This is a genomic window from Buttiauxella sp. BIGb0552, from assembly GCF_004366275.1.
Taxonomy (GTDB): Bacteria; Pseudomonadota; Gammaproteobacteria; order Enterobacterales; family Enterobacteriaceae; genus Buttiauxella; species Buttiauxella gaviniae.
This window is the reverse complement of the sequence record NZ_SODY01000003.1, coordinates 286,158-401,500: the sequence shown is the minus strand read 5'-3', so window position 1 is coordinate 401,500 and position 115,343 is coordinate 286,158. Positions and strand designations below refer to the sequence as shown.

The window sequence follows — 115,343 nt, the reverse complement described above, 5'->3', positions numbered from 1 at the left end:
GTCATTAAGGAAGTTTTGTCCAAAACGTTTACGGGCTAAATGGCCCTGGTGGACACGAGTATTCATTGAGTATTAGCAATCATCTTGATGGCGAGATTAAGCGCCGTAATAAAACTGCCGACCTCGGCTTTCCCCTGGCCGGCTAGATCTAGCGCGGTGCCATGGTCAACCGAAGTGCGGATAAAAGGTAAGCCTAGCGTGATATTTACCGCTCGACCAAAGCCCTGATATTTGAGTACAGGTAAGCCCTGGTCGTGGTACATCGCCAGCACTGCATCGGCGTTATCGAGATACTTAGGCTGAAACAGCGTATCTGCCGGTAGCGGGCCAGAAAGCTTCATTCCAAGACCGCGCATTTCATTCAGTACTGGAATGATGGTATCAATTTCTTCAGTACCCATGTGGCCACCTTCCCCGGCATGGGGGTTGAGGCCACAAACCAGTACATGCGGCTGCGCGATACCAAACTTGGTTTGCAGGTCATGATACAGGATGGTGATTATCTGGCGTAATAATTCTGGCGTTATCGCATCACTAATGGCTTTAAGCGGCAGATGTGTCGTCACCAGCGCAACGCGAAGTTCTTCGGTCGCCAGCATCATCACGACTTTTTCGCTGTGCGATCGTTCTTCGAAAAACTCGGTATGTCCGATAAAGGGAATACCAGCATCGTTAATGATGCCTTTATGTACCGGCCCGGTGATCAGCGCTGCAAATTCACCCTTGATACAACCATCACATGCCCGAGCCAGCATATCCACCACATACTCACCGTTCTTCACATCAAGCAACCCCGGTTTGACTGGTGCTCGTAGTGCTATGGGCAGTATGGTGAGTGTTCCGGCAGTTTGCGGGCTTGCAGGAGCGTCAGGCGAGTAAGGAATGAGCTGAAGAGGAAGACCGAGAAGAGCTGCACGTTCCAGGAGTAATTCGGGAGACGCTGCGACAACCACTTCGACAGGCCAGTCGCGCTGTGCCAGCGCGATGACCAGATCAGGACCAATCCCGGCAGGTTCGCCGGGAGTGATGACTACACGTTGGATATTAGCCATTGCTACCTATGACTTTCACATAAGCAGATGCGCGTTGTTCTTGCATCCAGGTCTGTGCTTCTTCAGAGAACTTACGGTTGAATAGCATGCGATACGCGCGGTCTTTCTGCGCAGCATCAGTCTTATCAACGCTACGAGTATCCATAAGTTCGATCAAGTGCCAGCCGAAGGAGGAGTGAACCGGTGCACTCAACTCACCTTTATGCATTTTCGACAGTGCATCACGGAAGGCAGGATCATAGATATCGGTAGCAGCCCAACCCAAGTCACCGCCCTGATTTGCTGAACCTGGATCTTCAGAGAAGGATTTTGCTGCCGCAGCGAAGGTCGTTTTTCCACTCTTAATATCAGCTGCAATCTGGTTTAACTTAGCTCGCGCTTGGTCGTCACTCATGATTGGCGATGATTTCAGTAAGATATGACGTGCATGAACTTCAGTCACAGAAATGCTCTGGCTCTGGCCACGCAGATCGTTCACTTTCAGGATATGGAAACCAACACCTGAACGAATCGGACCGATTACGTCACCTTTTTTCGCCGTGCCTAATGCCTGAGCGAAAATAGTTGGCAGTTCCTGGATACGACCCCAACCCATTTGACCGCCTTTCAGTGCTTGCTGGTCAGCAGAGTAGGTGATTGCCAATTTTCCGAAATCGCCACCATTTTGCGCTTGTGAAACGATGTCACGCGCTTGCTTTTCCGCATCGTCTACCTGAGTAGAAGTAGGGTTTTCCGGCAATGGAATCAGGATGTGGCTCAGGTTAAGTTCGGTGCTGCTGTCGTTTTGGCTACCAACCTGTTGCGCAAGGGAATCAACCTCCTGCGGCAGAATAGATACACGACGACGAACTTCACTATTACGCACTTCCGAAATGGTCATCTCTTTGCGGATCTGTGCACGGTAAGAATTGTAATTAACTCCGTCATAGGCCAGACGACTACGCATCTGATCCATGTTCATTTTGTTCTGGGCAGCGATATCAGCAATAGCTTTATCAAGCTGCTCATCCGTCACTTTAACGCCCATTTTCTGACCCATCTGCAGCATGATCTGGTCCATGATCAGACGTTCCAGAATTTGATGACGCAGAGTGTTGTCGTCGGGAAGTTGTTGCCCGGCTTGTTGGGCGCCGCTCTTCACTGACTGCATCATGCCGTCAACGTCACTTTCCAGTACCACACCGTTATTCACTACGGCTGCAACTTTATCGACCACTTGTGGGGCCGCGAAAGAGGTGTTCGCCACAAGGACGACACCGAGAAGCAGCGTTCTCCAATTCTTCATACTTTTTCCATTTCTTAGCCGCAAAGCGGACTGCTAATTCAAGTCAAAGTGAATTACATCGAGCTCTGATACGGCAGAATGTTTGAACGCAACATCTGCTGTGTGCCCAGGCCGTAGTTAGAACTCAGGCCACGTAACTCGATGTTAAAGCCAATTACGTTGTCGTATTTGCTTTGGTTATCTTCCCAACCGTTAATTTTGCGCTCATAACCTAAACGAATCGCATAACAGCAAGAGTTGTACTGCACGGCTAACATGGAGTCAGCCGCTTGTTGTGCATTGGTATCGTAGTAATACGCGCCAACAACAGACCAGCGATCAACGATAGGCCAGCTTGCCGTCATCCCAACTTGTGAGATTCCGTCTTTGTACTGGTCAGCATTAATGTTGATGTTAGAAACAGTGGCGCCGATGTATTCAGGGCTTGCGTAACGGTAGTTAAATTGTACCAGGCGATCGTTATCTTTACGATATTCGATAACGCCGTTACCGGTCGCAATATTATCAAGCCGTGTATCGTACTGTAAGCCACCGCGTAAACCCCAGCGGTCAGTCATGCGCCAATAGGTATCGCCAGCCCATACCACAGAACCTGTTTCGTCACCTTTTTCACTGTTAATCGTTTCATCACCAGTACGAGACTTGGTGAAGTAGTAGATTTGACCAACAGAAACATTAAAACGTTCAACAGCTGCGTCATCATAAACACGAGTTGTAACCCCCGTGGTGACCTGATTGGCTGAAGCTATACGGTCAAGGCCGCCGTAAGTACGATCACGGAACAAGCCATTGTAGTCAGATTGCAACAACGCAGAATCGTAGTTGTTGATGTTACTTTGGTCGCGGTACGGCACATACAGATACTGTACGCGTGGCTCAAGGGTTTGCGCCCAGCCTGCTGCAGAGTCCATATCGCGGTCGAAAATCAGTTTACCGTCCATTTTGAATTGAGGCAGGGTACGGTTAACCGTAGACTCTAACTTGCTGTTGCTATTGACATTTTTTTCGTATTTTTCGAGATTGTCCTGCTGATAGTGTGTTGCCATCAGCTTTGCTTCGGTATTCAGGCTTGCCCAACCATTGGATAACGGTAGGTTAATTGTTGGCTCAATATGCAGGCGTGTAGCTTCCGGCATGTTGTTATTAAAGTTAGTAAACTTAACAGCCTGACCATAGATACGCGTATCAAACGGTCCAACGTCGTTTTTATAGTAGTTCATATCCAACTGTGGCTGAGCACTGTATGAATTTGCACCGCTATTACGTTGAGAATCGAAAATCTGGAACTGTTTTGTTGCAAGTGTGGCGTCGAAGTTTTCAACGGCATAACCAACACTGAATTTCTGTGTGGCATAACCGTCAGTACTAGAACCATATTGCGAAGTAAAGTCGTTGAAGTAGTTTGGATCACTGACTTTGGTGTAGTCGATATTAAAACGCCACACCTGATCCATCACACCGCTGTGATTCCAGTAGAACAACCAACGGCGTTCATCCCCTTCAGGGTTCTTCGCGGTATCGTCTTTGTATTCCTCATCAGACAACAGGTAGTCGAATTCCATAATACCCGCGCCAGCTTTGGTCAAGTAACGGAATTCGTTCTGCCATTGAGTACCACGTTGCTCCATATAGTGCGGAGTGATTGTGGCATCAAAGTTTGGTGCGATGTTCCAGTAATACGGCAGAGAAAACTCAAGGCCATTATTGGTACTGTACTTCGCATTTGGGATCAGGAAACCGGAACGACGTTTATCACCGATTGGCAATTGCAGATAAGGGCTATAGAAGACCGGAACCGGGCCCAGTTTAAAACGGGCATTCCAGATTTCCGCGACTTCTTCTTCACGGTCCTGAATGACTTCACTTCCCACAACGCTCCAGGTATTAGAACCCGGCAAACAGGAAGTAAATGTGCCATTTTCCAGAATGGTGTAGCGATTATTGCCGCGCTGTTTCATTAGATCGGCAGTACCCCGCCCCTGGCGGTCTACCATTTGGTAGTCACCTTCCCAGACGTTGGTATCTTTGGTGTTCAGGTTTGACCAGGCTTTTGGCCCTTTAAGAATAACCTGATTATCATCGTAGTGTACGTTGCCGACAGCATCGACCGTGCGGACAGGGTCCGGCTGACCTTCAACCTGTTTTTGGTGTAGCAACACTTCATCAGACTGTAGGCGGCTATTGCCTTGCTGAATATCAACATTGCCAGTAAACACCGCATCATCAGGATAATTTCCTTTTGCGTGATCGGCATTTATAGTAACGGGTAGGTTATTGGTATCTCCCTGAATTAAAGGGCGATTGTAACTTGGGATACCAAGCATACACTGCGACGCAAGATCGGCAGCCATACCTTGTTGACTATACAGCGCTGCGCCAATCAAGGTGGCCAGCAAGGTGGGAATACGTTTTTTCATACGTGTTATTCGTTGTTCCATCATCAATGGCTTAGCGTCGGCAAACGGTCAGAGACTAACTTACTCATCACCACAGCGCTAGTGTTAATCCTTCCCGTTCAGCAGAGTGCCGTTAGGCACCGCTATCAATGACGGGTATGATAAAGCAAATTCTAGCCGACGGCATGACGATTTGGGGAGTATATGCAGTATTGGGGAAAAGTACTCGGTGTCGCAATAGCACTAATTATGGGTGGTGGCTTCTGGGGTGTGGTTTTAGGATTGCTGATTGGCCATGCCATCGATAAGGTGCGTAGCCGTCGTCAGTCCTGGTTTTCTAACCAACAACAGCGTCAGTCACTATTTTTTAGCACCACATTTGAAGTGATGGGCCACCTGACTAAGTCAAAAGGGCGCGTCACAGAAGCAGACATCCAGATAGCCTCGCTATTAATGGATCGCATGCAATTACATGGTGATGCGCGCAGTGCTGCACAACACGCATTTCGTGTAGGCAAAGAGAACGGTTATCCGCTGCGTGAAAAAATGCGTCAGTTACGCAGCGTGTGCTTTGGCCGTTTTGACCTAATTCGGATGTTTCTTGAAATTCAAATTCAGGCGGCGTTTGCTGATGGCTCTTTGCACCCTAACGAACGGGAAGTGTTGTACGTTATTGCGGAAGAGCTTGGCATTTCACGCATCCAGTTCGATCAGTTCTTACGCATGATGGAAGGCGGGCAGCAATTTGGTGGCGGATACAATCAGTCGCAAGGCGGTGGTTTCCAGCAACAGCGTGGTCCGACACTCGAAGATGCGTGCAATGTACTCGGCGTTAAAAGCACGGATGATGCGACTGCCATTAAGCGTGCGTATCGCAAATTAATGAGCGAGCATCACCCTGATAAGCTTGTTGCTAAAGGTTTACCGCCAGAGATGATGGAGATGGCCAAGCAGAAAGCGCAGGATATCCAGAAAGCGTACGATCTGATTAAGACGGCGAAAGGATTTAAGTAATAGAAAAGCCTCTCAAGTTGAGAGGCTTTTTTTAGAAGTCAGACGGGGCGCGGAACGTCATGGGGGTTCCATACTCTGGGTGGGTAATGGTCAGCATTTCAGCATGAAGCTGTAAACGTGGAGCCATTGCCAGGGCTTCTGGTGTCGCGTAAAAGCGATCGCCAAGAATGGGGTGACCCATTGCCAGCATATGCACGCGTAACTGATGTGAACGCCCGGTAATCGGTTTTAACAGCACTCGAGCCGTGTTATCCGCTGCATAATCCAGAACCTGATATTCCGTCTGTGCCGCTTTGCCGGTTTCATAACACACTTTCTGCTTTGGCCGGTTTGGCCAGTCACAAATCAGCGGTAAATCCACCAGACCCTCTTCCGGCTGAGGATGGCCCCAAACCCGCGCCACATACTGCTTTTTCGGCTCACGTTCACGGAACTGACGCTTCAGCTCGCGCTCTGCCGCTTTAGTCAGCGCAACGGCGATTACGCCGCTGGTTGCCATATCCAGGCGATGCACTGATTCCGCCAGTGGGAAGTCGCGCTGAATGCGCGTCATCACACTGTCTTTGTGCTCATCAAGACGCCCGGGCACAGACAATAAGCCCGAAGGCTTATTGACCACCATGATATGTTCATCCTGGTACAAAATAACTAACCAGGGATCGGTTGGCGGGTTATAGGGTTCCATAATCATTATTGATGTGTCACCACGATCAGACGCAAAGCATCGAGACGCCAGTTAGCTTGCGCGAGGCTTTCCAACACTTGTTGACGGTTGTTTTCGATTGCTTCGAGTTCATCATCACGAATGTTTGGGTTCACCGCTTTCAGCGCTTCCAGACGGGAAAGCTCAGAGCTTAACTTCTCATCAGCTTCTTCGCGCGCCGCTTTAATCAGCACTTGTGCCGCAGCTTCCACTTTCTCTTCTGCCAGTTGCAAAATTGCGTGAACATCTTGCTGAACTGCGTTCACCAATTTGCTGCCAGTATGGCGATTCACCGTGCTGAGCTGGCGGTTAAAGCTTTCAAACTCAACCTGAGCAGCAAGGTTGGTGCCGTTTTTGTCCACCAGCATGCGCACAGGCGTTGGCGGCAGGAAGCGGTTGAGCTGCAATTGCTTCGGTGCTTTTGCCTCTACAACATAAATCAGCTCCAGCAATAATGTCCCAACAGGCAGCGCTTTGTTTTTCAACAAAGAGAGTGCACAGCTGCCGGTATCGCCAGACAGAATCAGATCCAGGCCATTACGGATGATCGGGTGTTCCCAGGTAACAAACTGCGCATCTTCACGCGACAGGGCCACTTCACGTTCGAAGGTGATAGTACAACCATCTTCTGGAAGCCCTGGGAAATCAGGCACCAGCATGTGATCGCCTGGGGTCAGTACCACCATGTTGTCACCGCGATCGTCCTGGTTGATGCCGACGATATCGAACAAGTTCAGGGCAAAACTCACCAGATTGGTGTCGTTGTCCTGCTCGGAAATGGACTGCGCCAACGCTTGTGATTTCTCACCTCCGTTGGAGTGAATTTCCAGCAGCCGGTCACGACCCTGTTCGAGCTGAATCTTCAGCGCATCATGTTGCTCGCGGCACTGCTTAATCAGCGCATCAAAACCGTCGGTATTCTCAGGTGCTGCCAGATACTCAATCAGTTGTGGATAGACACTGTCGTAAATTGTGCGGCCGGTTGGGCAAGTGTGCTCGAACGCATCCAGACCTTCGTGGAACCATTTCACCAGTACTGATTGCGCAGTTTTCTCGAGGTACGGAACGTGGACCTGGATATCGTGCGCCTGGCCGATACGGTCCAGACGGCCAATACGTTGTTCCAGCAGGTCCGGGTTAAACGGCAAATCGAACATGACCAGCTGGCTTGCGAACTGGAAGTTGCGGCCTTCGGAACCAATCTCGGAACACAGCAGAACCTGAGCACCGGTATCTTCTTCGGCAAACCATGCGGCTGCACGGTCACGTTCGATGATGGACATACCTTCATGGAACACGGCGGCACGAATGCCTTCACGCTCACGCAGAACTTGCTCAAGTTGCAATGCTGTCGCCGCTTTGGCACAAATCACCAGCACCTTCTGAGAGCGGTGGCTTGTCAGGTAACCCATCAGCCATTCAACACGCGGGTCGAAGTTCCACCACGTGCCGCTATCACCTTCAAATTCCTGATAAATCTGCTCGGGGTAGAGCATATCGCGTGCACGTTCTTCCACGGATTTACGTGCGGCCATGATGCCGGACACTTTAATCGCGGTTTGATACTGCAGCGGCAGTGGCAAACGAATGGTATGCAGTTCGCGTTTCGGGAAACCTTTCACGCCATTACGGGTGTTACGGAACAGCACACGGCTGGTGCCATGGCGGTCCATCAGCATGGAGATCAGCTCCTGGCGTGCCGCAGCGCTACCTTCACGGTCGCTGTTTGCGGTTTGCAGCAGAGGCTCGATATCCTGCTCGCCAATCAATTCACTCAGCATATTGAGTCGATCGTTGGTCAGGTGATTGCCTGCTAACAGCAATGCAACAGCATCGGCCACAGGGCGGTAATGTTGCTGCTCTTCAACAAATTGCTCGAAATCGTGGAAACGGCTCGGGTCCAGCAAACGCAAACGTGCGAAGTGGCTTTCCATTCCCAACTGCTCAGGCGTTGCGGTTAACAGCAAGATACCCGGAATGTGTTCTGCCAGCTGTTCGATGGCCAGGTATTCACGGCTCGGGGCATTTTCGCTCCACACCAAATGGTGGGCTTCATCCACCACCAACAAATCCCATTCGGCTTCACAAAGATGCTCAAGGCGTTGCTTGCTGCGGCGCACGAAATCAAGCGAACAGATAACCAGTTGTTCTGTTTCGAATGGGTTATCGCTGTCGTGCTGGGCTTCGGCGTAACGCTCGTCATCAAAGAGAGCAAAACGCAGGTTAAAGCGGCGGAGCATTTCAACCAGCCACTGGTGTTGCAGGGTTTCCGGCACCACGATCAGGACGCGTTCAGCGCTGCCAGCCAGCAGTTGCTGGTGCAGAATCATCCCGGCTTCAATGGTTTTACCTAAACCTACTTCGTCAGCGAGCAATACGCGTGGCGCATGACGACGACCAACATCGTGGGCAATGTTTAGCTGGTGTGGTATCAGGCTGGTGCGCATGCCGCGCAGGCCGCTCCACGGTTGGCGATACTGCTCGCTTTGGTAAACACGGGAACGGTAACGCAGGGCGAAGCGGTCCATGCGGTCAATTTGCCCGGCAAACAGTCTGTCTTGCGGCTTGCTGAACACCAGTTTGCTGTCGAGGAAAACTTCGCGCAGAGTCGTACCGGCTTCTTCGGTATCCAGACGAGTACCGATGTAGGCCAGTAAGCCGTTTTCTTCTATAACTTCATCAACTTTGAGTTGCCAGCCTTCATGGCTGGTGACGGTATCACCCGGGTTAAACATCACGCGCGTGATAGGTGAGTCATTTCTGGCGTACAGTCGATTTTCACCGGTGGCAGGGTAGAGCAGGGTTACCATGCGTGTGTCTAAAGCGACCACGGTTCCCAGTCCCAGTTCGCTTTCGGTATCGCTGATCCAACGTTGACCAAGTGTAAAAGGCATAAGATTTCGGCTCTATTATCAGTGACTAAGATTTGCAGGCAATAGTAAAACGACCGCGCGCAAAGGGGGCGGTAGTTCAAAAGTAGATTTAAGGATGATTCAGGAGGGCGCTATGGTACTGGAAGGAAACGCGTTCGTCACCGTCAAAATAACCCTAACTGTCCTGTCATCAGTGTAGCAAAGTCATCCTCAAGGAAGGGTAAAATTCCTTCAGCCACGGGTTGGAGCTGGCGGGTCAGGTAGTGATCGTAGTCCAGCGGCGATTCCTGATAATCCACAGGCTCAGGACCGCTAGTGGTAATCACATACTTGATTGTCCCGCGGTTCTGATATTGTGCAGCCCGCCCAAGCCGTTGATTATGCTCATCCGCAAGGCGTGCAGCACGGACATGCGGCGGCACATTTTTTTGATATTCGCTTAATGGCCGACGCAGGCGTTTACGGTAAATCAGCTGATCATCCAGTTCACCGGCCATCAAACTGGCGATAGTTTCGCGAATATAATCCTGATACGGTTCGTTGCGAAAAACCCGTAAATAAAGCGTTTTCTGGAACTCTTGCGCCAGCGGCGTCCAGTCAGTACGCACGGTTTCCAGCCCTTTAAACACCATTCGCTGCTTATCATTTTCCTGAATCATTCCGGCGTAGCGTTTTTTGGAACCTTCAACGGTGCCGCGAATGGTTGGCATCAGGAAGCGGCAAAAGTGGGACTCGTATTCCAGCTCAAGCTGACTGTCCAACTGCTGAGTCTGTTGCAGATGGGCTTTCCACCACGCATTAACGTGATTCACTAATTGCTGGCCTATACGCGCCGCATCTTCTTCTGAGTGGGCTTTTTTCAGCCAGACAAACGTGGAATCCGTGTCTCCGTAAATCACGTCATAACCCTGAGATTCAATCAGCTCTCGGGTTTGCAGCATGATCTGGTGCCCACGCATGGTGATCGACGAGGCAAGGCGAGGATCAAAGAAGCGGCAGGCACTGGTACCCAATACGCCGTAAAACGCATTCATAATGATCTTTAGCGCCTGGGACAAAGGCTTGTTGCCATGGCGTTTGGCTTCATCGCGCCCTGACCAGATTTGCCCGACGATTTCCGGCAGGCAATGTGTGGTTCGGGAAAAATGCGCACCGAGAAAACCCTCAACGGAATGCTCAGGTTCCGGGTGCGCCATTCCTTCAACCAGGCCTACAGGGTCGATAAGAAAAGTACGGATAATCGACGGATAAAGGCTTTTGTAATCGAGCACTAACACCGAGTCATAAAGGCCCGGGCGTGAGTCCATAACATAGCCGCCGGGACTCGCCTGCGGGGGGACGCTGCCAAGATTTGGGGCAACATAACCGGCGCGGTGCATACGCGGAATATAAAGGTGACTAAATGCGGCAACCGAACCACCATGCCTGTCCAACGGCAAACCGTTGACCGTTGCCCGTTCCAGTAAAAATGGCATCAGCTCGGTTTTATGGAAAATGCGTGTCACCAGCTCACAGTCTTTAAGGTTGTATTTCGCCAGTGCCGGTTTATCTTCCGCAAAACGCCGGTCAATTTCGTCCATCCGTTGCCACGGGTTATCAATCGCTTTGCCTTCACCAAGCAGTTCCCGGGCCACTGTCTCCAGGGAAAACGAGGAGAAATTCCAGAATGCGGAACGCAGGGCTTCGATACCGTCGATAATCACTCGCCCTGCGGCCTGAGCGAAAAACACACCTTGTTTAAAACCGTGCTCACGCCATTCGAGCAAATTGTTCTCGCGCCCAAGGCGCAGCGGAACCTGATAATGATCGGCCATTTTTTGCAGCACACGCAAATCGAACTGCACCACATTCCAGCCGATCAACACATCGGGATCGTGCTCGGCAAACCAGCTATTGAGTTTTTCGATAAGCAGTGGCCGGCTGGCGACGTATTCCAGCGTGAAATCCAGCCCGCTGGCGTCACCGTTTTCCGGTCCAAGCATGTAGACGACACGCTGCCCGCAACCTTCCAGGCCGATGCAATAGAGCTCACCGTGGCGATTTGTTTCGATATCCAGCGACACCCATTTCAGCGGTGGGCGGTAATCCGGCGCGGGTTTCAGCTTAGTTTCAACCACCCAATTATTTTGCTGTTCGCCGCTAAACCAGACGGGAGCAGTAATAAAACGCTCCATCAAGAAGCGCTCTGGCGGGCGAATATCGGCTTCGTAAACTGTTATTCCACCATCACGCAGCACTTTTTCGATACGCATAAGCTGGCGATGCTGTCGGCAATAAAGGCCGCAAACAGGTTGGCGATGAAAATCTTTGAGGGGCAGCGGTGTGAGCCGATACTGGCTTTCTTTCGCGAGCAAGCGAGCAACTTCGGATTGTTGCGACTGGGGGATAAACGCGACCGACTCCTGGCGCGGCAGACGCACCTTAACCGGGCCATCGTCCGTAGCCAGCCAAAACTCAACTTCAGTACCGAGCGGGGTATCTCGCCAGTGACGCGTTAGCAAAAAACCTTGGCGGGCTTGTGACACGCTGCATTCTCATAAAGGAAAAGTGGTCTGATTATAGACCACTTCATGCAGGTTTACTGCTTTTATATACAGTGCTTACTGCCCGTAATAAGCCTTAGCACCATGCTTTCGCAAATAATGTTTATCGAGCAATGTTTGCTGCATATCCGGTAATTCTGGCGTGAGCTGGCGGCAGAATATGCCCATATAGGCCACTTCTTCCAGCACGATGGCGTTATGCACGGCATCAACCGGATCTTTTCCCCAGGCAAATGGGCCGTGAGAATGCACCAGCACACCAGGCATTTGTGCGGCATCGATCCCTCGTTCAGCAAAGGTTTTTACGATGACTTCACCGGTTTGCCATTCGTAATCACCGTTGATCTCTTCATCGGTCATTTTGCGAGTGCAAGGAATGGTGCCGTAAAAGTAATCCGCGTGAGTGGTGCCCGTTGCGGGAATGGATTTCCCGGCTTGCGCCCAAATGGTCGCGTGGCGCGAGTGGGTGTGGACGATGCCGCCGATGTGCGGAAATTGCAGATACAGCAGGCGATGGGTTGGTGTGTCGGATGAAGGTTTTTTATTGCCTTCAACCACTTCGCCGGTTTCGAGGCTCACCACTACCATGTCTTCAGCCGTCATGATGCTGTAATCGACGCCGGATGGTTTGATGACCAGCACCCCCCGTTCACGATCGACGGCGCTGACGTTACCCCAGGTCAGCGTCACCAGATTGTGTTTTGGCAGCGCGAGATTCGCTTCGAGTACCTGACGTTTGAGTTGTTCTAACATATCGTTCTCCGGGATTTCCCCTCACCCGAACCCTCTCTCAGGGAGAGGGCCGGGGTGAGGGGCAAAACGTCTTAGCGTTTGAAGCTGTAATAAACCTCGTTCCAGCGCAGCGAATCTTTAAATGCAGGCAGGCGGGTGTCGTTGTCGATAACCGACAGTTCGATGCCATGCAGTTCGCTGAACAAGCGCATATCGTCAAGCGTCAGAGACTGGCTGAACACCGTGTGGTGTGCGCCACCAGCCAGGATCCACGCTTCAGAAGCGGTTGGTAGATCGGGCTGTGCTTTCCACAGAGCATTAGCCACTGGAAGCTTCGGCAACTGGTGTGGGGCTTCAACGGTATCAACGCAGTTCACCAGCAGGCGGAAACGATCGCCAAGATCGATAAGGCTCGCGTTCAGAGCAGGGCCAGTTTGCGTTGAGAAGATCAAGCGGGCAGGATCGTCTTTGCCACCGATCCCTAAATGCTGCACATCGAGAATCGGTTTTTCAGCCAGTGCGATCGAAGGGCAGACTTCCAGCATGTGGGAGCCGAGCACCATATCGTTGCCGTTTTCGAAGTGATAGGTGTAGTCCTCCATGAAAGAGGTGCCGCCTTGCAGACCGGTTGACATCACCTTCATGATGCGAAGCAAAGCGGCGGTTTTCCAGTCGCCTTCGCCCGCAAAGCCGTAGCCTTGCTGCATCAGGCGTTGCACTGCCAGACCCGGAAGTTGTTTCAGGCCATGCAGGTCTTCAAAGGTGGTGGTAAAGGCGTTGAAACCGCCATGTTCGAGGAACTGTTTCATCCCCAATTCAATGCGCGCGGCATCAATGACGTTCTGGCGTTTTTCACCATTGATTTGCGCAACGGCGGTCAGGCGGTAACTGCTTTCGTATTCATCGACCAGCGCGTTGACATCCCCTTCGCTGACAGCGTTAACCACTTCAACCAGGTCGCCGACCGCATAGGTATTAACGGAGAAGCCGAATTTCATCTGCGCGGCAACTTTGTCGCCATCGGTCACGGCAACTTCACGCATGTTGTCACCAAAACGCACCACTTTTAGCTGACGAGTATCTTGTTTGGACACCGCCTGGCGCATCCAGGAACCAATGCGTTGATGGGCTTGTGGATCTTGCCAGTGACCCGTCACCACGGTGTGCTGTTGGCGCATACGTGCGCCGATAAAACCGAACTCACGGCCGCCATGCGCGGTCTGGTTCAGGTTCATAAAGTCCATATCAATGCTTCCCCATGGGATTTGCGCATTGAACTGTGTATGGAATTGCAGCAGCGGCTTGGTCAGGATGCTCAGGCCGTTGATCCACATTTTTGCCGGCGAGAAGGTGTGCAGCCACACCACCATTCCGGCACATTTATCGCTGTAGCTGGCATCGCGGCAGATAGCGGTAATTTCATCCGGCGACGTACCCAAAGGTTTCAACACCAGTTTGCACGGCAGTTTGGCTTCTTTGTTGAGCGCATTCACAACCTGTTCGGCGTGTTGATTTACCTGACGCAACGTTTCCGCACCGTAGAGATGCTGGCTGCCAATTACAAACCACACTTCATATTGTTCAAAAATGTTCATCGTCATGTCCTTAATGGGTCACAGTGGCCTGAGCTACACGAGTAACCGCAGCTGGGGCAGAAGGGAGATAGTGTTGTTCCGCGCTAACCGCCCATTGCTGGTAACGGCGATAGAGCTGTTCAAAGCGCTCGGCGCGTTGGGAATCAGGTTGCAGGGTGCTTTCAATCTGGCTGGCCATAGCGAGCTGGGCGCGGGAAATATCCGCGTGAATGCCAGCAGCAACGGCGGCAAAAATGGCGGCGCCTAATGCGCAGCACTGGTCAGAGGCAACAATCTGCAATGGACGATTTAGTACGTCAGAGCAAACCTGCATGATGACCGGGGATTTTCGTGCAATTCCGCCAAGCGCCATCACGTGAGTGACGGGAATACCTTGTTCGGTGAAGCACTCCATAATGGCGCGGGCACCAAAGGCGGTTGCGGCAATCAGCCCACCGAACAGCGCGGGTGCATCGGTTGCCAGGTTTAAATCGGTGATCACCCCTTTCAGGCGCTGGTTGGCATTCGGGGTGCGGCGGCCGTTAAACCAGTCGAGTACGACCGGCAGATGCTCAAGAGAGGGGTTCTTAGCCCAGGCTTCCGTCAGCGCCGGTAGCAGTTGTTTCTTGCTGGCATTGATTTGCTCACGCAGTTCCGGATGTGCAAGCGCCAGTTGTTCCAGCGGCCAGCCAAGGACACGGCCAAACCAGGCGTAGATATCGCCGAATGCCGATTGCCCGGCTTCGAGGCCGATAAAATCAGGGATCACGCTACCATCAACTTGCCCACAAATGCCTTTTACCGCGCGGTCGCCAACGGTGGGTTTGTCGGCAATCAAAATGTCGCAAGTTGAGGTGCCGATAACTTTCACCAGCGTGTTCGGCTGTGCACCCGCGCCAACAGCGCCCATATGGCAGTCAAACGCGCCACCGGAAATCACCACGTTTTGCGGCAGACCGAGGCGTTCAGACCATTCGGGGGAAAGTGTCCCAACCGGAACATCAGCAGTCCAGGTTTCGGTAAACATCGGGTAAGCCAGATTCTGGTTAATAACCGGATCTAACTCGTCAAAGAAACTGGCCGGAGGAAGACCGCCCCAGCTTTCATGCCACAAAGACTTATGCCCGGCGCTACAGCGGCCACGGCGAATATCCTGCGGTTGGGTGGTGCCGGAAAGCAGCGCGGGAACCCAGTCGCACAATTCAATCCACGATACAGCCGCTTTTGCCACTTTGGGGTCAGCGCGGGTCACGTGCAGGATTTTTGCCCAGAACCATTCGCTCGAGTAGATGCCGCCGATATAACGGGAGTAGTCATCTTTGCCGGGCTGATGGCACAAGCGGGTAATGGCTTCGGCTTCTTCTACGGCGGTGTGATCTTTCCACAACACAAACATGGCGTTCGGGTTGTCGGCAAACTCTTGCGTCAGAGCCAGCACATTTCCTTGGGCATCAATTGGCGCGGGTGTGGAGCCGGTGCTGTCAACGCCAATCCCGCAAACCCGGGCGCGCTGTTCAGCCGTCAGTTCGGCGAGAACGGTTTTTACTGCCCGTTCCATGGACTCAATATAGTCTCGTGGGTGATGGCGAAACTGGTTGTTTGGGGCGTCGCAATATTGGCCTTCCTGCCAGCGCGGATACCATTCCACACTGGTCGCAAGCTCTGCACCATTTTCACAATCAACGGCTAAAGCGCGAACAGAATCGCTACCAAAATCGAGGCCCAGCGCAATCGACATTTTTAAACTCCCTGACCTGTTATCTATGGAAATGACATTAGTTTTTATGCAGAAAAACAGTCAGGTCGTATTCGCTGTAGTTATGGAGAAATGTGCTGTGCCTTTGAGAAGTGTGACGCCCCGCAAATAATCGATGTGGATATTTCTGCTACTTTTATAAACACATTGGTTATCTTCTTAAAACCTCCTGGTTGTCAGATAAAAAGCATAGGTGCAGGTAAATTGCGGCTTTATGATGAGAATCGGACGGTTTACGGTTCAGACAGTGTTGCCCTGGCAAGGCAGAGCACGGATATGGACAAATTGTTTCTGTACCCCCTCTTGAATAGCGAGCTTGTTGATGGCTGAAATGCAAAATGACCCTCTGTTACCGGGGTACTCTTTTAATGCCCATTTAGTTGCGGGATTAACGCCGATTGAAGCCGAAGGGCCGCTGGATTTTTTCATCGACCGTCCGTTAGGAATGAAAGGTTTCATCCTGAATTTAACGGTGAAGGGTGAAGGGGTTATCAATAATCAGGGGAAAAACTACGTCTGCCGTCCTGGCGATATTCTGCTTTTCCCTCCGGGTGAAGTGCACCACTATGGCCGCGCCCCGGACAGTAAAGAGTGGTATCACCAGTGGGTTTACTTCCGCCCGCGTGCGTACTGGCAGGAGTGGTTAAACTGGGACCCTATCTTTGCGCATACCGGTTTCTTCCGTCCTGATGACGCCCATCAGCAGAATTTTTCACAGTTGTTTGGCCAGATAATTGAAGCCGGGCAGGCAGAAGGGCGCTACGCCGAATTGCTGGCGATTAACCTGTTAGAGCAGTTGTTGTTGCGGCGCATGGAGGTGCTGAATGCTTCCCTCAATCCACCGCTTGATAACCGTGTCCGCGATGCCTGCCAGTATATCAGCGACCACCTGGCCGATAACCATTTTGATATTGCAGGGGTGGCGCAGCATGTCTGTTTATCGCCTTCTCGCCTGTCGCACTTGTTCCGCCAGCAGCTTGGCGTCAGCGTTTTAAGCTGGCGTGAAGACCAACGCATCCTGCAGGCCAAACTGTTGCTCAGCACCACCCGCATGCCGATTGCCAGCGTCGGGCGCAACGTCGGTTTTGAAGACCAGCTCTACTTCTCGCGCGTTTTCAAAAAGTGCACAGGAGCCAGCCCGAGCGAGTTTCGTGCCGGCTGTGAATAATATATGTGAATAGCCGCTATTATTGATTCATACAAATGATGGCTTGACGCTTCATTCCACACTCAGGAGAATCGCCCACTCGTTTCTCGACGGACGCTTTATGGAAGCTTTGCTGGAACACTTTATTACTCAGTCAGTGGCGTATTCGCTTTTTGCGGTGATGCTGGTGGCTTTTCTGGAATCTCTGGCGCTGGTGGGGCTTATCCTTCCTGGCACAGTAATGATGGCGGGGCTTGGTGCGCTGATTGGTGGCGGGCAGGTTGGGTTCTATCACGCCTGGGCTGCGGGGATTATCGGTTGCCTGCTGGGCGACTGGATTTCGTTCTGGCTGGGAGGCCGCTTTAAAGGGCCGCTGCATCGCTGGTCGTTTATGAAAAAGAACAAAGCGCTGCTGGATAAAACCGAGCATGCGCTGCATCAGCACAGCATGTTTACCATCCTGGTTGGCCGCTTTGTTGGCCCAACGCGCCCACTGGTGCCGATGGTCGCGGGCATGTTAGATCTTCCGGTTTCTAAATTTATCGTCCCGAATATTATTGGCTGCATTTTCTGGCCACCCATCTACTTCTTGCCGGGGATTCTGGCGGGTGCCGCGATTGATATTCCTGCGGATATGCAAAGCAGCAGCTTTAAATGGCTCTTGCTGCTAGTAGCACTGGGGCTGTGGCTAGCGGGATGGTTGTGTTGGCGCTGGTGGCGCAGTGGTAAAGCAAGTACTGACCGTTTAACTCAGTACTTGCCGCGCGCTCGTTTGCATTGGTTAGCACCAACAATGACGGTGCTGGCCGTGGGGAGCTTTGTTGCAATCCAGATGCACCCGATGATGCCGATTTACCGCAGCATTCTTTGGAAAGTGCTCACCGGGCACCACTAATACCCAACAGTGCTGATGCACTGGCTTCTCCGCTCAATAAGGTTGCCGTATCGCCATCCCAGGCGATACGGCCATCGACCACCACCAGACTTCTTTCGGCAATTCGTGCTGCATCTTCAATACTGTGTGACACCATCAATAGCGTCAGCTGTTGCTGGCGACACAGGTTATCGAGCAGTTGCAGCATCTCCTGGCGTAGCGCCGGGTCGAGTGCTGAAAATGGTTCATCAAGCAGTAAAATCGGTTGTTCGCGCACCAGGCAACGGGCAAGAGCGACACGCTGGCGCTGGCCGCCGGAAAGCTGCGCTGGCAGCCTGTCGAGTAAATCACTTATCGCCATCTGGCTGGCAATCGTCGCCAGGCGTTCCTGTTGTGCCGCGCTGAGCTTAAGGCCGGGGTTTAGCCCCAGGCCAATGTTCTGGCGCACCGTAAGGTGGTTGAAAAGATTGTTCTCCTGGAACAGCATCGATACCGGGCGCTGTGCGGGTGCCGTCGCCGTATGGTCGTTGCCATGCAGCATAATCTGCCCGCTGGCAGGGGTGAGAAAACCGGCAATCAAACTCAGCAGCGTACTTTTCCCCGCCCCGCTTGGTCCCAGCACCGCAACGCGTTCTCCGGCGTTAATTTGCATCGAAAAGCGCATCGGTAAATGGTGATAGAGCCAGGTTACATCAGTTAGCGTTAGCATTCCCTTCATCCTTCAAGTTGCAGGTGTGTTGGCTGCGTTCTTTCATCCAGGTCACATAGTTTTCTATGTTCCCAGGCTTCATTCACTTGCCGCCTTCCTGCAACCTGAATCATTTTGGGAATCGCGTCCCGGAAGTTTTTCAATCAATGTGAATAAAGCAAAGCACAGTATCAGCAGGATAAGCGCAGTAACCGCACCATCCTGGCTACGATATGAACCAATTTGTTGATAAAGATAAAACGGCAGCGTGCGGAAATCTTCATTGCCGAACAGCGCCACTACGCCAAAATCACCAATCGACAGCACACAGGCAAATGCCAGCGCTTGTGCCAGAGGCCGTTTAAGCGCGCGTAATTCGATATAACGCAGGCGGTTTAAGCCGCTGATATTCAGCGACTGGCACAGCTTGTTGTAGCGTTCCGCCACATCCAGCATTGGGTTTTCCAGCACTTTCAGGGCGTAAGGAACCGCCATTAATGCATTGGTGAAAATCACAATGCCATCGGCGGATTGCGGCAAACCTACCGTGTTATTAAGCAACAGGAAAAAGCCGGTCGCCAGCACGATGCCCGGCATGGCGAGAATTAACATGCCGCTCAACTCCAGCGCTTGCCCGGCAAATGCGCGGTTGCGCAGGCGCAATTCCCGCGAACTCCACAGCAGCATTACCGTAATGACGACGCTTATCAGCCCCGCGCCGACTGCAATTCTTAACGAGGTGAATAATGCCTGCCAGAGAATTGGCTGTGAAAGCACGCTGTTAAATCCGCTGTTGATGCCATCAATGATGACCGCCAGCAGCGGGGGCAATAGCAGCAACATTGCGAGTGAAATTAACAACCCGTCGCACAGTTTTCGGCGTAGGTTATCTTGCGGGTCGCGCCAGCCTTGCATTTGGCTGATTCCCACCGGAATCGCTTTGCTCAGCCGCTGGCTCATCAAAACGAGGCCAAGGCAGCAAACCATTTGTACTATTGCGAGCAGTGCCGCACGTGCGGGATCGTAGTCGTAACTGAGGGCCTGGAAGATAGCCAGTTCAATGGTGGTTGCCTGCGGCCCGCCGCCGAGCGAAAGCACGGTGGCAAAACTTGCGAAGCAGAGCATAAAAATCAGTGCGGCGGCAGGAAGGATCTGGCGCCGTAGCCACGGCCATTCGACAAAGCGGAAGAAATTCCAGCCCTGCATACCAAGCTGTGCGGCGACCTGGCGCTGTTCGCTGGGGATATTTTCCAGCGCCTGAAGCAGCAGGCGGGTTGCCATCGGCAAGTTGAAAAATACGTGTGCCAGCAAAATGCCTTTCAGGCCATACGGTGAGAACCCCCATTCGATGCCAAGTCTGGCGCACAATGAGGCCAGCCAGCCTTCGCGGCCATACACCGTCAGAATCCCAAACACGGCAACTAACACCGGCAACACCAGCGTCATGGCGCACAGACGTAACAGTGCTAATCGCCCTGGGAAACGGCGTCGGTAAAGCGCCCGGGCCAGAAAAATAGCCGGGAGCACCGAAAGGGCAGCCGAGAGAAAAGCCTGCCAGAAAGAGAAGCGCAGCACGTGCCACAAATAACTATCCTGCACCAATGCGCGGATATCGGTTTGTGGCGCGTTAAACCACAACGCCAGAAAAGCTGCCAGGGCGACGGCGACCACCAGCGTGGCGGCGCATAGCCCTGGAATCAGCCAGCCGGGGATCAGCGGCTGACGGAGCGTTGCCATTCACTGATCCAGCTGGCGCGATGGGATGAAACGTCTTGCGGGCTAAACTCCAGCGTGGTCTGTGGTTTGACCAGGCCGTTAAAGCCTTCCGGCAATTTCACATCTGTTACCGGATACATCCAGTTGCCGGTTGGAATGGTGTTCTGGAATTCAGGCGTTGTGATGAATTTCATGAACTTTTGCGCCAGCTCAGGCTGTTTGCTGGAGGCCAGGCGGCCCGCTACTTCGACCTGCAAATAGTGCCCTTCGCTGAAATTGGCTGCCGCGTAGTTATCTTTTTTCTCTTCAATAATGTGATATGCCGGAGAAGTGGTGTAGCTCATCACTAGATCGCCTTCACCTTTCAGGAACAGGCCGTAGGCTTCGGACCAGCCTTTGGTGACGGTGACGGTTTTCTTCGCCAGTTTCGTCCAGGCTTCAGGCGTTTTGTCGCCATATACTTTTTGCATCCATAACAGCAGGCCGAGACCTGGCGTGCTGGTGCGTGGATCCTGGTAAATCACTTTCCATTTCTGGTCGCTTTCAACCAATTCTTTCAGGCTTTTCGGCGGGTTTTTGAGTTTGTTTTTGTCATACACAAAAGCGAAATAACCGTAATCGAATGGCACAAAGGTATTGTTGTTCCACCCGCCAGGAATTTTTAGCGAGCTGGTTTCAACATTGCTCGGAGCAAACAATTTCGTTTGTGCCGCCGCTTCCAGCAGGTTGTTATCCAGCCCTAAAACCACGTCAGCTTTGCTGTTTTTACCCTCCATGCGTAGGCGGTTAAGCAAGGAAACACCATCTTCGAGTGCGACGAATTTCAGCTCGCAATTGCAGTCCGCTTCAAAGGCTTTTTTTACCGCAGGGCCTGGGCCCCAGTCGGCAGCGAAGGAGTCGTAGGTGTAAACAGTCAGCAGGGGTTTGGCGAAAACAGGGGCTGCGATGAGCGCCAGTAACGGCAGGAATTTTTTGAACACTTTGCACCTCTTGGAATTAGGGGTGGCAAAGGACTTTGAGAATTGAGCCTCAAATCCCTTCGCCGGCGTTATCCGGATCAGGTTCGACGGGTATTATCTCAGCCAGACTTTCGTCTTAGCACCCCGTTGAGAACGCGTGCATTGTAATGATTTTGTGAAACTTACGAAAGCTCTTTACCCGTACTCACAGATTGCGGTTCCGGTGGTGCAAACCATGCCGATTTAAAATCAAACCAACCCAATGTGTTCATTCGCACACCGCGCATACTGCGTTGCCCTTCAATGCGCAGCCAGTGGTGGATTAACGGTAAAATATCATTGTTTTCAACTCGCTCCTGGCACCATTCCGGGAGCGAAAGCTCACCGTTATGCCATTTTCGGGTATCCGTTTCCCAGTCATTCGCAATGCATTTCTGAATCAGCGGCACTTCATAAAGATGCGAATAGAGTGAAAACTCCAGCGGCAGCGTGAAGTTGGCACTGTTCAGCCAGATATCACTTTCTGCCTCACCCTGGTGCCACTCTTCATAACTGACTTCCTGCACCACCAGTTTTACCCCCACGCGGGCCAGCAACTCCTCCATCACTTTACTGATCATGCGGTGTTCAACGTGGTCGCGGTAAAACGTCAGCGTTACAGATTCCAGACTATCAGGTTTTTCAAGCACCGGTTGTGGGCGCGCGTGGTGCCAGCGCGGCAGTAAACCATACGCAGGAAACCAGTACTGCTGGTTTTGAGCACCCGCGCTATAAAGCAGATGAATGGGGGCCAACACATGGCTTAGCCAGCGGCGAACGTCGTCATTACTGCCAGATTTGGATCGCCTATCAAACAAAATGTAATAGCAGCCTTCTTCCAGACGGCTTTCGACGGCTTTTTCACTATCAGGCATGCCCGATAGTTGCACTGCGCAACTGACATCTTCACCGATCTCTGGCAATACCCAGAAATTTACCTCATCAATCAATGCGCGATAGCCGAAGTAATCATCGTAAGCCTGAATTTTCAATTGGTTGTTATTGTTGCGTACCACCGAATAGGGGCCTGACCCAACAGGCTGACGGGCAAAATTGCTTAATGTCTGCCATTCACGCGGCAGGATCATTGCGTTAACACTGCCCAATAACCAAGGTAGCCATTGGTCGGGCTGCGAGAGCGTGATATCCAGCGTCCATGTGGTTGGCGAGCTGATTTGCGTAATGTGTGCGTAGAGTGGCAACGCATTAATTCGTTGCAAAGATGTCATGACATCCAGCATGTCCAGTTCGCGGCCATGGTGAAAATGAATGCCGGGGCGCAGATAAAAACGCCAGTGTAATGGGGATATTTGCTGCCAGTGATGGGCAATATCTGCTTCCAGTTCCCCATTTTCCTCATTTATACGGATTAACCCACTGAAAATTTGCCTGGCAATATGGGTTTCCGAGCGGCGTAAAGCCGAGCCGGGTAACAGATTTAATAGCGGGCGGTAATAGAGCACGCGCAGGATATGCCGCCCCTGGCGGAAGCTGCGGCCCAGATGGGAGATCAACATCTGGCGTACTGCGGCTTTGTCACCGACGATCTGCACCAGTTGATCAATACGATCCTGCTCGAGAAGATCTTCTGCCCGCTGTTGTTGCAGCGCAAGGCCGGTATACAGGAATTCCAGCTGTGAACGCTTGCCGCGCCCGACCTCTGCTTTCCAGCTGAGCCAGCCCTTTTCCTGCATCGCGCTTAGTAACGTACGCATATGGCGGCGGGAGCAATTCAGCAGATCTGCCAGCTCATTGAGCGTGGTTTCCTGCGGTTTACCTTCAAAGTTTTGCCATAAACGTATGAACTGTTGTTGCAGACGACTGCTGGACATAAAAGAGGAACTCCCGTCAGAAACTCATCAATTTAACTTTCCTCATATTACGCCAATAATCATCAACGTTGAAAGCGAGGAGGTACATATGAAACGGTCGCCAGTTGTTAAGTTCTATCAACAGTATTTTACCGCAACCCAAAGTGTTTCCGCTGGATGGCTGGCTCGCCTGACAGCATCGCAACGTCTAAGGATGCTTGAGGACTTAATGCAGTGGGAGGTGACAACTTCCGTGACCGTGAAGTACTGACTCGTTGATACATGTGTGACTGAGAATTGGTGAATTTCACCTGGCCAGCAGATTGTTCCTGCTGGCTTTTTTATACCCGTCATTAGGGTATAGTTTACGTTTTGCACACCCAGTGAGCGCTCGAACAAAAGGAATTTCTGCATGCTGTGGTTTTTGACACGAGGACGCCGCCTCAATCCGGTGTATGCCGCATTTATGGTTGTGGCTTTTATGATGGGGATTGCGGGGGCACTTCAGGCTCCCACCCTTAGCCTGTTTTTAACGCGTGAAGTGCAGGTGCGCCCGTTCTGGGTCGGGCTGTTTTATACCGTCAATGCGATAGCCGGGATACTCGTCAGCCTGGCGCTGGCGAAGCGTTCAGATAACCGGGGCGACCGTCGCAAACTGATTATGGTTTGTTGCGTAATGGCCGTAGCAAACTGCGTGTTGTTTGCTTTTAACCGCCATTACCTGACGTTAATTACCGTTGGCGTTATGTTCGCGTCTATTGCCAACACAGCGATGCCACAAATCTTCGCTCTTGCCCGCGAGTATGCCGATAGCTCGGCGCGAGAGGTGGTGATGTTCAGCTCGATAATGCGTGCGCAGCTCTCGCTTGCCTGGGTTATCGGGCCGCCGCTGTCATTTATGCTGGCGCTAAACTACGGTTTCACCACCATGTTCCTGATCGCGGCCGGGATTTTCGTTATCTCGCTGGCGCTCATTTTCTTTGCACTCCCCTCAGTGAGCAGGATTGAACAACCCGCAGATGTTGCCCTCACGCAGGTCAGCGGCTGGAAAGACAAAAACGTTCGCATGCTGTTTATCGCCTCCATGCTGATGTGGACCTGCAACACCATGTACATCATTGATATGCCGTTATGGGTCAGCACTGATTTAGGGCTGCCTGAATCGCTGGCGGGGCTTCTGATGGGCACCGCTGCGGGGCTTGAGATCCCGGCAATGATCCTTGCAGGCTATTACGTTAAGCGTTTTGGTAAACGCCGTATGATGGTGATTGCTGTGGCGGCTGGCGTGTTGTTCTACGTTGGATTGATTCTGTTCCATAGTCGCACGGCGCTGCTGTTACTTCAGCTTTTTAACGCGGTGTTTATCGGGATTGTCGCCGGTATCGGGATGTTGTGGTTCCAGGATTTGATGCCGGGCAGGCCGGGTTCGGCGACCACTTTATTTACAAACAGTATTTCGACGGGCGTGATTCTGGCGGGCGTGTTACAGGGTGCGCTGGCGGAGAGCTTCGGGCACCATTCAGTGTACTGGCTAATTGCGGGGTTGTCGGTGTTGGCGTTGATTCTGACCAGTCGGGTAAAGAATATTTAAGCTGAAATAATGTCGGATGACGCTGTACGTCATCCGACAGATAATCATTCGGCCAGAAAAATTTCTAATAGCGAATTCAAAAACAGCTTACCGTGTTCGGTAATCTGCCAAAACTCTTCTGTCTCAATCAAATAATCTTTAGCCATTGCCTCGTCTAACTGCGCACGAATCACCGACTCATCAAGCCCGGTATACAGGCTAAATTCGTTGCGAGGTGCGGCTTCCAGCAGACGGAAACGGTTCATAAAGAACTCGAATGGTTTGTCGGCTTGTTCAACATCGTGCTGCTTATCGAGGTATTTGCCTTCCATGTAACCGCGTGGATGGCGAGTTTTGGCGGTACGCATAATGCGTCCGTCTTCAAATGTCACTTTGCCGTGGGCACCGCAGCCAATCCCCAGATAATCACCAAAGCGCCAGTAGTTCAGGTTGTGCTGGCACTGGTAGCCTGGTTTCGCATAGGCCGAGGTTTCGTATTGCTGGTAACCGGCAGCCGTCAGCAGTTTGTCGCCCTGCTCGAAAATATCCCACAGTGCGTCGTCGTCCGGCAGTTTTGGCGGGCGTGAGCTAAACAAAGTATTCGGCTCAATCGTCAGCTGATACCACGAAAGATGCGGTGGGTTCAGTTCAATCGCCTGGCGCAAATCATCGAGCGCTTCTTCCAGAGTCTGATCCGGCAGGCCGTGCATGAGATCCAGGTTAAAGCTGCGCAAGCCAAGACCGTTTGCCAGATGTGCTGCACGCTTTGCTTCGCCAGAATCGTGAATACGCCCCAGGCGCTTGAGTTTCGGTTCGCTGAAACTCTGCACGCCGATAGAAATGCGGTTCACGCCAGCGCGCTGGTAACTCACGAAACGGTCTGCTTCTACCGTCCCGGGGTTCGCTTCCATGGTAATTTCCGCATCCGCTGCCACCGGTAGGCGTGCACGCACACCGTCGAGCAGGTTTTGCATCGCCTCGCCTGAAAGTAGACTCGGCGTACCGCCACCAATAAAGATGGTCTTTATTTCACGTCCTTGTGCCATTGGCGCGTCATTTTCCAGATCGCGCAACAGGTGGGCGACATACTCATCGTGCGGTACGTCGCCTTTGAGTGCATGAGAGTTGAAGTCACAGTAGGGGCACTTCTGCACGCACCACGGGATATGAATATAGAGACTCAGAGGTGGCAAATTAGCCATTTTTCATTGCTTCCAGTAACAGTTTCAGTGCTCGCCCACGGTGGGAGATCGCACGTTTTTCATCACGAGTAAGCTCACCGGCAGTTTTGCCTTCACTCGGGACAAAGAAAATAGGGTCGTAGCCGAAGCCACCCTGGCCTGCTGCTTCGCGGGTAATCTGGCCTTCCCAGCTACCGTGACACACTAGTGGCGTTGGATCTTCTGCATGGCGCATATAGACCAGCACGCAATGGAATCGTGCTTTGCGCTGATCGTCCGGCACATCTTTCAGTGTAGCCAGTAACTTTTCCAGGTTCTGCTGGTCGGATGCATCCGTGCCTGCGTAGCGTGCGGAGTAAATCCCCGGAGCACCACCCAGCACATCAACAGCCAGACCGGAGTCATCGGCGATGGCAGGCAGGCCGGTAACCTGTGCGGCATGGCGCGCTTTCAGAATGGCATTCTCGATAAACGTCAGCCCGGTTTCTTCGGCTGACTCCACGCCCAGCTCAGTTTGCGCCACAACATCCAGACCAAAATCGCCCAGTAAATCGGCGAGTTCACGCACTTTACCGGCGTTACCGGTTGCGAGGACAACTTTTTGCATAGTGAGAAAATCCTGTGAAATTGGCTAATTATTCGAGCAAAGCCGCGACTTCCGTCGGGATGTGTTGCGGGTCGATAATCTTAATTTGTTTATGGCGGCCCAGTTCGCCTTTCTCAAGCAGCACTTGGCTTTTGGCAACTTTGAACTGCTTAGCCAGGTATTTTACCAGATGAGCGTTAGCTTTGCCGTCTATCGGTGGGGCGGTGATGGCGACTTTAAGCTCGTCGCCATGTAGCCCGATAATGCTATCCCGGCTGGCTTTAGGCTGAATATACAGCCGTAAAACCAGCCCGTCGGAGTTAAGGCTCACTGCACTCACAGCAAATACCAAAGCCCCGGGAACAAGTCCATGCCGAGGTAATTCAGCGCGTAGAGAATCAAAATGACGATCATCGCTGAAAAATCGATGCCACCCATAGCCGGAAGCACGCGGCGAATGGGCGCCATCATTGGCTCAGTGAGCTGCATCAACACGTATTCAATTGGGCTGCGGCCCTGGCTTATCCAGCTCATCAGCGAGCGGATAATGATCACCCAGAACACCAGCGTACCGGCGGATTTGAGCAGTGATAACAAGCCCACCAGCAGGTTCATCGGGTCAAGCGATAAAGCGCCAACCTGAATGAGCAGCAAAACCGGGTACTTCAATGTGGTGAGAATAAACGCCACCAGTAAAGAGGCGGTATCAATTGGCCCAATCGACGGAATGATCCGGCGCAGCGGCCCGACAATCGGCTGGGTAATCTTGACGATAAACTGCGCAAAAGGGTTGTAAAAGTCACAACGCGACCACTGCATCCAGATGCGAATCAGCAGCACCATCACATACAGTTCAATCAGTGTTTTGACCAGGAAAGTCAACGTCAGCATGGCGTTCCTCAAAATTTAGTGATTAACGTGCGGAATAATCCCGCGCGCCGAAAATAGCGGTTCCAATGCGCACCATGGTGCTGCCTGCGGCAATCGCGGCGTCCATGTCATCGGTCATGCCCAGGGACAACGTATCAACCGTTGGGTAACGGTTTTTGAGCGATTCGAAAGCTGCTGCCATTTTCTGGCAAACCGCTAACTGACGCTCGTAATCAGGTTCAGGGGCAGGAATTGCCATCAAACCTCGTAACACCAGACCCGGCAGAGCGGCAATATCAGCCGCGAGTGTTTCAAGCTCACTTATCGCAATGCCAGATTTGCTTTGTTCATCACTGATATTGATTTGAATCAGCACGTTAAGCGGAGCCATTTCGTCCGGGCGTTGTTCGCTCAGACGGCTGGCAATGCGCAACCGATCAACGGTGTGGCACCAGTCAAAATGCTCTGCAACCAGACGGCTTTTGTTCGACTGCAACGGGCCGATAAAGTGCCACTCAAGGGTTTCTTCGCCGTTTTCGGCAAAGTAACGAATTTTATCCACGCCTTCCTGCACGTAGTTTTCACCAAACGCGCGTTGCCCGGCAGCAACGGCTTCTGCGATGGCACCCGCAGGCTTTGTTTTGCTCACTGCAAGCAAAGTCACTTCTTCTGGAGCACGGCCGCAGCGTTCAGTTGCCGCTAAGATTTTATTCTGAACCTGTGCCAGATTGTGCGCTATCTCGTTCATAGGTTGGAAAGTGATATGGATATCGAAGAAATTGTGGCCCTTAGTGTAAAGCATAATGTCTCTGATCTACACCTGTGTACGCAGCTTCCTGCTCGCTGGCGCAGGCAAGGGCGGCTTGAACCTCTGCCCGAAAGTGCGCCAACCCCCGCAACGTTGCTGAGCATCTGGCTGACAAACGGGCAACGAGAAGAATTAGAGCAACACGGGCAACTGGATTTTGCCGTTACCCTGGCAAGTGGCACCCGGCTGCGTGCCAACGCTTTTCGCCAGATGCAAGGCGACTCGCTTGCTTTGCGGATACTCACCTCTCACAGCCCAAAACTTGAATCGCTAAACGTTCCTGCCATTATTCCGGAATTACTGAAATCTGCTGATGGCTTAATTCTGGTCACCGGGGCTACGGGCAGCGGTAAATCCACTACGCTTGCGGCGATGGTGGATCATCTCAACCATCATCTCGACGGGCATATTCTCACCCTGGAAGATCCTATCGAGTTTGTTCATCACCCGAAGCGCTGTTTGATTCAGCAACGAGAACCGGGGCAGCATTGCCGATCGTTTGCCGCAGGTTTACGTGCGGCACTGCGTGAAGATCCTGATGTCATTTTGTTGGGCGAGTTGCGCGACAGCGAAACTATCCGCCTTGCACTCACCGCCGCAGAAACCGGTCATTTAGTTCTCGCAACGCTCCACACTCGTGGGGCGGCACAAGCAGTAGAGCGGCTGGTGGATGTGTTTCCCGCAGAAGAAAAAAACATGGTGCGTAGCCAACTGGCGGGCAGTTTAAAAGCGGTGTTGGCACAGAAATTATTGCCCGATAGCTGTGGCGAAAGAGTGGCTCTGTTCGAGTTACTGGTCAATACACCCGCCGTAGCGAGCCTTATCCGTGAAGGGAAAACCCACCAATTACCGGGGCAAATACAAACCGGGCAGCAATATGGCATGAAAAGTTTTGCTCAAGGTGAAGCGGTGTTACGTGCGGAAGGTCGTATTGCCGATGGGGAAAAAAATGATGGTTAAAATAATTGCTTCTGTGTGTATTGGTGTGTATTGTTTTTCCATCAGGAGAAAACCATGAATTATTCTGACCTGATTAAGGAACTGAAGGCCGCAGGATGCGAACCCGCCAGAAATTCGGGAGGCAGTCACTGGATCTGGTGGTCGCCAAATACCGGGAATACTTTTCCGGTTCCGCATCCAAAGAAAGATCTTCCCATCGGTACTGTCAGATCCATTCGTAAACGCGCGGGAATATGATTCCCAACTCACGGAGATTACCTATGTTTTTTTCTGTTGGCGTGGAGATGCCTGCAAACGAGAACGAAGCGTTCGGTCTGGTTGTACCGGCGTTGTGCAATGATGATTTTGGCTGTGTATCAGCGGCAGATTATCAGGATGAAATCGCAGAAATGGTACGAGAGGCAATTTTGTTAATCGCGGATGAAATGGTAAAGCGTGGCGTCGACATTACGCAGCTTAAAGATGCCGGGCCATTCGTCTATGCGGCAAATCCAGAATATGCGTATTGTAGTCAATGGCTGCTGGTTGATGTGGATTTGTCGGCCCTGGAAGGAAAACAACAGCGGATAAACATTACTCTGCCGGATACGCTACTTATGCGAATTGATAACCGTGTAAAACAGCCATCATCGGGTTACCGGGATCGCAGTCATTTTCTGGCAGTCGCAGCAAGGCATGAGCTGATTGATGAGTCTTCAGACATGCCTGACAACAAAAAAGACTAAGGATTATAGTCAAACCAACTTTCAAGAATCACAACGGCTGAGGCGGAATCAATGCTGCCCTTATTGAGGGCGCGGAAACCGCCGTGCTCGAATAATCCTGCACGAGCTTCCACGGTGCTCAGGCGTTCATCCTGCAAAGAGACTTTTACGCCAAAGCGGCCATGCAGGCGGTTGGCAAACTTACGTGCGCGCGCGGTGAGTGGCTGCTCGGTACCATCCATATTCAGTGGCAAGCCTACGACGACTTCATCGGGTTGCCACTCTTTGAGGATTTTCTCGATAACGTTCCAGTCGGGTGTGCCATCCTGTGCTTTCAGGGCGGTTAAAGGGCGTGCTGTTCTGGTAATGCGTTGGCCAATGGCGACACCAATACTTTTGGTACCGAAATCAAAGGATAATAAAGTCCCACTGCTCATCAGGCGTGTCCCGCTTCACTTGGCATGTTATGGATATCAATGCCGATTAATTTTGCGGCTTCTCGCCAGCGTTCAGAAATCGGGGTATGGAAAAGAATCGATGCATCTGCCGGAGCGGTTAGCCACGCGTTGTCGAGAATCTCTTGTTCCAGTTGGCCTTTTTCCCACGAGGAGTAACCGAGCGCGACAATCACATCCGTAGGTTGTTTTGCCGTGCCAATGGTTTCCAGCACATCGCGAGATGTGGTGATCACGGTGTCGTCCGAAATACGGATACTGGAGGCGAAACAATCTGGAGGGGAGTGCAAAATAAAACCGCGGTCTTCCGCCAGCGGGCCGCCAATAAAAACAGGTTTATCAAGGCGAATGGCTGGGTCACGGGGTTCTGGTTCGATTTTTAATTTTTGTAGAACACCATCAACCTGAAGGTTTTCAAGGGGTTTATTAATAATTATCCCCATTGCGCCTTCGTCGTTGTATTCGCAGATATAAACGACGGCTCGCTTAAACAGAGGATCCTGGAGCGCCGGCATGGCAATTAGAAAGTGATGCTGTAAATTCATTGTCAGAGGTTTTGGTTCCGGTTGAATAAGCGACATTTTATGCGCAGGGAATAGTCAGTTTATCATTATTGAACTGCTCTGGACACTCGGCCCATCCTTGGGCCATACCCCTGAAAAAGGGCGCCGGACTATTTCGCCAGGCGTTTTTCGATAGCGTCAAACAACATGCCAGTAATAGAAACCGGGAATTCGGCTTCGATTTCACGAATGCACGTTGGGCTGGTGACGTTAATCTCGGTCAGACGGTCACCGATGATATCCAGGCCAACAAAAATCAGCCCTTTCGCTTTAAGCGTTGGGCCAACACGGCGGGCAATTTCCCAGTCGCTTTCGGTCAATGGGCGCGGTTCGCCACGTCCACCTGCTGCCAGGTTGCCACGGGTTTCACCGCCCTGGGGAATACGCGCCAGGCAGTAAGGAACAGGTTCGCCATCAACCACCAGAACCCGCTTGTCGCCATCGACAATGGCAGGCAGGTAATTCTGCGCCATGCAGTAACGGTTGCCGAGTTCAGTCAGCGTTTCAGCGATGACGCCAATGTTTGGATCACCTTCTTTAACGCGGAAAATTGAAGCGCCACCCATGCCATCTAACGGCTTGAGGATGATATCGCCGTGCTTTTGCCAGAACGCTTTAAGCTGCGCTTTGTTGCGAGTCACCAGTGTTTCTGGTGTCAAATCAGCAAACCAGGCGGTGAACAACTTTTCGTTACAGTCGCGCAGGCTTTGCGGTTTGTTAACGATCAACGTGCCTTGTTCTTCGGCGCGCTCAAGAATATACGTCGCGTAGATAAATTCGGTATCAAACGGAGGATCTTTACGCATCAATACGACGTTGAGATCCGCAAGCTTGATGTCTTGCTCACTACCAAATTCGTACCATTTATCGTAGTTCTGCTCGACAGTGACCAGGCGAGTGCGTGCGTGTGCTTCGCCGTTGATCAAATACAGATCGGCCATTTCCATGTAATGCAGTTCATAACCACGGCGCTGTGCTTCCAGCAGCATGGCAAAGCTTGAGTCTTTCTTGATGTTAATGTTTGCGATGGGGTCCATCACGATGCCGAGCTTGATCATTGTTTTTCTCCGGTTTTAGCCCAGGTCGCCAAAACGCACTTGCAGCGCAGTAATGGCTGTGAGCGCGGTAGTCTCAGTGCGTAGAACGCGAGGTCCCAACAGAATATCAGTAAACTGATGACGTGCGGTCATGGCAATTTCATCAACCGTTAAACCGCCTTCCGGGCCAATTAGCAGGCGCACACGTTCAACAGGTTGCGGCAATGTATTAATACTGGCGCTGGCACGAGGATGTAGGTTGAGCTTGAGGCTTGCATCATCTTCAGCACACCACAGTTCAAGATCCATCGCCGGGCGAACTTCTGGCACGATATTGCGACCGCATTGCTCGCAGGCGGCAATAGCAATTTTCTGCCACTGTCCCAGTTTCTTGTTCAGGCGCTCGGCATCCAGTTTTACGCCACAGCGTTCAGAAAACAAAGGCGTAATCACATTCACACCCAGTTCGACGGCTTTCTGAATCGTGAATTCCATCTTCTCACCGCGCGACATGACCTGGCCGAGATGTAGATGAAGTGGGGACTCACGGTCATCAACGTTCGCGCTCAGGACTTTGACCCGCACGCTTTTTTTATCGGCCTGAATAATTTCAGCCTCAAAAATCTGATTGCTGCCGTCAAACAATTGCAACGCGTGGCCTGCACTCATGCGCAATACGCGGCCAACATGATTTGCTGCATCTTCGCAAAGTGCGATGTCCTGGCCGACGGAAAGGAGTTCAGGGTGATGAATGCGGGGTATACGCATGGTTTTTAATATCCAAAAGCGGGAACAGTGATAACAATTCCCGCTAGTGTAGGTTAGCTGTTTTGTGCCTGGCAAGCCCGCAGCACATAAGGGTTATGATTGCCCTGAACTTTAGCGATGCGTTCGTCGCGTTCGCACTCCCAGGTGGTGACTGGATATTGCTTATTCCACGCCTCAAACAGCTGGGTTTGCTGGCGAGAAAGGTTTAGCTGATATTGGTCACGCATATAGAAGTATGTGCGGGCGATGGCGCCACGGGCACGCGCTGGTGGCTCGGCAATCTTTTCTTTGAAGTCCACTTTCATTGCGCATTGCCCATACTGGCCTTCGCCGCCATTCCACTGGCTATACATAAAGTTGTTACGGTCAGCATTCACTTCACCAACAGCTGGTTGCAGGTTATGCATATCGCTCTCCATCTTGCGATATTCCGGGTCTTTAGCGCAGTTTTTACGGCCACCATCTTGCCAACATTGGCGCTGATGGCCGAACTGCCAGGCTGGAACAACATGTTCCCATTCGATACGTGAGGCACGGTTTTCATTTTTACGCACTTTGTAGCCGCATGACTCCAGATCGGGAACACCCTTTTTCCCTTCCCAGTTAATTTTACATCCACAATAGAAGTCGCCAGGCGCGTCGGCATTCACTTTGGCACCAGCCGCTTTTGCCTGAGAGAAATTATTGATACCGGAGCTGAACGTAGAGAAAGAGCAGAGGGCTGCAACAAGTGCAACAGCCAAAGAAATTTTGCGAGACATTTCCAGAATCCTTACTAAATCGAGTCCGCACACTACCGCACGATTTATTGGGATTCAATCAGCAAAATCAGGAAACTTTATGGATAATATTTTTAATTACAGTGGGTTGTAACGTCAGGTTTTAACAGGTCGCCACATTGCACACAGCGGTATTCTGACTCGCCGCGCAGGACTTTGTTATGACGGCGCACCGTCAACTGATGCTGTTGGCAACGGCAGCGATAGGGGAAGGTGTTTTTGCGAACGGATTGCACTTCAAACTTATGTGTCCGGCGGGCAGGAACGCCAAGCACTGTTTCCATCATCCATTTCCACTCTTTGCCATGTGGCGCTACGCGGCCAAAGTGTTTCCACACCAACAAATGAGCCAGTTCGTGAGGTACCACCTCATCAATAAAGGTCTGCTGGTTTTCCATTAACAACACCGGGTTGAGACGGATTTCGTAGCTATCCATCCATGCTGTGCCCGCAACTGTGCCTCGCTGCTGATATACCAGCTTCGGTTCCGGGTAGTTACGGCCTAAGTGCAGATTAGCCTGTTGAAGCTTTTCCCGTAGGCAACGCATAACGGCTTGCTGGAGTGCGATGGGGAGTCTTGGGGATTTCATAGCGGCAAAGAATAGTGCGAGGTGGTGCATGGTGCAAGCCCTTCTCCCGTTAAGGAGAAGGGCGGCTATTGCTTAGTTGTGAGCGCCAATCTCACGTAAACGGCGGCCTTTCATCAGGTTACGTTCGATGTGCTCCAGGGAAACGTGTTTAGTTTCAGGAACCAGCCACACGGTGAGAACAATAAAGAACAGGTTCAACGCGCCGTATACCCAGAAAGTATTCGCATTGCCCAGCGTGTTAAGCATGGTCAGGAACGTTGCACCCACGATCATGTTCGCAATCCAGTTGGTGGCGGTTGAGCAAGTGATACCAAAATCGCGCCCTTTAAGCGGCTGGATTTCAGAACACAGTACCCAAATCAGCGGGCCGGCACTCATTGCAAAACCAACGATAAACATTAGCAGCATGGCGATAGCAAAGTATTGCGCGCCCTGGGAATGAATACCAACGTGCAGCATAGTCCCGAGAATGCCCATGCCCACGGCCATAACCATGAAGCCTAGTACCAGTGTAGGTTTACGGCCCCAACGGTCTACCAGACCAATAGCAATGAAGGTTGCCAGTACGTTGATAAGACCAACGATGACGGTGCCCCACATCTGCTGAGTGGTATTGGTGAAGCCAGCAATTTCGAAGATTTTCGGTGCGTAATACATGATGACGTTCATACCAGTGAACTGTTGCATCACCTGAAGCAGAACACCCAGGAACACGGCACGACGGAAGTGGCTGTTTTCTTTAAACAATGACCAGCCGCTTTGTTTCACCTTCAGGCTTTCACGGATTTCTTCCAGTTCGCGTTTTGCTTCAGCACTGGTGTCACGTAAGCGCATCAGGACACGCTCAGCATCATGGAAGCGACGTTTTGCGGCGAACCAACGTGGGCTGTCTGGCAGGAAGAATACGCCAACCAGCAAGATCAAAGCAGGAATGGTGATAACACCCAGCATCCAGCGCCATGAACCGTTATAGCTGAAAGCTGTATCGGAAAGGTAAGCGCCAAGAATACCGATGGTAATCATCAACTGGTACATGGAGATCATGCTGCCACGGATTTTTTCTGGTGCAATCTCAGACAGGTAAAGTGGTGCGGTATAAGACGCAACACCGACTGCCAGGCCGAGCAATACACGGGAGAGAATCAGAATTTCAGTGTTCGGTGCAAAAGCCGAACACAGTGAACCTGCAACGAAAAGCACTGCGCCAATCATCAGGCTGTATTTACGCCCGATGCGGAAGGAGAGCCAGCCACTGCCCACGGCACCGACAGCTGCACCAAACATCATCGAACTTACAACCCATTCTTGCTGGTGCGCAGTTATCTGGAAATCTTTAGCGATAAACGGTAACGCACCGGCAATCACGCCAATATCGAGGCCAAATAACAAACCGGCCAGGGCTGCAAGAAAACAGACAAAAAAGGTCATGCTTTTGTTCGAGCGCCCTTGTTTTTTTATTTCAGGCATAGTGCTCTCCAGTTGAATAATTTGGGGGATATCTCGCTATTAAGGTTAGGTTAACGCGACGTAAAATTGTGTGATTCAACTCACGTTAGTGTAATCGGTTACACTAGTGTCAAGAACTGTATATGTAATTTATATAATTAAAACAGTGAATTGAGTGTAGAAAATAAAACCAAAATTTTCCATGCAAGACTAATCTGAAATGTTTTGTAACTAGCGCAGCAACAAAATGTTGTCATGCAGAACTGTCTTAATTAATGCCTTGTTAACGCCAATGTAACCGTTTCCACTGGTGTTGTTTGTTACGAGAGATTTTGCGGGAAGAGGATTTTAAGTGTTGTAGGGGGGTAAAAAAGAAAAAGGCCAGCGAAGCGCTGGCCTTTAAAGTTTGATGGTGAACTGGCTAGAGGTTATTTCAGGCCAGCAGCATCACGCAGCAATTCTGCTTTGTCGGTTTTTTCCCAAGGGAAATGCTCACGACCAAAGTGACCGTATGCTGCGGTTTCTTTGTAAATTGGGTGCAGCAGATCCAGCATCTGAATCAGGCCGTACGGACGCAGGTCGAAGAACTCACGTACCAGCAGGGTCAATTGCTCGGTAGAGATTTTCTCAGTACCGAAGGTTTCAACCATGATGGAAGTTGGCTCAGCAACGCCGATTGCGTAAGAGACCTGGATTTCACAACGGTCAGCAAGGCCCGCAGCAACGATGTTTTTCGCCACATAACGTGCCGCATACGCCGCAGATCGGTCCACTTTAGATGGATCTTTACCAGAGAATGCGCCGCCACCGTGACGAGCCATGCCGCCGTAGGTATCAACGATAATTTTACGACCGGTCAGACCGCAGTCACCCATTGGACCACCGATAACAAAACGGCCTGTTGGGTTGATATGGTATTTAGTGGAAGCATTCAACCATTCTGCTGGCAGAACTGGCTTGATGATCTCTTCCATCACCGCTTCTTGCAGCGTTTTCAGTGCAACATCTTCTGAATGCTGAGTAGACAAAACGACCGCATCGATGCCAACGATTTTACCGTCGTCATACTGGAAAGTGATCTGGCTTTTTGCATCCGGACGCAACCATGGCAGTGAGCCATTCTTACGAACTTCAGCCTGGCGTTGAACCAGACGGTGTGCGTAAGTGATTGGCGCTGGCATCAGCACTTCGGTTTCGTTGGTCGCATAACCAAACATCAGGCCCTGGTCGCCTGCACCTTGCTCCAGCGGGTCAGTACGGTCAACGCCCTGGTTGATATCCGGGGACTGCTTACCGATAGCGCTCAGCACTGCGCAAGAGTTGGCATCAAAGCCCATATCAGAATGCACGTAGCCGATTTCACGAATCGTTTGACGAGTGATCTCTTCGATATCAACCCAGGCGCTGGTGGTGATTTCACCGCCAACCAGAACCATGCCGGTTTTCACGTAAGTTTCGCAAGCTACGCGCGCTTTTGGATCCTGTTCCAGGATCGCATCAAGCACCGCATCGGAGATTTGGTCAGCGATTTTATCGGGATGCCCTTCTGATACAGACTCGGACGTAAAGAGGTGTTTGGCCATGTTTTATTCACCCTAAGAGAATTAGGTTAGTGCAGACTGCTGTTTATCGGCGCTCGAACCAGTGCGATGTACTGGTAACGAGAGTTTTCACCACAGGTTTCATTTCAGGCAGTCTAACAGTTAATCGGTATAGATGGATTAACATCTGGACGTCTATTCTAGGTTATCCATTAATCAGATTACCAGTGATTTTTACGCCTGCAAGTCTGCGCAAATAATCTCGGGTGGCAAATTTTACCGACAGGGCCGCAATCCAGGGATTTTTACTTTGCAATTTTCGGCTGTAATCGGTATAAAGCGGCGCGCGCGGCTCATTCAACAAGCACACAGTTTTTGTGTTGCCCACTTCCAGCCGGGTTGAGCAAATTTCTGAGCTTTGGCTTGTCGCATACCCAAACCGTATGCGTGGAGGTGATACGATTGAAAAACCGCTTTAATTCGCAAACTCTGGCGACCGTCCAGGTCGTGCATATGCTCCTCGCATCCAGCAACTCTTTGCTACAACTGCATTCCTGCCGATGTTATACCCATCTTGGCGCATCGATGGATTCTCGGGCCGGTTTTTAAACCCTCGAAATTCAGAACTTGGGCTCTCTTGTCATCGATAAGAGTATTCTCGTGGTTTCGCCGCTCCGCGCAACGGAGTTCGGTTACGTGTTTTACTATGATATGAAAAAGAAACCGGTCGCACAGTTAGTCTGTCAGCGTCTTATGCTGCTTTTACGCGCTGTTAATGGGTTGTTATTGCGGGATACCCCTGCGATAGTAGTCAACAGTTTTGCACATTCGTTTAAATTTGAGGTTCGCCATGTCTGACAAAATCTCTTCTGTTTCGGGTTCGTCAGTGGGCGAGCAGGATGTACACCGCTCCATGCAGGAGATTGCCATGAGTTCCCAGGAAGCCAGCAAGATGCTGCGTACTTACAATATTGCCTGGTGGGGTAATAACTATTACGACGTCAACGAACTCGGTCACATTACCGTTTGCCCGGACCCGGATGTCCCGGAAGCGCGTGTTGATCTTGCTGAACTCGTAAAAGCCCGTGAAGCACAGGGGCAGCGTTTACCTGCACTGTTCTGCTTCCCGCAGATTTTGCAGCACCGTCTGCGTTCTATAAATGCAGCGTTCAAACGTGCTCGTGAATCCTACGGCTACAAAGGCGACTATTTCCTCGTTTACCCAATCAAAGTGAACCAGCACCGTCGCGTCATTGAATCACTGATTCATTCCGGTGAGCCTCTGGGCCTGGAAGCAGGTTCTAAAGCGGAACTGATGGCGGTTCTGGCTCATGCCGGTATGACGCGTTCAGTTATTGTGTGTAACGGCTATAAAGACCGTGAATACATCCGCCTGGCGTTGATCGGCGAGAAGATGGGCCACAAGGTTTATCTGGTCATCGAGAAGATGTCAGAAATCCGCATTGTGCTGGAAGAAGCTGAGCGCCTGAATGTGGTTCCACGCCTCGGTGTGCGTGCGCGTTTGGCGTCACAAGGCTCCGGCAAATGGCAGTCTTCAGGCGGCGAGAAATCCAAATTCGGTCTGGCGGCGACGCAGGTTCTGCAATTGGTTGAGATGTTGCGTGAAGCCGGTCGTATCGACAGCCTGCAATTGCTGCACTTCCACCTTGGTTCGCAAATGGCGAACATTCGCGATATCGCTACTGGCGTTCGTGAATCCTCTCGCTTCTACGTTGAACTGCACAAGATGGGCGTTAACATCGAATGCTTCGATGTGGGCGGCGGTCTGGGTGTTGACTATGAAGGGACGCGTTCTCAGTCCGATTGTTCGGTCAACTACGGCCTGAACGAATATGCGAACAACATCATTTGGGCGATTGGCGACGCGTGTGAAGAAAACGGCCTGCCACACCCAACGGTTATCACTGAGTCTGGTCGTGCGGTAACCGCGCACCACACCGTTCTGGTGTCTAACATCATCGGTGTTGAGCGTAACGAATACACCACGCCAACGGCTCCGGCTGCAGACGCGTCCCGTGCGCTGCAAAGCATGTGGGAAACCTGGGGCGAAATGCACGAGCCGAACAACCGTCGCTCGCTGCGTGAATGGCTACACGATAGCCAGAATGATTTGCATGATATCCATACCGGCTATTCCGCAGGGAGTTTCTCTTTGCAAGAACGTGCCTGGGCGGAGCAGCTTTATCTGAGCATGTGCCATGAAATTCAGCGCCTGCTCGACCCAAGCAACCGTGCGCACCGTCCGATCATCGACGAGCTGCAAGAGCGTATGGCGGATAAGATTTACGTCAACTTCTCGCTGTTCCAGTCGATGCCGGATGCGTGGGGCATCGATCAGCTGTTCCCGGTGCTGCCGCTTGAAGGGCTGAACCAGGTTCCTGAGCGTCGCGCGGTACTGCTGGATATCACTTGTGACTCCGACGGTGCTATCGATCACTACATCGACGGTGACGGCATTGCGACAACCATGCCGATGCCAGAATACGATGCAGAAAACCCACCACTGTTGGGCTTCTTCATGGTTGGCGCATACCAGGAAATTCTGGGCAACATGCACAACCTGTTTGGTGATACAGAAGCGGTTGATGTGTTTGTCTTCCCTGACGGCAGCGTAGAGGTCGAGCTTTCTGACGAAGGCGATACCGTTGCGGACATGCTGGAATATGTTCAGCTTGATCCAAAAACCTTGCTGAAGCATTTCCGTGATCAGGTTAAACAGACCGATCTGGATGCTGGTTTGCAGCAGCAGTTCCTCGAAGAGTTCGAGGCTGGGTTGTATGGCTATACTTATTTAGAAGACGAGTAAATTACTCGGCGTACTTCGAGTCGCAGGTGTGTTGGCTGCACTCACTTACCGCCTACCTGCAACGCGAATTACTAGAGTAATTAGTATACAAATAAGGCTGCGTTCGGCGATAATCCGTGCCAACAAGCAGTCTGAATGAATACAGTCCCTTCCTCGTCGGGTTTAACGACGCGGAGGGGACTTTTTTTTGCTAATCATTACCATCATCGTGAGGTCAAACCATGAGCACCTTAGGCCATCAGTACGACAATTCCCTGGTATCCAATGCCTTCGGTTTTTTACGTTTTCCGCTGAACTTTATGCCATATGACAGCGATGCTGATTGGGTTATCACTGGCGTTCCTTTTGATGCGGCAACGTCTGGCCGTGCAGGTGGTCGTCATGGCCCTGCGGCAATCCGTCAGGTGTCTACCAACCTGGCATGGGAAGGCAACCGCTTCCCGTGGAACTTCGATGTGCGCGAGCGTTTGAACGTTGTTGACTGCGGCGACCTGGTTTACGCCTTCGGTGATGCGCGTGACATGAGCGAACGTCTGCAAGCTCACGCAGAAAAACTGCTGGCTGCTGGCAAGCGTATGCTCTCTTTCGGTGGTGACCACTTTGTGACTCTTCCGCTGTTGCGCGCCCACGCGAAGCACTTCGGTAAAATGGCACTGGTGCATTTCGATGCGCACACCGATACCTATGCGAATGGTTGCGAGTTCGACCACGGCACGATGTTCTACACCGCACCTAAAGAAGGTTTGATCGACCCGAACCACTCAGTGCAAATTGGTATCCGTACTGAGTTCGATAAAGACAACGGTTTCACCGTGCTGGATGCAGGCCAGGTTAACGACCGAACTGTTGACGACGTGCTGGCTCAGGTTAAGCAGATTGTTGGCGATATGCCGGTTTACCTGACCTTTGATATCGACTGTATCGACCCTGCTTTCGCACCAGGTACCGGTACTCCGGTTATCGGTGGTTTGACGACTGACCGCGCACTGAAACTGGTTCGTGGTTTGAAAGACCTGAACATCGTTGGTATGGACGTTGTGGAAGTGTCTCCGGCTTACGACCAGTCCGAAATTACTGCATTGGCTGGCGCAACTCTCGCGCTAGAAATGCTGTATATCCAGGCGGCTAAGAAGGGCGAGTAATCAGGCTATTTTACTTGCCATTTTAAACCCGGGCAGTGCTCGCCATCCTCACGTACTGTGTGTACGCTCCGGTGGCTGCGCGCTGCCCGGGTTCAAACTGTCTGCGACAATAACGCCTGAAGTGCTTAGTTGACTGAAGTTACTTCAAACCATCTGCAGCCATACGGTCACGAATATGTTGCGCACGTTCGGCTGAAGCAGGGTGGTCATCAAGCATTGAGCTTTGGCGACCTTCTTCCGCTTTTGCTAACTTCTCAAAACTGGTCGCCAGGCCAATTGGGTTGATTCCACGTTTTCTCAACAAATCATACGAGTAGTCATCAGCTTCAGACTCCTGGCGTTGGGAGAACTGTGCGTTCACCAGTTTTTCACCCAAATCGCCCAGTTGTGACTGCGATAAACTACCAATCACACCGCCCGCTGAGGCTGCTGCTACGCGGGCTGCGTTAGTGCCCAATGCAACCTGCATGCCTTTCTTCACATGACCGAGTGCAACGTGACCCATTTCGTGGCCGATAACTGCTTCGACTTCGTTATCGTTCATCATGTCCATCAGGCCGCTGTATACGCGGATACAGCCGTTAGCCATCGCAAACGCGTTCACATCTTTGGTGACATACACCTTGTAGTTCACCGGCATGCCGTTGATGTTGTCGCCCAGGGCTGAGGAAATTTTGCTTAGACGTTTAGCATATTCACTACTAGCTGGTGCAATGCTCGCTTTGCTGTCGAGCTCAGCACAAGATTTGTCACTCAACTCTTTCACCTGCGCATCACTTAATGTGTACGCCTGAAATGCTTCCGCACCGGAAGCGAGCAGACCGTTAGAGTCCATGTTCTGGCAGCCGCTCAGTAGGGCAGCAACGCTCAGGCTTAATAAAATTGGGCGCAATTTCATGCCAATATCCTTAATTAGTGATAACTGCTCAGAGGTGATTCAGCCACAAACCATTGGCTAGTCGCTTCAGTATAAAGAAGTTAGCCAAACTCGCGCATCAACTTGCGCAACATGCGAGCAGGTTCCAGAGATTTCTTAACCAGACAAAAGGATGCTCCATGTACATGGCACACCGCTTGCGGTACATTGATGGCAATTTTTTGGGCGTAGCCCATAACGCATAGTAGTCAAGGCCTGACCTTCAACCATCCGATCTGGAGTCAAAATGTCCTCTCGTAAAGAGCTTGCCAATGCTATTCGTGCACTCAGCATGGACGCAGTACAAAAAGCCAAATCCGGTCATCCGGGCGCCCCTATGGGTATGGCCGACATTGCCGAAGTCCTGTGGCGCGATTTCCTGAACCATAACCCGCAGAACCCTGCATGGGCTGACCGTGACCGCTTCGTGCTGTCTAACGGCCACGGCTCAATGCTGATCTATAGCTTGCTGCATCTCACAGGTTATGACCTGCCGATTGAAGAACTGAAAAACTTCCGTCAGCTGCATTCCAAAACTCCGGGTCACCCGGAAGTGGGCTATACCGCGGGTGTTGAAACCACAACTGGCCCGCTGGGTCAGGGTGTTGCGAACGCAGTGGGTATGGCCATTGCTGAACGCACCATGGCAGCACAGTTCAACCGTCCAGGTCACGACATCGTTGACCACTTCACCTACACCTTTATGGGTGATGGCTGCATGATGGAAGGTATTTCCCATGAAGTTTGCTCTCTGGCGGGTACGCTGGGTCTGGGTAAACTGGTTGCCTTCTATGATGACAACGGTATCTCCATCGACGGCCATGTTGAAGGCTGGTTCACTGACGATACTGCGAAACGCTTTGAAGCCTACGGCTGGCACGTAGTACGCGGCGTTGACGGTCACGATGCAGACGCAATCAAACGCGCTGTTGAAGAAGCTAAAGCCGTTACCGACAAACCCTCACTGCTGATGTGCAAAACCATTATCGGTTTCGGTTCACCAAACAAAGCCGGTACGCACGATTCCCACGGCGCACCTTTGGGTGACGCGGAAATCGCACTGACCCGTGAAGCACTGGGCTGGAAACACGCGCCATTCGAAATCCCGTCTGAGATCTATGCTCAGTGGGACGCGAAAGAAGCAGGTCAGGCTAAAGAAGCGGCATGGAACGAGAAGTTCGCTGCATACGCTAAAGCCTTCCCGCAAGAAGCTGCTGAATTTACCCGTCGTATGAAAGGCGACATGCCTGCTGATTTCGCAGCTAAAGCGCAGGAGTTCATCAAGAACCTGCAAGCTAACCCTGCAAAAATTGCCAGCCGTAAAGCGTCTCAGAACACCATCGAAGCATTCGGCCACCTGCTGCCTGAATTCCTCGGCGGCTCCGCTGACCTCGCGCCTTCTAACCTGACTATCTGGTCTGGTTCTAAAGCAATCAATGAAGATCTGGCCGGTAACTACATCCATTACGGTGTACGTGAATTCGGTATGACCGCGATTGCCAACGGTATCGCGCTGCACGGTGGTTTCCTGCCGTACACCTCTACCTTCCTGATGTTTGTTGAATATGCCCGCAACGCGGTGCGTATGGCAGCATTAATGAAGCAACGCCAGGTGATGGTCTACACTCACGACTCAATCGGTCTGGGCGAAGATGGTCCAACTCACCAGCCTGTAGAGCAGCTTGCTGCCCTGCGCGTGACACCAAACATGAGCACATGGCGCCCATGTGACCAGGTTGAGTCTGCGGTGGCGTGGAAATACGCAGTAGAACGTCACGACGGCCCGACCGCGCTGATCTTCTCCCGTCAGAACCTGGCACAGCAGGATCGTACCGAACAGCAACTGGCAGATGTTGCACGTGGCGCATACGTTCTGAAAGATTGTGCAGGCACGCCTGAGCTGATTCTGATTGCAACCGGTTCAGAAGTTGAACTGGCAGTGGCTGCGTGGGATCAACTGACGGCTGAAGGCATCAAAGCGCGCGTGGTTTCCATGCCGTCTACCGATGCATTCGACAAACAAGATCCAGCTTATCGTGAAGCCGTGCTGCCGAAAGCGGTTGCTGCGCGTGTGGCTATCGAAGCCAGCATCGCTGACTACTGGTACAAATACGTTGGCCTGAACGGTGCAGTTGTGGGCATGACCACCTTCGGTGAGTCTGCTCCGGCTGAGCTTCTGTTTGAAGAGTTTGGTTTCACCGTTGCAAACGTAGTGAAACAAGCTAAAGCAGTTCTGTAAAACGTAATCCCCCCTAAGGCCAGCAAACATTGATTGCTGGCCTTTTTTTTATCTGTTGTTGATAATGCAATTGAAAATTATTATCATTCACATTCGTAAATAAATGTGAATCTAAGTAAATGAATCGACATACTTTGTACGGATACCAGAAATCGGGCTTCATTGCTTTAACCGTCGCACTATTGATGAGCTCACTGAGCGCGAGCGCTAAACCACTTCCTGAAAAGGACTTTCTTACCGTTCCGGTGGGTAATGGCGTTTATGAGCTGGCATATGACGCCTCTCAAAACGTTCTGTTTGCTGCCTCTGCCCCTTCGTTTGATAAAGATAAAACGGATGGTCTGGTCTACAAGCTGAACCCAGACACGTTGAAGACAACGGGGAAAATCACCACTGAGCGACGCGTATTTGCCACATTGCTGGATGAAGAAAACCATATTCTGTATATCGGTAACACCCTTGAAGGGGCTGTCACGCTTATTGATACGCGCACCGACAAAGAGATTAAAACGGTTCAACTGAGTGATATCAGCAATCCCAAAGAAATCGTTCACACCCGTGAAATGGCGCTCGATAAAAAACGCCAGCGCTTATATGTATCAGGCGTTACTCAGAAAGGTATTATTTGGGTTATCGACACGCAAAAACAGCAGCATATTGCGACCATTGAAAATATGGGTGAATATCCAACCGGGTTGACTGTCGATGAAGATAAAGGGCGAGTTTATGCTGTCAACGGCAGTGGGGAATTGATTACGCTTGATGCCAGCGATAATAAAATTATTTCGCGAGTTAAAGTTGAACCGCAGAAAAAACACTTCTTCTTAAATATCGCGCTGGATAATAAAAAAGAGCGTGCATTTATTACCGATCCTGATTTACCTGATGTTTTGGTGGTTTCACTAAAAGACAGCAAAATCATTGATCGTATTAAGGTGATTAACTCTCTGGCTGTGATGTACAACAATGGCCGCAACGAGGTGTATATCACTCACCGTAACGCGCAGCTGATTAGCGTTGTCGACGCTGATACTTATAAAGTGAAAGCCAGCATCGTGACATCGGCCTTGCCTAATAGCCTTGCTCTCTCAGCGGATGGCCACACTCTTTATGCCAGCGTGAAGCAGGGTGAAAAAGAGATAGGTAAAAAACCGGACTACATTATTAAAGTCGATCTCGAAAAAATCTAACTCACTTTTCATTAAAAGAACAATAAAGCCCTGTGGTGAAAATTCACAGGGCCGGCAGGCTTTTTTTCAATATCTTGGGTAATAAAAAATGGCAACGAATAAGCAGTTGGTGTTCGCAAGAAGAGTGGCAGGAATAATGGTGCTAGCAGGGGGCGCTATGCTTCCCGTGTTGGCCGAGGAAAATAACGCTTCTCTTAAAGAATCTGAAGATCAAATGGTCGTGACGGCATCGGGTTTTTCTCAACAGAAAAAAGATGCCCCGGCGACAATTTCTGTTATTGACAGAAAACAGCTCGATGAAAAACCAAACAGGAATGTCGCCGAAGCCATTCAGGATTTACCCGGCGTTAATATCGGCAGTGGTTCGAGTGATATGGCAACCGGCAGTATTATGATGCGCGGTATGGACTCAGGCTATACCGCATTTATGGTTAATAGCGTGAAACAAAATACCGGTGAGTCACGGCCTTATGGGCAGGATATTGGTGCCGAGGTTAACTTCCTGCCGCCGATGGAAGCTATCGAACGAATTGAAGTCATTCGCGGGCCAATGTCATCGCTATATGGTTCCGATGCCATTGGCGGTGTGGTGAACGTTATCACCAAAAAACCTTACGGCGTACAAGACTGGACCGGGGCATTGGTGGCAAACACCTTCATTCAGGAAGACAGTGCATTCGGTAATACCAACCAAATGAATTTGTTCGCAATGGGGCCAATTGTGCCCGACGTGCTGGGTATTAGCGTCGCGGCCGACTGGCTAAATCGCCGTGACGACGAGCGCAATAATTACTTCAGCAAGAACGATCGTAAATCTATTGATATGACCGTTGGCCTTGCGGCAAACGAAACTAACCTTTTTGATCTGAATGTGGTGACGGGAAAACAGAAGAAAAACCGCGACGACGCGCCATGGATGTGGACGTTTGACAGGGATGCGGTGACGCTGAGCCACAGCGGTTGGTATGCCGAAGATACGATCGCGACCAATAACTATCTCAACTATGAGAAGGGTCGCTCTAAATACAACCTGGACGGCGATGCACCGCAGCACATTGAGACTGAAAACTACGTTGCGAATAGCCAGACCACTTTCTCGTTCGAGAATCATAAACTCACCGTTGGGGCTAACTTCACCCGCGAAGAGCTGAACGATCAATTTGCGGTTTCCAGTAAAGAAGCGCCTGGCGTTGAACCGGTGACCAAAATCAGCCGCGACGGTTGGGCATTGTTTGCTGAAGACGGCTGGCAGATTGGGGACTTTACGTTGACCACCTCTGCACGTATGGACCGCGACAACTATTTTGGCACACACATCACGCCAAAACTTTATGGCAACTGGGCCATTACGGACGCCTGGGCTCTGAAAGGTGGCGTATCTTCAGGTTATAAAAAACCTGAGTTGCGTGAAACCTCAGCCGACTTCGTGACGCCACGGGGCTCATTACCACCGTACCCTTATTTGACCGTGGGTAACGATGACCTGAAACCAGAGAAAAGCGTCAACTCCGAACTGGGCTTGTACTGGGCTGGAGAAAAACTGGCGTTAGACGGCACGGTTTTCTACACCCAATTTAAAGATAAAATCTCGGAAGAGACTATTTGCGAAACGACGGCGACTAACCAGTGCCAGATGAACGGCTATAAAGCTGATTCCATCAGCAAATACTTTAACGTCGGCAAAGCTGATGTTTACGGTGTGGAGCTGAATGCGGACTGGCAAGTGACGGAAACCGTGAAGGCCAACGCAAACTACACTTATAACCATAGTGAGCAGAAAACAGGTGTGAATAAGGGTTATGCGCTCAATGACTTCCCACGCCATATGGCGAACTTGTCACTGACCTGGTCGGCGACACAAGCGTTAGATCTGTGGAGCAAAACAAATTACCGCAGTAGCAATCGCGATACCGGCGACCATATTGATTATGACGCCTGGACGATGGTTGACCTCGGTGCGCGTTACCAGTTGAACAAAAATACTCAGCTTATGGCTGGGGTGTACAACGTGTTTGATGCCGACCCACAACGTGTCAGCCCATGGGGTGATTACGGGCTGGTCGAGGGGCGTCGTTATAATCTGGGGGCCCGAATCGAATTTTGATTGAAAGCCTGTCAGGATAAACGCTGCCAGCTGGCAGCGTTTACTCTTCATCGTTGAAATCCAGTTTTACTACGGAGCCTGTAATTCTGGGTAGTCGCGTGTTTACGCTGTCTACTATTCGTTCTTAGCCCATAATTCGTTGCAGTTATTCCATCGAAAATGTGACCTGCGTCAGAAGATTAGTTGCCTGTCCTGGGGTAACGTTCCATTTATTCCCTGTTTCGCTTACCATAGCTGAAGCGTTTCAGTCGACTAAATGTTCGACAATTAAGCAAACAAATGCAGTTTCAATAGTGCGAGGATTCCCCTCAGACGATTGCTGGATTACTCTGTCAGCCACTTAGTCTCAGGGATTCTGGCAGGAGAGATATGACCGTACGCATAGCAATTAATGGCTTCGGTCGCATTGGGCGCAACGTGGTACGTGCTTTGTACGAATCCGGTCGCCGTGCGGAAATTACCGTCGTAGCAATCAATGAACTGGCTGATGCTGCGGGTATGGCGCATCTGTTGAAGTATGACACCAGCCATGGCCGCTTCGCCTGGGACGTCCGTCAGGAGCGCGACCAGTTATGGGTAGGCGACGACGCCATCCGTATTTTGCACGAACCGGAAATTGCTAATTTGCCTTGGCGTGAACTGGGCGTTGATGTGGTGCTCGATTGTACCGGTGTGTTTGGCTCCCGTGCAGACGGTGAAGCTCATCTGGCCGCCGGTGCCAAAAAAGTCCTCTTCTCTCATCCAGGCGGTAACGACCTCGACGCCACCGTTGTTTACGGTGTGAATCATGAAAGTGTGGTTGCTGAGCATCGCATTGTTTCCAATGCTTCTTGCACCACAAACTGCATCATTCCAATTATCAAACTGCTTGATGATGCTTACGGTATTGAGTGGGGCACAGTGACTACCATTCATTCTGCCATGCATGATCAACAGGTTATTGACGCCTATCATCCAGACTTGCGCCGCACCCGTGCTGCCAGCCAGTCTATTATTCCTGTTGATACGCGTCTTGCTGCTGGAATCGCACGTATTTTCCCGAAATTTAACGATCGTTTTGAAGCGATCGCGGTGCGAGTTCCGACCATCAACGTCACGGCAATAGATTTAAGCGTGACGGTGAAAAATGCAGTTAAAGCCAATGAAGTCAACAAGTTGCTGCAAAAAGCAGCACGAGATTCATTTCATGGTATAGTTGACTATACGGAATTACCATTGGTCTCGACTGATTTTAACCACGATCCGCACAGTGCCATTGTTGACGGCACACAAACCCGGGTCAGTGGGCAACATCTGATTAAAACTCTAGTCTGGTGTGATAATGAATGGGGCTTTGCTAACCGAATGCTCGACACGACGTTAGTCATGGCCGCAAGTGGTTTCAGGTAGAGCGCATATGCGTTCGCAAAACTTTAAGAATCAACGAGAGGATTCACCATGTCTGTAATTAAGATGACCGATCTGGATCTGGCTGGTAAGCGCGTTCTGATCCGTGCAGATTTGAACGTACCAGTTAAAGAAGGGAAAGTGACATCTGACGCACGTATCCGTGCATCACTGCCAACTATCGAACTGGCCCTGAAGCAAGGCGCTAAAGTGATGGTAACTTCTCACCTGGGTCGTCCGACTGAAGGCGAGTACAACGAAGAATTCTCTCTGCTGCCGGTTGTTAACTACCTGAAAGACAAACTGTCTTCCCCGGTTCGTTTGGCTAAAGATTACCTCGACGGCGTTGAAATTGCTGAAGGTGAACTGGTTGTTCTGGAAAACGTTCGCTTCAACAAAGGCGAAAAGAAAGACGACGAAACTCTGTCTAAGAAATACGCTGCTCTGTGTGACGTATTCGTAATGGACGCTTTCGGTACTGCGCACCGTGCACAGGCTTCTACTCACGGCGTTGGTAAATTTGCTGACATCGCTTGTGCAGGTCCGCTGTTGGCTGAAGAGCTGAGCGCACTGGGTAAAGCACTGAAAGAACCAGCTCGTCCAATGGTTGCAATCGTTGGCGGTTCTAAAGTTTCTACCAAACTGACTGTTCTTGATTCCCTGTCCAAAATCGCTGACCAGCTGATTGTTGGCGGTGGCATCGCGAACACCTTCGTTGCTGCTCAAGGCCACAACGTAGGTAAATCTCTGTACGAAGCAGACCTGGTTGACGAAGCTAAACGCCTGCTGACTATCTGTGATATCCCAGTTCCTGCTGACGTTCGCGTTGCAACTGAGTTCTCTGAGACTGCTACTGCAACTCTGAAATCTGTAAACGACGTGAAATCTGACGAGCAGATCCTGGATATCGGTGATGCATCTGCGCAGCAACTGGCTGAAATCCTGAAGAATGCAAAAACCATTCTGTGGAACGGCCCGGTTGGCGTGTTCGAATTCCCGAACTTCCGTAAAGGTACTGAAATCGTTGCTAATGCAATTGCAGACAGCGAAGCATTCTCTATCGCAGGCGGCGGTGACACTCTGGCAGCAATCGACCTGTTCGGTATTGCTGACAAGATCTCCTACATCTCCACTGGTGGCGGCGCATTCCTCGAATTCGTGGAAGGCAAAGTACTGCCAGCAGTAGCGATGCTCGAAGAGCGCGCTAAGAAGTAATGATTACGGGCAGGGTTTCCTGCCCGTTGAATTTTTGCCGCTGTAAAGTATTCGGCGGCACAAACGTTTTTTCTAAATGCGACGATACAGGACGACAAACATGTCTAAGATTTTTGATTTCGTAAAACCAGGTGTGATCACTGGTGATGACGTACAGAAAGTTTTCCAGGTAGCAAAAGAGAACAACTTTGCTCTGCCAGCAGTTAACTGCGTAGGCACCGACTCTATCAACGCCGTACTGGAAACTGCTGCGAAAGTTAAAGCTCCAGTTATCGTTCAGTTCTCTAACGGTGGCGCTGCATTCATCGCTGGTAAAGGCGTGAAAACTGACGTTCCTCAGGGCGCTGCAATCCTGGGTGCTATCTCTGGCGCACATCACGTACACCAGATGGCTGAACATTACGGCGTGCCAGTAATCCTGCACACTGACCACTGCGCTAAGAAATTACTGCCATGGATCGATGGCCTGTTAGACGCGGGTGAAAAACACTTCGCAGCAACTGGCAAACCACTGTTCTCTTCTCACATGATCGACCTGTCTGAAGAGTCTCTGGAAGAAAATATCGAGATCAGCTCTAAATATCTGGCTCGTATGTCCAAAATGGGCATGACTCTGGAAATCGAACTGGGTTGCACCGGCGGCGAAGAAGATGGCGTAGATAACAGCCATATGGACGCTTCTGCTCTGTACACTCAGCCAGAAGACGTTGATTACGCTTACACCGAACTGAGCAAAATCAGCCCACGTTTCACCATCGCTGCTTCTTTCGGTAACGTGCACGGTGTTTACAAACCAGGTAACGTGGTTCTGACTCCAACTATCCTGCGCGATTCTCAGGACTATGTTTCTAAGAAACACAATCTGCCGCACAACTCCCTGAACTTCGTATTCCACGGCGGTTCCGGTTCTACAGCTCAAGAAATCAAAGATTCCGTGAGCTACGGTGTTATCAAAATGAACATCGATACCGATACCCAGTGGGCAACTTGGGAAGGTATCCTGAGCTACTACAAAGCTAACGAAGCGTATCTGCAAGGTCAGTTGGGCAACCCGAAAGGCGAAGACCAGCCGAACAAGAAATACTACGATCCGCGCGTATGGCTGCGTTCTGCACAGACTTCTATGATCACCCGTCTGGAGCAAGCTTTCAAAGAACTGAACGCAGTAGACGTTCTGTAATCTTCGTAGCTTAATTGCTGTATCGAAAAGCCCGCCTTGTGCGGGTTTTTTTATGTGCAGTAATGAGAACGCAATCGTTTATATCTCAATATTTAAAAATAAAATATCCCGTTAAATTCACTCTTTATTATTCAATAATTATTTTATTCAAGTTCATTAAATGATCAAATAATCTCGTTGGATGTATTAATTATTTTTTAAAAATAACAAAATTAGTTTATATTGCACCTTCAGCCCTAAGATAAATCTTCTCTTGCTATTATAAAATGCAGTATGAACAGCTGCTTATTTAAACTTATATGATTAAATTATCTCCATAACTTAATTTTATCAGGGTGCTTAAGGTTGATGCGCATCATATTAAAGGCTGATTGTTTTTATATATGTATTTGTTTTTAAAGCATTTATTTAAGTTGATTGCTTTGCATGCAATTAACTCTCAAGTATTTGTGAGTCAAGCCACATAACATCCTGTGTGCAATTCGTTATGATCTTCTGCATGGAAAGTTAATTGAGCGCAGAACTTCATGGACAATAATTCGTTACCAAAGACACAACACCTGATGGTATTCCAGGAAGTTGTCAGGAGTGGTTCATTTGGTTCTGCAGCAAAACAGCTTGGTCTTTCCCAACCAGCAGTCAGTAAAGTTATTAGTGAGATGGAAGCTTATTTTGGCTTAGAGCTCATCATCAGAAAAAACACCGGCGTAAAATTAACCGAAGCAGGTAAAGTGCTACTGACATACTCAGAATCCATCACGCGCGAACTGAGAAATATGTGCAGCGAAATGAGCCGTATGATTGGCAATACTGTTTGTGATGTATCATTTGGCTATCCTTCGCTGATCGGTTTTACTTTTTTGCCGGGCATGATGAAAGAGTTTAAAGGGCTCTTTCCACAATCTCAGGTATCAATGTTCGAAGCCCAGCTTTCCTCATTCTTGCCCGCAATTCGTGATGGGCGTCTGGATTTTGCAATCGGTACTCTGAGTGATGAAATGCTACTGCAAGATCTCCATATTGAGCCGCTGTTTGAGTCAGAATTTATTCTGGTCGCGAACCGAACACGGGTAGTCAAAGGAACGACTACGCTAAGTGCTCTAAGCCATGAACAATGGGTCTTGCCACAAACGGAAATGGGATATTACAGTGAACTCCTTACTACGCTGCAAAAGAATAATATTAAAAGCGAAAATATCGTTAAAACTGATTCGGTAGTGACTATTTATAATTTAGTGTTGAATGCCGATTTCCTGACGGTAATCCCTCGAGATATGATTGCCCCATTTGGTTCTAACCAATTTATAAAAATTCCTGTTGAAGATAAATTACCTATAGCTCGCTACGCTGCGGTGTGGTCTAAAAATTACCGAATTAATCATTCTGCAGCCACATTAGTTGAGCTTGCCAAAAAACATTCATTGCGTAGTCAGTTTCAATTTAACCAATTAACTGAAGTTGCTTAGCCTAATTCAGTAATTGATAAATATATAACTCATTCAAGGTGATTGATTTAATAAGCAGTCACCTCCTGTATTGTTTTAGCTTTTTAATGTTGAGGTCAACATGCATATCGACTATGAACTTCCTGTTACTATTATTGATGTCCTTGAAGCGAAGAAAAGACTCGCTGGATATATATATAAAACAGGAATGCCCCGTTCTAATTATCTCAGCGAATGCTGCAAGGGCGAGATATTTTTGAAATTTGAAAATATGCAGCGTACAGGTTCATTTAAAATACGTGGTGCTTTTAATAAGCTTAGCTCCTTAACAGAAGAAGAAAGAAAAAAAGGGGTAGTGGCTTGTTCTGCTGGCAACCACGCGCAAGGGGTTTCGCTTTCTTGCGCTATTCTGGGAATCAATGGCAAGGTGGTGATGCCTAACGGTGCACCGAAATCTAAAGTGGCAGCAACTACCGATTACTCAGCGCAGGTAGTGATGCACGGCGATAACTTCAACGACACCATCGCTAAGGTTAGCGAAATTGTTGAGATGGAAGGGCGTATCTTCATACCGCCGTATGATGATGAACATGTTATTGCCGGGCAAGGCACCATCGGCCTCGAGATTCTTGAAGATTTATATGATGTAGATAACGTTATTGTGCCGATTGGCGGTGGTGGCTTAATCGCGGGCATTGCGTTGGCGATTAAATCAATCAACCCGACAATTAATATTATCGGTGTCCAGGCTGAAAATGTGCATGGTATGGCTGCATCATTTTATAAAGGTGAACTGATGGCACACCGTACTTCAGGTACATTAGCCGATGGTTGCGATGTTTCCCGTCCGGGCAGAATAACCTATGAAATCGTGAAGAAATTAGTTACCGATATTGTATTAGTCAGTGAAGATGAAATTCGCAACAGTATGGTGGCGCTAATCCAACGTAATAAAGTTGTTACTGAAGGCGCTGGCGCACTGGCCACTGCGGCTTTATTAAGTGGAAAATTGGATCACTATATTAAAGGCCGTAAAACAGTAAGCATTATATCTGGCGGAAACATCGATCTTTCGCGTGTTTCGCAAATCACAGGATCAGCAGATATTTGATATAACCAACTAATTCGGGTTGCACTCAGGATAATAAATGTGTAACCCGGAATATAACGGATATTGAATTATTAAAGGAACTCTATTATGAGTAATACTGATGCAACCCTTATTGGCCAAAAAGCTGTATCGCAATGGCGAAAATCTGACACCACCTGGACATTAGGCTTATTTGGCACCGCTATCGGCGCCGGGGTTTTATTTTTCCCTATTCGTGCAGGTTACGGCGGCTTAATTCCAATATTGATTATGTTGTTTCTGGCTTATCCCATTGCATTTTACTGCCACCGCGCACTAGCACGCCTCTGTCTTTCCGGGAGCAACCCTTCTGGAAATATTACCGAAACGGTAGAAGAGCATTTTGGTAAGACAGGTGGTGTGGTCATTACCTTCCTGTACTTCTTCGCCATTTGCCCGTTGCTGTGGATTTACGGCGTTACGATTACCAACACCTTTATGACTTTCTGGGAAAACCAGCTGCAACTCATGCCCCTAAACCGCGGTGTGGTGGCGCTGTTCCTGCTGCTGCTGATGGCTTTTGTTATCTATTTTGGCAAAGACCTGATGGTCAAAGTCATGAGCTATCTGGTTTTCCCGTTTATTGCCTGCCTGATCTTGATTTCTGTCTCGCTGATCCCTTACTGGAACTCTGCGGTTATCGACCAGGTGAGTCTCAGCGATATTTCGTTTACCGGCAGTGACGGTATTCTTGTGACCGTATGGCTCGGTATTTCCATCATGGTCTTCTCCTTTAACTTCTCGCCGATTGTCTCTTCGTTTGTGGTTTCCAAACGCGAAGAGTATGAGAAGGACTTCGGCAGGCAGTACACCGAAGACAAATGCTCGAAAATTATCTCCCGTGCCAGCATGTTGATGGTGGCTGTTGTGATGTTCTTCGCCTTCAGCTGCCTGTTCACGCTTTCACCGCAAAATATGGCCGAGGCTAAAGCGCAAAACATTCCGGTGCTTTCTTATCTGGCTAACCACTTCTCATCAATGGCGGGTACAAAATCGACCTTCGCCACTACGCTTGAGTATGGCGCGTCGATTATTGCCCTGGTCGCTATCTTCAAATCCTTCTTCGGCCACTATCTTGGCACACTTGAAGGACTTAACGGTCTGGTCCTCAAGTTTGGGTATAAGGGTGATAAAACCAAAGTATCCGGTGGCAAACTCAACCTTATCAGCATGGTCTTTATCATGGGGTCGACCTGGGTTGTGGCTTACGCCAACCCGAACATCCTCGATTTGATTGAAGCTATGGGTGCGCCGATTATCGCCTCTCTGCTTTGCCTGCTGCCAATGTATGCCATTCGCAAAACCCCTGCGCTGGCGAAATATAAAGGCAGGACCGAAAACATTTTTGTCACAGTAATTGGTTTGCTGACCATTCTTAATATTGTCTTCAAGCTTATCTAATGACTTACTCAGGATGAGTGGAATTTAAAAATGAATGAATACCCGGTAGTGCTGACGATTAACTGTGGTTCTTCTTCGGTAAAGTTTTCAGTATTAGATGCAGAAACTTTCGATGTGCTTTTATCTGGAATTTGTGAAGGTATTAATACCGAGAGTGCATTTTTAACGGTCAATGATGGAGAGCCAGTTATTCTGGCTCACCAGAATTATGAAGAGACACTCGCGGCAATATCTGCTGAACTTGAGAAACGTCATTTAATTGATAGTGTGGCCTTTGTTGGCCACCGTATTGCTCACGGTGGTTCTTTGTTTAGGGAGTCGGTATTAATTACTGATGATGTCATAGAAAAAATTCGCCAGATTTCACCTTTGGCTCCGCTGCACAATTATGCCAATTTACACGGCGTGGAATCTGCACGCCTTCGTTTCCCTGGCGTTCCTCAAGTCGCGGTATTCGATACCAGCTTCCATCAGACCCTAAAGCCCGAAGCTTATTTGTACGGTCTGCCATATCGTTACTTTGAAGAGTATGGTGTGCGCCGCTATGGATTCCATGGCACTTCGCATCGTTACGTGGCGCAGCAGGCATGTGATTTATTAGGCCTGAACGTAGAGAATTCGGGGTTAGTGATTGCTCACTTAGGTAATGGTGCTTCGGTGTGCGCGGTGCAAAATGGCGAAAGCATCGATACTTCAATGGGTATGACGCCACTCGAAGGCCTGATTATGGGTACGCGCTGCGGTGATGTGGATTTCGGGGCGATGGCCTGGCTTGCAAGGCAGACCGGACAATCCATGGATGACCTTGAGCAGGTAGTCAATAAAGAGTCAGGGCTACTGGGGCTTTCGGGTTTATCGTCAGATTTACGTACCCTGGAAAATGCCTGGCACAACGGTGATGAGCGGGCACAACGGGCGATAAAAGCATTTGTCCATCGTATTGCCCGAACGATTGGCGCGCACACAGCTGCATTAAATCGCCTGGACGGCATTATTTTTACCGGTGGTATTGGTGAAAATTCAATACTTATTCGCCGTCTGGTTTCTGAGCGTTTACGGGTATTTGGTGTTGAACTGGATATTGATAAGAATAACCAACCTAACCGCTCAGGTGAGCGAATTATTTCCTGCAAACAGTCTCCCGTTATTTTAGCGGTTATTCCTACCAATGAAGAAAAGATGATTGCACTTGATGCTTTGCATTTAGGTAGAGAATGCTATCTCGCCGAATACGCCTGATATACCCCCGCAACTCGAAATTCAAAGGGTATATATAAATAATATGCTTTAAAGGAATGAAGTAATGAAAGTAGATGTTGATATTACCAACGATAATTATGCCCATGCCTGGCAGCAATTCTCGGGCGTAGAATGGAAAGCGACAATTAATGTTCGGGATTTTATCCAGCATAACTATACCCCGTATGAAGGTGATGAATCATTCTTAGCAGGCGCAACTCCAGCGACCACTGCGTTGTGGGAAAAGGTCATGGACGGCATTCGTATTGAGAATGCCACCCACGCGCCAGTCGATTTCGACACTAATATTGCCACCACGATTACCGCGCATGCACCGGGTTATATCGTCAAAGAGCATGAAAAAATTGTCGGTTTGCAAACCGATAAACCGCTAAAGCGCGCCTTACACCCTTATGGTGGCGTGAATATGATCAAAAGCTCTTTTGAAGCTTATGGTCGTGAAATGGACCCGGATTTTGAATATCAGTTCACCTCGCTGCGTAAGACGCATAACCAGGGCGTATTTGATGTTTACTCACCGGATATTTTGCGCTGCCGTAAATCAGGTGTGTTGACTGGCTTGCCAGATGGCTACGGGCGTGGCCGCATTATTGGCGACTACCGCCGTGTTGCGCTTTACGGGATTGCATACCTGGTGCGCGAGCGTGAATTGCAGTTTGCCGATCTGCAAAACCAGCTTGAGCGTGGTGAAAATCTTGAAGCGGTAATTCGCTTGCGTGAAGAGTTGTCTGAACATCGCCGTGCACTGCTGCAAATTCAGGAGATGGCGGCAAAATACGGTTTTGATATTTCGCGCCCGGCAAGCAATGCGCAAGAAGCGTTGCAATGGCTCTATTTTGCCTACCTGGCTGCGGTGAAATCGCAGAATGGCGGGGCGATGTCACTGGGCCGCACCACCACGTTTATCGACATTTATATCGAGCGCGATATAAAAGCTGGGCTGCTGACAGAGCAGCAAGCACAAGAGCTGGTCGATCACTTCATTATGAAAATCCGCATGGTGCGTTTCCTGCGTACACCGGAATTTGACACGCTATTCTCCGGCGATCCTATTTGGGCGACCGAAGTCATCGGTGGAATGGGGCTTGATGGTCGCACGCTGGTCACCAAAAATGCCTACCGTTACCTGAACACGCTGTACACCATGGGGCCTGCACCGGAGCCGAACCTGACGATTCTCTGGTCGGAAGCATTGCCGAAACCTTTCAAAGTTTATGCGGCGAAAGTTTCCATCGAAACGTCATCTCTGCAATACGAAAATGATGACCTGATGCGCTGTGATTTCGACAGCGATGACTATGCGATTGCGTGCTGCGTCAGTCCGATGGTGATTGGCAAGCAGATGCAGTTCTTTGGTGCACGAGCCAACCTCGCTAAAACGCTGCTGTATTGCATCAACGGTGGCATGGACGAAAAACTCAAAATCCAGGTCGGCCCGAAAATGCCAATGCTGCTCGATGAGGTATTGGATTACGACAAGGTAATGGGCAGCCTCGACCACTTTATGGACTGGCTGGCAATGCAATACATCACCGCGCTCAATCTTATTCACTACATGCACGACAAATACAGCTACGAAGCCTCGTTAATGGCTCTGCATGACCGGGATGTCTATCGCACCATGGCATGCGGTATTGCCGGGTTGTCGGTGGCAGTGGATTCGCTTTCTGCGATTAAGTACGCCACGGTGAAACCGGTGCGCGACCAAAACGGGCTGGCGGTTGATTTCGTCATTGAAGGTGACTACCCGCAATACGGTAATAATGATGATCGTGTTGATGCCATTGCCTGCGATCTGGTTGAGCGTTTTATGAAAAAGATCCAGGCGCTGCCAACCTATCGCAACGCGGTGCCGACTCAGTCGATCCTGACGATCACCTCAAACGTGGTGTATGGGCAAAAAACCGGTAACACGCCAGATGGCCGCCGTGCCGGTATGCCATTTGCACCAGGGGCGAACCCAATGCACGGGAGGGATCGGAAAGGTGCAGTGGCTTCATTAACGTCGGTCGCTAAACTGCCGTTCAGTTACGCTAAAGATGGTATCTCATATACCTTCTCGATTGTTCCTGCGGCATTAGGGCGTGATGACGCCGTGCGCCAGTTAAACCTGGTGGGATTGCTGGATGGTTATTTCCATCACGATGTGCGAACTGAAGGCGGGCAGCATCTGAATGTAAACGTCATGAACAGGGAAATGCTACTTGATGCCGTTGAACACCCGGAAAACTACCCGACGCTGACCATCCGCGTTTCCGGCTATGCGGTGCGTTTTAATGCTCTGACGCGTGAACAGCAGCAAGATGTCATTTCGCGCACCTTTACCCACTCGATCTAATGCCTTTGAGCATTAATTCGCTTCCCTGAAACCCGCCGCGCGCGGGTTTTTTTCGGCCAAATTTGTGAGCAACTTGGCATATTCGGTTGTTTTGTTTACCCTTTAAAGTCTCTGTTGTGCTTTTCAGGCGCAAATTTCAGTAAAGACAAGGAACCGTGAATGGAAGATCTCAACGTAGTAGACAGTATTAATAATGCTGGAGGCTGGCTGGTGCGCAACCAGGCGTTACTGCTGAGCTATGCGGTCAACATTGTGGCGGCGATTGCGATAATCATCGTCGGGATGATCGTGGCTCGCGTGGTTTCCAATACGATTAACCGTGTGATGTTGGCGCGTGGTATTGATGCGACGGTAGCTGATTTCCTTTCCGCTCTGGTGCGTTACGGCATCATCGCATTTACGTTAATTGCCGCGCTGGGGCGTGTTGGCGTTCAGACTGCGTCCGTTATCGCAGTCCTCGGTGCCGCAGGTTTAGCCATTGGTCTGGCGTTGCAAGGTTCGCTTTCTAACCTGGCGGCAGGCGTGTTGCTGGTGACCTTCCGCCCATTCCGCGCGGGTGAATATGTTGATCTTGGCGGTATTGCGGGCTCCGTGCTGAACGTGCAGATTTTCTCCACCACTTTGCGCACTGTGGACGGGAAAATCGTTGTGGTGCCTAACGGTAAAATCATCGCCGGCAATATTATTAACTTCTCCCGCGAACCGGTGCGCCGCAACGAATTTATCATCAGCGTGGCGTACGATTCGGATATCGACAAGGTTAAGCAAATCCTGACAGATATCATCAACAGCGATGAGCGCGTGCTGAAAGACCGCGACATCACCGTGCGCCTCAATGAGCTTGGGCCGTCAGCCATTAACTTTGTGGTGCGTGCCTGGAGCAACAGCGGCGACCTCCAAAACGTCTATTGGGATGTGCTGGAACGCGTTAAGCGCGAGTTTGATGCGCAGGGAATCAGCTTCCCTTATCCGCAAATGGATGTGAATTTCAAACGAGTGAAAGAAGCTGCGTAAGCGTGATTTTCTGGGGCCAGTTTCGGCTGGCCTATTCTTCATTAGCAATACTTATAAACCATTAAAATTATCCATTTCCTCTAATAATTATTCCCCATTAAACTCCTCTTTAATTGCTAAACATTAAAGAGTGAATCATCGTGTTATCTTACTTTTTTCAAGGCCTTACATTAGGCGCTGCGTTAATCTTGCCGCTCGGCCCACAAAATGCGTTTGTGATGAACCAGGGTATTCGCCGCCAGTATCATTTGATGATCGCCTCGCTTTGCGCCTTAAGCGATGTGCTGCTGATTTGCGGTGGGGTTTTTGGAGGTAGTGCGCTGCTGATGCAGTCGCCATGGCTGCTGGCGATCGTGACGTGGGGCGGTGTGGCATTCCTCTTGTGGTATGGCTGGGGCGCATTGCGTACCGCGATGAGTAGCAGCGTAGAACTGGCTTCAGCAGAAGTGATGAAGCAGGGGCGCTGGAAAATTATCGCCACCGTGCTGGCGGTAACCTGGCTTAATCCGCATGTTTATCTGGATACTTTTGTTGTACTGGGGAGTCTCGGTGGGCAACTGGCTGATGAACCGAAGCGCTGGTTTGCATTAGGTACCGTGAGTGCGTCTATCCTATGGTTTTATGGTCTGGCTCTTCTCGCAGCCTGGCTTGCGCCACGTCTGCGCACCGCGAAAGCTCAGCGGATTATCAATGGCGTAGTGGGCGTGGTGATGTGGGTTATCGCGTTGCAACTTGCGTCAGATGGGGTTCGCCATATCGCTTCCCTGATAGGGTAATTAGCCATCACCCGTCATACTTCAAGTTGCATGTGCGTTGGCTTTCCTCGCTCACCCCAGTCACTTACTTGAGTAAGCTCCTGGGGATTCACTGCGTCGCCGCCTGCCTGCAACTCGAATTATTTTGGGTGTAAATCCGATAGACAAGTTACCATTCCAGGCTAAGCTTGCTGCCAGACGTCCGTGTATTTTGCGGGTGTAATGACAGTGGAATGTAGCATGGAGGAATTACAGTGAAGTTTAAAACCCTGGCATTAGCCGCTTTAGTGGGATTAGGTTCGGTTCCGGCGTTGGCCGACGAGTTGCCAAATGGCCCACATGTTGTGACATCCGGCACCGCTAGCGTGGATGCTGTTCCTGACATTGCTAAGCTCGCAATCGAAGTCAATGTATCAGCCAAAGATGCTGCATCAGCTAAAAAACAAGCTGACGATCGTGTTGCACAATACCTGACATTCTTGCAGCAAAGTGGCATCGAGAAGAAAGACATCAATGCTGCCAATCTTCGTACTCAACCAGAATATGAATATCTGAAGGATGGTAAAACGCAGCTTAAAGGCTACATTGCCGTGCGTCAGGTGGATGTCACGCTGCGTAAACTCGACAAAATGAACGAGTTGCTTGATGGCGCATTAAAAGCAGGTCTTAACGAAATTCGTTCTGTTTCTCTGGGTGTTGCGAACCCCGAGTCATACAAAGACAAAGCGCGTAAAGCCGCTATCGACGATGCCGTTCGCCAGGCTAAACTGCTGGCCGAAGGCTTTAGCAGCAAGTTGGGCCCAGTTTATAGCGTGCGTTACCATGTCTCTAACTACCAGCCAGCGCCGATGGTGCGGATGATGAAAGCTGACGCGGCTGCGCCGGTTTCAGCCCAGGATACCTACGACCAGCAAACTATTCAGTTTGATGACCAGGTTGATGTGGTGTTTGAGCTGGAACGCGCTAAGAGCGAGCAGTCTGCACAATAAATGGTGAATGGCGCTTGCGCTTATCCACCCTATAAAACTGCAAAAATGTAGGTCGGATAAGCGTTATCGTCATCCGACAAAACAAGAAGGCCGCTAAATATTAGCGGCCTTCTTCTATTCTGCGTCCTGTCGTAGAACTTTATGCCCGTATTCCAGCAGTGCGTCGGTAACGTTGCGCATCATGCGGCTTTCCGGTGCAAAACGGTGCCAGTACAGCATACGGCGTTGCATCAGGCCTGGCGTCAGGTCAATCAGCTCACCGCTATTAATCTCTCTTTCGATTTGCAGATGCGGAATCATGCAGCATGTGGTGCCCTGGCGAGCCAGTTGCACAAAGGCTTCTGACGAGTTAACGATATGGCACGGTACGCTGCCCGGTGACAAATCGAAGTTTTGCTGCAAGAACGCCTGGTGCATATCGTCGAGATGGTCAAACGCGACAGCAGGGGCTTTTAGCAGGGCAGAACGCGTGACGCCGTTCGGGAAATAGCGCGCGGCAAAATCTTTTGAACCGACAAACAAATAATCCAACGCACCCAGTCTGTCGACCAGGCAGCTTGGCAGCGGCTGTGGCTGAATAGACACCGCACCGACTACTTCACCACGACGCAGGCGTTCTTGTGTTCGGGTTTCATCTTCCACCTGAAGATTCAGGCGGATAGGGGAGTCGGCAAGCACAGGCGCGAGCGCTGGCAGCAACCAGGTTGCCAGACTGTCGGCGTTGACCGCAAGAGACAGAAGGAGTGGTGTGGAACCAGTTTGCTCATCGCCCAACCACTCTTCTTCAAGCAATTCCACCTGGCGCAATAACGCCAATAGCTTTTGTCCTTGTTCGGTTGGACGAGGAGGCACGGTGCGCACTAACAATGGCTGGCCGAACATATTTTCCAGTTGCTTGATACGTTGTGAAACGGCTGATTGAGTGATGCAGAGCTTTTGTGCCGCACGCTCAAAACCACGTTCACGAATAACTGCATCCAGCGCCTGTAGTGTTCTATAGTCCGGGCGTTTCATTGTTGTTAGCTGACTCCTGTTTTTGTTATCCCAGCACTATGACATAAATTTGCACTCGATCCAGACCAAAACCACAAAGATCGGATGAGTTCAGCCATTCACGGGGACAATCTCATGGCGCTTGCACTATAATGCGCGTCAGTTTTCATAGCACACAGGCAAAAAACCATGACGCAGGATGAACTGAAAAAAGCAGTCGGCTGGGCAGCATTACAATACGTGCAACCAGGCACGATCGTTGGTGTGGGTACCGGCTCAACGGCCGCACACTTTATTGATGCTCTCGGGACTATCAAACATCAGATTGATGGTGCTGTTTCAAGCTCCGACGCTTCCACCGCCAAACTGAAAAGCCTTGGTATAACTGTTTTTGATCTTAACGAAGTTGACTCACTGGGCATCTACGTTGATGGCGCAGATGAGATCAACGGCCAAATGCAAATGATCAAAGGCGGTGGCGCCGCTCTGACCCGTGAAAAAATCATCGCGTCTGTGGCGGAAAAGTTTATCTGTATCGCTGATGCGTCTAAGCAGGTGGGTATACTCGGTAATTTCCCGCTGCCAGTTGAAGTGATTCCAATGGCGCGTAGTTGTGTGGCTCGCCAACTTGTCAAACTGGGCGGCCGCCCTGAATACCGCCAGGGTGTGGTGACCGATAACGGCAACATCATTCTTGATGTTTATGGCCTGAGCATTGCCGAGCCAATCGCACTGGAAAATGCGATTAACGGCATCCCTGGTGTCGTGACGGTTGGCCTGTTTGCTAACCGTGGTGCGGATGTGGCGTTGATTGGTACTGCCGATGGCGTGAAAACCATTGTGAAATGATATGACCGGGGCGCAGTAGCGCCCCTTAAAATGAATAAAAAATGACAAAATAATCTAACGCTAAATTTGGTGACATATGTCACATTATTAACAACTGTCTACTTTTCATTCCTGGTTATCTTCCCTGATTAGCATTTTCTGCTGCCCTATACGCCTTATTCCTTTTCTGACGAGATGCCTGCGCAATCGTTTATATTGCCCCGCCCGTAATTTTTGATATTTTGGCAGAAGGGTGTCTTATCACACAGCACAACATCAGTTCTAAAAATAGGGTCGGGAAATGGCAAAAGTATCACTGGATAAAGACAAGATTAAATTCCTGCTGGTGGAAGGCGTACACCAGAAAGCCGTGGATAACCTTCGCGCAGCAGGCTATACCAACATCGAATACCATAAAGGCGCGCTGGACAGCGAAGCCCTGAAAGAGTCGATCCGTGATGCGCATTTCATTGGTCTGCGTTCCCGCACTAACTTAACTGAAGATGTTCTGGCTGCTGCTGAAAAGCTGGTGGCGGTGGGTTGTTTCTGCATCGGTACTAACCAGGTTGACCTGAATGCTGCGGCTAAACGCGGCGTGCCAGTGTTTAATGCTCCGTTCTCCAACACGCGTTCTGTTGCTGAACTGGTTATTGGCCAACTGTTGCTGCTGATTCGTGGTGTGCCAGAAGCTAATGCTAAAGCACATCGTGGTGTGTGGAATAAAGTGGCTGTGGGTTCTTATGAAGCGCGCGGCAAGAAACTCGGTATCATTGGTTACGGCCATATCGGGACTCAGTTGGGTATTTTGGCTGAAGCGCTTGGCATGAACGTCTTCTTCTACGATATCGAAAACAAACTGCCGTTAGGCAATGCCACTCAGGTGCAGCACTTGTCTGATTTGCTCAATATGAGCGACGTAGTCAGCCTGCATGTGCCTGAAAACGCCTCCACTAAAAATATGATTGGTGCCAATGAACTGGCATTAATGAAGCCAGGCGCGCTGCTTATCAATGACGCACGTGGCACTGTGGTGGATATTCCTGCCCTGTGTGATGCTTTAGCACGTAAGCATCTGTCTGGCGCGGCAATCGATGTGTTCCCAACTGAGCCTGCGACGAACAGCGATCCGTTTAACTCACCACTGTGTGAATTTGATAACGTGATCCTGACTCCGCACATCGGCGGTTCTACTCAGGAAGCACAGGAAAACATCGGTCTGGAAGTGGCTGGCAAGCTGGCGAAATACTCTGACAACGGTTCAACATTGTCTGCCGTGAACTTCCCTGAGGTTTCCCTGCCATTGCATGGTGGAAGTACCAGCCGTTTGCTGCACATTCACGAAAACCGCCCGGGGATTTTGACCGCGCTTAACCAGATTTTTGCCGACCAGGGCATCAACATCGCCGCTCAGTACCTGCAAACAACGCCGCAAATGGGTTATGTGGTGATTGATGTGGACGCTGAAGAAGATGTTGCTGAAGCTGCACTGAAATCTATGAAGGCGATTCCAGGCACTATTCGCGCTCGTCTGCTTTACTAATCTCAAATCTACTGGAGCCTGCATGGGCTCCTGTTTTTTCTTAAAGTCCTTTTCCTGAGTTGTTTTTTTCACCCTGCCCACTGATAGTTACGCTTTTAGCCAGGCGGCGAAACAACATGACCAGTACATTCTTAAAATCCGGTGCCTTTATCCTGTTGTTGATTCTCATCTATACGGGCCTTAGCACCGCAGACAGGCTTACCTGGCTGATGGAAGTCACGCCGGTCATTATTATCGTCCCTCTGCTTTTAGCGACTCACGCTCGTTACCCGCTGACTCCACTTCTGTATACGCTGATTTTCTTCCACGCCATTATTTTGATGGTCGGCGGTTTGTATACCTACGCGAAAGTACCCATTGGCTTTGATGTGCAGGAATGGTTCGGCCTGAGCCGCAACCCGTATGACAAACTCGGCCATTTCTTCCAGGGGCTGGTTCCGGCACTCGCTGCACGGGAAATCCTGATTCGTGGTGGCTATGTCCGTGGGCGCAAAATGGTCGCGTTTCTGGTCTGCTGCGTAGCGCTCGCCATCAGTGCATTGTATGAACTCATTGAATGGGCGGCGGCGTTGTCATTAGGGCAGGGTGCAGATGAGTTTTTGGGTACGCAGGGCGATGTCTGGGACACGCAATCAGATATGTTTTGTGCGCTTCTCGGTGCGTTGTTTACGGTTTTGATACTGCAATACTGGCACACAAAGCAGTTACTGAAACTGCGTGTAGCCTGAGTTTACCACTGCCAGATACGCGATGGCGTGACCACCGCAGGCAGCGGGATATCCCACTCTTGCGCAGGTAACGCCGGAACGTGCTGGCAATCGTGTGCCAGCCCAACTGGCCACAAGCCATGCTGCTGCCAGTTCTGCAACGTACGGTCGTAAAAGCCGCCACCCATTCCCAGCCTTTGCCCTTGCTCGTCGAACGCGACCAGCGGCGTAATCAGCACATCCAGTTTATCCAGCGGCAGCACGTCACGCACATCAAGTTTAGGCTCAAGGATTTTCAGACGGTTCATCACCAGATGGCTATCCTCGGCATAACGCAGGAACAGCAAATTGCCTTTACTAAAGGGATGCAGGACGGGCAGGTAAACGGTTTTTCCCGCGTGCCATAAGGCGCGTATCAGTGGCGTGGTATCTAGCTCACCGTCAAACGACAAAAACACAGCGACCGTCGCAGCTTTCGCAATGGGCTCATAAGCAAGCATGCGCACAGCGGCAAGTTCAGCAAAATGGTGTTGTTCAGTTGGCGTGAGTGCACGGCGTCGTTGCCGAATGTGTTGTCGGATTTCTGAGCGAAGCGATGGGATTAGCTGAATTTTCGTCATGGTGATGACTAATTTGGTAGAAAGAGGGAATCTCCGAGATGCCGCCGCAGGCTGTAACCCTTGAACCCTTGGTTCAAGGTGAGTGCAGCGTCAGAATCATCAGGCTTCTCGGACGGACCGAGCATGCTCACAGAATCTGGATCACCACACTCTTGTGGTATGAAATATCGGCTCAGGGGACTGGCCCGCATGCAAACATCTCAGAGAAATTTGGTCTTCAAAGTCACTCTACCATAGGTAACTGTGAAGTGTTATTCAAAATTTGGACCCTGTCTTTCTGTTATGCGACCTTGCTCAAGCAACGCTTGTTCGATGGTCTGCTGTAACATCCGAATACGTTCTTCCATATTGGAAGCGTAGTCGCGGGTTTTCGATTTTTCCTGAGCCAGTTCGTAGCAAATGTTCAGTGCTGCGATGAAAACTAACTGCTCAGTATTTGTGACTCTAGTGCGAACTTTTAAATCTTGCAACCGCTGATTAAGCTCTTCGGCCGCAAGATTCAGTGCATCCTGTTGTTCAGGCGGACAATTCACGCGCAATGAACGACCGAAAATTTGGATATCGACTGGTTGTGCAGACATGCCACCTTCCTGCTGTTAACTCGCCTGCCTCTCGCTAACCTGTGCCAGGCTACGAAAGGGGCGTCACTATAGCTATCCCGAAATGAAGATACAAGCCCTTTTCTGGTGCCTTGGGGTCCCTGGTGGTAGCATAACATGAACTATCCCTGCCAACGATGGCGAATGCGCATGTCTATACAGAACACTATGCCTGACTACGACTTAGTCGGCCAACTATTGAACCAACAAGGTGTGGGCCTGACGGCCTCTGAAATGCACGGCTTGATTAGCGGTATGCTGTGCGGTGGCAACAAAGATACCAGCTGGCAGCCACAGCTACACGACCTGACAAACGAAGGGCTGGCCTTTGGTCAAAACCTTGCCGACACATTGCGCCAGATGCACGGTGCAACGAGCGATTCGCTGGAAGATGACGGTTTCCTGTTCCAGCTTTACCTGCCCGATGGCGACGACGTTACCGTATTCCAGCGTGCCGACGAACTGGCGGGTTGGGTAAACCACTTCCTGCTGGGCCTTGGCGTAACGCAGCCTAAGCTCGATAAAGTCACCGGCGAAACCGGGGAAGCTATCGACGATCTGCGCAACATTGCGCAATTGGGCTACGACGAGGATGAAGATCAAGAAGAGTTGGAAATGTCACTCGAAGAGATTATCGAGTATGTGCGCGTTGCGGCATTGTTGTGCCACGACACCTTCACGCGCCAGGTTCCGACCGCGCCAGAAGTGCAAAAACCCACTCTGCATTAATCATTATTAGCTTCAGGAGGTGTGATGAATCAGCACGAATTTCTCCGGCGCCGTCAGGCGTTGTTAGCCAAAATGGTACCGGCAAGCGCCGCGCTCATCTTTGCCGCTCCCGAGGTAACACGCAGTGCCGACAGTGAGTACCCGTATCGCCAGAATAGCGATTTCTGGTACTTCACGGGTTTCAATGAACCGGAAGCGGTATTGGTGCTGATTAAAAGCGACGAAACCCATAATCACAGCGTGCTGTTCAATCGCCTGCGCGATAAAACCGCAGAAATTTGGTTTGGGCGTCGCCTTGGCCAGGAAGCGGCACCCGAGAAACTGGGCGTTGACCGTGCGCTGGCATTTTCCGAAATTGATGAGCAACTGCAGCAGTTGCTCAATGGTCTCGATGTTGTCTATCACGCGCAGGGCGAACACGCTTACGCTGACACCATCGTTTTTGCCGCCCTTGATAAACTGCGCCGTGGCTCGCGCCAGAATCTTGCCGCCCCCGCGACATTGACCGACTGGCGTCCGTGGGTTCACGAGCAGCGCCTGTTTAAGTCGGAAGAAGAGATAGTCGCCATGCGCCGCGCCGGGGAAATCACGGCACTCGGGCACACCCGTGCGATGGAAAAATGCCGTCCGGGGATGTTTGAATACCAGCTCGAAGGCGAAATTCTTCACGAATTTAACCGCCACGGTGCGCGCTTCCCGTCTTACAACACCATTGTTGGCAGCGGCGAAAACGGCTGCATTTTGCATTACACCGAAAATGAAAGCCAAATGCGTGATGGCGATTTGGTGCTGATCGACGCCGGTTGCGAATACAAAGGTTATGCCGGTGACATTACCCGCACCTTCCCGGTGAACGGTAAATTTAGCGCACCTCAACGGGCGATTTACGACATCGTTCTTGAGTCACTGGAAACCGCTCTCCAGCTCTACCGCCCGGGCACCTCAATGCAAGAAGTCACCACGCAGGTGGTACGCATTATGGTTAACGGCCTGGTCAACCTTGGGATTCTCAAAGGCGATGTTGACCAGCTGATTACTGATAACGCCCATCGTCCATTCTTTATGCATGGCCTGAGCCATTGGCTGGGACTGGATGTGCATGACGTCGGTCATTACGGTAAAGACCGCTCACGCTTGCTTGAACCTGGCATGGTGATTACCGTTGAACCTGGTTTGTATATTGCGCCAGATGCCGATGTGCCCGCTGAGTACCGTGGTATCGGTATTCGTATCGAAGACGATATTCTCATCACCGCTGACGGTAACGAAAACCTGACGGCAAGCGTGGTGAAATCGGCGGATGACATTGAAGCGTTAATGGCGGCGGCACGGCACTCATGAGCGTGATTATTGTCGGTGGCGGTATGGCGGGTGCGACGCTCGCGCTAGCTATATCGCATTTGACCCACGGAAAGTTGCCGGTTCATCTGATTGAAGCGGCAGCACCTAACTGTGCGGCGCATCCTGGTTTTGATGCGCGCGCCATCGCCATTGCGCAAGGGACGTGCCAGCAATTAACCCGCATCGGGGTGTGGCCTGCCATTCAGGACTGCGCGACGGCTATCACAACTGTTCATGTCAGCGATCGCGGGCATGCCGGTTTTGTTACGCTGGAAGCGCAGGATTATCAGATTCCTGCACTGGGGCAAGTGGTCGAACTGCATGATGTTGGGCTGCGGTTATTTGCGTTGTTACGCAAAGCGCCTGGCGTGACGTTGCATTGCCCGCAGCGTGTCGCGTCCTTTACTCGTGAAACCGATAAAGTGAGCGTTAAGCTCGATAATGGCGAATGCATTGAAGGCCAATTGTTGGTGGCTGCAGATGGTTCTCGCTCACAGCTTGGTGCGCAGTGTGGCATGACCTGGCAGCAGCAGGCTTATCAGCAAGTGGCGGTTATTGCCAACATCACCACATCGCAGCCCCATAATGGTCGTGCTTTTGAGCGTTTTACCGAGCATGGGCCGCTGGCAATGTTACCGATGTCTGATGGGCGCTGTTCGCTGGTCTGGTGCCATCCTCTGGCGGCTCAGGCTGGCATTGCGCAGTGGGATGACGAGCGGTTCTGCAATGAACTGCAACGCGCATTTGGCTGGCGGCTTGGGCGCATCACCCATGCAGGCGCGCGGGCACAATATCCTCTGGTATTAACCACGGCCACGCAGTCGGTTTCTCACCGTGTTGTGCTGGTGGGCAATGCTGCGCAAACGCTGCATCCGATTGCCGGGCAGGGCTTTAACCTGGGTTTGCGCGATGTGATGTCGCTGGCTGAAAACCTGGCGGTGGCACATGAAGCATCTCAGGATATTGGCGGCTATGGCGTTTTGGCTGAATATCAGCAGCGCCGCCATGAAGACAAAATTGCCACCATTGGTGTGACCGATGGCCTGGTGCAGCTGTTTGCTAACCATTGGGCTCCGCTTGTCGTGGGGCGCAATCTCGGGCTGATGGCGATGGAACATTTTACTCCGGCACGTGATTTGCTGGCTATGCGTACCCTCGGTTTGGTTGCACGTTAAAACAGGTTTTTAAGGAGAGTCAATTTGCAAAGCGTTGATGTGGCGATTGTTGGTGGTGGTATGGTTGGACTGGCGGTTGCCTGTGGTCTGCAAGGCAGCGGCTTGCGTGTTGCGGTGCTGGAGAACCATCTCCCACAGCCGCTGGCACCTGAATCTGCACCCGCTTTGCGCGTTTCGGCCATCAATGCCGCCAGCGAAAAACTGCTGACTCACCTTGGCGTCTGGCCGAAAATTATCTCCCAGCGTGCCAGTTGCTATCACGGCATGGAAGTGTGGGATCAAGACAGCTTCGGGCATATCGCGTTTGATGATAAATCCTTTGGTTTCAGCCATCTTGGCCACATTATCGAAAATGCGGTGATTCACCATGCATTGTGGCAACGCGCCGAACAGTGCAGCGATATCACTTTGATGTCCCCGGTTGAATTGCAGCAAGTTGCCTGGGGCGAAAACGAAGCATTCATTACCCTTAAAGATGGTGCCATGCTGACTGCACGTCTGGTCGTCGGGGCTGATGGTGCCAACTCCTGGCTGCGCAACCAGGCCGATATCCCGCTCACTTTTTGGGATTATAAACACCATGCGCTGGTGGCAACTATTCGCACCGCTGAACCCCATCAAGCGGTAGCTCGCCAGGTGTTTCATGGCGAGGGGATCCTGGCTTTCTTGCCATTAAGCGACCCGCATTTGTGCTCCATTGTCTGGTCATTACCACCGCTTGAAGCAGAGCGTTTGCAGCAGGCGACAGCCGAAGAATTTAACCAGGTGCTCAGCATGGCCTTCAATATGCGCCTGGGTTTGTGCAGCGTTGCAAGTGAGCGTCAGGTTTTCCCGCTGACTGGCCGCTATGCCCGCAATTTTGCCGCCCACCGTCTGGCATTGGTTGGCGATGCGGCACACACAATCCATCCGCTTGCCGGGCAGGGCGTGAACCTGGGCTTTATGGACGCCGCTGAACTGATTGATGAAGTGCGTCGTCTGCATCGCCAGGGCAAAGACATCGGGCAGCATATGTATTTACGCCGCTACGAGCGCAGCCGTAAGCACAGTGCGGCAATGATGCTTGCTAGCATGCAGGGCTTCCGTGATTTGTTTGCCGGAAGCAATCCGGCGAAGAAACTGCTGCGCGATATTGGCCTTAAACTGGCCGATACCCTTCCAGGCGTGAAACCGCAATTAGTTCGTCAGGCGATGGGTCTACACGATCTTCCAGACTGGTTAAGATAAATGCTCGTCATACTTCAAGCTGCAACGGCGTTGTCTGCACTCAGTTACCCCAGTCACTTACTTTAGTAAGCTTCCGGGGATAGCCAAGTTGGCCGCCTTGCTGCAGCTCGAATTATTTAGAGCATTCGGTGTGATAACGATCACCTTCTCTCATTTGAAAAATTCTAATCTCACCTGTTATTTCGGATTACTTTTTCTCATCCCACGATTTTAGCGTTGTAGTGAATTTGTTTCTGAAATGGTCGTAAATGTTAGCTAACGCTAAATTCTGACTTAAACACTTCTTATTTATGCGTAGTGTCTCGCATTTTTCCAGTCGAATACTCTGCATGCTGCGCCTTCTATTTTGGTCATAAGCTAATGCTATAACGGTTTTAGCCTTATGGTTTACTCCCCCATTCAGTGGTAACTTCAGACAAAAGGTAACGTTTGCGTCGCCCTCGGGATCGAAGGCGGTGCTGGGTTTCGTCTGAAGAAAAGAAAAGCGAAATGCGCTTTTCAACCAGATGGTTAAAGAGGAAAAAATGACTCAAAAGACCCCTTTGTTTGAACAGCACAATCTCTGCGGTGCGCGCATGGTGGACTTCCACGGCTGGATGATGCCATTGCATTATGGCTCGCAGATTGATGAGCACCATGCAGTGCGCAACGATGCCGGTATGTTTGATGTCTCCCACATGACCATCGTTGACCTGAAAGGCAGCCGTACCCGCGAATTCCTGCGTTATCTCGTCGCCAATGACGTAGCCAAACTCACCCAACCGGGTAAAGCCCTCTACACCGCCATGCTCAATGCCTCCGGCGGTGTTATCGATGACCTGATTATCTATTTCCAGACTGAAGACTTCTTCCGCCTGGTGGTGAACTCTGCCACCCGTGAAAAAGATTTGGCCTGGATTAACCAACACGCCGAACCGTTCTCTGTCTCCGTTACCGTGCGTGATGACTTGTCGCTGATTGCCGTACAAGGGCCAAACGCTCAGGCAAAAGCCGCGCAGCTGTTTACCGAAGAGCAACGCCAAGCGGTTGCTGGTATGAAGCCATTCTTCGGTGTTCAAGCGGGTGATCTGTTTATTGCGACCACCGGTTATACCGGTGAAGCGGGCTACGAAATTGCGATGCCAAACGAAAAAGCTGCCGAATTTTGGGCGCAGCTGGTCGAGATTGGCGTGAAACCTTGCGGGCTTGGCGCGCGTGACACGCTGCGTCTGGAATCCGGTATGAACCTGTATAGCCAGGAAATGGATGAGAGTGTTTCTCCACTGGCTGCCAATATGGGTTGGACTATCGCCTGGCAACCGGAAGACCGTGATTTTATTGGTCGTGAAGCCCTGGAGAGCCAGCGTGAGAAAGGCACCGATCAGCTCGTGGGTTTGATCATGACGGAGAAAGGCGTATTACGTAATGAGCTGCCTGTTCGCTTTACTGATGAATCAGGCAACATCCGTGAAGGCGTGATCACCAGCGGAACCTTCTCGCCAACACTGGGTTACAGCATTGCTCTGGCGCGTGTTCCGGCAGGTATCGGCGAAACCGCCATTGTGCAAATCCGTAACCGTGAAATGCCCGTTAAAGTGACGAAACCTATTTTTGTTCGCGGCGGTAAAGCTGTCGCGCAGTGAATTTGAAATCAGGAGAAAAACAATGAGCAATGTTCCTAACGAATTGAAATACAGCAAAGAACACGAATGGCTGCGTAAAGAAGCTGATGGTACTTACACCGTTGGTATCACTGAACACGCGCAAGAGCTGCTGGGCGATATGGTGTTTGTCGACCTGCCAGAAGTGGGCGCAACAGTGAGCACCGGTGATGATTGCGCCGTTGCCGAATCTGTCAAAGCGGCTTCTGATATTTACGCGCCAATCAGCGGTGAAATCATCGCAGTAAACGATGCACTCAGCGATGCGCCCGAGCTTATCAACAGCGAGCCATACGCGGCAGGTTGGATCTTTAAGATCAAAGCCAGCGACGAGTCCGAACTGGACGGTTTGCTGGATGCGACTGCGTACGAAGCGCTGCTAGAAGACGAGTAAATTCCCTTCATCCTTCGTGTTGCTGGGGTGTTGGCGTAGCTCAAACACCCCAGTCACGTACTTATGTACGCTCCTGGGAATGTTTTCACTTGCCGCCTGGCAGCAACACAAATGATTTTGGGAATCGGAATTATTCGGGTGAGCTGTACCAGCCCGGTTTTGTAGGGTGGATAAACGTAGTGCCATCCACCGCTAAAGCCCCACATGTTTCAGGAATCACCGCTCATGACCCAGTCTTTACGTCAGCTTGAAAATCACGAAGCGTTTATCGACCGTCACATTGGACCAGACGCGCAACAGCAACACGAAATGCTGGAGGCGGTTGGCGCTCGTTCGTTAAACGAGCTGATTGCTTCAATCGTTCCGGCTGATATCCAGCTTGCCGAGCCACCACAGGTGGGTGAGGCTGCAACCGAATTCGCGGCCCTGGCTGAATTAAAGACCATTGCCAGCCGCAACAAACGTTTTAAAACGTATATCGGCATGGGCTACACCGCGGTGCAAACTCCCCCGGTGATTCTACGTAACATGCTGGAAAATCCAGGCTGGTATACCGCGTACACGCCGTATCAGCCGGAAGTATCACAAGGCCGTCTTGAAGCACTGCTTAACTTCCAGCAAGTAACGCTGGACCTGACGGGGCTTGATATCGCCTCTGCTTCTTTGCTGGACGAAGCTACCGCCGCAGCCGAAGCCATGGCTATGGCTAAGCGCGTCAGCAAACTGAAAAATGCCAACCGCTTCTTTGTTGCCGCTGACGTACACCCGCAAACGCTGGACGTGGTGCGCACCCGTGCTGAAACCTTTGGCTTTGACGTGATTGTTGACGACGCCGCGAAAGTGCTGGATCACCAGGACGTGTTCGGTGTGCTGTTGCAACAAGTGGGCACTACCGGCGAAGTGCATGATTACAGCGCTTTGATTGTTGAGCTGAAACAACGCAAAGTCATCGTGAGCGTTGCCGCTGACTTTATGACGCTGGTTCTGCTGACAGCACCAGGCAAGCAAGGTGCCGACATTGTGTTTGGTTCCGCGCAGCGTTTCGGTGTGCCAATGGGCTACGGCGGCCCACATGCTGCATTCTTTGCTGCACGTGACGAATTCAAACGTTCTATGCCAGGCCGCATTATCGGCGTTTCCCGCGATGCGGCAGGCCGCACTGCGCTGCGCATGGCGATGCAAACTCGCGAGCAACATATCCGCCGCGAGAAAGCCAACTCCAACATTTGTACCTCCCAGGTTCTGCTGGCGAACATCGCGAGCCTGTATGCGGTGTTCCACGGTCCGGCTGGCCTGAAACGCATTGCCGGGCGCATCCACCGCCTGGCCGATATTCTTGCGGCTGGCCTGCAACAAAAAGGCCTCGTGCTGCGCCACAAACACTGGTTCGATACCCTGTGTGTAGAAGTGGCCGATAAAGGTGCGGTTCTGGCGCGTGCTGAAGCTAATGAAATCAACCTGCGTAGCGACATTCTCAATGCAGTTGGCATCACGCTTGATGAAGCGACTACGCGTGAAGATGTGCAGGCGTTGTTCACTGTATTGCTGGGTGACAACCACGGCCTGGATATCGACAAATTAGATCAAAACGTAGCGGGCGATAGCCTATCTATTCAAAAAGGCATGTTGCGTGAAGACGCGATCCTGACCCATCCAGTATTCAATCGCTACCACAGCGAAACCGAAATGATGCGTTATATGCATTCGCTTGAGCGCAAAGATCTGGCGCTCAACCAGGCGATGATCCCGCTCGGTTCATGCACCATGAAGCTGAATGCTGCCGCTGAGATGATCCCAATTACCTGGCCTGAATTCTCAGAATTGCATCCGTTCTGCCCGGCAAACCAGGCAGAAGGTTATCACCAGATGATTTCCCAGCTATCTGACTGGCTGGTGAAACTGACCGGTTACGACGCACTTTGCATGCAGCCAAACTCAGGTGCGCAGGGCGAATATGCGGGCCTGCTGGCGATTCGTCGCTACCACGAAAGCCGCAATGAAGGCAGCCGTAATCTGTGCCTGATCCCAAGCTCTGCGCACGGGACTAACCCGGCGTCAGCGCAAATGGCGGGCATGGAAGTGGTGGTGGTGGCCTGTGATAAACAAGGCAACATCGATCTGCACGATCTGCGTCTGAAAGCAGAACAAGCGGGCGATGCGCTGTCTTGTATCATGGTCACTTACCCGTCCACCCACGGCGTATATGAAGAGACTATCCGCGAAGTGTGCCAGATCGTTCATCAGTTTGGCGGCCAGGTTTACCTGGATGGCGCAAACATGAACGCACAGGTGGGGATTACTTCTCCGGGATATATCGGCGCGGATGTTTCGCACCTTAACCTGCACAAAACCTTCTGCATTCCACACGGTGGTGGCGGTCCAGGTATGGGTCCAATTGGCGTGAAAGCGCACCTGGCTCCGTTCGTACCAGGCCACAGCGTGGTGCAAATTGAAGAGATGTTGACCCAGCAGGGTGCGGTTTCCGCAGCGCCGTTTGGTAGCGCATCAATTTTGCCAATCAGCTGGATGTACATCCGCATGATGGGTGCGCAGGGGCTGAAGAAGGCCAGTCAGGTCGCCATTCTGAATGCGAACTATATTGCGACTCGCCTGAAATCGGCATTCCCGATTCTGTACACCGGGCGCAGCGGCCATGTGGCGCATGAATGTATTCTCGACATTCGCCCACTGAAAGAAGAGACCGGCATTAGTGAGCTGGATATTGCCAAGCGCCTGATTGATTTCGGCTTCCATGCACCGACTATGTCGTTCCCGGTTGCGGGTACGCTGATGGTTGAGCCAACGGAATCTGAAAGCAAACTGGAGCTGGATCGCTTTATCGATGCGATGCTGACAATCCGCACTGAAATCGACCGTGTTGCGCGTGGTGAATGGCCGCTGGAAGATAACCCGCTGGTTAACGCGCCGCACACGCAGGACGAAATTGTTGCTGACTGGACGCATCCATATACCCGCGAACTGGCGGTGTTCCCGGTAGGCCATAGCAATAAATATTGGCCAACTGTGAAACGTCTGGATGATGTATATGGCGACCGCAATCTGTTCTGTTCTTGTGTGCCAATGAGTGAATATCAGTAACATTTATCACGCGATACACTCTTAAGGGCGCTTCGGTGCCCTTTGTTTTATCTGTAGATCAGGAGGCAAAATGGGCGTGGTTCTGGTAACGGGCGCAAGTCGTGGCATAGGTAGGGCGACCGCTATCCTGTTGGCACAGGCTGGCTACAAAGTTGTGATTAATTATCAGCAAAGCAAACAAGCCGCTGATGAAGTGGTAAGTATTATTCGTGCGCACAGCGGCAAGGCACTTGCCATCAAAGCGGATATTGCCGATGAACTGCAAGTGACGGCGATGTTCGCCGAAATCGACAATGCTTTTGGGCCAGTGACCGCGCTGGTCAACAACGCCGGGATTTTGTTCCAGCAATCCACCATTGAAGAACTGACCGCTGAACGTATCAATCGGGTGCTGGCGACCAACGTCACTGGCTATTTCCTCTGTTGCCGGGAGGCCGTAAAACGCATGGCGTTTCGCCACGGTGGAAAGGGGGGCGCGATTGTTAATGTTTCGTCTGCCGCGGCACGTTTAGGTGCTCCGGGTGAGTACGTTGATTATGCGGCGTCGAAAGGTGCGGTAGACACGTTAACCACCGGGCTTTCTGTGGAGGTCGCAGCGCAGGGTATTCGTGTAAATGGCGTGCGGCCAGGTTTTATCTATACCGAAATGCATGCTTCTGGTGGTGAACCCGGTAGAGTCGATCGCGTAAAAGATCTCTTGCCGATGAAACGTGGTGGCCAGCCAGAAGAGGTCGCACAGGCCATCGCCTGGTTGCTTAGCGATAACGCCTCTTACGTGACGGGAAGTTTCCTGGATTTAGCGGGCGGTAAATAAGACAAATGGCAGTCACCTGAATGCTTCGGTGAGCTGCCATTATTCGGGTTATTACTTTTTACCCATCTCGTCTTTAGCCATATTGTCTTTAGACATATTGTCTTTGGACATATGATCCTTAGACATACCGTCTTTTGACATATGGTCTTTCGACATGCAGTCTTTTTTCATACTGTCTTTAGAGCAGTCATGGGACATTTTCCCCATGTTATCTTTGGCCATATTATCTTTAGCCATATTATCGGCAGCATTTGCAGCCGTTACGCCAAAGAATAATGCTGAGCACATCAGGGCAGTGTAGAGTTTTTTCATTTTTTATATCCTCGTCGTTTAATTAACTACTTAGGTTTGTGAAATCAGAGTAATTCGTGTGGCAGTCAACGTTTCTGCCGCTTGAATTATGAAGGGTATTAACTTCCACCGAACCAGTTATATCCCTGATCCTCCCAATAACCTCCGGGATAACGATTGGTGACTTCCATAACTAAAATATGCTTTGGGTTTTTATAACCTAACTTGGTTGGCATTCTTAATTTCATGGGGAAACCATATTTACGCGGCAATATTTCACCGTCGTAAGTCAATGCAATAATGGTTTGTGGGTGCAGCGCTGTCGCCATATCAATACTGGTGTAGTAATCGTCAGCGCATTTGAAGCTGACATAACGCGCATTTAAATCGGCACCAATGCTTTTCAGAAACAGCGAGAATGGCACACCTCCCCACTTGCCAATGGCGCTCCAGCCTTCAACGCAGATATGGCGTGTCACCTGACTTACCTGAGCCATCTGGTGCAGTTGGGCGAGTGTCCACGGGCGTTTATCAGCCACTAAACCGGTGACTTCCAGGCGGTATGCGTCGCCATTAACCACAGGTGCTTCCTCTTCACTGTAAAAAGCATTGAAGGGGAATGGCCGTGTCATCATGCTTTCTGGATAAACCGGAGCCAAGTCATTGGCATTAAATAACCAGCCCTGCACCCGATCATTAAAACGTGATATACGGCTTAATGTGTTTTCTACCGATTGATTATCACTAATATCGCAACCGGTTAGCATCATCAAACCACCCAGCGTTAAGCCTTGTTTTAAAAAACGGCGGCGGCCTTCCGATGATAACTGCTTATTAATTTCTTGTGTGGCATCGTGAATAATGACCGCTTTATCCGAGTCAGAGAAAAGCTTATTTTTATTGTTCATCTTTTTCCCTTATCGTCCGCGTAGCATGGCGAGTAAAGTTTTTGGCACCAGCGCCACCATAATCAGGTGAATGACGACAAACCCCACCATTCCAGACATGGCATAAAAATGAATAAAACGCGCGTTGTCATAACCACCCAATAATTCGCGTAATAGTGGAAACTGCACTGATTTCCACACCACCAGACCTGAACAAACTAGAATGATCCCGTCGAACATCACGAACAGATACGCCAGTTTTTGTACGGTGTTGTAGTGGTTGAGATCCGCATGGGCCAACTTCCCACGTAGAGCAGCAAGAAAGTCCTTTATCAACTCGCGCGGCGACAGCGGCCAAAATTTGCGTTTCAGGCGTCCGCTAAAAATATTAATCAGCAGATAAGCCCCGCCATTTATGCCAAACAGCCACATTCCTGCAAAATGCCACTGCAACGCACCGCCTAACCACCCACCGAGGGTTAACTCGCCTGGAAAAGTAAAATTAAACAGTGGTGAGGCGTTATAAATTCGCCATCCGCTTGCCACCATGACAAGCATCGCCAGTGCATTCAGCCAGTGGCAAATCCTCAACCACATCGGATGTACGATAATGGGTTTAACCTGAAACGTTGGAGTATCCATCGTTTTATTTCCGGTTATTGCGTTGAAATAAGTGTGGCCTAAATCTGTTCGCCAAAGTCTCACGAAAAGTTAAATTAAATGTGATAACTCCACGCCCGTTTGTTGTATAGACTTCCTTTAACGCAGGTATAAAAGGCGAAGTGATGAAGCCCAAAAAGTTATTAATCGTCGAGGATGACGAAAATATTGCTGAACTTCTGCAACTCCATTTGCGAGAAGAAGGCTATGAGATTGTCCATGCAGCAGACGGCACTCTGGGGCTGGAACTACTGAAACAGGGCGGTTGGGATGCGCTGATTTTGGATCTCATGCTGCCAGGTGTTGATGGCCTGGAAATATGCCGCCACGCTCGCACCATGACGCGTTATACGCCGATTGTGATGATAAGCGCGCGATCCAGTGAAACACACCGGGTTTTAGGGTTGGAACTTGGCGCCGATGATTACCTGGCAAAGCCATTTTCGATGCTGGAACTTGTCGCACGCGTTAAAGCGCTTTTCCGCCGCCAGGAAGCGATGAGCCAGAACCTGATGCAGGATGCAGGAACACTGACTTTTGACCGACTTACGATTGACCCGCTGGCGCGAGATGTGCGCCTCAGAGAACAACCTGTTGAATTGACGCCGCGCGAGTTTGACTTGCTGTGGTTTTTTGCCAAACACCCTGGCAAAGTTTTCTCCCGGCTCAATTTGCTCAACCAGGTTTGGGGCTATCAACACGAAGGTTATGAACATACGGTAAACACGCACATCAATCGGCTACGCATCAAGATTGAAGATAACCCCGCAGAGCCTGAATTCATTCTGACGGTGTGGGGAAAAGGGTACAAATTCATCGCACCGCGACACGAGTAAACCATGCGAAAACTCACTCTTTCACAGCGCCTGACTCTGGTTTTTGCGTTGTTACTCATCACCTCTTGCTCCCTGCTGGGGTGGTTGCAAATTCGCACCAGCACGCAGTATAGCCAGGCGGTCATTCAACAGCTTTCCGGCTCACTGGCTGAACACATCAACCAGAGCTACCCGCTGCTTGGGCAAGATGGCCTGAATAATGATTCTGTGCGCACGCTGTTTGATCATCTCATGACGGTAAACCCAAGCGTTGAAGTTTATCTGTTGGATGAGAAAGGCAATATCATTGGTGATGCCGCGCCACCGGATCATATTAAACGCCATCAAGTCGATCTGGATCCGATCCAGTCAGCACTTAACGATCGGCAGTATCCGATCTACGGTGACGATCCGCGCAGTATTGATGGTAAGAAAGTGTTTAGCGTGGCACCGATGCGGCAAAACGGGCAGGTAAAAGGCTATCTGTATGTCATTTTGCTCGGTGAAAATTACAATGCGCTCGCCAGTGACGCGCAGTCGAATACGTTATTTAAAGTGGTTCTGCTCTCCATCAGCCTGGTTGCGTTATTGGGGTTGATTGTTGGGGGGCTGGCATTTCGCTGGATTACCCGGCCACTGCGCTCGCTTTCACGCCAGGTTAATGCGCTGGAAACCGGCGGAATGGCAGAAATGCAGGCTATGGCCGCGCTGCCTTCCGAAAAAATACAGAGCAATGATGAAATTAGCCTGTTACGCCAGGGGGTTATCATGATGGCGCGGCGGATTTCGGAACAATGGCACCGCCTTTCGCAGCAAGACCAGTTGCGTCGTGAGTTTATCGCCAATATTTCTCATGACCTGCGCACTCCGTTAACTTCACTTCACGGTTATCTGGAAAGTTTATCTGTTATGTCTGCAACACTTTCCGAAGCCGAGAAAAAACGGTATCTGGAAATCGCTTTAGCGCAGAGCCAGAAAGTACGGACTCTTGCACAATCATTGTTTGAGCTGGCGCGTCTGGAATATGGCGTGGTGAAGCCGCAGAAAGAGCATTTCTGCCTGAGTGAACTGTTGCAGGATGTCTTCCAGAAATTCGAACTCATGACGCAAACTCGTCAGCTGCAACTGGTGGCCGATATTCAACCTGGTTTGCCGTTAATTGATGCGGATTTGGGGATGATTGAGCGGGTGCTGACTAACTTGCTCGACAATGCGATTCGCCACACTCCAGAGCAGGGAACTGTCGCGGTACGTTTGTGGAAAGAGGGCGAAAAAGTGATGGTGCAGATTAGCGATAGCGGACCTGGCATCCCACAGGAACTGAAAGAGGGATTGTTTGTGCGCCCGTCGATTGTTAATCAGTCACATGTCAGAGTCGGTGGATTAGGGCTGATGATTGTTCGCCAGATGCTGCAGCTACACGGTAGCGATATTGCGCTGGTGGAAAGACCAGAAACGGGTGCCTGCTTCCGCTTCGCCTTGCCTGTCTAAAAAAAGACCGCTTGCCCATGCAGGCAAGCGGTAACTGGCTGGTTTAGTTGAGCGGATAAGGGGTATATACACCGTTCAGTGTGTTCAGGAATGCCACAATGTCATCAACATCTTTCTGCGGCAATGTGGTTCCAACCTGGTACTTCAACATCTCTTTAACTGCTTCATCAAGCGTGTTGACATCCCCCCTGTGGAAGTAGGGTGCGGTGAGTGCAACATTACGCAGCGTCGGTACTTTCTGACGCAGACGGTCACGTACTTCGTTGGTGACATTCATGCGTCCGATATCGGCACTGGTGACTTCACCAAAGCTAAAATCTTTTTTCAGCCCAAGGGGTTCAAACGAGCGGCCACCCAGAATTTTCCCGCTGTGGCAGGTAGCGCATTTGTTGTCTTTGAAAAGCTGATAGCCATGCTTTTGCTGTGCGGTCAGTGCCTTATCATCACCTCTTAAATACAAATCGAAAGGGGCATTCGGTGTGATAAGGGTTTTCTCAAACTCTGCAATTGCATCGGTTATTGTGGCACCAGTTAAGCCCTGCGGATATACGGCGGTAAAATCGCGGAGCAGGATTGGATCCTGGTTGAGTTTGCCTGTGATTTCACCCCAGGATTTTGAAGCCATTTCAATTGGGTTCAGCGGCGGGCCACCAGCCTGTGCTTGAAGATCTGGCGCGCGCCCGTCCCAGAATTGCTCAATATTGAACACTGAGTTAAACACGGTTGGTGCATTAATCGGGCCGATAGCACCTTCTACGCCCTGCGAGGTTTTACGTCCGTCTACACCGCCTGCACCAAGCTGGTGGCAATGTGCGCAGGAAATAGTGTTGTCGCCAGAAAGGCGAGGATCGTGATAAAGCCGCATCCCCAGAGCCACTTTTTGCGCATCAACAGGAAGGGATTCAGGGATAGGCTGAACAGGTTCATTACGGCGATTTTCAGCCATATCAGGCGTCGCGTAGTAATTCAGACGCTGGTGTTTAACCCACTCAAGCAGCGTACTCCGCTCTGCTTCATCCATCTCTCCTGCCCAATGAAGTGCAATGTATCGCGTGGGCGGCATGGTTTGATGCTCCATAACCCACTCTATTTTTGTGATATCGCTTTGTGGCGCGGCGGTATTGTTATTCAGACTTTCCCGGATTTGGGTCAGATTAAAGGATTTATAGCCGAGCTGGATGTCGTACTCCATTAGCTGTTTGGCTATTGGGAAGGAAGCATAAAAGGGCAGTTTTGCAGAAGGGGTATGGCAGTAATCACACCCTTTTTCCTGAAGAATATTCAGAACTTTAGTATTAAGTACCGAAGGCTCCTTTTGCGCGAACGAAGCATCAATACGCTGTTTATCATGATAGTGCACATAGCCGACCAGCCCGAGATAACACGCAGCGCCACCCACGAAAGCTATCCCCAATAGTTTTATTATTTTTTTCATTGATTTTCCCTTTCTCAGAGGTAAAGCAGAATCCGCACTCCTTAAAATCCACAGATTCCATGTGGCTATGATGGTGATGAATTTAAGCGGATCGCTTGTTGCGCAGCATCAAGGGAAAAGGCAGGCCTGGGCTATCGTTTAAATAGCCTGTACCAATCAAGACAGGGGAATGAAGGGCACCAAAGTGCCCTTTTAGAGAGGATTAGATATTTTCGCCGTTGCTGGCAATCACTTCTTTGTACCAGTTAAAGCTCTTCTTGCGTGAGCGGGACATATCGCCAGTACCATCATCGTGCTTGTTCACATAGATAAAGCCGTAGCGTTTGCTGTACTGTCCGGTGGTGAAGGAAACACAGTCAATACAGCCCCACGGGGTATATCCCATCAAATCTACGCCGTCATACGTGACCGCTTTCATCATTTCGGAAACATGAGCTTTCAGATAATCAATGCGGTAATCGTCGTTGATTGAGCCATCTTCTTCCACTTTGTCGTAAGCGCCAAAACCATTCTCAACGATGAACAGTGGTTTCTGGTAGCGTTCATACAGCTCACACAGCGCATAACGCAGGCCAACCGGGTCAATTTGCCAGCCCCAGTCAGAGGCTTTAACGTGTGGGTTTGGCACGCTGCCCTGGAAACCAGACAACGCATCGCCACTGCCACCGTCTGCTTTCACAGCATTCGTCATGTAATAGCTAAAACCAAGGTAATCACACACGCCTTCACGCAGGATCTGCTCGTCGCCTGCTTCCATTTTGATGTTGAACTCGCGGCGCTCCCACTCGTTTAACACATAAGATGGGTAGTAACCGCGCAGTTGCACGTCGGTAAAGACATAACGTTCACGCATCGATTCTTGAGCGAACATTTGATCTTCTGGTTTGCAGGAGAACGGGTACAGCGGCACCATCGCCAGCATGCAGCCGATCTGCATCTCCGGATTGATGCGGTGACCAATCTTCACCGCCATAGCGCTCGCCACGAACTGGTGATGCAGAACTTGATACATCACCTCTTCTGGGTTGTCGTGCTCGGTGTAAACCACGCCAGAGCAGCAATAACCGAACAGCGGCGCACGCCAGTTGCGCTGGTTATTGATTTCGTTGAAGGTCATCCAGTATTTCACTTTGCTCTTGTAGCGTTCAAACACCACTTCGGCAAAACGAACAAAGAAATCGACCACTTTACGGTTGGTCCAGCCACCGTATTCGGTAACCAGATGGTGCGGCATTTCAAAGTGGGATAGGGTGATAACCGGCTCAATGTTGTATTTCAGCAACTCATCGAACATGTCGTCATAGAATTTGAGCCCTTCTTCATTAGGCTGAAGTTCGTCACCTTTCGGGAAAATACGCGTCCAGGCGATTGAAGTGCGGAAGCATTTGAAGCCCATCTCTGCAAACAGCGCGATGTCTTCTTTGTAACGGCCATGGAAATCAATGGCTTCATGGTTCGGGTAATATTTGCCAGGGATAACTTCCTGAGTGATTTCACGCGGCACGCCATGAGCGCCACCTGTCAATACATCACAAATACTTGGGCCTTTACCTTCTTTGTTCCAGCCACCTTCAACCTGGTGTGCAGCAACTGCACCACCCCATAAAAAATCTTTTGGTAAAGTCAGTTTTTTCATATTTTGTAATCTCACTGTCAGTGCCAGAAATAATGTGGGATACATCACAAAATGGCAGTGCATTAATAAGCTCTGGTCTGGAGTCTAGCAAATGAGATTTAATTGTCACGATATAACAAATCACGATTCATGTGATTTGTTACACGGAAAAAACAGGCTGTTTTTTTTATGCCATTTTCTTAGCCAATTTACGGCCAATGGTCTCTAAAATATAAATGACAGGGATTTGCGTGGTGATGTCATACACCCCGCCGACGCGTGTAAGTGGAATGTGCCAGGAGATATTAAAGTCTGCAAGCTTTGCCAGCGCTGAGTTCTCATGGCTGGTAATGGAGAGCACTTTACAGTTGTGCAGGCTGAACTGGCTGGCGAAGCGCAGGATCTCTTCTGTTTCACCGGAAACTGACAGTACAATTGCCAGGGCATTTTTCGCCATGTCATTAGTGACTGGGAAATAAGGGTCATCAATATGGTTACTGAATTTACCAACGTTAGAAAAGAAGCGTGCGCCATATTTTGCTAAGGCGCCAGATGTTCCGGCACCGACAAATATAATACGTTCTGAAGAACAAATAATATCAACAGCACGGTCGATTAAATTATCGAACTCTTCATTATTGGTACTTTTAAAAAAGCTGATGATTTCACTTGGACCAAAATTCACCAGCTGTTCATCATTCTGTTCCAGATATAATTTAAAGCGCACACGAAATTCAGAATAGCCTTCGCAATTCAGCTTGCGGCAAAAACGCAGCACGGTAGTCGTGGAAACGCCCACCGCATCAGCCAACTCGCGGATAGTCATGTACATCACTTTGTCACGATTTTTGATGACAAAGTTATAGACCAGCATTTCCAGGCCATTGAGATTGGCAATTGCTGCATGAGTAAACATCTGGGTCTTCCCGAATTAAATTAACCAGCCTTTTTCTTGCGCTGAATATAAATGACCGACGACATGTTGCCATAATTCCGGCCAGCTTTCGCCCACCAGTGAATTGCGCTTCAACACTTGTTCGAGTGAAATTCCATTCTCGCGCCAGCTTTGCCCATCGTTATGCAAATTTTGCAGGATAGGCAGGATTCTATCGAGTGCACCTGCGAAGCGAGAATCGGCAGTGGCACCAGCTTCATATTCCTGCCAGAGCTGTAAAAACAGAGTGCTCTGTGGTTCAGGTAACAATCCAAACAACCTTTCAGCTGCGATGGCTTCTTTCTCGGCAATGGCTGCGCGAGCGGCAAGGTCATAAACCAGGACATCACCGACATCTATCTCGACGATATCATGGAGTAATGCCATCTGGACGACGCGGGAAATATCAACATTTTCTGGTGCGAAGGGAGCAAGACTCATGGCTGCTACGGCAAAATGCCAGCTGTGTTCCGCCGAGTTTTCGGGGCGGCCATGACCGATAATCTTAGTGCGCCGCTCAATAAGTTTTAGCTTGTCGATCTCCATCAGAAAGTTAATCACTTCACTCATTGCGCCAAAGGCTAGCTGCGTCATCCTGGTGCTCCATTGGTAAATTGTTAGTGTGAATATATTGTATCTATACCGTTATACGCTCTGACGGATTTATTTTAGCGTACAGGTGTTAGCTGGAATCATTCTCAGCTATGCTGTTCCGGTCATCCTTCAAGTTGAGTGTGCAATGCATTATCCATCTTTTGTCTCACCGGGAGTTGCCATATGGCTGACAAACCATTGATAGCGAAAGGATATTCAATGGCGGAGGAAATCGCCAATAGTATTAGCCACGGTATAGGGCTGGTTTTTGGGATTGTCGGGCTGGTTTTGTTACTGATACAAGCGGTTGATACCAACGCAAGTGTGACAGCAATAACCAGTTATAGCCTGTACGGCGGCAGCATGATTTTGCTGTTTCTCGCATCAACGTTGTATCACGCGATTCCCCATCAACCCGCCAAGCGCTGGCTGAAGAAATTTGACCACTGCGCAATTTATTTGTTGATAGCCGGGACGTATACGCCATTTTTACTCGTGGGCCTGGATTCGCCTCTGGCGCGCGGGCTGATGGTTGTGATTTGGGGGCTGGCTCTGGCCGGAATTATTTTTAAGCTGACCATCGCACATCGTTTTAAAGTTTTGTCGCTGGTGACTTATCTGCTGATGGGCTGGTTATCGCTGGTGGTGATTTACCAGATGGTAATTAAACTCGCGCCGGGCAGCGTAACGCTATTGGCAGTTGGCGGGGTGATTTACTCGCTGGGAGTGATTTTCTACGTCTGCAAGCGGATTCCATACAACCACGCAATCTGGCACGGTTTTGTGCTCGGCGGTAGTGTTTGCCACTTCCTCGCGATCTATCTCTATATTCATTAATTACCGATATTCATCAAGCAATGCCCCAAAATAATTCGAGTTGCAGAAAGGCGACCAGACCATAACTCCCCAGAGCATAGATAACAATGTCACTGGGGCGCATAGGCGTAGTCAACGCATCTGCAACTTGAAGTACGACGGGTATTTACTCATCTTCTAATGAATAAGGCAGTCGCTCGATAACAAGCTCGCTGCCGTTATCGTCGCGAACGCGCAGCACGCTATTGGCTTCCAGATCGTTGTTCATCACAACCTGCACCAGTACTCGCCCATCATCAAGCTGGCTGGCTGCCAGTACCGTACCGGTACGACGCCAGTTATCACCCATTTTCAATTCCAGGTCTTCACCCGCTTCGGGTAAACGGCTGGCTTTCCCTGCAAGGAACCACAACGCACGCTTGTTAGCGCCACGGAATTTCGCCCGCGCCACCATTTCCTGGCCGGTGTAACACCCTTTTTTGAAGCTGATACCACCGAGCGCCTGAAGGTTGGTTGCCTGCGGAATAAATTGCGCGCTGTTTACCGGTTCAATGACGGGAATACCGGCTTCAATCTCCAGAGCTAACCATTGCTGGCTGTCGTTACGCTGTGCTTCGCCCTGTAATTTTTCAGCCAGTGATTGAGCGGTAGATTCATCCGTTACCAACATGAAACGCTCGGCAGGCAAGTTGAACCATAGGAGCGTGGTCGCACCTTCTTGAACAACCGGATTCTCTGCATCTGGCAAGGCTGAAAATAGATTAGCCAGCGCAGCACGAGCCTGGAAACCTGCAACGCCTATCAGCACGCTTTCATCATCTGGAGCGATGGTGACTTTAGAAAAAACTGCATATTTTTTTAGCTCAACAAGCTGCGCATCACGCAGATTGCGGCGCTCAATTAAGGCAAATCCCTCGCCACGATGGAACAGGCGCAAGTTGCTCCACATTTTCCCTTTCGCATCGCAGTGTGCACAAAGTGTGTGTTGGTTTGCCGCAAGCTGTGCGACGTCAGCAGTGACCTGGCCTTGCAGATACGATTCTGCATCTTTGCCCGTCACGGTTGCCAGAGCCCAATCATCAAGAGTCATGAGTGTTAGCGGCAGGCGAGCTGCGGCTGTAGGCTGACGTGGAGGAAATGGAGTGAAAGCCATAATTATGTCCCTGGTTTTTGAGCTGATGTATTGGCTCAATGGTAAAAGAGCCATTTGGCAATGCAAGTAGTTTGATAACGCGAGCTGTGTGCTTACGAGTTTTCTCGCAAGGTTAATGCAACAGCAACGCATTACAGATTTTTCTCACGATATAGCGCGCAAACGGTAACATTCATTTAATGCGTGCCATAAAAACACGTTACACTAACATTTGTACCTACTTTGTCAGAGAACCAGGAAAGAGCACATGGATATCAATAACAAAGCCCGAATTCATTGGGCGTGCCGCCGGGGAATGCGCGAGCTGGATATTTCGATTATGCCATTCTTCGAATATGAATATGACTCGTTAAGCACTGAGGATAAGCAGTTGTTTGTCCGTTTGCTGGAAAGCGATGATCCAGACCTGTTCAATTGGTTAATGAATCATGGCAAACCGGCAGATACAGAGCTGCAACGGATGGTGACACTGATTCAGACACGGAATAAAGAACGTGGTCCTGTGGCAATCTGATCTTCGCGTCTCCTGGCGTGCACAATGGCTGTCTCTTTTGGCTCACGGTCTAGTCGCCCTGTTAGTGCTGCTAATGCCGTGGCCGATGAGCTATACGCTAATCTGGATGCTGCTACTTTCGCTAGTTGTATTTGACAGTGTCCGCAGCCAGCGGCGCATCCATGCTTGCCAGGGCGAAATGAAACTCCTGACCGACTACCATCTGCGTTGGCAAAACCAGGAGTGGGAAATCGTTGGTTCCCCTTGGGTTTTACGCAGTGGCATGATGCTGCGCTTACGCCGGGTCGGGCGCAAACGCTGCCAGCATTTATGGCTGTCCGCTGACAGTATGGATACAGGTGAGTGGCGTGATTTACGTCGCCTGATGCTGCAACAACAGGCGAGTGGGAGTGGGGAAGCTTAAACAGCTTTCAGGCAAAATGTTCGGCCATTTCCGCAAGAATTTGCTCACACCAGGTTTCGATTCGCTCATCGCTTAAATCGTACTGATTGGTTTCATCTAGCGCCAGCCCAACGAACAGTTGCCCATCGGCAATAACCGGTTTCGGGCTAGTAAACTCGTAGCCTTCAGTTGGCCAATAGCCAATAAACTGAGCACCGCGTGGCGCAAGTTTGTCGTGCAGCATGCCCAGAGCATCAAGGAACCATTCACCGTAGCCGAGCTGATCGCCCATGCCATAAAGCGCAACGGGTTTTCCTTCAAGGTTTAGGTTATCTAGTTGATCCCATACGGATTCCCAGTCTTCCTGTAATTCGCCGAAATCCCAGGTGGGAATACCGAGAATTAACACATCGTATTGTTCCATCATGGCTGGTGAATCATCTTTCAGATTGTGCAGCGTCACCAGTTCCGGGCCAATGATGTCACGAATTTTTTCGGCAGCTATTTCGGTGTAACAAGTGCTGGAGCCATAAAAAAGGCCAATGTTCATCGCGTTAACAACTCTTTTAAAAACGTGCAGGATTGCAAGTGTATCAGATCCCATTGTGCATCATGCATAATGGACACAATTCGCCAAATGTGAGGCTGCAGTGGAACAGGATCTGGCCCGAATCGAACAATTTCTTGATGCGCTCTGGCTTGAGCGGAATCTCGCACAAAACACATTAGACTCCTACCGTCGGGATCTGAAGATGGTGGCGGAGTGGCTGGAACGTCACTCTTTGAGCCTGCTGAATGTACAAACTGGCGATTTGCAGTCGCTGTTTGCTGAGCGCCTTGAAGGTGGATATAAAGCAACAAGTTCAGCGCGTATGCTGAGCGCTATTCGTCGGTTGTTTCAGTATCTCTACCGCGAAAAATTACGCGAAGATGACCCGAGTGTGATGCTTTCATCGCCAAAACTACCGCAGCGTTTGCCGAAAGATTTAAGCGAAGCGCAGGTAGAGCGTCTCCTGCAAGCTCCTTGTGTCGACCAGCCTATCGAGCTGCGTGACAAAGCAATGCTCGAATTATTGTATGCTACTGGGCTGCGTGTATCGGAGCTCGTTGGGCTGACGATGAGTGATGTCAGCCTACGCCAGGGAGTCGTACGGGTCATCGGTAAAGGTAATAAAGAACGTCTGGTTCCAATGGGTGAAGAAGCGGTTTACTGGCTGGAAAACTACCTGGAACATGGGCGGCCATGGCTGCTCAATGGCGTGTCGATTGATACCGTTTTCCCGAGCAATCGAGCCCAACAAATGACGCGCCAGACATTCTGGCATCGTATTAAACACTATGCGGTGCAGGCTGGAATCGATAGCGAAAAGCTGTCACCGCACGTTCTGCGACACGCATTTGCCACGCATTTACTGAACCATGGTGCGGATTTGCGAGTCGTACAGATGTTGCTTGGACACAGCGATTTGTCCACCACACAAATTTATACGCATGTAGCGACAGAGCGGTTACGCCAGCTACATCAACAGCACCACCCACGAGCGTGAGTGGTAGAAGATAAGGAATCATCATGAAAAAGCGTTTGTGGCTGCTCCCATTGTTAGCGGTCTCTGTGTCCGGTTTTGTTCATGCTGACGACGCAGCAATCAAGCAGTCTCTTGCTAAGTTAGGCGTGCAAAATGCTGACATTCAATCGGCACCTGTTGCGGGCATGAAAACGGTATTAACCGATAGCGGCGTTTTGTATGTGACCGAAGACGGTAAACACGTTATTCAGGGGCCGCTGTACGATGTGAGCGGCGGGCAGCCTGTTAACGTCACCAATCAGCTGCTGGTGGGTAAACTTAAAGCGCTTGAAAAAGAGATGATCGTTTACAAAGCGCCGCAAGAGAAACACGTCATTACGGTGTTTACCGACATTACCTGCGGCTATTGCCACAAGCTGCATGAAGAGATGAAAGACTACAACGCGCTAGGTATTACCGTGCGTTACCTGGCCTTCCCACGCCAGGGTCTGCAAAGCCAGACTGAAAACGATATGAAAGGCATCTGGTGTGCAAAAGACCCTAAAAAAGCCTTTGATGCAGCAATGAAAGGCGAAGCGGTAGCTGGCGGGACTTGCGATATGAATATCGCGAACCATTACAACCTGGGCGTGCAGTTCGGCATCCAGGGGACGCCTGCGATTGTGCTGAGTAACGGCACGGTTATTCCTGGCTACCAGGGGCCGAAAGAGATGAAGCAAATGCTGGATGCACACCAGCAACTGACCAATGTAGGTGGGTAGTTAACGGGTGAAACAGCAAACACAACTTCGCCGCCGTACGGTCGATGAATCCGTGGTGTTACCCCAGCAATTGCACCCACTTCTAAAACGCCTTTACGCCAGCCGTGGTGTGCGCGGCGAGCAAGACCTGGAACGCAGTGTGAAGGGAATGCTCTCGTGGCAACAACTTAATGGCATGGATAAAGCCGTTGAGATACTGCATAACGCTTTCCGTGAAGGCTTGCGCATTATCGTGGTCGGCGATTTTGATGCTGACGGCGCAACCAGCACTGCGTTAAGCGTGCTTGGACTGCGCAGCCTTGGGTGCCAAAACGTTAGCTATCTCGTACCTAACCGTTTCGACGACGGTTATGGTTTGAGCCCGGAAGTGGTGGATCAAGCTCATGCGCGTGGCGCGCAGCTGATTTTGACCGTCGATAACGGCATCTCATCCCATAGTGGTGTTGAGCGTGCCCATGCGCTGGGCATTCCGGTGGTGGTTACCGATCACCACCTGCCAGGGGCAGAATTGCCTGCGGCAGATGCCATCATCAACCCCAACCTGGTTGATTGCGAGTTTCCGTCTAAATCCCTCGCAGGCGTTGGCGTTGCCTTTTATCTGATGCTGGCGATGCGTGCGCATCTGCGTGATTGCGGCTGGTTTGAACAACAAGGCCTGGCCATTCCGAACATTGCAGAGTTGCTGGATCTGGTGGCGTTAGGCACCGTGGCCGATGTTGTGCCACTGGATATGAATAACCGCATTTTGACCTGGCAGGGCTTGAGCCGTATTCGTGCTGGCAAGTGTCGCCCGGGGATTAAAGCGCTGATTGAAATCGCCAACCGTGAGCCGCATAAACTGGCGGCAAGCGACTTAGGTTTTGCTTTAGGCCCGCGTCTGAATGCTGCCGGTCGCCTGGATGATATGTCCGTGGGTGTAGCGTTACTGCTCAGTGAAAATATTGGCGAAGCACGCATGCTGGCTAACGAACTTGATGCGCTAAACCAGACGCGAAAAGAGATTGAGCAGGGCATGCAGGTTGAAGCTCTCACGTTGTGCCAACAACTGGAACACAGCCACGATGAGCTGCCGTATGGCCTGGCGATGTACCACCCGGAATGGCATCAGGGCGTGGTTGGTATCCTGGCTTCACGTATCAAAGAGCGTTTTAACCGCCCGGTTATCGCTTTTGCACCCGCGGGTGATGGCACGCTGAAAGGCTCAGGCCGCTCGGTGCAAGGCTTGCATATGCGCGATGCTCTTGAGCGGCTTGATACGTTGTATCCTGGCATGATGCTGAAATTTGGCGGCCACGCGATGGCTGCAGGTTTGTCGTTGGAAGAAGCTAAATTCGAAGAGTTCCGCCAGCGTTTTGGCGATCTGATCGGCGAATGGCTTGATCCCGCATTGCTTCAGGGCGTGATTTGGTCAGACGGTGCTATTTCTGCGCAAGAGATGACACTGGAAACCGCCGAGATGCTGCGTGACGCCGGGCCGTGGGGGCAGATGTTCCCTGAGCCACTGTTTGACGGCAAATTCCGCTTATTACAGCAACGGCTGGTCGGGGAACGCCATCTTAAAGTCATGGTTGAACCCATCGGCGGCGGCCCGTTGATTGACGGCATCGCCTTTAACGTGGATACAGCATGCTGGCCGGATAACGGCGTGCGTGAAGTTGAATTGGCTTTCAAGCTGGACGTAAATGAGTTTCGCGGTAATCGCAGCGTTCAGTTGTTAATCGATCATATCTGGCCTCTATAGCCCTATTACTTGGCTATTAACGGGCAACAAAACTATAAAAAGCGGCGTAATTCCGGTAAACTTTCCGGTTTACGACCGCATTTTCGTCTTCTGTCATCAACATAAGATAATACAGACCATGTTTGAAATTAACCCGGTAAAAAACCGCATCCAGGACCTTACGGAGCGCAGCGACGTTCTTAGGGGGTATCTTTGACTATGATGCCAAGAAAGAGCGCCTGGAAGAAGTAAACGCAGAGCTGGAACAACCTGATGTGTGGAACGAACCTGAACGCGCACAAGCGTTAGGTAAAGAGCGTTCTTCACTGGAAGCGATTGTCGAAACATTCGATCAAATGACTCAGGGGCTGGAAGATGTTTCCGGTTTGCTGGAGCTGGCTATTGAAGCCGACGACGAAGACACTTTCAACGAAGCCGTTGTCGAGTTAGATCAACTGGAAGGCAAACTGGCGCAGCTTGAGTTCCGCCGCATGTTCTCCGGTGAGTACGACAGCGCCGATTGCTATATCGACATTCAGGCAGGTTCTGGCGGCACCGAAGCGCAAGACTGGGCCAGCATGCTAATGCGAATGTATCTGCGTTGGGCTGAATCACGCGGCTTCAAAACCGAAATCATTGAAGAGTCTGATGGCGACGTTGCGGGTATTAAATCTGTGACTATTCGTATTCAGGGCGAATATGCCTTTGGCTGGTTGCGTACTGAAACTGGCGTGCATCGCCTGGTACGTAAGAGCCCGTTCGACTCCGGTGGCCGTCGCCATACCTCGTTCAGCTCCGCCTTTGTCTACCCGGAAGTTGATGACGATATTGATATCGAAATCAACCCGGCCGATCTGCGTATCGACGTTTACCGCGCCTCGGGTGCGGGTGGTCAGCACGTTAACCGTACAGAATCTGCGGTGCGTATTACCCACCTTCCGACCAATACCGTGACTCAGTGCCAGAACGACCGTTCGCAACATAAGAACAAAGATCAGGCGATGAAGCAGATGAAGGCGAAGTTATACGAGCTGGAAATGCAGAAGAAGAATGCTGAGAAGCAGTCGCTGGAAGACAACAAATCGGATATCGGCTGGGGCAGCCAGATTCGTTCTTACGTACTGGACGACTCCCGTATCAAAGACTTGCGTACTGGTGTAGAAACCCGTAACACGCAGGCGGTACTGGATGGCGATCTGGACAAATTTATCGAAGCAAGTTTGAAAGCAGGGTTATGAGGAATCAACATGTCTGAACAACAAGAACAGGGCACCGAAGCGGTCGATCTTAACAATGAACTGAAATCCCGCCGTGAGAAGCTGGCTGGCCTGCGTGAGCACGGCATTGCTTTCCCAAATGACTTCCGTCGCGATCATACCTCAGACCAATTGCATGCTGACTTCGATGCGAAAGAGAACGAAGAGCTGGAAGAGCTGGGCATCGAAGTGGCTGTTGCTGGCCGAATGATGACACGCCGTATCATGGGTAAAGCGTCTTTCGTTACCCTGCAAGATGTTGGCGGCCGCATTCAGCTTTACGTTGCGCGTGACGATTTGCCAGAAGGCATCTACAACGAGCAGTTCAAGAAATGGGACCTCGGTGACATCCTGGGTGCACGCGGCAAGCTGTTCAAAACTAAAACTGGTGAGCTTTCTATTCACTGTACTGAACTGCGTTTGCTGACTAAAGCTCTGCGCCCGCTGCCGGACAAATTCCACGGTCTGCAGGATCAAGAAGCACGATACCGCCAGCGTTACCTGGATCTGATCTCCAACGAAGAATCCCGCAACACCTTTAAAATCCGTTCGCAAATCATGGCTGGCGTGCGTCAGTTCATGGTGGAACGTGGGTTTATGGAAGTTGAAACGCCAATGATGCAAGTGATCCCGGGTGGTGCGTCTGCACGTCCGTTCATCACGCATCACAACGCGCTGGATATCGATATGTACCTGCGTATCGCGCCGGAACTGTATCTGAAGCGCCTGGTCGTGGGTGGCTTCGATCGCGTATTCGAGATCAACCGTAACTTCCGTAACGAAGGTATTTCTCCGCGTCACAACCCAGAGTTCACCATGATGGAACTCTACATGGCGTACGCGGATTACAAAGATCTGATTGAACTGACCGAATCTCTGTTCCGTACTCTGGCGCATGACGTGCTGGGTACTGCGCAAGTGAAGTATGGCGAAGAGATCTTTGATTTCGACCAGCCATTCGCCAAATTGACCATGCGTGAAGCCATCAAAAAATACCGCCCGGAAACTGATATTGCAGATCTGGACGATATGGGCAAAGCACTGGAAATCGCAGCAGCTATCGGCATCAAAGTCGAGAAGAGCTGGGGCCTGGGCCGTGTAGTCACCGAGATCTTCGAAGAAGTGGCTGAAAGCCATCTGATTCAGCCGACCTTCATTACTGAATACCCGGCAGAAGTTTCTCCACTGGCGCGTCGTAATGACGAAAATCCAGAAATCACCGACCGCTTCGAGTTCTTCATCGGTGGTCGTGAAATCGGTAACGGCTTCTCCGAGCTCAATGATGCAGAAGATCAGGCACAGCGCTTTGCTGACCAGGTTAATGCGAAAGACGCAGGCGACGACGAAGCGATGTTCTTCGACGAAGACTACGTGACTGCTCTGGAGCACGGCTTGCCACCAACGGCGGGTCTGGGCATTGGTATCGACCGTATGGTTATGCTGTTCACTAACAGCCACACCATCCGTGACGTTATCTTGTTCCCGGCTCTGCGCCCGGTTAAGTAAGTTGTACTCGTTCCTCCCTGCGCTGCAGGGAGGAGCATCTTCTTCTCAGTTAATGTATTCGAGGATTGGTTTGCGCAAGGAAAGCACAGTCAGAAAGTGGGCACCGAATGCCGTTATCCTGGTGCTAAGCCTGTTACTCGTCGCTTGCTCATCAAATAAAGCGGGCACCACTCAAGCCTCTTCAGGTAGCTACAGCGGTTCGGTTTATACCGTCAAACGTGGTGACACACTCTCGCGCATCTCGCGTATGACCGGCACAAGCGTCGGCCAATTGGCACGCCTCAATGGTATTCCTGCTCCTTATACGCTGGAGATAGGGCAAAAAATCCGTGTTAAAAGTAGCTCTGGCTCTTCATCTTCATCGAAGAAAACAGCCGTGGCGAAAACCTCTAAACCGCGTTCATCGTCCACAAGTAGCGTTGCGAAAGTCGCCGCTCCTCCGGTTGGTTCAAAATGCTGGCTCTGGCCAACATCCGGTAAAGTTGTTGCGCCGTTCTCCGACAGCGATGGTGGGAATAAAGGTATAGATATTGCCGGTAAGCGTGGGCAACCTATTTATGCTTCTGCCGCTGGTACAGTGGTTTACGTGGGTAACCAGCTTCGCGGTTACGGCAATTTAGTGATGATTAAACATAACGAAGAGTACATCACTGCTTATGCTCACAACGAAACGACATTGGTAAACACCAGTCAGAAAGTTAGCGCCGGGCAGAAAATTGCCACAATGGGCAGCAGCGGTTCAGATTCGGTGAATTTGCATTTCCAGATTCGTTATCGTGCAAATGCTATCGACCCTCAGCGCTACTTACCGCCTCCAGGTAGTAAGCCATCTTGTTAATTAGCAGAAGCCAGATATTTTCTGGCTTCTAATAAATACCATCCCTATTGATCTTTATCAGACACCGTCATCCTTTCCTGGCTAATAATGCTGATCACTTTAATTCATAATATGAATGGTAAATATGTTGCAGAATAATAACTAAGTTATAAAAAATATAACTCGGTTAATTAACGTTGTAATATTTATCAACCATTTCATGTTAATGGTGAGTAGCAAACAATGACAATACGTATTAATGCAGACCAAATAATAGATACCTTTATCCGGTATACAACAATCAACACCACTTCCGTTCCCGAAAATAACCAACTTCCCAGTTGCGAAAATCAGTACAAATTAGCTCAGCTTGTTGTGAGTGAATTTTCCAACGTGAATACCGTCGAGACTTCCATTAACGCTAATGCCATTACCGTTCTGAGTCTTGCGGCAAACAGCCCGGAAATGCCATCCATTGCCTTCTTCGCGCATCTTGATACTGCGCCAGATAACGCCAATGACACCCATGCCGTGCGCGTGAAAAACTACGATGGTAAAAATATCGTACTGCCTGCGACTGGGGAAGAGATAACCGTTGAGGCGTTCCCTGAACTGTTGAACTATGTCGGCCAGGACATCATTACCACAGATGGTACCAGCCTGTTGGGTGCTGACGATAAAGCGGCAATTGCGGCGGCAGTGGAAGCCATTCGTTATATGGTTGCGAACCCTGAGTTTAAACATGGCGATATCAAACTGGTGTTATTACCAGACGAAGAAATTGGTATTCGTGGAGCTAAAGCGTTAAACGTGGCGCAGCTAAATGCTGATTTCGGTATTTGCCTGGATTGCTGTGGTATCGGCGAATATGTTATTGAAAACTGGTACGCAGGTAGCGCCAAAATGACATTCAAAGGCGTGACGGCTCACCCTATGAGCGCGAAAGGCAAGTTGGTCAATGCTGTATTAATCGCCAACGAAGTGATCAACGCATTGCCAGCAAGTGAACGCCCGGAATTAACGGAAGGCCGTGAAGGGTATTTCTGGGTGAATAAAATCACCGGTAATACCGTGAATGCCATACTCGAAATTGCCCTGCGTGATTTTGAAATTGAAGGTTACCAGAGCCGAAAAGCGTTATTGCAGTCCATCACTGAGCAACTGCAAAGCCGTTATGGCCAGGAAAATATCACCCTGGAATTATCGGATACCTACGATAACGTGAAAGCCGGGCTTGATAAAAAGCCGGAAATTATTGCCAGCGTTCAGCAGGCAATGCGTAACCTGAGCATTGAGCCGAAACCGTTAATTATGCGCGGCGGTTATGACGGTAGCGTGATTACGCCTGCCGGCTTACCGACGGTTAATATCTTTACTGGTGCCCATAATTTCCATTCCACCAAAGAGCTCTTGCCCGCAGAGTCTCTGCGCCTGGCAAGTGAAATGCTGTTGGAAATCGTTGCTCTGAGTGCTCAAGAGGTGCCTGCGTGAATAAGTGGATAACTGAATTTGTTTTGTATGCCGTCTACATGGTCTTTGGCGCAGCCTGGGCCACTACCGGTGCCGTTATGCCGCAAATCATGGCCGATTTTAATATCGACGTGTCCCATGCGGCGTTAATGTCGAACGTCATTCTGTGGGCGAAAATTTTAGGTGCTTTCTGCACCTCGATTTTGACCGCGCAACTCGGCGCGAAAAAGTCCTATCTTCTGGGCTGCGTGTTGACCGGATTATCGATATTCATTCCATGGACCAATAACTTCGACCTGCTGTTAGTGATTCGCTTTATGGGTGGCCTGGGTGGGGCAATCTGCCTGGTTTCTCTGGTGCCGACCGTGGCACGTTTGTTCGATAACAAAACCGCATCTGCGCTTAACAGCCTGAACTGCACCTCCAACATCATCGGCACGATTATCGCGTTGACGCTGGCGGGTAGCCTGTCGATTTACTTTGGTGGCTGGAGAAACCTGCTGGCAGTTTATGGTGTGATAACGCTGGTTCTGGGTGCTGTGTGGCTTATTATCTTTACTGATGAAGAGGTTGCCGTTACCACTGCAAGCAACGACGGCAGCACGGATAAACTGCGCATCATGAAAGATGCGATTTTTAACCGCGTGGTGTGGGGGATGATTGCCCAGTACGTCGGCGCGATGATCATGATGATTTTCATGTTCACCTTCCTGCCGCTTTACTACGCCAAATACGCGCACCTGCCGCCAGAATCGCATGCTCACCTGAGCGGCACGGTAAACCAGGTCGGGATTATGCTCGGCGCAATCGCTGGACCATTCTGCAAAGCTCGCGGCTACCATTACAAAAACTGGTTGTTTAGCACCAGCATCGCGATGGCAATTACGACCTTTATTATGCTGTTCGCAACCAATGACATTTTGATTCTGGTCTGCTCATTCCTGACGGGTTTTGTTTTTGCGACCTGGTTTGCTTTTATCTTCTCAATTCCAAAAGAGACATTAAAAGGGGCCAATACCCAAACGGTGACCTACACGATGTCGACTTTCTGGGTTTGTACCTTTGTTATCGCCACCGCGAACAGCCAACTGATTGGCTGGTCGATTGATGCAACCGGTAGCTTCACAATGGGCTTTATCTGGGTGTTTGCGCTGATGGTTGTTTCACCTATCGTCGCACTGATGGTATTCCCGAAAAAAGCGGCAGTTCACGCTTAAGGAATAAGGGGAACCCATAGGGTTTCCCTTCATTTTTATCGTAAGTCAGAGCAGGGGAGCTGGGTAAATAATCCCCCATGTAACACTCTAGCCTTAACCCCCATACGACCCCGTAAGATTTGACAACACACAGGCTGTAAAAACAATTGCTTAATAATCCACCACATAAACTTAAAAGGCGCTTGCCAGCGAAAGCTGAACGTCTATAATGCCTACGCACTTCAAAGCGGGTGTAGTTCAATGGTAGAACGGCAGCTTCCCAAGCTGCATACGAGGGTTCGATTCCCTTCACCCGCTCCAGCTCATCTCTTCCAAATTACCTGTAATCTAACGAACCCAGTGAATATGTGCTTTACGCCACTTTTGCGTCCTGAATTTGCTTGATTATTATCCATCACGACAGCAGGAAACCCTTGCATCATGCTTTCTGCTGCCTGATTTTATGGCTTAAACAGTTGCCGGTAAGGTTTCGATAGGCGCAGGCTTACCGATGAAGTAGCCCTGAACATAGTCAATTTCCATGCGGAATAGAGCATTCTGAATCGCTTCTGTTTCGACAAACTCAGCCACTAACGTCATGTTTTTCATTCTTGCTAACTCACAAATAGATTCCACGATTTTGTAGTCCATCTCGCTGGAAATAATATTGTGGATAAAACTGCCATCGATTTTGAGTATGTCCGCCTGCATATTTTTGAGTCGCGCATAGCTCGCATAACCCGTTCCAAAATCATCGATAGCAATTTTACAACCTAAACGCTGTAGTGCATCCAGTGTCTTATCGGCTTGTAAGTTGTTGGTAAGTTCATCGGTTTCGGTCACTTCCAGAACGAGCTGCTCAGGCGCAATACCGTACTTAATCAGCATATTTTCAATGAGATGTGCCATATCTGTGCGGCAGATTGATGCTGGAGTCAGATTAATGGCGAAGCATTGGTTTGGCCGTGAATGACGGGTTTCGTCCATATATTTCATGGTGTTATTTAGCACCCATAAATCAATGCTCGATGACATGCCAAATTCATTTGCTAGCGGTAAAAAAGTATCCGGGAAAATAAGCTCATCATTGTTACCAAGCATCCGCAGCAGGACTTCATGGTAGCGATGACCATTTTTGCTTTCTATTGGCTGAGCCATCAAAACAAACCGATCTAACTCAAGCGCACGTTGAAGTTGATTCATCATGTCGACTTTAGTTTTAACCTGATTTTGTACCTGCCGACTGCTTTGCTTTCTCATATCCACGGGCAAGTTTGTCGTCAGGGAGATCTCTGCCAGTGCTCGGAGTTCACCAATTAATAGATAAAGATGACCCACAGGGTAGTTAATGATGCAGTAGCTACAGCCAATTTGTGGGTAAAGCTTTACCCCATCACGGGTGTAACGGAAATCTTTTGCTTTGTTGTGCAGCTCAGAAATCCTTTTTTCTGCATTTAAAGGGGACATCCGGACAATTAAATCGTGGCCAGAACTTATATAAATAAGCTCATCGCTTTCCAGTACCGGTTTCAAAAAATGAGCCAGTTGTTGCTTATATTGAACTTGCATCAGCAAACCATAGTGGCGGCCTAGTAATTCAAGGTCAGGGACATATAACTGACATAAAACAGAGACTGTATTTTTATTTAAATCTGTATCTAGTGCCAGCAAATTTGGTAGGTGCACTACCGGGTCGATGCTCATTAGACGCTTAGTCTTAATATTCAAGGCTCTTTGCCGTGAAATATTGATAGCCATAAGGATAATGGTTATTGAAAACGCTGCGAAGCAGGACGTTGCAACAGCCAGATGTAACTTGTAATCGACTGTATGAGGAATATAACTTTGATAGTTATTGCACAGTACGACCAATAACACCCACCAAATGAGAGAAATGGCAGCATGGCCCAGACGTAGCGTTCCCCAGATCATGACTGGTAACAGTAACGTCAGGGTATATACGGAGTTTATCAGTGTTGGCTTATGATTAATTGGTGAGATCATGAGCGCCGTAAGCAATGTCATTGCACTAAATAGACAAATGAGCTCGAGTGCTCGCAGGTCTTCTGCAACTTGATTACGGATTTTTTCAACATATTTCTTCATGTATGATGGCGTTCTGAATGAACGAATTACCAAATAACACATTGGCAAGCCAATCATATTCCCAACCAGCATTCCCTGATAATTTATCAATGTTCGCGTGGTGAATGGGGTTATGTACATCATTTTTTGATGTACACCATACATGCCTAAGTAGAGTACGGTCTGGAAATAATTAAGGAACAATGTGGCATTAATGAATACTAACCAGAAAATACGTTGCCAGGTTAGGTTATAGCGCCCGAAACTAGCTCGACCACGTTTCCCGGTGAAATAGTAATAACCAGCACAACTTATTCCTGTCGATGTAAAATAATGCAATACGGACATCAATGCTGGTTCCAGGCCACGATCAGGAGCCACACGGAAAAATACACACAGTATGATACCAGGAAGCGCCTTAAAACCATAAATCATGGTAAGGGCTGTCATAAGTGCCATGTTGAGATAAAAGAAAGGTATCTCGAAACCATCAACGTAGCCGTAGGAACTCATATACTGAGTTATAGGATACAGGATGAAGGGGAGAACAAGTGGTAAAGCCCACCATTTGTCTTTGTACTTGTTATACAACGCAGTAAATTTCATCATCAATGTCTGCTTTTTTACTAATTCCAGTGTCTGGAATGATTTACAAGCATCCATTGCTTAAAAATAAGTGTTACTAACACTCGGCTATCGTGCTCTATTAATACACTCTTGTATTAACCTGGCATCATGTGGGTAATGTCATGGCTATCTCATCGTAAAAGATGACATTGTTTTTCCCTTTGTCTTTTATGTAATACATCGCCACATCAGCTTTTTTCAATAGTGTGGCAACATCTTGCCCATGGTCAGGGTAAATTGAAATCCCAATGCTGGCAGATAAAAAATCGACTGTTGTTGCTGAGAGTTCGTAGTTATCTGAGATTCTGGAAAGCAAGGTTTTAGCAAGTTGGATCACTGCATCTTCTGTTTGTTCGCAAACGACGATGATGAATTCATCACCACCAATTCTTGCAACAAAGCCTCCCTTGCCAACAACGTTCCTGAGCATTTTAGATATCTTTACCAGCAGCTCATCACCAATGGCATGCCCCCAGACATCGTTAACACGTTTAAAACCATCGAGGTCAATAAACATAATGAACAGTGGCTGTATCTGTTTCTCAAACAGTGTATTTAAATGACTTTGTAAATAAACGCGGTTAGGTAATTGAGTTAACGAGTCATGTTGCGTCATTTGTTTTAATTGCAAATTCTTCGAGATTAACTCTCTTTTTAGAAGCTCATTGCTTAAATGCTCTTTGAAATTAATAAACCAGATGAAGATTGCTAACATAAATACTAGGGCGATGAGTATTATCATCGTCATCGCAATCGTATTTTCGATGTTGTCATCATGATTTATAGCAAGAGATGATGCGGCTACTGGAGCCATATTCATTTTGCTGGTACCTAAAAAGTGCATGATTGCTACACCGGTACAAAGAGTAATTGTGGCACCCAATCGGCAGAAGTTGGCATAGCTGTCGTTTTTACTCGTCATAACCAACATCAGATGGGTTAAATGCAACATGCCTAATGAAGTAATAAAAATAACGATTAGCGAAAGAGTGATATGAGCATTGCTGACAGACCAATCTCCCGCATTGATGATTGCAGCCATTCCCAGGTAGTGCATGGATGCCGCGGTTGCAGAAAATATCAATGCAGGCAGCAGATAATGATTTTTGCGTAATTGTTTGAATAAAAAGCAGCCAAACCCGAGCGAGCAGCCAATTATAGCAACAAGTAAGGAGGCCAGCGTTATCTTAATGTTATAATTTATAATGTGACTATGATGATGTGCTTGCATCACCATGTAGTGTAAAACCCATATCCCACAGCCCATAGTTGGGCCGCTAAATAAAGGCCAGCAGTTATGTTTTTTTCGAGCGCCAGCCTTACATAGCCAAAAAGAGACATAAAAAGCCAGGCACGCAATAATTACTGCGAGTAGGACTAATGAAATATCATAATTAAATAACATATTTAACTTAAAGTTCACTCTTAAAGGCGTGCATGTTTATTATAATCTTAATGTGCAGTGGGATAATAACGATGTACTTAATATCTTCAAGATTTTTTTATTCTTTTTCATAAATTAAAGACAACCAAAGAGTTGATTGTCTTTTTAGGTGCTGAAAATTTTGTAGTTATGGCCAGACCTTGTTAAATCCATCCATGCACAGTGGCGATGTTTACAGCTAAACGTCACGCATCATCAGGTAGCATGTACTTCTGGCAGTACAAGTAAGGTACACCTTCACGAGTGATGAGGTCAGCGTCCTTGTTCAGCGTAAAAATATCGATATCGGTCACTCCTGAGCTTTTCAAATAAAAGTCAGGAAGAAATTGCTGAACAATGCCTGCTGGGGTTGTTTCACGGTTTGAAATGACAATCTGACGAGAGACCCAAACAGGGCTACGCCCATAGTCTGCGAGTGTAAACAGGACGGTTCGCTGGACGGTATACTCTTCTTGCGGGGTAACGTTAATGATGCCGTTAATGTGCGCAATGCCTTTGCCATCCGCGGATTTGAAATCGACAATTCCACGAAATGATGCGTTGTCTCTGACTATCTGCAAAGTCGCCCTGCAGGCGAGGCTATGCGGGTTTTCGTAAGACGGGTGGTGAAGATATAGCACCACGCCAGAAAGTATCGCGAGACAGACTAAAAAAACGATGCGCGTTTGTGTTCGAAGAGAGGCAATCGCGGTGAGTATCTTCATTTACTATCATACCGAGGGTAATAGACTGACTGACAGGAATTATCATGTGACAAATCCATACCGGTAGTGCACAGAATGATTGAGATATTTTTCGTCTCAGGATATGCCGTTATATAGAGAAATTTATTATCACTACACATCTCAGGATGTTCCTTGATAAACCCCTCATGGCGGAGATAGTTGCTGGCATCATCATTAAAAAAATAGTGGCATTGGCCATCATATTTTTTTGAAGCAACATAACCCGAGAAATAATTTTCGCTGGTTACTTTTGGGTAGAGAAGCACACCAGCTATTAGCACGGTAAACATAATAATGAGCGTTTCTACCAGATTTAGTTTCGGCAGTTTTTTATTTTCGACTCTATTGGTTTCCGTTACAGAGGGCGTCTCTGTAAGTTCGATATCAACCTCAGATACAGCATAATCCCACTTTTTTTCAATGGTTATTTCTTGTTGAATAAGTAGACCTTTGCGCGGAACCGTGGTGATTATTTGCTTCTCTACATTCATTTGTAAAAATGACTTTCGTAGAGAGAGAATACTTTGATAAAAGGCGTTAAAGCTAACTTGCCTGTGGCTTTCACCCCATGCGAAAGCGAGTAACTCATTCTGAGTCACAATTTCAGCGTGATTTCTGAGCAGCAGCAGCAGGCATAAGGAGGCTGTCGGCTTGAGCTTTATCTGTTCATGGCTGTCTGTATGCACCAGACACTGTTTCTCAGGTAGGAATATTATTTTATTTTCAATGAGATAACATAGATTATCTGCTTCGGACATATTGCCAGTACTCTCGTTGACTCAGGCTGGTTTTCCACCTGCCATTATAAGCACAATGTGGCATGGAATAATCCAGCCTTTTAGCGACTTTACCCTGTAGGTACTTCTTGGATCATTAGTACACTTATGATTAACAAGATATTAACTGTTTTTATACATTAAAAGTTATTTAAAATCAATATCTTATGGTTTTTTATTGTTTCTTTTTTAACTGAAAAGAAAAAGTTATCAACGCAAAGATTAAAAAAATTACGTATCTGCCTTCAGATAAATATACTCACTGACAGAGCAGCACGAGGGGGCAGGCGTGGTATCTCAGGGTTAGATTCTCAATAATGTAAATTTGAAAATGAAATTTAATAACTGAGTATTTTAGTCGCCTTTACTCATCGTTGACGATGTCTCACCATAACAATGGGGCTATGGCCATTGAATAAACTATTTCAAATAATAGTATGTATTTATGGGGTTTCGACCCTGGTGTTTATGTTATTCAGAGTGGTATGGCTTTTAAAGCAGGTAAGAAAATATCAGCAGAATGATACTGCCTGGTTTAAAGATAAAATTGATACCGTAATTGTGATATCAATTGTTTGGCCATTGTATTTATTATATATTATTTTTCAAGCTATTTTTAATCCCTGCTGTATATGGAATGACAGTTGTGACTGTTTAAAAAATGACATGCGGTGATGTTATTTTCCCGAGTGATTATTTCATTGTTAGATAATTAAATTATCATAAAGTATGTGGTTGTTCATGAGCGTAGAATATTGTCTGGCAGGGAATTCATAAGGCTATTCTTTTCAAATCGCCATCCTACAATCCTCAGTATCTGGCTTATCAATCGCAGGTTTACCGTAATGTTCTATATTGATATACGTGCCGAGTAGCGGGTTATCAATTTACATTAGGGTGATCTCCTTTGCTTTTCGCCAGGAGATAATCTCAATCCCATAACTAGAGTAAGAGAAGCTGATGTCCATTCTTAATTTTGATGAATCTGTAATGCTCATTGGAGATGAGATTAAAAAATCTGAAAACGCTTATTTCTCTCTGAGAAAAAAACGTCAGCGCATTGAAATGAAAAGAGATGGAAACATCTTTTATCTTGAGAAAGGCTCCGTCTCTGTTTACCGAGTTGAAAATGACCTTGTTACGGTGAGCTTTACCGCACCCGCTATCCTTGGCCTGGCACAGATGCGTAATGATGTGATGTCTCATTACCTGCGGTGTGACACGGACTGTGAGATGTGGGTGATGAATTCGACTAATGCTAATGAGATGCTCAGTAAGAAAAACCTATGGATACATGCATTTGATATTTTGACTAATCATCTGCAGCGTTATTTCCAGCGTGAAAATCTACGTTCACATAAAACGATTCGCGAAATTGTGACGGAACATGTGAAGCACATTTGGTCCCTTGAACCTGAAATTCGTGAAAAAACATCAGTTTACACATTCATACTCAGTAGGAACCACATTTCACGTAGCGCTATCCATAAAGTGCTTCAGGAGTTGGTTAACGAGGGTAAATTGACATTGAATCGTGGGAAGTTGTCTTCGTTTAATGGCCAGTAAGACAAACTTGAGTGTGATGTTTTTAACGCCAAACAGCTACTGAATCTCACCATAAAAAAAGCCGCAACATCATCTGTTGCGGCTTTTTTATCGTTTCTATCTTTCGCGTAACGCTTCTGCTTTGGCGCGAATAATCGGCTTCAGCAGATAACTCAGAATAGATTTCTTACCAGTTATGATATCGACTGAGGCGACCATACCCGGAATGATGACCATTGGATGCTCTTTGGTCCCCAGGTAGTTCTTATCTGTGCGCAGGCGTGCAATGTAGTAACTGTGGCCTTCTTTATCGGTTACGGTATCCGGGCTTAGCTGTACCAACTCGCCATTCAGACCACCGTAGGTGGTGTAGTCGTAAGCGGTAAACTTCACCACCGCATGTTGCCCTGGGTGCAGGAAGGCAATGTCACGCGGCTGAATTTTCACTTCGATAAGCAATTTGTCATCAAGTGGCACGATTTCTACTAAGTCACTGCCGGGCTGAATAACTCCACCAATGGTGTTAACCATAATCTGCTGGACGACACCGCGAACAGGCGAAACTACCATGGTTCGATTGACGCGGTCTTCAAGAGCCTTGCCAGTGGCTTCTGCTTTGCTCAGATTCGTGCGTGCTTCGTTAAGCTGTGAAAGCGCATCGCTCTGGAAGCGGTTACGACTTTCGCCAATCTTATTTTCAATCTCTTTCGTTTCTGATGCGGATTTAGGAATAGAAAGAGTGATGGAGTCCAGCAGCCCTTTAGTTTCCACTTCAGTGCGGCGTAAGCGCAGGATTTCAACTTTAGAAATTGCACCTGATGCCAACAGTGGCTCAGACATTTTGATCTCTTGCTGCAGTAAACCCAGGCTGTTCTTGTACTGTGCCTGTTTGGACTGGAAGTCACGCAACTCCTGTTTTTTCTGCACTAACTGTTCCTGAAGACCTTCGATTTCATTCTGGAACTGGCGACGGCGACTATTAAATAAATCGACTTCCCCGCGTGCTACTTCTGGAGCCTTCTTAGCAATCTCATCAGAAATAACAAACTCTTTGTCTTCGGCTTCCGCTGTCAGACGGTCGATTTTAGCCTGCAAGCCGAGTTTGTCTGCTTCAGTCTCACCAACATTTGATGCAAAACGAGTGTCATCCAAATGAATCAACGGCGCGCCAGCTTCAACGATTTGCCCTTCATGCACATACAGCTCGGTGACAATACCGCCTTCCAGGTTCTGTATTTTTTGCAAGCGTGATGACGGGATGGCTTTACCTTCGCCACGTGTAACTTCATCAAGTTTGGCAAATCCTGCCCAAACGAACGCCAGTAAGACTAATACCAGGATAGTCCAAAGAGTCAGACGAATAACGCGCGGGGAGTCATCAATCAGAGCATGACTCACCTCGTTAATGTTATCGGCCTGGTTCTCATCGCGACCTTTAAAGTAGTGGCGAATTTGCGGGCGTAAACGTGCAAATAACTCAGCGAGACGCATTGATTTGACCCTTCTTCAGCGCATCCATAACAATGGCTTTCGGGCCATCAGCAATAATGCGTCCTTTATCAACAATAATCAGTCGATCAACCAGTGTCAGCATCGACGCTTTGTGCGTCACGAGTAACAGTGTTTTATCAGCGACAAATGGCACCAGCGCTTGTTTAATCTTGTCTTCACTGGTGTTGTCCATCGCACTGGTTGGTTCATCAAGCAACAGGACTGGTGGCTCCAGCAGGAGTGCACGGGCCAGCGCAACAGCCTGGCGCTGCCCGCCGGACAACTGCATACCACGCTCACCCACTTGCAAGTTGTAACCGTCAGGGTGAACACGAGCAAATTCGTTAACGCCAGCAAGTTCCGCGGCGCGCAGCATCGTTTCATCGTCGACATAACGGGCACCACAAATCAGATTATCGCGCAGTGAACCATTAAACAGCTGAATGTCCTGAGGAACATAACCAATGCTGTGGCGCAAATCGTTGACGTCCAACTGACGAGCATCTACATCGTCGATCAAAATATTACCGCCGGTTGGCTGGTAAAGATTGATTATCAACTTGCTAATCGAGCTCTTGCCCGAGCCACTACGACCGATAATACCTACGCGTTCGCCGGGCTTAATGGTCAGATTAATCTTTTGCAGTGAAGGGTTTTTCTGCTCGGGATAACTGAAATCGACATCTTTGAATTCAATGCTGCCACGGAAGGTTTCACGCTTCAGAGGATGCTCATGATCGCGTCTCTCCTGCGGCATCGACATCATTTGTTCGGTGTTTTTGATAGTCAAACGCGCCTGGTGATAACGGGCAATCAACCCGGTCAGTTGGCCCATCGGCATCAGCGCACGGCCATTAAGCATGTAGCAGGCAATCAGGCCACCCATGCTCAGCTTGCCACCAATAATCATATAAACGCCGACGATAATCATGATGACGCCAGACATTTGCTGGAACCATCCGGTCAAGTTGCTGGCTAAGCTGGATAATGTTTTAACGCGTAATTCCAGGCGGCTTAAACTGCCCAGAGTTTGCTCCCATTGATACTGGCGTTCGCTTTGCGCGTTGTTGACTTTGATAGCGTCCAGGCCACTGAGTGTTTCAATCAGCAATGCCTGACGCTCACTTGCCAAACTCATTGTTTTGGCAACGGCAGCATTTACCGGTTTCTGCAACGCCCAGCTAATCACCAGTGCGATAGGGAAGGTGAGTAACGGAATCCACGCCAGCGTCCCGCCGATAATGCCAATCACCAGCAGCAGCACCAGCGTAAACGGCAAATCGATAAGCGTGGTCAACGTGAGTGAGGAAAGGAAATCACGCAGCGACTGAAATTCATGAATGTTTTGTGCAAAGCTACCTACGCGAGCAGGGCGCGCTTTCATCTCCATGCCGGTAATACGCTCAAAGAGCGTGGCTGAGATAATCAGGTCACTCTTTTTACCGGCAATGTCGAGGCAGACACCGCGCAGCATTTTTAAGATCAAATCGAAAACAAACGCCATGCAAATACCGACGGCCAAAACCCACAACGTCACCGTGGCATGATTGGGTACAACCCTGTCATACACGTTCATGGTGAACAGCGGAGTTCCTAGCGCAATCAGGTTAATCAGCAAACTTGCTAATATCGCATCCATGTAGAGATAACGAGACAGCATCAGCGTGTCTTTGAACCAGGATTTTGTACGCGGCAGGAAAGATTCAGACTGTAAGTCAAACTCATGGCGAGGGTGCGCGAAAATCACCTGGCCTGCGTAGTTTTTCTCAAGCTCTGCTGCATCAATATTGATTTCACCGCCTTCGCTCTCGCTTGGCATAATTCGAGCAGTACCATCGGCGTTCCAACCAAGTAGTACGGCGGCACCACCATCACGTAGCAAAAGAATCGCAGGCAGAGACATAGCGGCGATTTTATTGAGCGAACGTTTGATGACACGTGCTTTTAAACCTGCACGAGCGGCAGCACGAGGCAAAATAGCCAGCGTCAGGCGATCGTTCTCCAGCGGCAGCCCACTACTTAATGTCGAGCGGCTGGCTGATTTACCATGCACAGAACAAAGAACCAGCAGGCAGTCGAGCAATGGATCGTCATTGCGACTGCGCGGGTCATGATAATGCGACTCCTCAATAGGAGGAGCCTCTGACATTGTATTCATGTGTTCAACTTGTGAATTCATTGATGAGAATGTTCCTGACGCAATTATTCAGCAAAAATAAAAAATAGCTAACACTGAAATAGTTTATTGGGAAACTATTTCAGTTAAGCAAATGCTAATTAAGTTCAGGTAATGAGTTATTTTCTGGAGAGTCTATTGGTTGACCTGCAGGCACTGGATTAATTTTAAGTGCTTTTAATAATTCACCCGTACGCGCGCAAATACGATAACCCGTCGTAATTTCCAGATAACGTAATTCAACAAGGCGGCGTTTAGATGAGAATACTTCATTTTCACTATCCAATAAATCCAGCAGAGTTCGTTCACCCAGGCTGAACTGATCCTGATAAGCGGTACGAACTTTCACACTGCGGTCGGCATAATCTGTGGCCGCGGGAATTTGGTCTCTGGCGCTTTTTAATGCTGACCATGCAAGGCCAATTTCCTGATTCATCTGGCGCAAGGTGTTATTACGCACGTCCTGGGATTGTTTTTCCAGATACGCGCGGGACTGCATTGCTGCTTTATCGCTGCCACCCTGGTACAGGTTATAATGCAGTTTCACCATCGCCTGCCACTCTTCAGAATGGGCGCGAGTCGTGTCGGTGTCATTACTGATGCTGCGAGATACCGCTACATCAACACGTGGATAAAACGTTGATTTTGAAGCTTCATATTGCTGGCGAGCAGCCTGAATATCAGCATTGGCAGATTTCAGCAGCGGGCTGTTGTCTTCCATTATGCGTTTGGCATCTTCAAGCGATTTTGGAAGGAAGGCATCAATACTTTCAGGCAGACTCAGGTTTTCAGGCGCTTCACCGGTCACACTCATGAATGTAGTATTGGCATCTTCGAGGTTGGTTTGCTCAGTCAACAAGTTGTTGCGAGCCTGCGCCAGACGCGCTTCTGCCTGCATTAAATCGCCTGAACGGCCAACACCCTGATCGGTACGTAAACGAATCTGGTCGTAGATACGTTCATGGTTCGCGAGGTCATCTTCTGCCAGATGCACATATTCCTGGCGTTGCAATACATCAAGGTAGGCCTGAACCACCTGGAATGCGGTATTTTCGCTGATGTTGAGCACGTTAAAAGCGCGGGAATCAACGGTTGCCTTTTGACGGCCAACTTCACTAGACGTGGCAAAACCGTCGAATACATTCTGGTTGAGGCTAAGCGTGGCATCGTTTGGAGACAAATTCATGCCATTATTACTGCCACCCGCTCGCGTGGTAGCATCATTGATGTTTTTCTTGCCTGCTTCGGCATCTACATTCAAAGAAGGAAGATATCCCCCACGAGCTGCGCGCAAATCCTGCTCTGCAGAATAACGACTATTTACTGAAGCATTGACTTCCGGATGGCTGGATAAAGCTTGATTTACGGTATTTTGTAAAGTTGCTGCATTAACTGATGGTATTGATAAACAACCAAGTATAAAAAGGGAAACCTTCTGCATTTTATGAAGCCTTTATATTGCGCGCGTTAACGATATCCCTATATCACGCCTTATATCCATTTCATTTTTAACACGAAACATCATATTAATTAACAAGTGCAGAGGTCTTTATCTGATTACATTAAACGCAAGTTTCATTCGCAATGAAATTTAATGTTCTGTAATGTGATGTTTCACTTTTCGTCATTTTTGATTATATTTAACGCTCAGTCAAGTCTCCGCTAATAGAGTTCTAATAACTGTGTTTTTTTCTACATTTATAAATACTCCCCAGCAAGGATATGTCCATTAATGGGCATTTTTTTATTTTTGGTTATGTATTACAAATGAAATAACAATGTTATTAATTATTTAATTTATTGCGACTTTTATAAAAATAACGATGATTTTCAAGAGAGGGTTCTGTGAGTAATTTACTCGGTGTTATTAAAGCGGTCATTGGTCAGGTTTATGTAGTAGAAGCAGATGGCTCGCAGCGTCTCTTGAAAGAAGGTGACAGAATCTACAGTGGTGAAGAGATTGTCACGGGAGCCAGCGGTGCGGTGAGCGTATCACTGCCTGACGGCAAAACCATGGATCTCGGACGTAATAGCCACTGGAGTGAGCATGGCTTAAATGCAGTAAGCACTGCAGAGCATGACACTCAGGATGTCGCATCGTTACAGAAATCTATTGCTGACGGCGCTGACCCGACACAAGCATTAGAAGCAACCGCTGCGGGCAATGAAGCACCGGTGCAAATTGAAGGCGGCGGCGGTGGCCACACTCTGGTGCAGTTAGATTTAACCGGGCAGATAATTGATCCAACCGCCGGTTTTAAAACAGTAGGACTGGGTTCGCCGACATGGGAACTTAACTTACCTGAGAACGGCTTAGCCGATGCTGGAGCACCTCCAGTTTTACCACCGTTAGTTAACATTGATGATTTTGCTGGTAACGATGGTTTTATTAACAAAAATGAAATCAATCACACAAATATCAGCGGTACCAGTAATCAAAATCACATCACACTGACCTTCACAGATAGCCAAAAAAACACAATCACCATCGACGTACCTGTCAATAATGGCCATTGGACATTACAACCAGATTTAAGTGGACTGGTGGAAGGTGAGATAAACGTTACCGCCACAGCTACAGATGTATCTGGCCGCAGCGCATATAGCACGACTGATGCCGTGATCGATGTTACTGATTTGCACGACGACATCACCATCGACAACGTCACACCCGATAACGTTATTAACATCAATGAATCTCACGAAGCGCAGACCTCCGTTCACGGAACAGTTAGCGGCGATGCAAAAATCGGTGATGCCATCACATTAACCGTCGATGGCAAGGAATATCACGATGTCGTTATCGATCTCGGTAATGGCAATCTGGGCTATCGGATTAATGTCTCGACTCAGGGGCTGTTGGCCAATCCGAATATTCATGCCACGGTGACGTCAACCGATGAGGCTGGGAACACGACTCAGGCATCCAGCGATCATACTGTAGCTATCGATCTCGACGTTCACAACACCGTCACCATCGGTACGGTAGCGGGCGATGACGTGGTGAATGCCAGTGAATCGCGTATGCCAACGATGATTGGTGGCGTAGCGGGTGGCGATGCTCAGGCTGGTGACCCGGTAACCGTCACGGTTCAGGGCCAGAATTTCCATGGTGTGGTGGTTAACGACAACGGTCAGTTGCGCTATGAAGTCGCGGTGCCAACCAACCTTCTGAACGAAGGGGCGAATGATGTTCAGGTGCAAATCGTCAGCCATGATAACGCGGGCAACGAAGCGATAGCCGTAGAGCATCACAACGTCACTCTCGATACCCATGCACAAAATGCGCTGACGATTGAGACGGTTGCTGGTGATGACACAGTGAACCGTAGCGAATCCCGTATGCCAACGTTTATCAGCGGTGAAGTTACCGGTGATGCGCAGGTTAGCGATCATGTGGTTGTCAGTGTTAACGGTCAGAATTTTAATGGCGAAGTGGTTGCTGATGAAAACGGCAAACTGCGTTATACCGTGCCAGTGCCAACTTCAGCACTTAATGAAGGCAGCAACGATGTGCAGGTGATGGTCACGGGTGTCGACAATGTTGGCAACACGGCTATTGCTGTTGAACACAAGACAGTAGTACTGGATACACAGTCACATAACGCCCTGACCATCGAAACGGTGGCGGGTGACAACACCGTTAACGCCAGCGAATCCCGTATGCCAACGCTCATCAGCGGAGAGGTATCCGGCGATGCACATGCAGGCGACCATGTGGTGGTCAGCGTTAACGGCCAGAACTTCTACGGCACCGTGACCGATGAAAATGGCCAGCTGCGCTATACCGTGCCGGTCCCGACTCATGCGCTGAACGAAGGCAGCAACGATGTGCAGGTGATGATCACCGGTACTGACAATGCTGGTAACGCCACCACGGCAATTGAGCAAAAAACGGTTGTGCTGGACACGCAGGCGCATAACGCTGTGACTATCAGTCCAGTCGAAAGTGATAACGTTGTTAACCATATCGAATCACAACGCGACACCTTCATCACTGGCCATGTCCGCGGTGAAGATGCACAGCCTGGTGACCGTGTTGTAGTTCATGTGCAGGGGAAAGACTTCGTTGGTAAGGTGACTGCCGATTCTGAAGGCCATCTGCACTACAAAGTGCCTGTACCAGTCGGTACACTTACCGAAGGTCATAATAAAGTCAGCGTGACGGTGATCAGCCATGATACGGCGGGCAATGAAGCGATTGCTGTCGAGCATAAAAACGTCACGCTCGACACTCACGCAGATGCCACGATCACGATAGATCCGGTCACCAAAGATAATATTCTCAACCACGACGAACTTGATGCGCCAAAACAGTTTGTTCACGGCAAAGTTGGCGGCGATGCACGCGAAGGTGATGTGGTTGACCTTGAGATTCACGGTAAACACTACACTGGAAACATTATCTATATTGGCCCTAACCAACTGGGTTATCAGATAGCAGTAGACCCCTCTGCCTTTAGCAATAACAAAGGTGAGGTGGACACCTTTGTTAAAGTTATTGCCAGCGTCAAAGCGCATGATGCGGCAGGCAATGAAGTTGTTGAGACGACTGAGCACAAAGTTCAGATCGACAACCACGCTAATACCACCATCACCATCGATGATGTCACCAAAGATAACGCGCTTAACCACGACGAGCTGAACGCTGCGAAACAGTTTGTTCACGGCAACGTCGGCGGCGACGCACGCGTGGGGGATGTGGTTGATCTTGAGATTCGTGGCAAGCATTTCACCGGCAGCGTGGTTGACTTCGGCAACGGCCAGTTAGGCTACAACATCGAAGTGGAGCCTTCTGCATTTAGCCGTAACAAAGGTGAAATCGACGGCGACGTTAACGTTCACGCCACGATTAAATCTCACGATGGCGCGGGTAACGTCGTGGTGCAGACCGCTGACCACACGGTACACATCGATAACCACGCTAACACGACGATCACCATTGAAAATGTCACCAAAGATAATGTTCTGAACCACGATGAACTGGCGGCCAAAACCCAGTTTATTCACGGTGTGGTGGATGGTGATGCGCGTGAAGGCGATGTGGTTGTGCTTGAGATTAACGGCAACCATATCCGGGGTGAAGTGGTCGATATTGGTAATAACCAGCTGGGCTATAACATCCCGGTCGATCCGCGTGTATTCAGCAACAACAAAGGTGAAGTAGACGGCACGGTCAATGTGCACGCCACTATTACTTCTCATGATGATGCGGGCAACGAAGTGATCGCGACCCAGGATAACCTGGTGGCTATCGACAACCACGCTAATACCACCATCACCATCGATGATGTCACCAAAGATAACGCGCTTAACCACGACGAGCTGAACGCTGCGAAACAGTTTGTTCACGGCAACGTCGGCGGCGACGCACGCGTG

The 115,343-nt window shown here is 49.7% G+C and carries 98 protein-coding genes, 1 tRNA gene, 1 other RNA gene and 1 riboswitch (1 of these 101 only partly in view); of the genes, 52 read left to right on the top strand and 48 right to left on the bottom strand.

Going from position 1 to position 115,343, the window contains the following annotated elements; translation table 11 throughout:
• The 4 genes in view from rsmA to lptD are tightly spaced (at most 53 nt apart) and all read right to left on the bottom strand, a layout consistent with a single transcriptional unit that may run on beyond the window.
• A protein-coding gene (rsmA, locus tag EDF88_RS10790) for a 16S rRNA (adenine(1518)-N(6)/adenine(1519)-N(6))-dimethyltransferase RsmA (RefSeq protein ID WP_064513749.1) crosses the window boundary here: on the bottom strand, positions 1-66 show its 5' end (the start). 759 nt of this gene lie to the left of the window's left edge; only the first 66 of its 825 coding nucleotides appear in the window; the start codon lies at positions 64-66; the stop codon falls past the left edge of the window.
• On the bottom strand, positions 63-1,052 hold the full coding sequence (gene pdxA, locus EDF88_RS10785) for a 4-hydroxythreonine-4-phosphate dehydrogenase PdxA (protein ID WP_134184645.1): 990 nt from the start codon (positions 1,050-1,052) through the stop codon (positions 63-65). Before pdxA ends, rsmA begins: the two co-directional genes overlap by 4 nt.
• On the bottom strand, positions 1,045-2,337 hold the full coding sequence (gene surA / locus EDF88_RS10780; protein WP_064513744.1) for a peptidylprolyl isomerase SurA: 1,293 nt from the start codon (positions 2,335-2,337) through the stop codon (positions 1,045-1,047). Before surA ends, pdxA begins: the two co-directional genes overlap by 8 nt.
• A 53-nt stretch (positions 2,338-2,390) precedes the next feature.
• Entirely contained in the window at positions 2,391-4,754 is a 2,364-nt protein-coding gene (gene lptD / locus EDF88_RS10775) for an LPS assembly protein LptD (protein WP_064513742.1), read from the bottom strand.
• A 183-nt stretch (positions 4,755-4,937) separates the two neighbouring features.
• Between lptD and djlA the strand changes: the two genes are divergently transcribed.
• Positions 4,938-5,747, top strand: coding sequence for a co-chaperone DjlA (gene djlA, locus EDF88_RS10770; protein WP_034459322.1), 810 nt, complete (start codon positions 4,938-4,940; stop codon positions 5,745-5,747).
• Positions 5,748-5,778: 31 nt separating this feature from the next.
• Here the strand turns inward: djlA and rluA are convergent, their stop codons facing one another.
• From rluA to araB, 6 genes are all read right to left on the bottom strand, one after another.
• Positions 5,779-6,438 carry a bifunctional tRNA pseudouridine(32) synthase/23S rRNA pseudouridine(746) synthase RluA gene (gene rluA / locus EDF88_RS10765; protein WP_134184643.1) on the bottom strand — a complete coding sequence of 220 codons (660 nt, stop codon included), beginning with the start codon at positions 6,436-6,438 and terminating at the stop codon, positions 5,779-5,781.
• Complete coding sequence (rapA, locus tag EDF88_RS10760) at positions 6,438-9,344, bottom strand: RNA polymerase-associated protein RapA (RefSeq protein ID WP_134184641.1); 2,907 nt, start codon at positions 9,342-9,344, stop codon at positions 6,438-6,440. The genes rluA and rapA overlap by 1 nt, the downstream gene beginning before the upstream one ends.
• Before the next feature lie 143 nt (positions 9,345-9,487).
• Positions 9,488-11,848, bottom strand: coding sequence for a DNA polymerase II (gene polB / locus EDF88_RS10755; RefSeq protein ID WP_134184639.1), 2,361 nt, complete (start codon positions 11,846-11,848; stop codon positions 9,488-9,490).
• Positions 11,849-11,923: 75 nt separating this feature from the next.
• Entirely contained in the window at positions 11,924-12,619 is a 696-nt protein-coding gene (gene araD / locus EDF88_RS10750; RefSeq protein ID WP_134184637.1) for an L-ribulose-5-phosphate 4-epimerase, read from the bottom strand.
• A 71-nt stretch (positions 12,620-12,690) separates the two neighbouring features.
• Entirely contained in the window at positions 12,691-14,193 is a 1,503-nt protein-coding gene (gene araA, locus EDF88_RS10745; protein WP_134184634.1) for an L-arabinose isomerase, read from the bottom strand.
• A gap of 10 nt (positions 14,194-14,203) precedes the next feature.
• The gene (gene araB, locus EDF88_RS10740; RefSeq protein ID WP_134184632.1) at positions 14,204-15,910 is read right to left on the bottom strand and encodes a ribulokinase; all 1,707 of its coding nucleotides are present in this window, start codon (positions 15,908-15,910) and stop codon (positions 14,204-14,206) included.
• Positions 15,911-16,250: 340 nt separating this feature from the next.
• Here araB and araC point away from each other — a divergent pair, with 340 nt between their 5' ends.
• Together araC and EDF88_RS10730 are read left to right on the top strand one after the other, a co-directional pair.
• A complete protein-coding gene (gene araC, locus EDF88_RS10735) occupies positions 16,251-17,096 on the top strand; it encodes an arabinose operon transcriptional regulator AraC (RefSeq protein WP_134184630.1) in 846 nt (281 codons plus the stop codon).
• A gap of 100 nt (positions 17,097-17,196) precedes the next feature.
• Positions 17,197-17,970, top strand: coding sequence for a DedA family protein (locus EDF88_RS10730; RefSeq protein WP_134184628.1), 774 nt, complete (start codon positions 17,197-17,199; stop codon positions 17,968-17,970).
• Here the strand turns inward: EDF88_RS10730 and thiQ are convergent.
• The 4 genes from thiQ to sgrR all read right to left on the bottom strand — a co-directional run bounded on the left by thiQ (position 17,954) and on the right by sgrR (position 23,183).
• On the bottom strand, positions 17,954-18,658 hold the full coding sequence (gene thiQ / locus EDF88_RS10725; RefSeq protein WP_064514201.1) for a thiamine ABC transporter ATP-binding protein ThiQ: 705 nt from the start codon (positions 18,656-18,658) through the stop codon (positions 17,954-17,956). The genes EDF88_RS10730 and thiQ overlap by 17 nt on opposite strands.
• A 78-nt stretch (positions 18,659-18,736) precedes the next feature.
• Positions 18,737-20,374, bottom strand: coding sequence for a thiamine/thiamine pyrophosphate ABC transporter permease ThiP (thiP, locus tag EDF88_RS10720; RefSeq protein WP_134184626.1), 1,638 nt, complete (start codon positions 20,372-20,374; stop codon positions 18,737-18,739).
• Complete coding sequence (thiB, locus tag EDF88_RS10715; protein ID WP_134184624.1) at positions 20,350-21,333, bottom strand: thiamine ABC transporter substrate binding subunit; 984 nt, start codon at positions 21,331-21,333, stop codon at positions 20,350-20,352. Before thiB ends, thiP begins: the two co-directional genes overlap by 25 nt.
• 36 nt (positions 21,334-21,369) lie before the next feature.
• Positions 21,370-21,469: riboswitch (TPP riboswitch) on the bottom strand.
• A 25-nt stretch (positions 21,470-21,494) separates the two neighbouring features.
• Positions 21,495-23,183: an HTH-type transcriptional regulator SgrR gene (sgrR, locus tag EDF88_RS10710; RefSeq protein WP_134184622.1), complete on the bottom strand. Its 1,689-nt coding sequence runs from the start codon at positions 23,181-23,183 to the stop codon at positions 21,495-21,497.
• A gap of 88 nt (positions 23,184-23,271) precedes the next feature.
• Here sgrR and sgrT point away from each other — a divergent pair, with 88 nt between their 5' ends.
• Together sgrT and EDF88_RS10700 are read left to right on the top strand one after the other, a co-directional pair.
• Positions 23,272-23,433, top strand: a complete 162-nt coding sequence (gene sgrT, locus EDF88_RS10705) for a glucose uptake inhibitor SgrT (RefSeq protein ID WP_072011208.1) — start codon at positions 23,272-23,274, stop codon at positions 23,431-23,433.
• Between the two features lie 141 nt (positions 23,434-23,574).
• Complete coding sequence (locus EDF88_RS10700; protein ID WP_064513714.1) at positions 23,575-24,753, top strand: sugar efflux transporter; 1,179 nt, start codon at positions 23,575-23,577, stop codon at positions 24,751-24,753.
• 44 nt (positions 24,754-24,797) lie between these two features.
• On the opposite strand, the gene hemW is transcribed toward EDF88_RS10700, so the two are convergent.
• The 5 genes from hemW to EDF88_RS10675 are packed head-to-tail and all read right to left on the bottom strand — an operon-like array spanning position 24,798 to position 28,117.
• Complete coding sequence (gene hemW, locus EDF88_RS10695; protein ID WP_064513713.1) at positions 24,798-25,934, bottom strand: radical SAM family heme chaperone HemW; 1,137 nt, start codon at positions 25,932-25,934, stop codon at positions 24,798-24,800.
• A complete protein-coding gene (locus EDF88_RS10690) occupies positions 25,927-26,520 on the bottom strand; it encodes an XTP/dITP diphosphatase (protein ID WP_134184620.1) in 594 nt (197 codons plus the stop codon). The genes hemW and EDF88_RS10690 overlap by 8 nt, the downstream gene beginning before the upstream one ends.
• Before the next feature lie 28 nt (positions 26,521-26,548).
• On the bottom strand, positions 26,549-26,839 hold the full coding sequence (yggU, locus tag EDF88_RS10685) for a DUF167 family protein YggU (RefSeq protein ID WP_064513708.1): 291 nt from the start codon (positions 26,837-26,839) through the stop codon (positions 26,549-26,551).
• Positions 26,836-27,390, bottom strand: a complete 555-nt coding sequence (locus tag EDF88_RS10680; RefSeq protein ID WP_064513707.1) for a YggT family protein — start codon at positions 27,388-27,390, stop codon at positions 26,836-26,838. The genes yggU and EDF88_RS10680 overlap by 4 nt, the downstream gene beginning before the upstream one ends.
• Before the next feature lie 22 nt (positions 27,391-27,412).
• Positions 27,413-28,117 carry a YggS family pyridoxal phosphate-dependent enzyme gene (locus tag EDF88_RS10675; RefSeq protein WP_064513706.1) on the bottom strand — a complete coding sequence of 235 codons (705 nt, stop codon included), beginning with the start codon at positions 28,115-28,117 and terminating at the stop codon, positions 27,413-27,415.
• Positions 28,118-28,132: 15 nt separating this feature from the next.
• Between EDF88_RS10675 and EDF88_RS10670 the strand changes: the two genes are divergently transcribed.
• Genes EDF88_RS10670 through EDF88_RS10660 form a run of 3 tightly spaced genes read left to right on the top strand, consistent with a single transcriptional unit; the run spans position 28,133 to position 29,862 of the window.
• Positions 28,133-29,137, top strand: coding sequence for a type IV pilus twitching motility protein PilT (locus EDF88_RS10670; RefSeq protein WP_134184618.1), 1,005 nt, complete (start codon positions 28,133-28,135; stop codon positions 29,135-29,137).
• Between the two features lie 54 nt (positions 29,138-29,191).
• The gene (locus EDF88_RS10665; protein ID WP_134184616.1) at positions 29,192-29,374 is read left to right on the top strand and encodes a type II toxin-antitoxin system HicA family toxin; all 183 of its coding nucleotides are present in this window, start codon (positions 29,192-29,194) and stop codon (positions 29,372-29,374) included.
• Positions 29,375-29,397: 23 nt separating this feature from the next.
• Positions 29,398-29,862 (top strand): type II toxin-antitoxin system HicB family antitoxin, encoded by a 465-nt coding sequence (locus EDF88_RS10660; protein WP_134184614.1) that lies wholly within the window; start codon positions 29,398-29,400, stop codon positions 29,860-29,862.
• Here EDF88_RS10660 and ruvX read toward each other — a convergent pair.
• The 8 genes from ruvX to metK form a co-directional block, all read right to left on the bottom strand.
• On the bottom strand, positions 29,859-30,278 hold the full coding sequence (gene ruvX, locus EDF88_RS10655) for a Holliday junction resolvase RuvX (protein ID WP_134184612.1): 420 nt from the start codon (positions 30,276-30,278) through the stop codon (positions 29,859-29,861). The genes EDF88_RS10660 and ruvX overlap by 4 nt on opposite strands.
• On the bottom strand, positions 30,278-30,841 hold the full coding sequence (locus EDF88_RS10650; protein WP_134184875.1) for a YqgE/AlgH family protein: 564 nt from the start codon (positions 30,839-30,841) through the stop codon (positions 30,278-30,280). The genes ruvX and EDF88_RS10650 overlap by 1 nt, the downstream gene beginning before the upstream one ends.
• 128 nt (positions 30,842-30,969) lie before the next feature.
• Positions 30,970-31,917 carry a glutathione synthase gene (gshB, locus tag EDF88_RS10645; RefSeq protein WP_064513696.1) on the bottom strand — a complete coding sequence of 316 codons (948 nt, stop codon included), beginning with the start codon at positions 31,915-31,917 and terminating at the stop codon, positions 30,970-30,972.
• A gap of 15 nt (positions 31,918-31,932) precedes the next feature.
• Complete coding sequence (gene rsmE / locus EDF88_RS10640; RefSeq protein ID WP_064513694.1) at positions 31,933-32,664, bottom strand: 16S rRNA (uracil(1498)-N(3))-methyltransferase; 732 nt, start codon at positions 32,662-32,664, stop codon at positions 31,933-31,935.
• Positions 32,665-32,717: 53 nt separating this feature from the next.
• A complete protein-coding gene (gene endA / locus EDF88_RS10635; RefSeq protein ID WP_064513692.1) occupies positions 32,718-33,425 on the bottom strand; it encodes a deoxyribonuclease I in 708 nt (235 codons plus the stop codon).
• Between the two features lie 92 nt (positions 33,426-33,517).
• The gene (locus tag EDF88_RS10630; protein ID WP_134184872.1) at positions 33,518-34,033 is read right to left on the bottom strand and encodes a SprT family zinc-dependent metalloprotease; all 516 of its coding nucleotides are present in this window, start codon (positions 34,031-34,033) and stop codon (positions 33,518-33,520) included.
• A 72-nt stretch (positions 34,034-34,105) separates the two neighbouring features.
• A complete protein-coding gene (locus EDF88_RS10625; RefSeq protein WP_134184611.1) occupies positions 34,106-35,500 on the bottom strand; it encodes a sugar porter family MFS transporter in 1,395 nt (464 codons plus the stop codon).
• Positions 35,501-35,907: 407 nt separating this feature from the next.
• Positions 35,908-37,062: a methionine adenosyltransferase gene (gene metK, locus EDF88_RS10620; RefSeq protein ID WP_064513686.1), complete on the bottom strand. Its 1,155-nt coding sequence runs from the start codon at positions 37,060-37,062 to the stop codon at positions 35,908-35,910.
• A gap of 669 nt (positions 37,063-37,731) precedes the next feature.
• Here metK and yqgB point away from each other — a divergent pair.
• The 3 genes from yqgB (at position 37,732) to speB (ending at position 40,989) form a co-directional block, all read left to right on the top strand.
• Positions 37,732-37,878, top strand: coding sequence for an acid stress response protein YqgB (yqgB, locus tag EDF88_RS10610; RefSeq protein WP_157092057.1), 147 nt, complete (start codon positions 37,732-37,734; stop codon positions 37,876-37,878).
• Positions 37,871-39,847, top strand: coding sequence for a biosynthetic arginine decarboxylase (gene speA, locus EDF88_RS10605; protein ID WP_074392007.1), 1,977 nt, complete (start codon positions 37,871-37,873; stop codon positions 39,845-39,847). Before yqgB ends, speA begins: the two co-directional genes overlap by 8 nt.
• 221 nt (positions 39,848-40,068) lie before the next feature.
• Complete coding sequence (speB, locus tag EDF88_RS10600) at positions 40,069-40,989, top strand: agmatinase (RefSeq protein ID WP_034457777.1); 921 nt, start codon at positions 40,069-40,071, stop codon at positions 40,987-40,989.
• A gap of 139 nt (positions 40,990-41,128) precedes the next feature.
• On the opposite strand, the gene EDF88_RS10595 is transcribed toward speB, so the two are convergent.
• On the bottom strand, positions 41,129-41,887 hold the full coding sequence (locus EDF88_RS10595) for a M48 family metallopeptidase (protein WP_034457774.1): 759 nt from the start codon (positions 41,885-41,887) through the stop codon (positions 41,129-41,131).
• A gap of 265 nt (positions 41,888-42,152) precedes the next feature.
• Between EDF88_RS10595 and tkt the strand changes: the two genes are divergently transcribed.
• The 14 genes from tkt (at position 42,153) to EDF88_RS10525 (ending at position 61,550) form a co-directional block, all read left to right on the top strand.
• A complete protein-coding gene (gene tkt, locus EDF88_RS10590; protein ID WP_064513678.1) occupies positions 42,153-44,144 on the top strand; it encodes a transketolase in 1,992 nt (663 codons plus the stop codon).
• A 119-nt stretch (positions 44,145-44,263) separates the two neighbouring features.
• The gene (locus tag EDF88_RS10585; RefSeq protein ID WP_064513676.1) at positions 44,264-45,334 is read left to right on the top strand and encodes a YncE family protein; all 1,071 of its coding nucleotides are present in this window, start codon (positions 44,264-44,266) and stop codon (positions 45,332-45,334) included.
• Between the two features lie 157 nt (positions 45,335-45,491).
• Positions 45,492-47,438 (top strand): TonB-dependent receptor, encoded by a 1,947-nt coding sequence (locus EDF88_RS10580; RefSeq protein WP_243839609.1) that lies wholly within the window; start codon positions 45,492-45,494, stop codon positions 47,436-47,438.
• 369 nt (positions 47,439-47,807) lie between these two features.
• Complete coding sequence (gene epd, locus EDF88_RS10575; RefSeq protein ID WP_134184605.1) at positions 47,808-48,827, top strand: erythrose-4-phosphate dehydrogenase; 1,020 nt, start codon at positions 47,808-47,810, stop codon at positions 48,825-48,827.
• Between the two features lie 48 nt (positions 48,828-48,875).
• Positions 48,876-50,039, top strand: a complete 1,164-nt coding sequence (pgk, locus tag EDF88_RS10570) for a phosphoglycerate kinase (RefSeq protein WP_134184603.1) — start codon at positions 48,876-48,878, stop codon at positions 50,037-50,039.
• 100 nt (positions 50,040-50,139) lie between these two features.
• Positions 50,140-51,219, top strand: coding sequence for a class II fructose-bisphosphate aldolase (fbaA, locus tag EDF88_RS10565; RefSeq protein WP_034498356.1), 1,080 nt, complete (start codon positions 50,140-50,142; stop codon positions 51,217-51,219).
• 527 nt (positions 51,220-51,746) lie between these two features.
• Complete coding sequence (gene tdcA, locus EDF88_RS10560) at positions 51,747-52,685, top strand: transcriptional regulator TdcA (RefSeq protein ID WP_134184601.1); 939 nt, start codon at positions 51,747-51,749, stop codon at positions 52,683-52,685.
• Positions 52,686-52,785: 100 nt separating this feature from the next.
• Positions 52,786-53,775, top strand: a complete 990-nt coding sequence (gene tdcB, locus EDF88_RS10555; protein ID WP_064513651.1) for a bifunctional threonine ammonia-lyase/L-serine ammonia-lyase TdcB — start codon at positions 52,786-52,788, stop codon at positions 53,773-53,775.
• An 87-nt stretch (positions 53,776-53,862) separates the two neighbouring features.
• A complete protein-coding gene (gene tdcC / locus EDF88_RS10550; protein WP_134184599.1) occupies positions 53,863-55,194 on the top strand; it encodes a threonine/serine transporter TdcC in 1,332 nt (443 codons plus the stop codon).
• A gap of 30 nt (positions 55,195-55,224) precedes the next feature.
• Positions 55,225-56,433 carry a propionate kinase gene (gene tdcD, locus EDF88_RS10545; protein ID WP_134184597.1) on the top strand — a complete coding sequence of 403 codons (1,209 nt, stop codon included), beginning with the start codon at positions 55,225-55,227 and terminating at the stop codon, positions 56,431-56,433.
• Positions 56,434-56,497: 64 nt separating this feature from the next.
• Complete coding sequence (gene pflB, locus EDF88_RS10540) at positions 56,498-58,792, top strand: formate C-acetyltransferase (RefSeq protein ID WP_134184595.1); 2,295 nt, start codon at positions 56,498-56,500, stop codon at positions 58,790-58,792.
• A gap of 159 nt (positions 58,793-58,951) precedes the next feature.
• A complete protein-coding gene (mscS, locus tag EDF88_RS10535) occupies positions 58,952-59,806 on the top strand; it encodes a small-conductance mechanosensitive channel MscS (protein ID WP_064513642.1) in 855 nt (284 codons plus the stop codon).
• Between the two features lie 140 nt (positions 59,807-59,946).
• Positions 59,947-60,582: an arginine exporter ArgO gene (gene argO, locus EDF88_RS10530; RefSeq protein WP_134184593.1), complete on the top strand. Its 636-nt coding sequence runs from the start codon at positions 59,947-59,949 to the stop codon at positions 60,580-60,582.
• A 233-nt stretch (positions 60,583-60,815) separates the two neighbouring features.
• Positions 60,816-61,550, top strand: a complete 735-nt coding sequence (locus EDF88_RS10525; RefSeq protein WP_064513638.1) for an oxidative stress defense protein — start codon at positions 60,816-60,818, stop codon at positions 61,548-61,550.
• 114 nt (positions 61,551-61,664) lie between these two features.
• Here the strand turns inward: EDF88_RS10525 and argP are convergent, their stop codons facing one another.
• Positions 61,665-62,564 carry a DNA-binding transcriptional regulator ArgP gene (gene argP, locus EDF88_RS10520; protein WP_064513636.1) on the bottom strand — a complete coding sequence of 300 codons (900 nt, stop codon included), beginning with the start codon at positions 62,562-62,564 and terminating at the stop codon, positions 61,665-61,667.
• Positions 62,565-62,732: 168 nt separating this feature from the next.
• Between argP and rpiA the strand changes: the two genes are divergently transcribed.
• From rpiA to EDF88_RS10505, 3 genes are all read left to right on the top strand, one after another.
• Positions 62,733-63,392, top strand: a complete 660-nt coding sequence (gene rpiA, locus EDF88_RS10515) for a ribose-5-phosphate isomerase RpiA (protein ID WP_134184591.1) — start codon at positions 62,733-62,735, stop codon at positions 63,390-63,392.
• Between the two features lie 280 nt (positions 63,393-63,672).
• Positions 63,673-64,911, top strand: a complete 1,239-nt coding sequence (gene serA, locus EDF88_RS10510) for a phosphoglycerate dehydrogenase (RefSeq protein ID WP_064513632.1) — start codon at positions 63,673-63,675, stop codon at positions 64,909-64,911.
• A gap of 116 nt (positions 64,912-65,027) precedes the next feature.
• Positions 65,028-65,639 carry a DUF2238 domain-containing protein gene (locus EDF88_RS10505; protein ID WP_134184589.1) on the top strand — a complete coding sequence of 204 codons (612 nt, stop codon included), beginning with the start codon at positions 65,028-65,030 and terminating at the stop codon, positions 65,637-65,639.
• A gap of 2 nt (positions 65,640-65,641) precedes the next feature.
• Here the strand turns inward: EDF88_RS10505 and EDF88_RS10500 are convergent, their stop codons facing one another.
• From EDF88_RS10500 to zapA, 3 genes are all read right to left on the bottom strand, one after another.
• A complete protein-coding gene (locus tag EDF88_RS10500; protein WP_134184587.1) occupies positions 65,642-66,238 on the bottom strand; it encodes a 5-formyltetrahydrofolate cyclo-ligase in 597 nt (198 codons plus the stop codon).
• Positions 66,239-66,264: 26 nt separating this feature from the next.
• Positions 66,265-66,448, bottom strand: a non-coding RNA gene (ssrS, locus tag EDF88_RS10495) — 6S RNA.
• A gap of 41 nt (positions 66,449-66,489) precedes the next feature.
• Positions 66,490-66,819: a cell division protein ZapA gene (zapA, locus tag EDF88_RS10490; RefSeq protein ID WP_034457736.1), complete on the bottom strand. Its 330-nt coding sequence runs from the start codon at positions 66,817-66,819 to the stop codon at positions 66,490-66,492.
• 168 nt (positions 66,820-66,987) lie between these two features.
• On the opposite strand from zapA, the gene EDF88_RS10485 reads away from it, so the two are divergent.
• The 8 genes from EDF88_RS10485 (at position 66,988) to EDF88_RS10450 (ending at position 77,256) form a co-directional block, all read left to right on the top strand.
• Positions 66,988-67,566, top strand: coding sequence for a YecA family protein (locus EDF88_RS10485; RefSeq protein WP_134184585.1), 579 nt, complete (start codon positions 66,988-66,990; stop codon positions 67,564-67,566).
• Between the two features lie 24 nt (positions 67,567-67,590).
• Entirely contained in the window at positions 67,591-68,907 is a 1,317-nt protein-coding gene (gene pepP, locus EDF88_RS10480) for a Xaa-Pro aminopeptidase (RefSeq protein WP_134184582.1), read from the top strand.
• Positions 68,904-70,082 carry a 2-octaprenyl-6-methoxyphenyl hydroxylase gene (gene ubiH, locus EDF88_RS10475; protein ID WP_064513622.1) on the top strand — a complete coding sequence of 393 codons (1,179 nt, stop codon included), beginning with the start codon at positions 68,904-68,906 and terminating at the stop codon, positions 70,080-70,082. Before pepP ends, ubiH begins: the two co-directional genes overlap by 4 nt.
• Before the next feature lie 24 nt (positions 70,083-70,106).
• Entirely contained in the window at positions 70,107-71,309 is a 1,203-nt protein-coding gene (gene ubiI / locus EDF88_RS10470; RefSeq protein WP_134184580.1) for an FAD-dependent 2-octaprenylphenol hydroxylase, read from the top strand.
• Between the two features lie 524 nt (positions 71,310-71,833).
• Positions 71,834-72,931 (top strand): glycine cleavage system aminomethyltransferase GcvT, encoded by a 1,098-nt coding sequence (gene gcvT / locus EDF88_RS10465; RefSeq protein WP_134184578.1) that lies wholly within the window; start codon positions 71,834-71,836, stop codon positions 72,929-72,931.
• 22 nt (positions 72,932-72,953) lie between these two features.
• Positions 72,954-73,343: a glycine cleavage system protein GcvH gene (gene gcvH, locus EDF88_RS10460; RefSeq protein ID WP_064513618.1), complete on the top strand. Its 390-nt coding sequence runs from the start codon at positions 72,954-72,956 to the stop codon at positions 73,341-73,343.
• Between the two features lie 225 nt (positions 73,344-73,568).
• Positions 73,569-76,442 (top strand): aminomethyl-transferring glycine dehydrogenase, encoded by a 2,874-nt coding sequence (gene gcvP, locus EDF88_RS10455; protein WP_134184576.1) that lies wholly within the window; start codon positions 73,569-73,571, stop codon positions 76,440-76,442.
• 70 nt (positions 76,443-76,512) lie between these two features.
• Entirely contained in the window at positions 76,513-77,256 is a 744-nt protein-coding gene (locus EDF88_RS10450; RefSeq protein WP_134184574.1) for an SDR family oxidoreductase, read from the top strand.
• 51 nt (positions 77,257-77,307) lie between these two features.
• Here EDF88_RS10450 and EDF88_RS10445 read toward each other — a convergent pair whose 3' ends face one another.
• From EDF88_RS10445 to EDF88_RS10435, 3 genes are all read right to left on the bottom strand, one after another.
• Positions 77,308-77,568: a pentapeptide MXKDX repeat protein gene (locus tag EDF88_RS10445; RefSeq protein WP_134184572.1), complete on the bottom strand. Its 261-nt coding sequence runs from the start codon at positions 77,566-77,568 to the stop codon at positions 77,308-77,310.
• Between the two features lie 98 nt (positions 77,569-77,666).
• Positions 77,667-78,455 carry a molybdopterin-dependent oxidoreductase gene (locus EDF88_RS10440; RefSeq protein ID WP_134184570.1) on the bottom strand — a complete coding sequence of 263 codons (789 nt, stop codon included), beginning with the start codon at positions 78,453-78,455 and terminating at the stop codon, positions 77,667-77,669.
• A 9-nt stretch (positions 78,456-78,464) separates the two neighbouring features.
• Positions 78,465-79,076 (bottom strand): cytochrome b/b6 domain-containing protein, encoded by a 612-nt coding sequence (locus tag EDF88_RS10435; RefSeq protein WP_064513608.1) that lies wholly within the window; start codon positions 79,074-79,076, stop codon positions 78,465-78,467.
• 140 nt (positions 79,077-79,216) lie between these two features.
• Between EDF88_RS10435 and EDF88_RS10430 the strand changes: the two genes are divergently transcribed.
• Positions 79,217-79,930 (top strand): response regulator transcription factor, encoded by a 714-nt coding sequence (locus EDF88_RS10430; protein ID WP_064513606.1) that lies wholly within the window; start codon positions 79,217-79,219, stop codon positions 79,928-79,930.
• Between the two features lie 3 nt (positions 79,931-79,933).
• Complete coding sequence (locus tag EDF88_RS10425; protein ID WP_134184568.1) at positions 79,934-81,400, top strand: ATP-binding protein; 1,467 nt, start codon at positions 79,934-79,936, stop codon at positions 81,398-81,400.
• 43 nt (positions 81,401-81,443) lie between these two features.
• Here the strand turns inward: EDF88_RS10425 and EDF88_RS10420 are convergent, their stop codons facing one another.
• From EDF88_RS10420 to EDF88_RS10405, 4 genes are all read right to left on the bottom strand, one after another.
• Positions 81,444-82,835 carry a cytochrome-c peroxidase gene (locus EDF88_RS10420; protein ID WP_134184566.1) on the bottom strand — a complete coding sequence of 464 codons (1,392 nt, stop codon included), beginning with the start codon at positions 82,833-82,835 and terminating at the stop codon, positions 81,444-81,446.
• Between the two features lie 202 nt (positions 82,836-83,037).
• A complete protein-coding gene (locus EDF88_RS10415; protein ID WP_134184564.1) occupies positions 83,038-84,471 on the bottom strand; it encodes a 6-phospho-beta-glucosidase in 1,434 nt (477 codons plus the stop codon).
• Positions 84,472-84,637: 166 nt separating this feature from the next.
• Entirely contained in the window at positions 84,638-85,366 is a 729-nt protein-coding gene (locus EDF88_RS10410) for a MurR/RpiR family transcriptional regulator (protein WP_064513598.1), read from the bottom strand.
• 15 nt (positions 85,367-85,381) lie between these two features.
• Positions 85,382-85,978, bottom strand: coding sequence for an HD domain-containing protein (locus tag EDF88_RS10405; RefSeq protein WP_064513596.1), 597 nt, complete (start codon positions 85,976-85,978; stop codon positions 85,382-85,384).
• Positions 85,979-86,161: 183 nt separating this feature from the next.
• Here EDF88_RS10405 and EDF88_RS10400 point away from each other — a divergent pair, with 183 nt between their 5' ends.
• A complete protein-coding gene (locus EDF88_RS10400; RefSeq protein WP_134184562.1) occupies positions 86,162-86,815 on the top strand; it encodes a hemolysin III family protein in 654 nt (217 codons plus the stop codon).
• Positions 86,816-86,960: 145 nt separating this feature from the next.
• Here EDF88_RS10400 and ygfZ read toward each other — a convergent pair whose 3' ends face one another.
• Positions 86,961-87,947 (bottom strand): tRNA-modifying protein YgfZ, encoded by a 987-nt coding sequence (gene ygfZ / locus EDF88_RS10395; protein WP_134184560.1) that lies wholly within the window; start codon positions 87,945-87,947, stop codon positions 86,961-86,963.
• Between the two features lie 247 nt (positions 87,948-88,194).
• Between ygfZ and sdhE the strand changes: the two genes are divergently transcribed.
• Entirely contained in the window at positions 88,195-88,461 is a 267-nt protein-coding gene (gene sdhE, locus EDF88_RS10390) for an FAD assembly factor SdhE (RefSeq protein WP_064513590.1), read from the top strand.
• The gene (locus EDF88_RS10385; RefSeq protein ID WP_064513587.1) at positions 88,442-88,864 is read left to right on the top strand and encodes a protein YgfX; all 423 of its coding nucleotides are present in this window, start codon (positions 88,442-88,444) and stop codon (positions 88,862-88,864) included. The genes sdhE and EDF88_RS10385 overlap by 20 nt, the downstream gene beginning before the upstream one ends.
• 7 nt (positions 88,865-88,871) lie before the next feature.
• Here the strand turns inward: EDF88_RS10385 and fldB are convergent, their stop codons facing one another.
• Positions 88,872-89,393, bottom strand: coding sequence for a flavodoxin FldB (gene fldB, locus EDF88_RS10380; RefSeq protein WP_134184558.1), 522 nt, complete (start codon positions 89,391-89,393; stop codon positions 88,872-88,874).
• A 100-nt stretch (positions 89,394-89,493) separates the two neighbouring features.
• Between fldB and xerD the strand changes: the two genes are divergently transcribed.
• The 9 genes from xerD to EDF88_RS10335 all read left to right on the top strand — a co-directional run bounded on the left by xerD (position 89,494) and on the right by EDF88_RS10335 (position 99,416).
• The gene (xerD, locus tag EDF88_RS10375) at positions 89,494-90,390 is read left to right on the top strand and encodes a site-specific tyrosine recombinase XerD (RefSeq protein ID WP_134184556.1); all 897 of its coding nucleotides are present in this window, start codon (positions 89,494-89,496) and stop codon (positions 90,388-90,390) included.
• 23 nt (positions 90,391-90,413) lie between these two features.
• Positions 90,414-91,130 carry a bifunctional protein-disulfide isomerase/oxidoreductase DsbC gene (gene dsbC / locus EDF88_RS10370; RefSeq protein WP_134184554.1) on the top strand — a complete coding sequence of 239 codons (717 nt, stop codon included), beginning with the start codon at positions 90,414-90,416 and terminating at the stop codon, positions 91,128-91,130.
• Positions 91,131-91,137: 7 nt separating this feature from the next.
• Entirely contained in the window at positions 91,138-92,871 is a 1,734-nt protein-coding gene (gene recJ / locus EDF88_RS10365) for a single-stranded-DNA-specific exonuclease RecJ (RefSeq protein WP_064513585.1), read from the top strand.
• Between the two features lie 118 nt (positions 92,872-92,989).
• Positions 92,990-94,088 (top strand): peptide chain release factor 2 gene (prfB, locus tag EDF88_RS10360; protein ID WP_134184552.1). Its coding sequence is split into 2 segments (ribosomal slippage): positions 92,990-93,064 and positions 93,066-94,088, totalling 1,098 coding nucleotides; the frame shifts between segments, so codons are not numbered across the junction.
• Between the two features lie 9 nt (positions 94,089-94,097).
• Positions 94,098-95,612 (top strand): lysine--tRNA ligase, encoded by a 1,515-nt coding sequence (gene lysS / locus EDF88_RS10355; protein WP_064513582.1) that lies wholly within the window; start codon positions 94,098-94,100, stop codon positions 95,610-95,612.
• A 52-nt stretch (positions 95,613-95,664) separates the two neighbouring features.
• Complete coding sequence (gene actS, locus EDF88_RS10350) at positions 95,665-96,450, top strand: amidase activator ActS (protein ID WP_134184550.1); 786 nt, start codon at positions 95,665-95,667, stop codon at positions 96,448-96,450.
• Positions 96,451-96,672: 222 nt separating this feature from the next.
• Positions 96,673-97,920: a peptidase T gene (gene pepT, locus EDF88_RS10345; RefSeq protein WP_134184548.1), complete on the top strand. Its 1,248-nt coding sequence runs from the start codon at positions 96,673-96,675 to the stop codon at positions 97,918-97,920.
• Positions 97,917-99,116, top strand: a complete 1,200-nt coding sequence (locus EDF88_RS10340; RefSeq protein WP_134184546.1) for an MFS transporter — start codon at positions 97,917-97,919, stop codon at positions 99,114-99,116. The genes pepT and EDF88_RS10340 overlap by 4 nt, the downstream gene beginning before the upstream one ends.
• Positions 99,117-99,342: 226 nt before the next feature.
• Positions 99,343-99,416: transfer RNA gene (locus EDF88_RS10335), tRNA-Gly, on the top strand.
• Positions 99,417-99,563: 147 nt separating this feature from the next.
• Here the strand turns inward: EDF88_RS10335 and EDF88_RS10330 are convergent.
• The 4 genes from EDF88_RS10330 to EDF88_RS10315 form a co-directional block, all read right to left on the bottom strand.
• Positions 99,564-101,789, bottom strand: coding sequence for an EAL domain-containing protein (locus tag EDF88_RS10330; RefSeq protein WP_166671970.1), 2,226 nt, complete (start codon positions 101,787-101,789; stop codon positions 99,564-99,566).
• A 124-nt stretch (positions 101,790-101,913) separates the two neighbouring features.
• The gene (locus EDF88_RS10325) at positions 101,914-103,074 is read right to left on the bottom strand and encodes a diguanylate cyclase (RefSeq protein WP_279586341.1); all 1,161 of its coding nucleotides are present in this window, start codon (positions 103,072-103,074) and stop codon (positions 101,914-101,916) included.
• A gap of 362 nt (positions 103,075-103,436) precedes the next feature.
• Positions 103,437-103,955, bottom strand: a complete 519-nt coding sequence (locus tag EDF88_RS10320; RefSeq protein ID WP_064513561.1) for a hypothetical protein — start codon at positions 103,953-103,955, stop codon at positions 103,437-103,439.
• Positions 103,952-104,734, bottom strand: coding sequence for a winged helix-turn-helix domain-containing protein (locus EDF88_RS10315; RefSeq protein ID WP_064513558.1), 783 nt, complete (start codon positions 104,732-104,734; stop codon positions 103,952-103,954). The genes EDF88_RS10320 and EDF88_RS10315 overlap by 4 nt, the downstream gene beginning before the upstream one ends.
• Before the next feature lie 978 nt (positions 104,735-105,712).
• Between EDF88_RS10315 and EDF88_RS10310 the strand changes: the two genes are divergently transcribed.
• Entirely contained in the window at positions 105,713-106,318 is a 606-nt protein-coding gene (locus EDF88_RS10310; RefSeq protein WP_064513556.1) for a helix-turn-helix domain-containing protein, read from the top strand.
• A gap of 96 nt (positions 106,319-106,414) precedes the next feature.
• On the opposite strand, the gene EDF88_RS10305 is transcribed toward EDF88_RS10310, so the two are convergent.
• The 3 genes from EDF88_RS10305 to EDF88_RS10295 all read right to left on the bottom strand — a co-directional run bounded on the left by EDF88_RS10305 (position 106,415) and on the right by EDF88_RS10295 (position 111,405).
• The gene (locus tag EDF88_RS10305) at positions 106,415-107,788 is read right to left on the bottom strand and encodes an HlyD family type I secretion periplasmic adaptor subunit (RefSeq protein WP_134184540.1); all 1,374 of its coding nucleotides are present in this window, start codon (positions 107,786-107,788) and stop codon (positions 106,415-106,417) included.
• Entirely contained in the window at positions 107,775-109,946 is a 2,172-nt protein-coding gene (locus EDF88_RS10300; protein ID WP_243839613.1) for a type I secretion system permease/ATPase, read from the bottom strand. The genes EDF88_RS10305 and EDF88_RS10300 overlap by 14 nt, the downstream gene beginning before the upstream one ends.
• A 115-nt stretch (positions 109,947-110,061) precedes the next feature.
• Positions 110,062-111,405, bottom strand: coding sequence for a TolC family outer membrane protein (locus EDF88_RS10295; protein WP_064513552.1), 1,344 nt, complete (start codon positions 111,403-111,405; stop codon positions 110,062-110,064).
• 404 nt (positions 111,406-111,809) lie between these two features.
• Between EDF88_RS10295 and EDF88_RS24675 the strand changes: the two genes are divergently transcribed.
• The coding region (locus EDF88_RS24675; protein WP_166671969.1) for a retention module-containing protein at positions 111,810-115,343 on the top strand (3,534 nt) is incomplete at its 3' end.

Excerpts from the sequence above, each read along its gene's own strand:
- lptD (WP_064513742.1), bottom strand. The coding sequence starts at position 4,754 with ATGAAAAAACGTATTCCCACCTTGCTGGCCACCTTGATTGGCGCAGCG.
- speB (WP_034457777.1), top strand. The coding sequence starts at position 40,069 with ATGAGCACCTTAGGCCATCAGTACGACAATTCCCTGGTATCCAATGCC.
- EDF88_RS10675 (WP_064513706.1), bottom strand. The coding sequence starts at position 28,117 with ATGAACGAGATAGCGCACAATCTGGCACAGGTTCAGAATAAAATCTTA.
- EDF88_RS10330 (WP_166671970.1), bottom strand. The coding sequence starts at position 101,789 with ATGATGAAATTTACTGCGTTGTATAACAAGTACAAAGACAAATGGTGG.
- EDF88_RS10300 (WP_243839613.1), bottom strand. The coding sequence starts at position 109,946 with ATGAATACAATGTCAGAGGCTCCTCCTATTGAGGAGTCGCATTATCAT.
- fbaA (WP_034498356.1), top strand. The coding sequence starts at position 50,140 with ATGTCTAAGATTTTTGATTTCGTAAAACCAGGTGTGATCACTGGTGAT.
- dsbC (WP_134184554.1), top strand. The coding sequence starts at position 90,414 with ATGAAAAAGCGTTTGTGGCTGCTCCCATTGTTAGCGGTCTCTGTGTCC.
- speA (WP_074392007.1), top strand. The coding sequence starts at position 37,871 with ATGTCTGACAAAATCTCTTCTGTTTCGGGTTCGTCAGTGGGCGAGCAG.
- araD (WP_134184637.1), bottom strand. The coding sequence starts at position 12,619 with ATGTTAGAACAACTCAAACGTCAGGTACTCGAAGCGAATCTCGCGCTG.
- araA (WP_134184634.1), bottom strand. The coding sequence starts at position 14,193 with ATGAACATTTTTGAACAATATGAAGTGTGGTTTGTAATTGGCAGCCAG.
- sgrR (WP_134184622.1), bottom strand. The coding sequence starts at position 23,183 with ATGTCCAGCAGTCGTCTGCAACAACAGTTCATACGTTTATGGCAAAAC.
- gshB (WP_064513696.1), bottom strand. The coding sequence starts at position 31,917 with ATGATCAAGCTCGGCATCGTGATGGACCCCATCGCAAACATTAACATC.
- argP (WP_064513636.1), bottom strand. The coding sequence starts at position 62,564 with ATGAAACGCCCGGACTATAGAACACTACAGGCGCTGGATGCAGTTATT.
- EDF88_RS10730 (WP_134184628.1), top strand. The coding sequence starts at position 17,197 with ATGGAAGCTTTGCTGGAACACTTTATTACTCAGTCAGTGGCGTATTCG.
- actS (WP_134184550.1), top strand. The coding sequence starts at position 95,665 with ATGTATTCGAGGATTGGTTTGCGCAAGGAAAGCACAGTCAGAAAGTGG.
- lysS (WP_064513582.1), top strand. The coding sequence starts at position 94,098 with ATGTCTGAACAACAAGAACAGGGCACCGAAGCGGTCGATCTTAACAAT.
- rsmE (WP_064513694.1), bottom strand. The coding sequence starts at position 32,664 with ATGCGTATACCCCGCATTCATCACCCTGAACTCCTTTCCGTCGGCCAG.
- EDF88_RS10445 (WP_134184572.1), bottom strand. The coding sequence starts at position 77,568 with ATGAAAAAACTCTACACTGCCCTGATGTGCTCAGCATTATTCTTTGGC.
- ubiH (WP_064513622.1), top strand. The coding sequence starts at position 68,904 with ATGAGCGTGATTATTGTCGGTGGCGGTATGGCGGGTGCGACGCTCGCG.
- EDF88_RS10650 (WP_134184875.1), bottom strand. The coding sequence starts at position 30,841 with ATGAATTTACAGCATCACTTTCTAATTGCCATGCCGGCGCTCCAGGAT.
- EDF88_RS10295 (WP_064513552.1), bottom strand. The coding sequence starts at position 111,405 with ATGCAGAAGGTTTCCCTTTTTATACTTGGTTGTTTATCAATACCATCA.
- araB (WP_134184632.1), bottom strand. The coding sequence starts at position 15,910 with ATGTCGATTGCGCTGGGCCTCGATTTTGGTAGCGATTCTGTTCGCGCT.
- EDF88_RS10580 (WP_243839609.1), top strand. The coding sequence starts at position 45,492 with ATGCTTCCCGTGTTGGCCGAGGAAAATAACGCTTCTCTTAAAGAATCT.
- ygfZ (WP_134184560.1), bottom strand. The coding sequence starts at position 87,947 with ATGGCTTTCACTCCATTTCCTCCACGTCAGCCTACAGCCGCAGCTCGC.
- pepT (WP_134184548.1), top strand. The coding sequence starts at position 96,673 with ATGACAATACGTATTAATGCAGACCAAATAATAGATACCTTTATCCGG.
- surA (WP_064513744.1), bottom strand. The coding sequence starts at position 2,337 with ATGAAGAATTGGAGAACGCTGCTTCTCGGTGTCGTCCTTGTGGCGAAC.
- EDF88_RS10680 (WP_064513707.1), bottom strand. The coding sequence starts at position 27,390 with ATGCTGACGTTGACTTTCCTGGTCAAAACACTGATTGAACTGTATGTG.
- pepP (WP_134184582.1), top strand. The coding sequence starts at position 67,591 with ATGAATCAGCACGAATTTCTCCGGCGCCGTCAGGCGTTGTTAGCCAAA.
- EDF88_RS10415 (WP_134184564.1), bottom strand. The coding sequence starts at position 84,471 with ATGAAAAAACTGACTTTACCAAAAGATTTTTTATGGGGTGGTGCAGTT.
- endA (WP_064513692.1), bottom strand. The coding sequence starts at position 33,425 with ATGTCTCGCAAAATTTCTTTGGCTGTTGCACTTGTTGCAGCCCTCTGC.
- EDF88_RS10690 (WP_134184620.1), bottom strand. The coding sequence starts at position 26,520 with ATGCAAAAAGTTGTCCTCGCAACCGGTAACGCCGGTAAAGTGCGTGAA.
- EDF88_RS10405 (WP_064513596.1), bottom strand. The coding sequence starts at position 85,978 with ATGACGCAGCTAGCCTTTGGCGCAATGAGTGAAGTGATTAACTTTCTG.
- EDF88_RS10315 (WP_064513558.1), bottom strand. The coding sequence starts at position 104,734 with ATGTCCGAAGCAGATAATCTATGTTATCTCATTGAAAATAAAATAATA.
- djlA (WP_034459322.1), top strand. The coding sequence starts at position 4,938 with ATGCAGTATTGGGGAAAAGTACTCGGTGTCGCAATAGCACTAATTATG.
- pflB (WP_134184595.1), top strand. The coding sequence starts at position 56,498 with ATGAAAGTAGATGTTGATATTACCAACGATAATTATGCCCATGCCTGG.
- EDF88_RS10305 (WP_134184540.1), bottom strand. The coding sequence starts at position 107,788 with ATGCGTCTCGCTGAGTTATTTGCACGTTTACGCCCGCAAATTCGCCAC.
- EDF88_RS10420 (WP_134184566.1), bottom strand. The coding sequence starts at position 82,835 with ATGAAAAAAATAATAAAACTATTGGGGATAGCTTTCGTGGGTGGCGCT.
- zapA (WP_034457736.1), bottom strand. The coding sequence starts at position 66,819 with ATGTCTGCACAACCAGTCGATATCCAAATTTTCGGTCGTTCATTGCGC.
- thiQ (WP_064514201.1), bottom strand. The coding sequence starts at position 18,658 with ATGCTAACGCTAACTGATGTAACCTGGCTCTATCACCATTTACCGATG.
- hemW (WP_064513713.1), bottom strand. The coding sequence starts at position 25,934 with ATGGCTAATTTGCCACCTCTGAGTCTCTATATTCATATCCCGTGGTGC.
- EDF88_RS10665 (WP_134184616.1), top strand. The coding sequence starts at position 29,192 with ATGAATTATTCTGACCTGATTAAGGAACTGAAGGCCGCAGGATGCGAA.
- sdhE (WP_064513590.1), top strand. The coding sequence starts at position 88,195 with ATGGATATCAATAACAAAGCCCGAATTCATTGGGCGTGCCGCCGGGGA.
- tdcD (WP_134184597.1), top strand. The coding sequence starts at position 55,225 with ATGAATGAATACCCGGTAGTGCTGACGATTAACTGTGGTTCTTCTTCG.
- EDF88_RS10400 (WP_134184562.1), top strand. The coding sequence starts at position 86,162 with ATGGCTGACAAACCATTGATAGCGAAAGGATATTCAATGGCGGAGGAA.
- EDF88_RS10410 (WP_064513598.1), bottom strand. The coding sequence starts at position 85,366 with ATGTTTACTCATGCAGCAATTGCCAATCTCAATGGCCTGGAAATGCTG.
- thiP (WP_134184626.1), bottom strand. The coding sequence starts at position 20,374 with ATGGCAACGCTCCGTCAGCCGCTGATCCCCGGCTGGCTGATTCCAGGG.
- pdxA (WP_134184645.1), bottom strand. The coding sequence starts at position 1,052 with ATGGCTAATATCCAACGTGTAGTCATCACTCCCGGCGAACCTGCCGGG.
- sgrT (WP_072011208.1), top strand. The coding sequence starts at position 23,272 with ATGAAACGGTCGCCAGTTGTTAAGTTCTATCAACAGTATTTTACCGCA.
- fldB (WP_134184558.1), bottom strand. The coding sequence starts at position 89,393 with ATGAACATTGGCCTTTTTTATGGCTCCAGCACTTGTTACACCGAAATA.
- EDF88_RS10435 (WP_064513608.1), bottom strand. The coding sequence starts at position 79,076 with ATGGATACTCCAACGTTTCAGGTTAAACCCATTATCGTACATCCGATG.
- EDF88_RS10320 (WP_064513561.1), bottom strand. The coding sequence starts at position 103,955 with ATGAAGATACTCACCGCGATTGCCTCTCTTCGAACACAAACGCGCATC.
- tdcA (WP_134184601.1), top strand. The coding sequence starts at position 51,747 with ATGGACAATAATTCGTTACCAAAGACACAACACCTGATGGTATTCCAG.
- EDF88_RS10625 (WP_134184611.1), bottom strand. The coding sequence starts at position 35,500 with ATGCCTGAAATAAAAAAACAAGGGCGCTCGAACAAAAGCATGACCTTT.
- EDF88_RS10660 (WP_134184614.1), top strand. The coding sequence starts at position 29,398 with ATGTTTTTTTCTGTTGGCGTGGAGATGCCTGCAAACGAGAACGAAGCG.
- gcvP (WP_134184576.1), top strand. The coding sequence starts at position 73,569 with ATGACCCAGTCTTTACGTCAGCTTGAAAATCACGAAGCGTTTATCGAC.
- araC (WP_134184630.1), top strand. The coding sequence starts at position 16,251 with ATGGCTGAAATGCAAAATGACCCTCTGTTACCGGGGTACTCTTTTAAT.
- EDF88_RS10485 (WP_134184585.1), top strand. The coding sequence starts at position 66,988 with ATGTCTATACAGAACACTATGCCTGACTACGACTTAGTCGGCCAACTA.
- EDF88_RS10425 (WP_134184568.1), top strand. The coding sequence starts at position 79,934 with ATGCGAAAACTCACTCTTTCACAGCGCCTGACTCTGGTTTTTGCGTTG.
- EDF88_RS10585 (WP_064513676.1), top strand. The coding sequence starts at position 44,264 with ATGAATCGACATACTTTGTACGGATACCAGAAATCGGGCTTCATTGCT.
- pgk (WP_134184603.1), top strand. The coding sequence starts at position 48,876 with ATGTCTGTAATTAAGATGACCGATCTGGATCTGGCTGGTAAGCGCGTT.
- rluA (WP_134184643.1), bottom strand. The coding sequence starts at position 6,438 with ATGATTATGGAACCCTATAACCCGCCAACCGATCCCTGGTTAGTTATT.
- tdcB (WP_064513651.1), top strand. The coding sequence starts at position 52,786 with ATGCATATCGACTATGAACTTCCTGTTACTATTATTGATGTCCTTGAA.
- EDF88_RS10450 (WP_134184574.1), top strand. The coding sequence starts at position 76,513 with ATGGGCGTGGTTCTGGTAACGGGCGCAAGTCGTGGCATAGGTAGGGCG.
- tkt (WP_064513678.1), top strand. The coding sequence starts at position 42,153 with ATGTCCTCTCGTAAAGAGCTTGCCAATGCTATTCGTGCACTCAGCATG.
- EDF88_RS10310 (WP_064513556.1), top strand. The coding sequence starts at position 105,713 with ATGTCCATTCTTAATTTTGATGAATCTGTAATGCTCATTGGAGATGAG.
- tdcC (WP_134184599.1), top strand. The coding sequence starts at position 53,863 with ATGAGTAATACTGATGCAACCCTTATTGGCCAAAAAGCTGTATCGCAA.
- gcvH (WP_064513618.1), top strand. The coding sequence starts at position 72,954 with ATGAGCAATGTTCCTAACGAATTGAAATACAGCAAAGAACACGAATGG.
- EDF88_RS10630 (WP_134184872.1), bottom strand. The coding sequence starts at position 34,033 with ATGAAATCCCCAAGACTCCCCATCGCACTCCAGCAAGCCGTTATGCGT.
- rpiA (WP_134184591.1), top strand. The coding sequence starts at position 62,733 with ATGACGCAGGATGAACTGAAAAAAGCAGTCGGCTGGGCAGCATTACAA.
- epd (WP_134184605.1), top strand. The coding sequence starts at position 47,808 with ATGACCGTACGCATAGCAATTAATGGCTTCGGTCGCATTGGGCGCAAC.
- EDF88_RS10505 (WP_134184589.1), top strand. The coding sequence starts at position 65,028 with ATGACCAGTACATTCTTAAAATCCGGTGCCTTTATCCTGTTGTTGATT.
- rapA (WP_134184641.1), bottom strand. The coding sequence starts at position 9,344 with ATGCCTTTTACACTTGGTCAACGTTGGATCAGCGATACCGAAAGCGAA.
- gcvT (WP_134184578.1), top strand. The coding sequence starts at position 71,834 with ATGACTCAAAAGACCCCTTTGTTTGAACAGCACAATCTCTGCGGTGCG.
- EDF88_RS10670 (WP_134184618.1), top strand. The coding sequence starts at position 28,133 with ATGGATATCGAAGAAATTGTGGCCCTTAGTGTAAAGCATAATGTCTCT.
- mscS (WP_064513642.1), top strand. The coding sequence starts at position 58,952 with ATGGAAGATCTCAACGTAGTAGACAGTATTAATAATGCTGGAGGCTGG.
- serA (WP_064513632.1), top strand. The coding sequence starts at position 63,673 with ATGGCAAAAGTATCACTGGATAAAGACAAGATTAAATTCCTGCTGGTG.
- EDF88_RS10595 (WP_034457774.1), bottom strand. The coding sequence starts at position 41,887 with ATGAAATTGCGCCCAATTTTATTAAGCCTGAGCGTTGCTGCCCTACTG.
- ruvX (WP_134184612.1), bottom strand. The coding sequence starts at position 30,278 with ATGAGCAGTGGGACTTTATTATCCTTTGATTTCGGTACCAAAAGTATT.
- yqgB (WP_157092057.1), top strand. The coding sequence starts at position 37,732 with ATGAAAAAGAAACCGGTCGCACAGTTAGTCTGTCAGCGTCTTATGCTG.
- EDF88_RS10700 (WP_064513714.1), top strand. The coding sequence starts at position 23,575 with ATGCTGTGGTTTTTGACACGAGGACGCCGCCTCAATCCGGTGTATGCC.
- EDF88_RS10440 (WP_134184570.1), bottom strand. The coding sequence starts at position 78,455 with ATGAACAATAAAAATAAGCTTTTCTCTGACTCGGATAAAGCGGTCATT.
- metK (WP_064513686.1), bottom strand. The coding sequence starts at position 37,062 with ATGGCCAAACACCTCTTTACGTCCGAGTCTGTATCAGAAGGGCATCCC.
- EDF88_RS10500 (WP_134184587.1), bottom strand. The coding sequence starts at position 66,238 with ATGACGAAAATTCAGCTAATCCCATCGCTTCGCTCAGAAATCCGACAA.
- EDF88_RS10325 (WP_279586341.1), bottom strand. The coding sequence starts at position 103,074 with ATGGGCTGTGGGATATGGGTTTTACACTACATGGTGATGCAAGCACAT.